A 115,343-nucleotide genomic window follows, 5' to 3' on the forward strand; every position below is an offset into this window, starting at 1 on the left:
TTGATGTCAACCGCTAATTTCAAGAAAGTTTGCAGTTTTCATCCCGCTGGTTTGAAGCGAGCTTCTAATACCGTCCTGAGCCGTTGCATCCCTCTCTATCCCTTATGGAACAAGGAGTGGCTGCCGCGTTTCAGTGGGGTGCATTATAGGGATCACACTTTGGAGCGCAAGGCTTTTTTGTGATTTATATCGCCTTTTAGCTCAAGCGCTCACAAAGCCAACAATTCGTTGATTGTTTAAGCGTAAAGCAGCGCTAAAAAAAGAAAAAGTACATGAAACCGCAAGTCGATAGAGATTATTGTGGATAGAACTTAGGAAAGACTAAAGTTAAAGGCTTACATCCGGCTATGCTTGTTCATCAAGTAGTATGAAGTTGTCGAGGTCAAGGTTTCGGTCACCGATACGGTTAAGGATCTCTACTTTTCCATCACAAATAGCAATAATTGATTTATCGCGCTTGAACGATTCGGGAACAACAACTCGCCCGTTTGGCTTTTGTTCAAGCTCGAGTACTTTATGAAAAAGCTCAAGAGAATTGTCCATATAATAGATAACGGTTACTTCACGTATTTGCTTTTGCCCCACCTGTACCTCTTATTTTGTGATTCACAATCATCTAATGTTTTGATTGGTGAATATAGCATGGCTATGTTCAAGTCTAAATAGTCATCTATCTACAGAACAAAAGTGTCAGCAATGATAAATATTCGTAAACAAAGAATAGTGGCCTAAGTCAAGGTACATTCAAACAAGCTTACATTGGTCGCTTAATTGTAAGCGAATGACCGTTTACCCAATAATCACTGCCACCTAATCGGCCCAGAGGATCAAGCCCAAGATGATCAACCTTAAGTCGCTGATCAGATTTCGATACGATACTAGACTCAAGGTACGCCGTTTTTAATTCGATAAAAACTAAGTTCTGTTGTTGGCGACCAATAGTCTGGTGCAAATGAAGCTCGCCAGCTAATGCTATTTTGCTATTCTCAATGCGCGGTAGCGCAAAACCCTCGAAGTCTACTAGCTTAATATTCTGTGCATTAATCTCGGAATCATTTGGCTCTCGGCTACGCGATGACTCCGTCACTTCAGCAGCATGTTCAACACTAGGTATATGTATCGTAACTTTTTTGCTTCTTTGAATATTGTCCAGGGTATCTTTTTGACGTCCATCAGGCCGTTGACCGATGGACAACATAATAAGAGGAGGATCCGAACACACCGCATTAAAGAAAGAAAACGGAGCCAGATTATAGCTTTCAGAATCTTGATTTTCGGTGAGTACCCATGCGATAGGACGAGGCACGATCACTTGAGTTAATAAATGGTAACTTTCGTTAGTACTTAATGAATTTAAATCAATAATCATAAAACTGACTCCAACTTGCTGATCTTGCGAAAGATCAGCAAGTAACAATTTATAGCACTTCGCGCAGCGCCGCCAAACACAGACTAACATTCTCTGTTCGAGCAGCGTAGCCCATCAATCCAATTCGCCATGCTTTGCCAGCAAAAGCCCCTAAGCCTGCACCTATTTCCAAATTGTATTCGTTTAGTAAGCGCGAGCGGATCAAGGCGTCATCCACCCCATTTGGAATTGCAACGGTGTTTAGCTGAGGCAAACGATATTTTGGATCAACGATAAACTCAATACCCATGGCTTCTAGCCCATCTCTTAACACCATGTGTTGTTGTTGATGTCTATTCCACGAGTTTTCAAGTCCCTCATGATGGAGTTGAACTAACGCTTCATGCATTGCATATAAGCTGGTTACTGGCGCAGTATGATGATAACTGCGTTTTTGGGTACTACTCCAATAGTTCATCACTAAGGTATGATCTAAAAACCAACTCTGAACTGGAACTTTTCGCGCATTGAGAACGTCTATCGCCGCCGGAGAGAAACTGACAGGAGACAAGCCCGGTATGCACGACAAGCACTTCTGACTACCAGAGTAAACAGCATCTATTTGCCATTCGTCGACTTTTAACGGCACTCCGCCTAATGAAGTCACAGCATCGACAATCGTTAAACAATTATAGCGTTTTGCAATCGCACACAAGGCCTGAGCATCTGAGCACACCCCGGTTGATGTTTCAGCGTGTACAAAGGCTACACACTTCGCATCCGGGTGTTGCTGGAGCGCTAACTCCAACTTGTCCTCACTCACCGGACTACCCCATGGGTCTTCTACAACAATGGCTTGTGCCTGGCAGCGTTCAATATTTTCTTTCATGCGCATACCAAACACACCGTTTATACACACGATAACTTTATCGCCGGGCTCAAGAAGATTTACGAAGCAGGTCTCCATGCCCGCAGAACCAGGCGCTGAAACTACGAAAGTATTGGCATTTTGAGTTTGGAATGCCAATTGTAACATCTGCTTAATTTCATCCATCAGCTTTAAAAACTGTGGGTCGAGGTGTCCTACTAGAGGTTTGCTACTAGCCAATTGAACTTGGGGAGAAATATCACTAGGCCCAGGGCCCATTAAGGTACGTTGTTGAGGGAAAAAAGAAGTGTAGGTCATCGAGCTATCCTTATCTGTGGTGCTTTATTATTATGTTTATGCTGCGACGTATGAGAAGGACCTCATCGGAGCAGTCAGAATAACTTTAACATTGTTTTAACCTCCGTGTTAACCCCGATTAAAATTACAGCAGTTCATGCATTTATGCTAAAAAACCAAAGCCTCGAATTTGAGTTAGAATAAATAAGTCAAAACAAAAACACAAAAATTTAACACTAACAATACAAATTAGCAGCAAGCCGCTTAACATCTAGTCAACAGCCCTAGTCAAACGCGTCAATAAACTTGTTTTTACAGACGAATATTCACTCATGACCAGAAAAAGATAAAAGACCCTTAAAACAGTGCATTACGAACACTACACCAGCAGCAAATCGGCTTCAAATTCAAAATTAATGAATAGTTATTCAATAGTATCCCAGTGCTGTGATTTTGTGTTCATGAAACTAAGTATTAGGTTCAAACCAAAACCAAAATGGATTAGTAAAAGTAATCTGAAAATGGAATTTATGTCATTTGATCCTTATCCATTCTCTGACTAATATACAAACAACAACGAATATGAGGAACGGGTTATGAACACTTCTACAGCAAATGTACAACACACAGAAAACACAGTATCTATCTCAAATGCTAAAAGCCTTTTAGTACGTATGCATGACATCGGCGAAACTTGGCTAAAACGTCAAAAGACACGCCGTCAGCTAGCGCAAATGCCAGCTTACTTGTTACGTGATGTTGGTCTAACAGAAGCAGATCGTTATAGCGAGAGCCGTAAGCACTTCTGGCAAAACTAAAGTCTGTGCATGGAAGCCCGTTCTGAGATGCGCTGTAAGGCGTATCTCGCACTTTAGTTATCCCCAGTTCACATCGTTCTCCCTTTTGCCAAAATAACCATTGCATCCAATCTCAGCTTGAGAACATCAATAATCTTTGTAAACCCTTAGCTTGCTATCCCTATTGCCACGCCTAACAATTTGCTAAACTCCAAACCGTCAGTTGCTTTATTTGAGTCTATTTTGTCTGCTTTTAATCTTATAACCATTTTAGGTCCTACAGCTTCAGGAAAAACATCCTTAGGTGTATCTCTTGCTAAGCAAATTGGCGGCGAAATTTTGTCTGCTGATTCTAGGCAGGTATATACCGGCTTAGATATAGGGAGTGGCAAAGATTTAGCCGAATTTGGCGACGTTCCCTACCATTTGATTGACGTGGTTAACCCTGGTGACGAATACAGCGTATTTCGATACCAGCAGGATTTTTTTGAAGCCTATGCGCAAGTAAAAAACCATAACAAGGTACCGATAATGGTGGGAGGGACTGGTTTATATATCGACGCAATTACCCAAAATTATCAATTGACGCAAGTACACGAGAACCAAGACTTACGGGCAGAGCTTGCAACAGACTCTTTGGAGCAACTGCAACAACGCTTAATTAAGCTCAAACCCGAGCTACACAATGACACCGACTTACTTGTGAGGCCACGCTTAGTAAGAGCGATAGAGATTGCTGTTTTCGAACAACACAATCCAAAGGCAAGTAAATCGAAATTCCCAAGCATTAAGTCTTTGTTGATTGGCATACAATGGGATCGAAGCGAACTACGTAAGCGAATAACCCTTCGTCTAAAACAACGTTTTGATGAAGGACTGATTGAAGAAGTCCAAGATCTGCACCATCAAGGAGTTAGTTATGAAACTCTTGAGTTCTACGGTCTTGAGTACCGCTTAGTTGCCCAGTATTTACAAGGACAACTTAACCAAAATGACCTACAACAAAAACTAAACTCCAAAATCCATCAGTTTGCAAAACGACAAGATACTTGGTTCCGAAAAATGCAGCGACGTGGTGACCACATTCATTGGCTTGATCCTAGCCAAAACTTATGTGAACAGGCCACTATCATTATTGAACAGTCTAAGGTCGAAGGTCTTTAGAAAGCTAAAAGTAGTTGTCGTTTTAACTAAGAGCAATCCAACTTAAGTTGTTTGGGTCCCAGCTTAGTAAAAAAGTTGCCATGGTCATCAACTGATAATTGAACGCCTCGTTGCGTAGGCCATGTCCAATTCAACCAGCCCGTAAACCCAAATTCACATGAGCGTATCAACCATTGTTGAAGCTGGTTTATCTGTTCTAATTGCGAAAGACCGTGCGCGTCAACAAAGCCATACTCACCCATAATAATCGGTTTCTTGTAGTGCTTCTTAAGATTGAAATATTCGATATAGCCATCAAAATCTAATTGGCTATCAGGGTAAAGGTGAAGATCAACATAATCTAATTGTGAGTTTTCGAGCGCACTGAGCACGACTCCATTCCATATGCTATCACTGGCGAAAAAGCCAACGCTAACCAATGCTCCGTGATCAACAAACTGTATTGCATTTCTAATTTCCTGACTCCAATACAAGAAGCTATCGATGGCTAATTTCCTTTTCTCAGCAACGACGCTCAGATCATAAGTTTCACCATTAGCAGCTCGATACTTTCCGACCGAACTACTCGCAGGTTCTTGGTCGTTACGATATACAAATTCATTTCTTATTTGCCAAGAAAATACAGTATTTAGATTGACCCCGAGTTGTTTTAAATTAGTAATAACTTGTTTCCAAAAATCTTGTTCTAGCCTGATCAGTTGGCTATCCAAATATTGGGTGTTTGACCACCAAATATCAGATTCGTGTTTGAGAACTGCACCGTATAAGGTAGACGGTAGTTGATCTAACGTAACAATCACTCGAATATTATATGAGCTAGACAACTGCAAAAAGTTAGCTAGGTTTGCCATATAGACGGCTGAAAGTTCACCGCTTAAGGTGACAATACATTCTGGATTGATAAAAACTCGAACAATATTGTAGTCAGCTGAGCTAAGTAAGCGCAGCATTTTAGTTGCTTCTCGTTCACTATACTTAGTGTCGTTGAAAGTACTGTGATAAGACACCCCGAGCGTCAAACACGGTTCGGTCAGCGCTTCGACATGTGTATAGTTATAACCTCGTGGCATAAACACAGTTTGGGTACCAGACAAGAAAAATTGAGGCTTATTTTTTAAGCCATTTTTTATTTCAATTTTTGGAAAGGATTGCTGGCGAACAGAAGCTTGAATGTAGTTCGCACTCGAATGAGCATTGAACACCGATATGAGTAAACATGAGACAACAAGTAAAAAATGTCGAACGGCATTCTTTGTCTGATCGAGCCCCATTGAACATTCCTTTGATTTGAGACCAACATTGCTAGCGCATGAAACTAACCAAACAGGCCGCTAGCATCTTTGATCAGTCTCAAGTAGATGGCCACGAACAAATGCGCCAGCCATAAGCCTATAAAACAAATGCTAATAACAGCTACCGCGCTTTGATAAACGGCTATGCTAGTGTCCCAATAAATGTATATTAGACTAAACAAAAGTACACCAATGCTAGACCACATAAAACACTGTCGACAACGACCGAGTTTTTGCCTAAACCAGGGGCTTTGGCATTGTCCACAATCTGTTTTAGAATCTTGCATATTAACCTTGTTACAAAGAACTTACGGCGAATTGGATTATCTCAGTTATGTATGCGTTTGCGAAGCCAAGACTGAACTCGACTTAAGCCAGTAATACGATAAGCTGCATACAATCATAAAATATGAGTAACCATGAATGATTATACCCTGGCGAGAACTTGAAGCTGAGACTCTTCACAATTTGCTCGAAAGTATTGTACTACGTGAAGGCACCGACTACGGAGAGCTAGAGCTAAGCCTTGAGCAGAAACTATCTCGCCTACGCCAACAACTAGAATCTGAGCAAATTGTTTTAATGTATTCAGAAACTCACGAAAGCGTAAATGCCGTGGCTAAGGATCAAGTGAACTTTGCAAACAACGCATCAAATTAGAACTTACCAGGCACCAATTTGGGCCAAGAATCCTCATTTTCAAACCATCGCACCGCGTGTCTTGTGGCGCCGAAGTAAAGCACGCTTACAGTGGCAGCAATTTGAATTGAACGATGGCGATTTTGTCGACCTTGCATGGCAAAACCAGTTTGCCAATGATGATACGCGCCCTATTCTCTTACTTTTACATGGACTGCATGGTTGCGCTGAATCGCCTTATATTAAAAGCTTGATGCAGGTCAACGCTCAGCTAGGTTGGCGGATGGTGGTCATGCATCAACGCGGTTGTAGTGGTCGAGCCAATCGTTTTTGGCGCAGTTACCACAGTGGCGAAACCGATGATCTTGGCCAGGTTGTTCAAATGATCAAACAGCGCTTCCCACTAGCACCGCTATTTGCAGTTGGTTACTCGATGGGGGGAAATATCCTACTAAATTACCTCATTGGTGAGCCGAAAAACCCTATTCAAGCCGCAATTAGTGTCTCAGCTCCCTTGAAATTGGGGGCTTGTGCGGATGCTATCAACAAAGGTTTTTCAAAAGTTTATCAGCGTTATCTCATCTCGCTAATGCGCAGCTCTCTTGTTTCCAAGCACCGCTCTCACCCAAACAGAATAGAGCACCTCAAGTTACGAAATTCGAGTACGTTTTGGGATTTCGACAATGTATACACAGCCCCGGTACATGGTTTTGTAGATGCTGCCGATTACTATCAACAATGCAGCCCAAAAACACGTATGGCCACTATTAAAACTCCCCATCTAGTTGTTCATTCTCAGGATGACCCGTTTATGAATCACGAGGTTTTGCTTGAGCCAACGCAGGTTTCAAGTCATGGCCAGTATTTGTTAACTCAATCCGGCGGGCATGTCGGGTTCTTAGAAGGGGAAATGAATCGCCCTCAGTCTTGGTTGAATCACGTTATTCCAAGTTATTTCAAGTCTCAGCTTGAATAAGCCTAAGCATATCACTCAAACATAGGCTTGCTTGACCAAGCCTGCTTCCGGCCTCACAATGCCAAGTCAGAATAGAGCCAAATTATTTACTTCAAGGAAGAATGAATGTCTGCTAAACACCCTATAATTGCGGTAACGGGCTCCTCAGGCGCGGGGACCTCAACCACGAGCGAAACCTTTGCCCACCTGTTTCGTGAACATAAGCTAAACGCAGCATTTATCGAAGGCGATAGCTTCCATCGCTATACTCGCCCCGAAATGGATGTCGCTATTCGCAAAGCACGTGAACAAGGCAAGCACATTAGCTATTTCGGCGCAGAAGCAAATGACTTTGAATTATTGCAAAACTTTTTTCGAGAATACGGTCAAACGGGAGGCGGGAAATATCGTCGTTACCTACATACCTTCGATGAGGCCGTTCCTTACAACTTAATGCCTGGCACCTTCACCCCATGGCAGGATGTTTCAGAAAATACCGATGTGTTGTTCTATGAAGGCTTACATGGAGGCATTGTCGACAAAAATTACAACGTGGCTGCACATGTTGACCTATTAATCGGCATGGTGCCAATAGTCAATTTAGAATGGATTCAGAAACTGGTTCGCGATACATCAGAGCGAGGCCACTCGCGCGAAGCCGTTCAAGAGTCAATTGTGCGCTCAATGGATGACTATATAAATTATATTACACCACAGTTTTCTCGCACCCATATTAACTTCCAGCGCGTCCCGACGGTTGATACCTCTAACCCTTTCTCAGCACGAAGTATTCCTAGCCTAGATGAAAGTATGCTAGTGATTCGATTCCGCGGGCTAAAAAATGTCGATTTCCCGTATTTGATGTCGATGATAGACGGTGCGTATATGTCTCGCAGGGACACCATTGTTGTACCTGGCGGAAAAATGAGCTTCACTATGGAGCTCATTTTAGCGCCAATGATTCAGCAACTGCTGGAAACAGGTAAAGTCGGCTAAGCCGCGACTGTTTCAAAGCTGTGAGTGATTTCACAAGCTTTGGCTAGCATCAACGAGACTGAGCAATACTTTTCCATAGACAGATCGACAGCGCGAGCAACGTGCTTCTCGCTGAGGTCTTTTCCACTGACTACAAAGTGCAGATGAATGGCCGTGTATACGCTCGGCACACTGTCTGCACGGGTACCTTCAAGTTCAACTCGACAGTCACTTACAGCCTGGCGAGCTTTCTCTAGAATCGAAACAACATCAACTGAACTGCATCCACCAGCTGCCATTAGGACTAATTCCATAGGGCTTGGGCCAATTTTGCCTTGATTACCGTCCATTACAATTTTATGTCCGGATTCAGATACCCCTGTAAACTGTAGTTCTTTTGACCATGTTACTTGTGATTTCATTATAAAGTGCCTTAAATTAGATCCATCGCACAATTTCAGCATGAAAATGGCGTAAATGCTAAACGTTTAATCTAGGTCAAGTATCTTAATCTACCTGCGCCATAACATGCTTACTTAATTTTAGTGTTGCAGCGGCTGCGTAAGCCGAATATGCTAGAGCAGTAACTACAACATAAATTATTACTGAAATTTCATTAATAATGCACAGAACCAATAGGAATACTATAAATATGGTAATTGGCAAACCTCAAGCTGATCCAGTCATGGAATGGTTTCTCTCCCACTGTCACATCCATAAGTACCCATCAAAGAGCACTTTGATCCACGCTGGAGAAAAAGCTGAGACTTTATACTTCATCGTTAAGGGCTCTGTTGCCGTATTGATTAAAGATGAAGAAGGCAAAGAGATGATCTTGTCCTATCTGAATCAAGGTGACTTTATTGGTGAACTAAGCCTATTTGAAGATTCAGAGACACCGGTTCGTACCGCTTGGATCCGAGCTAAAACAGGCTGTGAAGTTGCAGAGATTTCGTTTAAGAAATTTCGACAACTGATCCAAGTGAACCCTGAAATACTAATGCGCCTAGCATCTCAAATGGCAAAACGTTTGCAAGTGACTAGTCAAAAAGTAGGTGATCTTGCCTTCTTGGATGTAACTGGTCGTATTGCTGAAACGCTACTTAATTTGGCGAAACAACCAGATGCGATGACTCATCCAGATGGTATGCAAATTAAGATTACGCGCCAAGAGATCGGTCAAATTGTTGGCTGTTCTCGTGAGACGGTTGGACGTATTTTGAAAATGCTTGAAGAACAAGGGCTGATTACAGCCCATGGTAAAACTATCGTTGTCTATGGCACACGTTAGTCACAAGCTTTTTTAATAACAAAAGCCGCTTAATGCGGCTTTTTTTTTGATTAATTAACTAGCAATTATTCTTTTTTGCTTGACCCGGTGGACAAAAACTACCATTTCCTGAATTGCTGCCATCCTTAGAAGCCTTAATTGTTACGTCTCCAACTTCCCCTTCAACATTCGTCAATTGACAAGCACTTAGAGTTAAAAAAGAAGCGATAATAATACCTTCATGCACGAACCCTCAAATAATAATCGCACTAGTGGAACAAAATCTCTAACCGTAAGTAGGTACTAAAAAATAAATCGTGTCTTGCTCCGATATTTTAAAGTTGAACCTAGGCTCAACAATTCAGTTCTGGCATCCTTAGTCGAATCCCCTTCCAATGAGCAGATTTTTGTTATGCAGATCAACGATAAATCACCAGCTGGACATTACCTACCAAAGCAGCAACGCTATCAAAACATGCAATTTCGCCGTTGCGGAAACAGTGGTGTACAACTTCCAGCCCTTTCTCTCGGGCTTTGGCACAATTTCGGTTCCATCGACAGTTTTCAGAATGCTAAGCAAATCGCTCGGGCCGCTTTCGATTTAGGTATTACCCATTTTGATTTAGCCAATAACTACGGCCCTGAATATGGAAGTGCTGAAACCACTTTTGGACAAATTCTGAAACAAGACCTAAAACCATTTCGAGACGAGTTGTTTATCTCAAGCAAAGCCGGATATGACATGTGGCCGGGTCCATATGGGTATGGCGGGTCTCGAAAGTACTTGATGGCTAGCTTGGATCAGAGCTTACAACGTATGGGCTTAGAGTACGTCGACTTGTTCTATCATCATTGCCCTGACCCCAATACACCTCTAGAAGAAACCATGGGAGCACTAGACACCATTGTGCGCTCTGGCAAGGCCTTGTACGTGGGAATATCCAATTATCCCCCTAAACTTGCACACAAAGCGATTAACATACTTAGAGACCTTGGAACGCCCTGCTTAATTCATCAGGCCCGCTACTCCATGTTAGATCGCTGGGTTGAAGACGGATTACTAGAAGAATTGGAGTCTCAACACGTCGGCTGTATCGCTTTTTCACCGCTAGCACAGGGGATGCTAACAGACCGCTACCTAAACGATATTCCGGCGGACTCACGAGCCGCAAAAGATAAAAGCTACTTGGGAACGCAACAGGTGCTACAACATCAGCAAAAGATTAGAGCACTCGATAACATCGCTAGTGATCGCGGACAAAAATTATCACAAATGGCGTTAGCATGGTTACTCCGTGACACCAGAGTTAGTTCGGTGTTAATCGGTGCTAGCAGCGTCAGTCAACTACAAGACAATATGGGTGCCATCGACAACTTAATTTTTAGTGATAGCGAATTGGCCCACATAGAACGGATCCTTGCGGAACAAGAGTAAGCTTCGCGACTAAGCTTCGGGATCTAGTTTGGCATTGATTCCAAAACTACGCAGTCGTTTATAAACGGTGTTACGGCTCACATGCAGCTGTTTCGCCGTGAGACTCACATTACAACGATTGGCAAAGTAAATTTGGGCAAAAGCGTCTCGTTCTTGGTCTAGGTTGCCGTCGATATCTGTAGCGCCTAGGTTTAACTGGTCAACATACTCAATGATATCAAGCTCTAAGTGTTCAAGTTCGACTTGTTCATCGATAGCCAAGGCTAGCGCCACTTCAAGAATACTGCGTAGCTGACGTATGTTTCCAGGCCAATGATAGACAAGCAAATAACTCATCACCTCTTCACTCAAAGAGGCCCTTGCGTGGCTGCTGAGCTTGTCGAAGATATTTTCAATTAAACGACGCTTATCTAGTCGCTGCTTTAACGAAGGAAGTACAATTTGTAGGCCGCAAATTCGATAATACAAATCTTGACGAAAACTACCCTCAGTAACTGCCGTTTTAAGGTCTTTGTGAGTTGCCGTTATTAGCTTAAAGTCAACCGTAAACGACTCAACACTACCAAGCGGAGTAACTTGTTTTTCCTGCAAAACTCGTAATAAACGAGCTTGAACAGAAAGCGGCATATCACCTATTTCATCTAAAAATAATGTGCCCCCAGCAGCTTGCCTGATTAGGCCGATATGTCCTTTGGTATTTGAGCCGGTGAAAGCCCCTTTGGCATATCCAAAAAGCTCGGACTCCACTAAATCTTTTGGAATGGCTGCGCAGTTTATCGTAACCAATTCGCTTTCACTGCGCCGACTAGAGTTGTGTAGAGCTCGCACAAAGACCTCTTTACCAACCCCGGTTTCTCCCCGAACTAAAATCGGAATGTCTTTGTCCATCACCCGTGAAGCTTGAAAAACTGCTTTATCCATAATTGGATCGCCAAGCTTAAGTTGCTCTAAAGAGGACTTATTTGGTTTAGCAATTTTAGGTTTTCGAAACGCTACACTGGTACTTGTTCTATCGTGTTCTGGAATATGTAGCTGGGCATAGAAACGACATTCCTGGCGACATTGTAGCTGGAAAAAATGGGCTTGCGAGAGTGATTCCAATTGAGTGAGACTTAAACCAAACAAGCGATCAATCGGTTCACCAACAATTGATCCTTCTAACAATTGCTCTGCTCTTCGATTAACTGCAATAACACATCCAGCGTGATTAATAACCATCAATGCGGACCACTGACTATCAATATTGTCAGGACTAGTGTTAAAGGTTAGGCAATAATTAAGTCGCTGATAAAAAGAGCTAATGAGATGGTTTTCAACCGCTTGAGACATGAGTCGAACCATTCCCAAAGTATGTGATTGAGGTAAAAACGAATCACTTGAAATATCTATAACCCCAACCAATTGTCGATCTATTCCAAAAATAGGTGCGGCAGCACCATTCATAAATCTATTCGCGCTTAGGAAATGCTCATCTTGTTGAATTTGAACTGGTGTCTTTGTTTTCAATGCGGTACCAATGGCATTAGTACCAAAACATTGCTCTTGCCAAGAAATGCCGCTACGAAATAGTGCTTGCTTTGAGTTGGCAAAACTAGGCTTCCCCCATTGCTGTAATACCGTGCCTTGTTTGTCAGCAAGTACCACCTGGCTTGAGCTGTTTACTAATAGATTTTCATAGCACGGTAAAACTTGGTGGTGAGTGGTTTGAATGAGTTTGTCGTGTTCATCTACCAGCACTTTTAAGTGGCTACCCTCGAGCTTCTCAACGATTGGTTTTGTGTCGTGATCAAGACCAATATCTCGACAGCGTTGCCAAGACTTTTGAATTATTGATTGATGCTGGTCTTGCTCTAATATTTCTGATTTCACTCGTTAGTCACCCGCGCTTTCGCGCATTTTTTGTTCGAAAACACCCAATCAATCTGGCACAGCTTTCGCTTTTGTTCAAAGAGCAGTTAACAAAATGTTCACATTGATCACAAAAAGTGAACACTTTATTTTGAATGCCAAACAACAGGTTTCTCTCTAAATGATTGTTTTTAATAAACTTAATGGCAATCTCGAAATCTGGCACCATTTTCGCAATTAGCTTCAGCAATCTACGAATCTTATTTCTAATCGAACAAGTGCTGAACAGGAGTTGGTAATCGAATGTCCTTAGAACTAAAAAACGTTAGCCGTTTTGTTGATGGGCAATATCACATTCATCAAGTATCGCTCAGGTTTGAGCCAGGGAGTTTCAATGTTCTCTTGGGCCGTACTCTTGCAGGTAAAACCAGTTTAATGCGACTTATGGCAGGACTAGACAAACCTAGCCAAGGCCGCGTGTTTATGGATGGTGAGGACGTTACAGATCAAAGTGTTCAAAAACGTAATATCTCTATGGTCTATCAGCAGTTTATTAACTACCCCAACTTAAGTGTCTTCGAAAACATCGCATCACCGCTTCGACTCGCAGGAGAAAACGAAAGCCAAATTAAAGAAAAAGTATATCAAACCGCTGAAATGCTGCGCATTGTTGAGTTTCTTAACCGCTTCCCGCTTGAGCTTTCGGGAGGACAACAACAACGCACGGCCATGGCCAGGGCCTTGGTGAAAGACGCCAAGCTGATTTTATTTGATGAACCTTTGGTTAACTTGGACTACAAATTACGCGAAGAGCTACGCCAGGAAATGCGCGAACTATTCTCTCGCAGAAATACCATTGCAGTTTATGCAACCACCGAACCAAACGAAGCGCTGGCACTCGGTGGAACCACCACTATTTTGCACAAAGGACAAGTGGTTCAAAGTGGCCCTACAGCACAAACCTACCACCAGCCCTGCAACGTTACTGCAGCAACGCTATTCAATGAGCCACCAATCAATCTGCTGGATGGAAAAATCAGTCAATCAGAAATATCCCTCAGCGAAGGCGTCCACTTCCCGCTTAGTTCTGAGCTAAAGAGTCTCGAACAGGGTAACTATCGATTCGGTGTTCGCCCTAGCCACATCAGTTTATTGCCTCGGCAAGATGATGATTTGGAATTAAGTGTGCAAGTCGAACTTGCCGAAATTAGTGGTTCAGAAACCTTCCTACACGTTAAAAATGGAAGCTTTAACATTGTGATGCATGTCAGTGGCGTGCATAGCTACAACGTTGATGAGCGTATCAAAGTTTATATTTCTGTTCACAAGTTACATATCTTTTCTGCCGCAGGTGAGCTCATTCAAGCCCCGCGCCTGAACTCTCAAGGAAGTGCACATGGCCGAAATTAAGCTGCAATCATTAGCGCACAGTTACGATAAAACTGCCGCTGAACCCAGTTATGCCATCCGTGAGATGACACATACCTGGGAGCAAGGCGGTGCTTTTGCATTGTTAGGTCCTTCTGGCTGCGGAAAATCCACCCTCTTGAATATCATTTCCGGCCTATTGAAACCCTCTGACGGTGAAGTTCTATTTGACGGCCGCGTTATGAACGATGTCAGCCCTCAGGAACGTAACATTGCGCAAGTATTTCAGTTCCCTGTTGTCTACGACACCATGAGCGTCTATGACAATTTGGCATTTCCACTGCGCAACATGGGAACCAAAGCCGACAAAGTTGATAAAAAAGTCCGAGAAATCGCGCAAATATTGGAACTAGACTCGGTGCTCAAACAAAAAGCCTTCAATTTAAGTGCCGATGAAAAACAAAAAGTGTCTATGGGCAGGGGCTTGGTGCGAGACGACGTGTCTGCAATTCTTTTTGACGAACCGCTCACCGTTATTGACCCTCATCTCAAATGGAAGCTGCGTCGAAAACTGAAACAAATTCATGAGCAATTCAAAATAACCATGGTGTACGTCACTCATGACCAGCTAGAAGCGTCTACATTTGCTGACAAAATTGCCGTGATGTACGACGGCCAGGTCGTGCAATTTGGGACACCTAGAGAACTATTTGAGCGACCAAACCATACCTTTGTTGGCTACTTCATTGGCAGTCCTGGTATGAACTTGCTTCCAGTGAGTTTCAAAGACGAACACCTATTGTTTCAAGGTCACAGCCTACCCATTAGTAAACACGAGCTAGATGCATTAGCTGGTTCAAATTCCAAGAACGTGAAGATCGGAATACGTCCCGAGTTTATTCACGTCTGGGAACACGCCCAAGAAAATGCCATGCAAGCAGAGGTTTTGCACTTAGAGGATTTAGGTAGCTACAAAATTTTGAGCTTGCGAGTTGGCACTACCGATTTAAAAGCCCGGTTACTTGAAGACCAGAAAGTTCCTGAACATCAAGCGTACATCAGTTTCCCTGAGCAATGGCAAATGCTTTATGTGGATGAATACCTCGTTGCTAAGGAGAATAGCGATGCTTAAACCCTATACCAATAAGGCATGGTTTCTTGTTTTGCCGGTATTTCTGCTGGTCGCGTTTAGCGCCATCATCCCCTTAATGACCGTTGTTAACTATTCAATTCAAGATATCTTTGACATTAATACTCGCTACTTTGTTGGCACCGAATGGTATCGAGAAATCCTAAATGATCAACGGCTTATCGACTCGCTAGTACGGCAGTTTTTGTTCTCCGGCGCGGTGCTAGCCATCGAAATTCCGCTAGGTATAGCGGTCGCCTTAATGATGCCAACTCGAGGTATTGGTTCGGTTGCTAGTCTGATTGTTTTGGCGGTTCCCCTACTTGTCCCGCTTAACGTTGTCGGCACAATTTGGCAGATTTTTGCACGGGCGGATATTGGCTTGTTTGGTTGGGCGCTCAATAGTCTAGGCGTGGATTACAACTACGCAGCTAATCCAGTAGATGCATGGTTTACGGTGCTACTGATGGACGTATGGCATTGGACATCCTTAGTTGCCTTACTGTGTTATTCGGGACTACGCGCCATCCCTGACGCCTACTACCAAGCCGCTCGAATCGACCGAGCGAGTCGCTGGGCAGTATTTCGCTATATCCAACTGCCAAAACTCAAAAGCGTGCTTTTGATAGGCGTGTTACTGCGCTTTATGGACAGTTTCATGATCTATACCGAACCCTTTGTCTTAACCGGCGGTGGCCCAGGTAACTCCACCACATTCTTGAGTCAGACACTTACAAAAATGGCGATTGGTCAGTTTGATATTGGCCCAGCAGGTGCGTTCTCAATTATTTATTTCTTAGTAATTTTGCTGCTCAGTTGGTTGTTCTACACCCTCATGACTCGCAATGACGCCAAGTAAAGGAATTTCAAATGAGTAAAACCAAAAATATAGGCATGTCGGCATATATCATATTTTTGTTATTGCCTATTTACTGGCTGCTAAACATGTCCTTTAAACATAATGACGAGATACTAGGCAAGCTCAGTTTCTGGCCGCAAAGCTTCACGCTGCATAACTACCAGGTCATATTTAGCGACCCAAGCTGGTACATGGGCTACGTCAATTCGATCTACTACGTCTTGTTAAATATGGTGATTACTTTAGCGGTTGCATTGCCCGCCGCTTACGCATTCTCTCGTTTTCGCTTTATGGGTGATAAGCACTTGTTCTTTTGGTTGTTGACCAACCGAATGGCGCCACCCGCTGTTTTTCTATTGCCATTCTTCCAGCTGTATTCCTCGGTGGGCTTATTCGATACCCATATCGCCGTGGCTTTAGCCCATTGTTTATTCAATGTGCCGCTAGCAGTCTGGATTTTGGAAGGCTTTATGTCAGGGGTACCTCGGGAAATTGACGAGACAGCCTACATTGATGGCTATAGCTTTACTCGATTTTTTACTCGGATATTTATTCCATTAATCCGCTCCGGCATTGGGGTAACGGCCTTCTTCTGCTTCATGTTTAGCTGGGTAGAACTGCTACTCGCTCGAACATTAACATCGGTCAATGCTAAACCCATTGCAGCGGTTATGACGCGAACTGTTAGCGCTTCAGGGATCGATTGGGGAGTACTGTCTGCGGCAGGGGTACTCACTATTGTCCCGGGAATTCTGGTGGTTTGGTTTGTCCGTAATCATGTGGCTAAAGGTTTCGCGCTCGGGCGCGTCTAGGAGATACAAAAATGGGATGGATGGCATGGACTCTACCCTCAGCAATATTTTTTTCCACGATCGGCTGCATGTTGGTTGGTATGACGATCTGGGAATTACGTTCGCCTTCGATTTCTCGACGGGGGTTTATTCCCTTGGAGACAAGCCGTGGCGATAGACTTTTCATTAGCCTATTGAGTAGCGCATTTATTCATTTGGCTTTTGTTGGCTTCACCGACTTTTCCCTACTCGTGCCACTAACAATCGCCATTATTTGGTTATTGATAGTCATGAAATGGGGTTAAGGAAATGAAGCACCAAACTAGCAGCCTTCATGCGGGAACGAGACTGCGCACTACACAATCACAAGGATAGAATTATGTTGAAACACCAAAAGCTGCAACTTCAGCTAAAACCGGTCGCGATGGCTTTGCTCATTGCCGGGTTTAGTCAAGCAGCGTTTGCCGATCAATACAGTGATGCGGCACAGCAATGGGCAAATGACGAATTTGTTCCATCAACACTTAGCCAAGCGCAGCAGCTTGAAGAACTACAATGGTTCATCGAAGCAGCTAAGCCCTATCGGGGCATGGAAATTAATGTCGCTTCAGAAACCATTACTACGCATGAGTATGAAGCAAAGACGCTTGCCAAAGCGTTTTTCGAAATTACCGGCATTAAGATTAATCATGACTTAATTCAAGAGGGCGATGTGGTTGAAAAGCTACAGACCCAAATGCAATCGGGTCGTAATATCTATGACGGCTATATCAATGATTCAGACTTGATCGGTACTCACTCGCGCTACGGACAAGTGGTTCCTATCTCAGACATGATGGCGGGAGACAGCAAAGACGTCACTTTGCCAACACTTGATATTGAAGACTTTATTGGTATCAGCTTCACAACTGGACAAGATGGTAAAATATACCAATTACCAGACCAACAATTTGCCAACCTATACTGGTTTAGAGCTGATTGGTTTGAGCGCGATGACCTTAAAGAAAAGTTCAAAATGGAGTACGGCTACGAGTTGGGTGTTCCTCTAAACTGGTCTGCCTATGAAGACATAGCAGAGTTCTTCTCAGAAAAAGTGAAAACCATTGATGGTCAAACTGTCTATGGTCACATGGACTACGGCAAGAAAGATCCTTCACTGGGATGGCGCTTTACTGATGCGTGGTTGTCTATGGCTGGTGCTGGCGACAAAGGTCTTCCAAACGGTCTTCCTGTGGATGAATGGGGTATCCGCGTAGAAGGTTGTCAACCGGTAGGTTCGAGCGTCAGTCGCGGCGGAGCAACCAACGGTCCAGCCGCCGTATTTGCAACCGCTAAATATGTTGAATGGCTGCAAAAATACGCCCCACCTGAAGCGCAAGGCATGACCTTTGGTGAAGCAGGTCCAGTTCCTGCCCAAGGAAATGTCGCGCAACAGATATTTTGGTATACCGCATTTACAGCTGATATGACCAAGCCTGGACTACCAGTTGTGAACGAAGACGGAACACCAAAATGGCGTATGGCTCCATCGCCACGTGGCCCGTATTGGGAAGAAGGCATGAAACTAGGCTATCAAGATGCTGGTTCTTGGACTTTCCTTAAATCAACACCATTGGATCGTCGTCAAGCTGCGTGGCTTTATGCACAATTTGTGGTCTCCAAAACCGTCTCTTTGAAAAAGACATTGGTTGGTTTAACCCCAATTCGTGAGTCTGATATCAACTCGCAAGCAATGACTGACGCCGCGCCTAAACTAGGTGGACTGGTTGAGTTTTACCGCAGTGATGCACGCGTACAATGGACCCCAACCGGGACCAACGTACCTGATTATCCAAAACTGGCTCAGTTATGGTGGCAATATGTCGCAGAAGCTGCAAGTGGTGAGAAAACACCGCAGCAAGCAATGGATGGTTTAGCCGCCGCCCAAGATAAAGTTTTACAACGCTTAGAACGAAGTAAAGCTCAAGGTGCTTGTGGACCTAAACTCAACGAAGAGAAAGATCCTGAGTTTTGGCTTAGCCAAGCTGGCGCGCCTAAAGCCAAGCTTGCAAACGAAAAACCACAAGGCAAGACAATTGCCTATAGCGATATGTTCAGCAAATAGACTGATCTAAACGCAACAAAAAGGGCCCGCAATGCGAGCCCTTTTTTATGAATCTAAATGATACTAACGCGCGTTGGTACTGCTAAATATTTGATCTGCGCTTGCGGCAACAAAGCCTTGATATAGCTTTCCACTGTCATTGGGATAACGACGCGCAAACTCATAAAAACAACTTGGGATCTCGTGCTCAGCATCGCTAAAACTGATTCTGGCTTCATCAGCAAGGGTTGCTGACTGCTCGAGTAATACCTCTGGCGAACCTTTGATCTCTCCACCTCCAACATTAAGTTGGTATCCAGCGGCTTTCAAGGCTGTGTTAACCTGCTCTAAGCTGTCGAAGTTTGGCAGTTGATTCACATTAACAGTAAAGTGATTTGCTCTATAACCCCAGGCTGCAAACCATGCTGCATACTCACTTTCGTTCAACAAAGCCTGATAGTCCGTAAAGCTTATTTCCCAAGCTCTGCCTGACCAAAGCACACTCGGCTCACTCAAGCACTTTACATCAAAGTTTTGCAGCAGCTTAGCTAGCAATGCTTGAGTTTGCTCACTGAGTAAATCAACACAAAGTTCGCTGATAAATACTTTCGGAACCTTTGGGTCTGGGTGCAAGTAGTAATGCGCTCGCAGCTTTTTACTCTCAAAATGATAGGCATCAGCTTGCTTAAACCCAGCATCAATAAAATGCTGACCTAATACCGCCTCCCCCATACCAGGTAGGTTTAATGTGCGCAGAGCTATATGGTCATTTATTATTTCATGACCATGACCTAAGAGCTGGTGAATTGCTTGCGCGCTTGGCGTCACCTTCAAATACTGATGCCATAGAGCATCAAAAATTTGTTGTTGCTGCATCCTTGCCTCCGATGTTGCTGTGATTCCGATGAGTAAGGTAGCTCGGGTTAAACGAGCTTAGTTACCCCTCCAAAAACTGAACTCAAAACTTCAATCCCGGGCTTAATGTACTTGGTAGTTCGCAGCGCTCAGCTTCCATCGATGCAACCGGATAGGCACAATAGTCAGCGGCATAAAGCGCACTAGCACGATGATTGCCAGAAGCCCCAACGCCCCCAAAAGGAGCTGCGCTAGACGCGCCAGTGATGGGTTTATTCCAGTTTACAATGCCAGCTCGACTGCGGGCTAGGAAGTCGTTCCAATGCAACTCGCTATCACTAATTAGCCCAGCAGACAAACCAAAACGAGTATTGTTAGCGATGTGAATTGCTTGATCCCAGTCTTGGTAGCGGATCACTTGCAGTAAGGGCCCAAAGTACTCTTCGTCTGGTAAGTCTTGAATATCGCTTACTTCTAAGATACCCGGCGAAACAAAGCCAGTACGTTGGTCGAGATGCCGCAGTTCAACAATAACCTTTGCCCCCAATTCTACAAGGTTCTGCTGGGCAGCGACCATACCCTGCGCGGCTTTTACGCTTATCATAGAGCCGATAAATGGCTGCTCAGGCGCGTCGTAATGTCCTAATTCAATCTTACTGGTTAACTCTTGCAAGCGTTGTAGCAGCTTATCGCCCCACTCACCACTTGGCAGGAGCAGACGACGAGCACAAGTACAGCGTTGCCCAGCCGACACAAAGGCACTTTGAATAATGTCATGAACCGCCGCGTCGATATCGCCAACTTCTTCCACAAGCATCGGGTTATTTCCACCCATTTCAAGTGCCAGGATTTTCCCTGGTTGGCTAGCATATTGCTCATGCAAAATGTGGCCTGTATTAGAGCTCCCGGTAAAGAAAAGTCCATCAATGTCAGCATGACTTGCTAGCGCTTTACCGGTCTCAATTTCGCCTTGAACCAAGTTAAGAACCCCCTTGGGGATGCCAGCTTCTTGCCACAGCTTCACGACCATTTCGGAAGTCATTGGTGTGAGCTCAGAAGGTTTCAAAACGACTGCGTTTCCGGCAATTAAAGCCGGTACGATATGTCCATTTGGCAAGTGCCCTGGAAAATTATAAGGACCAAAAATGGCCACAACACCATGTGGCTTATGACGCAATACGGCTTTGGCTATAGGCAGCTGGTTGCTTTGCTCGCCTGTGCGCTCAAAGTAGGCTTTTTCGGAAATCGCTATTTTGCCAATCATGGCTGCTATTTCAGTTCGCGTTTCCCAAAGCGGCTTTCCGGTTTCGCGAGAAATACATAAAGCTAAGGCTTCTTTATCACGCGTTAGTAATTCGGCAAACGATTTACATACTGCAACGCGCTGTTCAACGCCCATCTGAAACCATGCAAACTGCGCATTTCGCGCAGCTTTTACAGCCGCATCCACTTGCTGTGCATCGGCTGCATGGCTCGACCAACAACTCTCATTTTTAGCGGGATCGATAGAGTCAAATTTTGCAGCAGAGCCTGCTAGCCATTGCCCATCAATAAATAATCCTTGTGCACTCATGCTAAATCCTTATTCGTGTTCATCATGGCGCAATGCGCCGCAGCGAAGCTCATCGCCTTCGTTAACTTGTAATATCGCTGCTGTATGAGCATCGATGATAATGGTTTGTTCAAACTCGTCGCTGATGACTTTAGCGCAACAAGCGCGAAAATCTTCTACCTTGGTATTACTAACCAACTGATCTTCACCTTTCTCAATGTTGCCAATGATCACCTTCAGCAGACGCGAGTTTCGAATAGATTTAATTCGGGAGAAAGAGCTCTGAACGGTAGGCCCCGCGTCAAAAATGTCGACATAGCCATGTTTGTCAAAACCTTCGGCTTCGAGTAAACGCAGAGCTGGTCGGGTTTTTTCATGGACTTCACCAATCACCGCTTGCGCCTCTTTACTCAGTAGACTGACGTAGATAGGGTATTTAGGCATGAGTTCTGCAATAAACTCTTTTTTACCAACACCGGTTAAATAGTCCGCCGTTGGAAAGTCGACACTAAAGAAGTGCTCCTGCAACCACTCCCAAAACGGAGAGCTGCCCTGTTCATCCGATACACCTCTCATTTCAGCTATTACAATATCGTCGAAACGATGCTTGTGCTGCGCCATGAACAAAAAGCGAACTTTGGATAACAAGCGCCCATTCACTCCTTCACGGTGAGACTCGCGTAGAAATAAAGTACACAACTCGGATACGCCAGTGTAGTCATTGGTTAGGGTTAAGGTATCTACCACATTGTAGACATCTAAGCTTTTGGATGCATGTACAACTTTACCCAAATGATAGGTATAAAAAGGAGATGCCAAGCCAACGGAGGCATCAATTGCAGTTGTACCTACCACTTCTCCCGTTTCGCTATCCTCAGCCACCATTAGATAACTTTGATCGCCAGCCGTTTTAGCATCGCCAGCAAATGATTTTATAGAATGGTTAATTTTTTCGCGTAGTAGTGGCTCATCAACGGGCAATGAAGTGAAACCCACACCGGACTCCACGGACATCTGTAACAAGGCTTGAAAGTCTTTACTTTGAATGGGTCGAATAAACAACATCGCCATATCTCCCTATCTGAAGCACAATCCCTCGTAGCAGCCAAGATATGCTGTTTATTGCTACTAGGGTTTTGTCAAAACGCAATTCAATATGAAATCACGTCAATGCTATAGTACTGATTAGAACAAAGGGCCACACAGGCCCTTTGGTTTATTAGTTTCTTTGGAATCTATGAAACAATACTTGCGATAGCTCTTTCGAATCGAGCTAGACCTTCTAGCACATCTTCTTTACTAATAATGAGTGAAGGTGCAAAACGAACCACGTTAGCACCAGCAACTAATACCATCAGTTGTTGGTCCGCGCTCGCCACCAAAAAGTCGCGTGCGCGACCTTTATAGTCTTCGTTTAACACAGCGCCAATTAGAAGACCCTTACCCCGAATTTCGGAAAATACCTTATATTTACTGTTAATGGCTTCCAAGCCATCACGGAACCATTGCTCACGCTCCAAAACGCCACTAAGAACTTCTGGGGTATTCACAATATCAAATGTCGTTTCAGCTACTGCACAAGCTAGCGGATTTCCACCATAAGTACTGCCATGAGTACCGACCTTGAAACAAGCAGCTATCGCATCTGTGGTTATCATGGCTGCGATTGGAAAACCACCACCAAGCGCTTTAGCGGTGGTTAGGATATCGGGAGTTACACCTAAGCCCATATACGCATAAAGCTCACCGGTACGACCTACGCCAGTTTGGACCTCATCAAAGACTAGTAGCGCATTGTGGCTGTCACACAGTTCACGCACTCGTTTAACAAACTCAAGTGCCGGACTAACAATCCCGCCCTCGCCTTGCAGAGGCTCCATAACAACCGCACATACGTCATCGTCAATAAGCGCTTCAAGTGCACTTAAATCGTTGTATGGCACATGCTGAATATCTTGTGGTTTTGGGCCAAATCCGTCGGAATACGCAGCTTGCCCACCAACGGTAACCGTGAAAAAGGTACGCCCGTGGAAACCCTGCTCGAAGGCAATGATTTTAGATTTCTTTTGACCAAATTTTTCAAAACTATAACGGCGTGCCAGTTTAAAAGCAGCTTCATTGGCTTCTGCGCCCGAGTTACAGAAAAATACTTTATCAGCAAAGGTGTTATCCACTAACTTTTTGGCCAAACGCAAAGCCGGCTCGTTAGTCATAACGTTACTCAAATGCCATAGCTTTTCACCTTGCTGCTTAAGCGTATCAACCAAAGCGGGATGACAGTGGCCCAAGCAAGAAACGGCTATTCCACCTGCAAAATCTACAAATTCGTTTTCATCTTGATCCCATACTCGAGAGCCTTTACCTCGCACAGGAATGGTTGCCGAAGGGGCATAATTGGGGACCATTACTTGATCAAAAAGAGCGCGGGTAACGACTGGTTTCATAACTATATCCTTGAGTTTGGGTTCCAATTTTTCCGCTTGCTAACGATTTTGTTCAGCAAGGGATAATCTCTACTTTATCCTTTAATCCGAATCATTATGCAAGTTAAAATTTTGTAATAACATCTTTGCATTTTATAACATCTATAGCTTAGCATACCGAAACTGCTTTATTAATCAGTGGATCAAGGGGAAGCGAAACCAAGTCTTAGTGCATATCTCTGGAAATAATTGGAATAACGACTCGAAAAACTCGACTCTTTATGAATTGTTATGCCAAATTATTCATCAATTCTTGTGAATAGTTACGCGTTTATTGTTCATATCAAGATTAATTGGGGTTTTATGAACTAGAAACAACCAAGGGCGGGAAATTACACCAGAGTAAGTAGATTACTCTTTAAGAAGCTAAAAATGTCTTCAATAGATCTAAACCGTACTCACTCAAAATGCTTTCTGGATGAAATTGGACACCTTGGATTGGTAGGTCTCTATGGCGTAAGCCCATGATTTCTCCTGTGTCGCTGCGCGCTGTAACTTCTAAACACTCAGGCAAGCTCGTCTCATCAACAATTAGAGAATGATAGCGGGTGACCTTAAACGGGCTTTCTAGCCCTTGAAACACACCTATTTGCTGATGATGTACGGGCCTGACTTTACCGTGTAAAGGAGCATTCGCTCGAACAATTTTGGCACCAAAGTACTGCGCGATACACTGATGCCCAAGACAAACACCTAATATCGGTACTTGGTTTTTAAACTGATCAATGACAGAAAGCGATATGCCGGCCTCATCGGGACTGCACGGACCAGGGGATATAACAATAGAACTCGGTGCCATAGCTTCAATTTGTTCAATACTAACCGCATCGTTACGCAACACTTCAATATCTTGCCCTAGCTGTGCAAAATACTGACTTAGGTTATAGGTGAACGAGTCATAGTTATCGATGATGAGTAGCATAGTAGGTATTAGATCTATGGTTGAAAGTGGTGTTTAGACGAAAACAGATACTACAGTAATCGAGACGACTTACTGTAGTTAAATATAAGGCTGATTTTCAAGACAACGCTCGATTACGGTTTAAGTTTTAAGTTCTGGGAAACGGGCTCGTAATTCTAATATTTTATCCATGATACTCTCAAACACCTCGACAACATCAGGATCAAAATGAGTGCCGGCATCTTGAGAAATAACACTACATGCTTTTTCGATGCTCCAAGCCTCTTTGTAAGGTCTAGCAGTGGTCAAGGCGTCAAACACATCAGCGACCGCTACTATTCGAGCAGATAAAGGAATTTCTTCACCTTTTAATCCTTGTGGGTAGCCACTGCCATCCCATTTTTCGTGGTGGGTTAAGGCTATATCGTGAGCCATGCGCATAAGTTCGCTTTCGTCACCGGAAAGAATATCTGCTCCAAAGCGAGGGTGTTGTTTCATCGTTTCCCATTCGTCGCCATCAAGCTTGCCTGGTTTTTTCAGTATCGCATCTTCAATACCAATTTTACCGAGGTCATGCATAGGCGAAGCATTTAGAAGTCGATCGCACCATATTTTATCCAAACCCATTGCCAGCGCGATTGCCTGTGAATAATGACTCATCCGCAAAACATGCATGCCAGTTTCGTTGTCTTTATACTCAGCGGAGCGCCCAAGACGTTGTATTACCGACAAGCGGGTCTGATTTATCTCTTGGGTTTTCTCGGTAACTTGCCTGAACAACTCTAAACTTTGATTGTAGAGCGCCAAATGAGTACGCACTCTTGCTTGAACTAAGCTGGCATTAATTGGTTTAGCAATATAATCGACAGCTCCTAAATCCAAACCTCGAGTCTCATCTTCGACACTAATTTTTGCGGTCACAAAAATCACTGGGATATTCGAGGTTTTCGGATTGTTTTTTAAGCGCGCAATTACTTCATAGCCATCCATCTCAGGCATCATAATATCAAGTAAAATCAAGTCCGGCTTATTCGCCTGATTGGCTATCTCCAGCGCTTTTTCACCGCGCGTTGCCATTTTGACATTATAATCTGGCCGCAAAATTGTACTCAATACATTGATATTAACCGGATTGTCATCCACAACTAAAATCAGTGCTTTTTCCATCGAGCCTATTCCTTATTTTAAATTGGCAATTGGTATGCTCAGTGCTTCGAGAGCATCATCAAATTCAAACATATCTATTTTACTTGCCACTTTGTCGATGGCTGCACGAGTATTAGCCTCGAGATCCATATCAAGCATTATGGCAATCGTATCTGTTGCAGCAGTATCATATTCGGTCAGCTGCTCCTGGAGGGTCTTCAACAGCGACTGTATTTCTTGATTATCAAGACCAATTTGAGCGCTGCTGGCACGCTTTTGGGGTCTTTGGTCTTGATCTAAATAGTCGCTGATTTGACTAAGAACCAAGGATAGCTGTTCATCAATTTGATCCACAATCGCTGATTCTATAGTACTGCTATCGTTTTCTATTCGACTGGCAAGATCTTGAACCTGTCTGGCGCCAATACTACCGCTAGCTCCTTTCAAGGTATGTGCAACTCGCTTAAGATCGTCGATATCCTGTTCCTGGTAGGCCGTCTTTAACAAGCCAATAGTATGCTCGTTACTATCCAAAAACTGCCCCAAAAGCTTGTGATATAGACGGCTGTCATTATTCACTTGCTGCAACGCTTGCTTGGTATCGAGTAAACTTAAAGCTGCGAAATTAAATTGATGCTCTAGCTGACTGTCACTTTGAGTTGACGACACACTTTGCTGGCGTTCAGGCTTAACTTGAACTAGCTTGGTGAGCGTCTTAAACAAATCTTTTATGTTAATCGGTTTACCGATATGACCCGACATGCCTGCCTGCTGCGCATTTTCCAAGTCGCTTGTCATTACATTAGCTGTCATTGCAATAATTGGTAATTGCTTGAATTGAGGCAAAGCTCTGAGATGACGTGTTGCCGTATAACCATCCATCACAGGCATCTGTACATCCATCAGCACTGCATCAAAGTCCGAGTCTAAAGTAAGCTGGTCAATTGCTTCTCGACCATTGTTGGCAATCTCTACCTGCAAGCCATTGTGACTTAATATGTCTTTTGCCAACTCTTGGTTGAACTCGTTGTCTTCAACTAATAGTATTTTTGCACCCTGCAAACTCTCTGTTTCAAGCTTATCTCGGGCTTTAGGTTTTAAACCCACCGCGCCATCTTTCTGCCCCAAAGCTGCCATTATACTATCGACTAAACTTGAGGCAGTTACAGGTTTACTAAGTACACCTTGAGGTTCAACGTCCTTCGATTGGGCTTCAACTAAAGCTTCGTCACGTCCGTGCGCAGTTACCATCACCACTGAAGGGCTAGTTTGTCCAAATCGCTCTTGCAGCAGTCGAATACAATCAATGCCATCAACCGTGGGCATTTTCCAATCCATAAACACTAAATCATAAGCCAGATTATCATTCGACGACTGCTCGACAGCAGTTAAAGCTTCTTGAGCATTGGCCGCAAGGTCAATATGGCCAACCCCGATATTGCTTAGCATTTGCTCAAGGATCTCTCGCGCGGAAGAATTGTCATCTACAACTAGTAAACGAAGATCAGAGAAACTAAGTTGACGTTTAACTTTAGGCGCTTGTACTTGCTCTTGTACCTTTGCGCTGATACTAAACCAAAACAAACTACCCACTCCAGCTTCGCTTTCAACGCCGATTTCTCCCCCCATCATTTCAGCTAAGGTTTTGCTAATGCTCAAACCTAAACCGGTACCCCCATACTTACGCGTGGTTGAACTGTCGGCTTGCGAAAATGCTTTAAACAAATTTTGAATTTGCTCCTGACTCATTCCTATACCGCTATCTTGAACCTCAAAGCGCAATTGAGAAATGTTTTCGTGGATACTGGTTTGTTTAATTCGAATGATAATTTCACCATCACTAGTGAACTTAATCGCATTATTGAGAAGGTTCAAAACAATTTGACCGACTCGCAGCGGGTCTCCTATTAAAGAGCTGTTGATTTTAGGGTCAATATCCAACAGCAGCTCAATACCATTTTCTTCGGCTTTGAGACTCACTGTACTAATAATGTGGTCCAATACCTCTTCGAGCTCAAAAGGGATGTTTTCCAAACTTAGTTTTCCGGCTTCAATTTTCGATACATCTAAAATATCGTTAATGATGCCGAGTAAAGATTCGGCGCTGCGATGAACTTTATCGATGTAATTTCGCTGTTTATGGTTTAAGTCCGTTTCTAAGGCCAAGTAGGACATACCTATAATCGCATTCATTGGAGTGCGAATTTCGTGACTCATATTGGCCAAGAAGTCACTTTTGGCGCGAGAAGCCAACTCAGCTTGCTCTTTAGCTTGTGCGAGTTCTACCTCCATGTTTTTACGCGCTGTGATATCACGAGCCACGCCAACAACGCCAACTACCTCGTTATCAATACTCCGGATTGGACTGTGAATAGTGTCAAACATCTTGACCTCACCTACGTGATTCACGAGTTCGTATTCGGAGGTATGACTTCGGTCATCTTGGATAGCCTTAGCCTCTAATGTTTTACTAACTTGCTCAAGCTCTGTGAAGCCTAACTCTTGGTCAGTTTTTCCAACTAAGGGTAACAAGGTTGGATCAATCCACTGTGTATAGCTTTGATTATGCCCCAAATATTGACCCTGCTTATTTTTGTAGTAAACGAGATCTGGCAAGCTATTTAGCAGCGACGACAGTAAGGCTTTCTCTTCATGTAGCTCTTGGGTTCTACTAGCAACTCGAGCCTCAAGCTCATCGCGAGATTCACTCAAACGCTTAGTCGCCCTTCGCCCAAGGTTTAACGTAAACATCACTGAAACGGCGCAAAACAGAATAATCACCACAGCTAATGTCAACGTACCTACTCGTACTCGGTTATAACCGATAAGAGACTCATTCAAATCGATCTCAGAAGCAATTCCAACTTGTAATTCTTTACTCCAATTCCATGCACCCATCACTTCTACGCCTCGATAGTCACGGTAGGGATCTTGTGAAAAACCTGACTCATGATTGCGGATCCCGAGCGCCATTTTGGTCAGAGTTTGAATTCCAGCATTCGCTTTTCGAGTTTCAATTTCTGAAGTAAGTTCAAAGCCAGGGTCTTTAAGTAGAATATTCAGCGTGCTACTTTGTTCAGCTTTTAATAGGCCTATTTCAACCAAGGTACGTTTGAAACGACTGTTGCTTAGCATTAGGCCTTGATCGTTTAGCACATATGACTCTCCACTTTGTCCAAAGCGAGCATTTTGAACGATGGATGTGTATTCATTGAGTGGGTCTAAACGTATCGTTAATATGGCAATAATATCGCCAAATTTATCGTAGATAGGTGCTGCCACAAACATCGTGTATTCCATTTCGTCCAACTCAGAGAAAATGGGGGGAACGAATACAGTTTCACCTTGTAATACCCGTCGAAATAAATCTTCACGTTGTTTGGCAATGATATTAAGCTGACCAACATTTACGTCGCGTTTTGACGCTAAACTGAGACCCCTTGGGCTAATAATAAAAAAGCCGAGTTCACCCGTAATATCTTCAAATCGGTTTAAATAATCCCGGGTTTTTTGTAGCTCCAAAGACTGTAAAAGTTTCTCAGGATTGCTCTCTAACAACAGTAAGTCTTCAACCAGTCGATTGAGGTTCTGATTTCTTGATAAGACATTTGCAGCATTACTTGCCCGCCCGATATAACTCTCCAATCGTTCCATCGATGTTGCAGACAGAACTTTTAATGTCGATACGTTTTTACTCACCATATTTTTATGAATGGTGTTTTGAGCGTTGATGACCACAACAATCACCAAGGTTGCAAACGTTGCTAAGCCCAGCATCACCATACGTCGGAAATTGTCTGACCCAAACGCCAATTCAATTTTATCAGAGCGCGAGTAACGCCTAAGAATGAATGCAATAAGCATTAACACGACAAGCAATGTAGCCAAGATTGCTAAAAGCTTAATGATGTCCTTGGGTACAACGCTCATGGTGTCGATTTCGATAGCTTCTAGCTGTGTCCAACGTTCGCTAGTTGCTAAGTGTTGCTCATTACTAATTTGGCCTAAGCCTTTGCGAATAATGCTGACCAACTCTGCTTGGGTGTTCTGAACCAACATATGTAGTTGTGGCGATCCAAAGGCGCGGTCTTCTAAAACTTTGAGCCCACTAATATTGTAATCTAGACGATACTTGTCGATGACCAAGCGCGCATCAAGTAGCGCAGCAACCTTACCATCGAGGACGGCATCCACTGAATCCGATAAATGAGGATAAGTAATGAGTTCGATCTCGGGGTGGTTTTCCTTTAATGCTTTGGTATGCGCATAACCTTGTGTAATCGCTAGCCGTTTGCCTCGGAGATCAGCAAAACTAGATATTTGGGATTCAGCTTTCACAAACAAACTTTCATCTAGACTGAAATAGCTCGGACTGTGTTCAGCTGACGCTGTTCGTTCTTTGGAGAAAAAAACTGCAGGTAAGATCTCAACTTCTGAGTTATTAAAACCGTTAAGCGCGAGCCCCCAATTATCAAAATGGACAGGATCGAATTTGAGGCCGGTACTATTCTCGATATAACGTAAATAGTCCCATGCAATACCTGCTGGGCTACCGTTTGGCTGAGTAAAAATAACCGGAGCCCAATTGGTTAAAGCAATCCGAACACGTGGATTATTTTGGATCCATTTTCTTTCGTTATCGCTAAGTTGATAGTTTTGCCGGGCTGAAATAGAAATCTGTTCTTTAATGATGGTCGCTTCAAGCGCCGCTAGATCAAAATAGATCACCAACTGACCCAAAGATTCACCTTGATAACGAACTTCAAAACTGCGCATATCAAGGTTGTATACAGCTTCTGGCAATGTATCACCAAATGTTAACTGCCCTTCGTTGCGATAAAAACGGAGTAATTCTTGCCCTGTAAAGCCATCTACAATACGCATCGCCTTTACATTTTTCACCTGTTTCAATTCACCTTCAAATATATTCTGCAATTGTTCTATATCGAGGTTATACATAGGAACAGACGCCATGCGCGCTAAGCGGTCTCCTTCTCGAAGAGCGGCAACTTGGCTAGGGCTCAGATCTTGATCTTCAATGAAATAGTTAGGGCGAGCAAAAACGATAGAACTAAAACACAACAACACAATCAGCAGTTGGTACAAACTTCGAAACATCCTAGCTCCCTTTATGATTGAGTTTCCATACACAAGTTTGTTTTATAGGCATATTTAATATTCTAGCGTAATTTACTGTTGTTACTTGTATTTTTATCAGTAAATAACTTAGAAAGCTTGGCTTCATCGGCTCAAGAAAAATGAAAATGAGAATAAGACAAGACCACGTTACATTGCGGGCGGTAAATTACAGAATCGGAGGCAAAAAAAACCAGTACACAAGTACTGGTTTTATATCGAACACAAGGATTGTTTAACGAATAAACCCTATCGCATCATATACACTATCAAGTGTTGGCTGCGAATGTTCTCTAGCTCGCGCAGACCCTTTGTGCAACAGTTCAAGCATGCTCGATTCGTCTTCGCGTAACGAATAATAACGTTCTTGGAACGGTTCAAGCATCGCCACTACAGCATCGGCAGTATCGACTTTCAAGTGACCATACATTTTACCTTCGTAGCTTTCGACCAAAGATTCCATCGATGTACCCGTTGCGATGTGTTGCAGCGTTAACAGATTAGATATACCGGGTTTCTCGCTTGGATTGAAATAGATTCGTGCTTGGTCGTCAGCATCAGTTACCGCTGCTTTAATCTTCTTAGCAATGACCTTTGGTGCATCATCAAGCAAAATAAATGCTTTAGGATTTTCGTCCGATTTAGACATTTTTTTAGTTGGGTCTTGTAGCGACATGACTCGCGCCCCTACTTTAGGGATCATCGGTTCAGGAATAGTAAATACGTCACCATAAAGTGTATTAAAACGGTGAGCAATATCTCGAGCTAATTCGAGATGTTGCTTCTGGTCGTCTCCAACTGGCACATATTTCGGCTGGTACAACAGAATATCCGCGGCCATTAATACCGGATAAGCGTATAGACCCACATTAATATTATTCGAATGTTGGCCTGACTTATCTTTGAACTGAGTCATACGATTCAGCTCGCCCATTTGAGTGTAGCAATTTAAGGCCCAAGCCAACTGTGCGTGTTGCGGCACCTGTGATTGGATAAAGATAGTACTTTGCTCAGGATCAAGGCCGCAAGCCACATACATCGCAAACGCATCTAGCGTTCGCTGACGTAACAGCTTTGGATCTTGTCGAACCGTGATTGCATGTTGATCTACCATCATAAAATGGCAGTCATTCTCAGTTTGCATTTGTTTCCATTGATGAATAGCACCAATGTAATTTCCTAGAGTCAATGCGCCTGAGGGCTGGATTCCGCTGAGAACAATCGGCTTTGTCATGCTATTTACTACCTACCAAATTAAGAGCTTGATGAAAAAATGAGTGTAAATTGTCGCTAGTATAGTCAGGACCGTAGCTGGCGATATCTTCGCCATAGTTATAGCCATAACTCAAACCTAAACTTGGACATGAAGCAGCTTTAGCAGCTTCAATGTCATTGCGTGAATCGCCAACCATCAAGGTGTGACTCGCACGCGCACCTAGATTAGATAAAACGTGTAGCAAAGGCAAAGGACTTGGTTTCTTTTCTGCCAAACAGTCTCCGCCCAATACCATTTCGAAGTAGGACTCTAAATGAGCAAGCTTAAGTAACTCAAGAGTAAATTCAAGAGGTTTGTTGGTTACTAAAGCCATTGGGATATGATGTTGCTTTAGAAGTTCAAGAGCCTCAATTGCACCATCATATAAGCTACTATTAATCCATAAACCTTGTGCATAATGATGATTAAAACTAGTTCGAGCTTTGAGATAAAGAGCCTCGTCAATTGAGTCCTTGATTTCTGAACTGCCGCTTAGAGCACGGCGAACTAAGACTTCAGCGCCATTGCCAACCCAAGAACAAACTAACTCTTGTGCAAAAGTCGAACGTTCAAGATCTTGTAGCATATTATTAATCGCCAACGCCAAGTCTGGAGCGCTATCAACTAAAGTGCCATCTAAATCAAAGATAACTAAGTCTAACGCCTTAAAATCAATGTTATTCATGGCCTAAATGTTTCCTAATTGCTGACGCATTTCGTCAATTGCAGTTTGGTAATTATCTTGATTAAAAATTGCAGAGCCTGCCACAAATACATCGGCTCCAGCGGATGCAACTTCCGCAATATTGTGTGCGCCAATTCCGCCATCAACTTCTAGGCGAATATCAAAACCAGACTTATCGATACGCTCACGGACCAATCTAATTTTATCTAAGGTCGCCGGAATAAAACTTTGACCGCCAAAACCAGGATTCACAGACATAAGTAGTATCATATCCAATTTATCCATCACGTGATCGAGGTAGTGCAACGGTGTTGCCGGATTAAAAACCAGACCAGCTTTACAGCCCTCAGACTTAATTAATTGCAGGCTTCGGTCTATATGTTCACTAGCTTCCGCATGAAAGGTAATAATGCTAGCTCCGGCTTGCGCAAATTGCGGAATGATCGCGTCCACAGGCTTAACCATCAAGTGCACATCAATTTCTGCACTTATGCCATAATCACGTAAAGCTTTACAAACCATAGGGCCAAAACTTAAGTTAGGTACATAGTGATTGTCCATCACATCGAAATGCACAATATCAGCACCTGCAGCGAGAACGTTTTCAACTTCTTCACCTAAACGTGCGAAATCGGCAGCTAAAATTGAGGGGGCAATTAAAAATGGTTTCATATCAAACTCAGATTATGGCGTTATGGCTGGCAATATTAGCCTAGTTGCCCCCACATTTGGAGAAAAACAAGGCATGTCGATAGTAAAGAGCGTTTTAGGCGCATTATTTGGTGTGCAATCGGAGAAAACCCGCGAGCATGATTTTAAACAACAAAGGGCTCGCGATTTCATTATTGTTGGCGTGATCTTAATCATTGCAATGCTACTAGGCGTGGCTAGCCTCGTCCATTGGCTTGTACCTTAGCTTCTTCTAGGTAACCTGGATAAAGTGCAATTAGCTCAGCAACTTTCTTACGACCATTACCTTTCGGGCTAATGGTACGTTTAACTTGGAGTTTAGCTAGTAAACTGCCTTGATAAATGTCGCGCGTGATTGGCAAATCATGATTGCTGATTACCACTGTCGCACCATTTCGTTGGGCTTTCTCAGCAAGTTGTCCTAAACGTTTTTGATCTTCTAAGCCAAAGCCATCTCGACTATAAGAGGTAAATTGAGCGGATTTACTAATCGGCGCATATGGGGGATCGCAATACACGACATCGCCATAGCCAAAGTCTTTAAATGCAGTTACATAACTACAGCAACGAAATTTCGCCCGTTGTGATTTTTCAGCAAAAACTTCTAGTTCGTGGTGCGGAAAGTATGGCCGTTTATAACGACCAAAAGGTACGTTAAAAATGCCCTTTTTGTTGTAACGACATAAGCCGTTATAACCATGACGATTCATATATAAAAACATTAAAGCTCGTTGGTAACTATCTTGACAAGCATTAAACTCTTTACGAATTTCATAGTAACGCTCGGAGTCATTGTGCTCTTGGTTAAAATAGAGTTGAGCGTCTTTGATGAATCGGTCGCCGCGTTTTTGGATAATCCGATACATGGTGATTAAGTCAGGATTGATATCGCAAAGCTCATACCGAGAATAGTTGGTATTCAGAAATACCGAACCCGCACCAACGAAGGGCTCTATCAGAACATCGCCTTCAGGTAAGTAATTGTTTAGCTCGTCGATAAGTCCGTACTTACCGCCAGCCCATTTTAGGAATGCACGTGTTTTTTTCATGCCTTAGGGCTGCATCTCAAATTGTACCTGCTTTAATTGTTTGAGTAAGGAATCTATACCTTGATTCTTCAATCGTTGGCGTGCGTCATTTGCACTCTGGCGCGTATCAAAGTTGCCATAAACAACCTTATATGGCGTTTTCGGATTCACATTTGAGCGATATACCCAAACCGGTTGTGCCCATGGTTGACTATCGGCAAAGGTTTTAGCTTTGGCTTCGTTAGCTAGAGCGATAAGTTGGAGTGTATAACGGCTGCCATCAATTTTCATTAAAGGGTGGGTTATTGAGCTAGACCCCGTTGCAGAAGGTTTTTGTTCAGAGACTATCGTCGTCTCAGCTATAGCTTGAGGCTCGGTCACAACCGTTGGTTTTGTGGCTTCTTCAACTACGACTGGCTTTATATCTTCTGGCACTTCTTCCGGGACGGCTAGCGTCGTGTCCGTTTGCGTGGCTTTAGCTTCACTTACGAGCAATTCACTTGTCGACACCACCGCACTTTGAGTTTCAGTTAGCGTCTCGGCTATTGCAGTCACACTTTCTTCTGTTGTATTTGGGGTCTGTAAGGCTGTTTCAACCGCCTGAGGATTATTTTGTTCTTCAATGATCCGGCTTACCACTTCATCTTGCACTACAATGCGTAAACCGCTTTGTTCTTGTTTGTCTTCTAATCGCACTTCTTTGACTTCACCAGACTCAGGCAACACTGCATTGTCATCCCCATATCCAAGCTCAGTTGTAGCCGTTTCGCTCGCGGCTTCTGCTTCCGCTTGGCTTGGAGAACTTACAGGCTCTTTTTCACCAGTATCTCCTGGAGCGCCGTTTGAGGCTGCGTCTTTCTCTATAGTTTCGATAGCTTGACGCTGTGGTTCCAATTGTGAGGTGTTAGCTAACATTTGGTAAAGAAGTCCCGCAAGCGCTGCAATAAGAATAATTGCCACCGCCAACAACACTAGATTTTTCTTCGAACTGGGTGTGTCTGACATTATGACCTCTCCATTGACGATTTGGTCGACAAAAAATACAACGCGTTTAGGATTAAAACGCGCTAATCGTAGTTGCCGTTCTATTGCTTCACGATTTTCCATCTGTGCTTGATAACCAGCTCGCTCAAACAACAAACGCGCTAAAATAGTCACTTCACCTGCGGTTAGCGGCGGAATACTAAGCCAAATCGCTTGGATTTCGGTTTGCCCTACAACGGCTTCAGCTTCTGCAAAAAGCTGTTCTTCATCACCAATGAGTACTATCGATAAGCGCTGACTGAATCGAGTAGGATAACTATGCAGTAAAACAAGCAGTTCTAAGATCAAATCTGCGCTAAGGTTCTGAGCGTTATCAACGACCAATAATTGCGGGCCATCAACATGATCTAAATTTCTAAAAAGACTATCAGCGATTGGATCGTCTTGATTAAACAAAGGCTCTGCAACCAATTGCAGCATTAATGCCCGTCTAAAATCCCCATCTTCACTATCGGCATCGACACTAACGAGTGCGTGCTGAGAAAACTGAGCTTGTTCTAATAATTCTTGAGCAATTAAAGACTTGCCACCGCCAGGGCTCGCCCCAACTAACACCAAGCTAGATTTAAATCGAATTTGAGAATGGATACGTTGGCAGAGTAACTGCTGACTTGGTAGATGAGCAAATGGAACATCCCCCAGCAATTGGCTCATTTAATACCTCGCGCGAAGCGCCTGAATACTGTTTTCAACTTGCTCGGCCTCAATATGCTTAACCAAACTAGCTTGGCCAATTTGGCTTGGCAAAATGAGTCGCATTTGGCCATTTTCGGCTTTCTTATCTCGGCGCATATGCACCAAAAAGTGTTCGAGCTGCATTGACTCAGGTGGAAGTACAGGCAATCCAGCAGCCTCAATAAGCGCTAATATCCGAACCACACTTTCTTCGTCAAGCATACCTTCTAGCTGCGCGCACACAGCAGCCAAAGCCATGCCACTAGCAACCGCTTCGCCATGCAGCCATTGCCCATATCCTTGGTCCGCTTCGATAGCATGCCCATAAGTATGGCCAAGATTTAACAAAGCGCGAATTCCTTGTTCGGTCTCATCCTCAGCTACTACCAATGCTTTAATTTCACAGCAGCGGTGAATCGCATACGCTAAAGCGTTACGATCTAAAGATAAAAGAGCGCTCATGTTCTGTTCAAGCCACGCGAAAAAGTCAGCATCGTAAATAATACCGTACTTGATCACTTCAGCTATACCAGCTTTGAGTTCCCGGTGCGGCAACGTTGACAAGCAGTCTAAATCAATCACCACAGATTTGGGCTGATAGAAGGCTCCTATCATGTTTTTGCCTAAAGGGTGATTGACGGCCGTTTTACCACCAACTGAAGAATCAACTTGTGATAACAAAGTGGTAGGGACCTGAATAAAATCTACGCCACGTTGGTAACTTGCGGCAGCAAAACCGGTCATGTCACCAATAACTCCGCCACCGAGTGCAATTAACGTTGTATCGCGACCATGACTACCTTCAAGTAAAGCAGTAAATATTTGGTCGAGTACAGCTAATGTTTTGTATTGCTCACCGTCAGGCAAAATACATACATCAAGTTGATACTCACTTAGGCTTCTTTCAAGCGTTTGCAAATATAAAGGAGCAATAGTCTCGTTGGTTACAATCATGACTCGTTTGGAGCGGATATGAGAACGAAACATATCCGCTTGCGAAAGTAATCCGCCTTGAATATGAATCGTGTAACTACGTTGGTCTAGTTCTACTTGAAGCGCTTGCATAGCTGCTTAAAAACCTAATTGGTCAATGATTTGATTAGCGACGGCTTTAGCGCTTTGATCATCAGTTTTAACACTATAATCAGCGATTTCGTCATATAACGGGTTACGCTCAGCAGCCAGTGACTCGAGTACACCGCGGGGTTCTTCGGTTTGCAACAAAGGCCGACGCTTATCACGCTGGGTTCGCGCAAACTGCTTGTCGATCGTTGTTTCCAAATACACAACAATGCCGCGTGCAGATAAATGGTTACGGTTCTCTTTGCTTAATATAGAGCCACCACCAGTTGCTAGCACAATGCCTTGCTCTTGCGTTAGGTCGTCGATTACGGTTTCTTCACGCACGCGAAAACCTGCTTCGCCTTCTACGTCGAATACCCATGCAATATCAGCTCCGGTTCGTTTCTCAATTTCTTGATCAGTGTCGTGGAACTGCATATGAAGTTGTTGTGCCAAATGTCGTCCAATAGTGCTTTTTCCAGCACCCATCGGTCCGATTAGAAAGATATTTCGTTTTTCAGCCATGTGTCTTATTTTTTTAGTTTACGTCTTTGGGTCATCTCCCGCGGTGCAGAGATGGGTTCTACCAACCTTAGCTTTAAGATCAGGCCGGCGATTATCTCAGCTACGACCCTTGGATTGCAAGCGCAAACTTCAGGCCGTGACCAAGTCACCAATTAAAACTGCTCTACAATGATCTTTGGCGTGACAAAAATTAGCAATTCACGCTTCTCAATACTCTCACTTGTAGTTCTAAATAACGCGCCTACGCCTGGGATATCACCCAGTACCGGAAACTTAGACACACTATTAATCGATGTTTGCTGGTAAATCCCGCCCAATACGATGGTTTCTCCATTATCGACCAATACTTGTGTTTCGATGCGCTGTGTTTCTATCGCAATCGCAGTACCGGTACCAGTATTTACAGTTTCACCCGGGCTATCTTGGGTAATCTTCAGGTCAAGAATTAGTTTTCCGTCCGGCGTAATCTGCGGCGTTACTTCAAGACTGAGCACAGCTTTGATAAATGCAACCGATGTTGCACCGCTAGATGAAGATTCGTTATACGGGATTTCACTACCCTGCTCTATATAAGCGGTTTGTTGATTTGCCGTGGTAATACGAGGACTTGCGATGATTTCGCCTTGACCCACTTGCTCCAAAGCCGTTAGTTCTAAATCCAAGACACCGCCAGCCCAACTACCGATTTGCAGAGCGAGGCTACCAGCAGGGCTACCGATCGGAAGATTAACATTAAAATCACCGCTATTTCCGTTACTGGTCTCAGTGCTAGAAAAATTCCATTCCACACCTAAGTCTAAGCCATTGGTATCAAGCACAGAAACCATGCGCGCTTCAATGACTACCTGCTCAACAGCAACATCTAACGCACTAAGCATACGCTTTATCGCAAGAATAGAAGCTTCAGTATCCTTCACCAGTAAAGTATTGGTACGTTCATCTACGGTTACCGTTCCACGTTCAGAAAGCAAAGACGACGACTCGCCACTAAGCAAAGCCGACATGGCACTAGCTTTTGCATAATTCACTTGAATGTATTCTGAGTACAACGGTGATAGGTCAGCAACTTGCTGCTTATTCTCCAAACTTTGCCGTTCCTGTTCGGCAAGCTCCGCTGCGGGTGCAACGAGTAATATGTTGTTCTCTAGACGTTTGTCTAAGCCTTTCACTTTAAGAATAATATCTAAAGCCTGCTCCCACGGCACATCATCTAAACGTAAGGTAATGTTGCCTGCTACGGAGTCGGTCGTAACCAGATTCAATTTGTTAAAGTCAGCAATAATCTGCAAAACAGTTCGTACCGGTATGTTCTGAAAATTCAGCGATATCGGTTTGCCTTGATAAACGACTGTATCATCAGTTTTTGCTGTTTTTATTTGCTGTTTTACTTCAACGAGTAATAAGCCTTTAGACTGGTCATAGCGATAGTCGTAATCTCCGGTGATCGACAGTTCCATATGTACTTTGTTAGCGTAACGGAACACTTCCACTTGAGAAACCGGCGTACCAAAATCACTCACATCGAGTAAATAAACAAGTTCATCAGCGATATCTGTATTAATTAAGTCAACCAATAACTTATTGTCGCGGCGCTGAATATCAGAAGCAATGGCATTGTTTTTCAAACTGAGTAGTAATTGCCCTGCACCACCTTTACCTCGGCGGAAATCGATTGCGGTAACACTATTAATTGCAGCCGCTTTTTGCGCATCAAAATTTTGACTTACAGTTTTCGGCTCAGCCTGTTTTTTCGCAACATATTCGTCCTGAGATGTTGGCGTTGCAGCTAAAGCTGGCATAGCTCCAACTTGCATCAAAATGCGATTACCATCTTTCTTTAGCTGATAAGGTACCAAGCGTTCCAATTGGAAAACCAGTTGCAAATTGTTCCCTTGTTTGCGGGTTTGAAGATCGGTAACGCCATTTGAATCGATAGGTAAGGGATTCATCTTCAAGTTTGACGATGCATCACTAACATCCACAATTAATTGGTTTGGTTGATATTCCAATCGGTCATTTAATTCACCAACAGGACCATCAAATACTAGCTCCAACTCTAGTGCACCTTTAACTTTAGAATTACTGTTAAGTGAGACTAAGTTTACGCTGGCAAAGGCTGAGACGCTGAGGCACATACCGAGCCAAGCTAGGCAAATGCGTTTAGCGTATCGCGACTTATTGTTCATCCAAATGTCCCTATTCATTACTGTGCTTGCGTTAATTCAATTGTGGTTGAGCGATGCGTCCAACAGCCTTTGCCGTCAGGAATAATTTCAAGAACTTCAAATCCATCAGGCTTGACGCCAGTTACTTGTCCTTGATTGAGCCCAATATAGTAACCTTGATCGATTCGATACATTTCTCCATCAGGCGACTGTACCAGCGCCCATAATTGATTACCTTTTCCAAGTACTCCACGCATTTTCAAGTTAATCAATGAATACTGTTCCAGTGGACTTTGCTCATGAGCTTGAGGTGGTTCAATTTCGCAAACTTCACTTTTCTCTTGTTCTTTAGCTTCCGCAAACTCTGCCTGAGGCAGCGTAAACGGATGCCGTTCAGCTGGTGCTACATAGGCTAAATGGGCATATTCAATCAACTCCGGTACATCATCTACAATAGGAACTTGCCGGGCTTTTACCTGCAAAGCGTATTGTTGAAGATCGTCGTTCTGTCCGCCACAAGCTGATAATAATAGTACTGTCGAAACAACAACTAAGAATGATTTATTCATCTTCATTCTCCATTATATCGATAAGTATGGGCAGTCACGGACATGACTAATACCGACTCGTCGCCATTTTTGCGGCTCAGTTTTACCTTTCCAAGGATAACAATCCGCGGCAGTGCTGCAATGTCACTTACAAATTTTCCAAGTTCATCATAGCTCCCCTCAACGAGTAAGCTAATTGGTAATTCCGTCGAGAAATCCTTGTTAACTTCTCGCTCCCAATTAATCCGTCGGAATACCAAACCATTTTTCACTCCGATAAAACTTAGTTCATCAAGTAAGCCTGCAATTTCGTGCTGAGATGGTAATTGACCCAGTAAGGTTGAGAAAGCCTTATCCATTTCATCGACTTGCAACTGATACGCTTCTAGGTTGCCGGCCAAACCTGCCTTGCCTTCAAATTGTGCTCGCAGTTCAACTTCTTGCTTATGTAGCTTATCTAGCTCTAGTTGTTCATCTTTAAGCACAAAGTAGTACATCCCTGCAACGATTAGCCCGCAGACTACGAAGCCAAAAACAACTTTAGCCAGTGGTGGCCATCCAGCGATGTCTTCAAAATCGAGTTCATTTAATTCTTGTAAATTCATTTAGCAATGTCCTCAACCTTGAGCTTACTTTCGTCCACATTAAAACTAAGCTGGAAACGACTGAGGTCAATACCTGACTGGGCATTTAGAGCAACGATAGAGCTGATTTGAGGAGTGCCTAACCATGGGTAAGATTCAATATTTCGCATAAGTGACGATACTCGAGGATTTGATTCACTCTTACCGTCGATTTTTACTACCTTTGAATCATAACTAAACGTGTCGAAGTAAATCCCTGCCGGTGTAGCCTCAGGCATGGTGTTCATCATTCGGGTTAAGGAGTGTCGGCTACGTTGTAGCTCTTGGATGAGATCGATTCTTAAACGAAGGCTTTTCTTACGCTCATTAATTTTCCGAATTTCGCCTAATTTTACATCCAAAGCGGCAATTTCAGTACGTAAAAACTGATTCCGCTGTTTCTGAACGTCTTGTAGGCTACTGAAATACATCTGTACACCAACAGTCGCCAGTAAGGTAAGCGCGGCGCTAACACCCATCAAGATCCAAAACTGTGTCTTTTTACGCTGCTTTGCCTGCTCTCGCCAAGGTAATAGATTAATACTAGACATCGTTTGAACCTCTTAATGCTAAGCCCAAAGCTACCATGTACTTACCACCGTGGCGTTTTAAATGCTCACTATTAACACCTTTAGTAAAACTGGCATTTACAAAAGGTTGTGCCACGACAACGTCATACTCAAGCTCATCTTCGAGCTGTGCAAATACGTCGTTACCCAACGCGCTACCACCGCTCAAAGCGATGTATTTAACTTCACGATTACCCGTTGAACTCGTAAATAACTGAAGCTGACGTCGGATTTGCTGCAACAAGCCCGTCACAAATTGCGACAGTACATCAATTTCGTAGGTGTCAGGAAGAGAGTTACTTTTTTTTGCCTCTTCAGCTTCATCCAAACTCATTCCGTAATAATTAGCAATCTGCTGATTATATTGAGTGCCTCCGAAGTTTTGGGAACGGCTATAAATAACCTCACCAGCCTCTAGAGCCGCAAATGTTAAAGCGTTGGCGCCTATGTCAATTAGACCGATAACATCATCATCGAGAACTTCATGACCAAACTCACCCTGCTTGACAATGTAAGACCAAGCGCGGCCTAAAGCATGAGACTCGACGTCCATGATTTTGGCGTCAAAGTCTGCATTCAACATGATTTCAGTACGTAAACTGATCGATTCAGTGCGAGTTGCGCTTAATAAAATGGTATTGCGTGTGTCGTCCGAAGACATTGGACCTAGTATTTCAAAGTCAATACTGACTTCATCGATAGGGAAGGGAATTGAATTCTCGGCTTCCATTTCGACTTGTTGTTCCAGCTCTTGTGTATTTAGATTGGCATCCAACTGCAATAACTTGGTTATAACTTGAGACCCTGCAACGGCCGAGCTGACATCACGAACGTTACTATTTAGGCGTTTGTGGAGTTGTTTTAGAGCGATAGATAGCTCATCAGGAGCAATCAGTTGATGATCGACGAGCGAGCCTTTTGGTGTTAAAACTTCAGCGAAGTCTTCAACGACCAGTCCACTTGAGTAGGTTCTCACCAGGAGAGCTTTTAGGCTAGACGATCCCATATCTAATCCTAAATAGTTTTTAGAACTGCGTTTCCCAAAGCCAAACACAAGAATCCCTTTATGGTTAGTTTTACATACCGCTAAGCGAAAATCATAATCGTATCCGAGCTCGACTGCGAGCACTAATTGATAAAGATGTCGAAAACCGTCACACTTTGGCTATATAATTAGCGTAATTCGCAATTTTGGTACTTTTTTATGTTTTCAAAGATGCTCAAACGGCTCTTTTATCTATGTGTTTTCCTAGGCTTATGTGGAATTGCAGGTTTTGTTGGACTCTACTATTATTTCGGACAAGATCTACCCGACGTAAAAACCCTAAAAGAAGTTCAACTGCAAACACCTTTACGGGTTTATAGTGCAGATGGCGAATTAATCTCGCAGTTTGGTGAAAAAAGGCGTATTCCTCTGGAGCTAGAACAAATTCCAGAGCAATTAATCCAAGCAGTCTTAGCGACTGAAGACACCCGCTTTTACATGCACCCCGGTATCGATCCAATAGGAATTACCCGTGCCGCCATAAATTTACTGGCAACCGGCGAAAAGAGTCAAGGAGCGAGTACCATCACTCAGCAAGTTGCTCGCAACTTCTTCTTATCTAACGAAAAAACCTATGTTCGGAAAATCAAAGAAATCTTTTTAGCTCTAAAAATTGAACAAGAGTTGAGTAAAGATGAAATCCTAGCTTTATATCTTAATAAAATTAGCCTTGGCTATCGCTCGTTTGGCGTCGGCGCAGCGGCTCAGGTTTATTACGGTACAACCGTCGACAAACTAAGTTTGGCGCAAATGGCTATGATAGCAGGACTTCCTAAAGCGCCTTCTGCTCTTAATCCTATCCGGAGTCCTGAACGTGCAACTGAGCGGCGCCGAGTTGTCTTATTACGAATGCTCGATGTGGGCTTCATCGACAGAGCAACCTATGACGCTACCAATGCGGAACCGCTTACGGCTCGCTACCATGGCGCTGAGATTACTCTTTCCGCTCCCTATTTAGCGGAAATGGTACGCCAAGAAATCTTGCGACGCTATGGCGAGGAAGCCTACGAAACTGGGATGAATGTCTATACAACTGTCGATTCTAAGCGACAACATGCTGCGACCGAGGCATTGCAACAAAATTTACTAGCCTACGACCACCGACATGGGTACCGCGGCGCGGTGGCATCGCTATGGCAAGAAGAAAGTGAGGCATTAACTGAAGAAGAACTTGATAAAGCACTTGCTCAGCTCCCCAATTACGGACCACTTCAACCAGCTGTAGTTCTAAATGTAGAAAAGGAGCAAGCTCAAATCGCCTTAAAACGCTCCCATCGCGGCAGCATAAATTGGGAAGAAGCCAAATGGGCGCGAAAGTACATCAGCAGTAAACGTCAATCGAATCCGCCTAAAACAATCGCCGAAGTCTTAACGGTTGGCGACCTTATATATGTTGAAGCTATCGAGACAGCTATCGAAGAGCCTAACGAAACAGGTGATGGCCAGAGCGTTTCAACTCCGACCGAGCAACTTGCCAGCGATGATGCTGTAGATGAGACAGAACAAATTGCGTTGCAACTTCCAAGCAACTATAAACTGAGTCAATTGCCAGATGCTGGCTCGGCGCTCGTCGCTTTGGATCCCATTGATGGCTCTGTCGAAGCACTCGTCGGCGGGTTTAGTTTTAGTCAAAGTAAGTTTAACCGTGTTACCCAAGCCGCTCGTCAAGTTGGGTCTAATATAAAACCCTTCATTTATTCAGCGGCGATGGAGCAAGGTAAAACACTTGCAACCATTGTAAATGACGCTCCAATTAATCGTTGGGATCCAATTATGGGTGTCGCATGGCGTCCAAAAAATAGTCCCAATGTCTATGATGGTCCAATACGCTTACGTGTTGCTTTAGCAAAATCAAAAAACGTGGTGTCGGTGCGTTTGATCCGCGATCTAAGTATTGATACCACAATTGACCATTTGTCCAAGTTTGGTTTCGTAAAAGATCAGTTACCTCCAAATGAATCACTGTCTCTTGGCACTGCCTCACTTACACCGCTTGAAGTCGTGCGAGCCTATGCTGTTTTCGCCAATGGTGGTCATTTAGTGGATACCCACTTTATTAGTCACATTGATGATAGCCAAGGCGAGCGTATTTACGAGCCAACAATTCGCTTTGCGTGTCTAGAGAACGATGCTAATCCAGTGTGCAAAGACCCTGAGCATGAGCAGCGTGCTCCACAAGTCATCTCTTCTGCAAATGCCTTCCTGACCTCGCAAGCATTGGCTAGCGGAGTATACGGCGGTGGTTCAAGTAAACTTAAAAACCGCTGGAATGGAACAGGGTGGCGCGCTACTCGACTCGGCAGAAACGACTTAGGTGGAAAGACCGGAACGACAAACGATGCTAAGGATGCATGGTTTTCTGGCTATGGTGGCGGGCTTGTTGTGACGGCTTGGGTTGGCTTTGATGACTTCGGTCGTGAACTGGGCTACGCCTCTCGCCATCCGGGTATGGGCGACAAGCAAGCGGTTGGCGGTGAATTTGGCGGCCAGACAGCTCAACCGGCCTGGGTTAGCTTTATGCGAGATGCCCTAGAAGGCACAGAAGAACAGCCGATCCCAGTTCCAAGTGATGTGGTTCGATTGCGCATCGATAGTGCTACTGGTTTACTTAGCCGCGGCGGCGCTTATAGTCAAAACGAATACTTTCTTAAGGGCACACAGCCGCAACGTTACTCAAGTGGTGTTGGTGGCGCGGGTGCTAGTGACTCCCAAGCTGAAGAGCTTTTCTAACTTCTAACCCCATTTCTAACTATAGGCCTGCACAAGCGCAGGCCTTTTTGTTTCCGACTAATATCTATTTCAGTTGATCGGTAGCTGAACTAATTAGCTTCGCTATCTCATTGAAACAAGGGCGTCTCACTGAATTTTTACGATACACCAAGCTTATCAAACGACGAGGTTGCGGTTCTTCAAAACTGCGGTAAGAAATACCGTTATCATCATCTAGTTTATTCACGGCAAGCTGGGGAAGTAGGGTAATTCCCATCCCTGCCGCGACCATGTGTCGAAGTGTTTCTAAACTAGTTGCTTTAAAACTAGTATCTTCGTCAGCACCGGCAGCAAAACAAAATCCCATCGCTTGATCGCGCAAGCAATGGCCATCTTCTAACATCAGCACTTGTTGCCCACTTAGCTCCTCAATGGCTACCTTACTGCGGTTATGCCAAGGGTGGGCTTTGGGCATCGCCAGCATCAAAGGTTCTTGATAAAGGTCGACCGAGCCAAAACGTGACATTTCAGGTAAGTAGGCCAATATCAAACAATCAAGTTCGCCATCGTCTAAACGCCGCAGCAAAACATGGGTTTGCTCCTCATAAAGAAACAATTCAAGCTCACTAAACTCTGATTTTAACTTGGGGATAATTCGGGGCAGTAAGTAAGGTGCAACAGTTGGTATGAGTCCAATATGAATAGGACCCGACAACGGCGCTTGCAGGTTTTTAGCCATATCCCGAAGACCTTTTACCTCCATCAGAATAATTTTAGCTTGATTGCTTAATTGATCACCTGCTGGAGTAAAAATAACCTTACGAGAGGTGCGTTCTATCAACAACAAACCAAGTTCTTCTTCCAACTTTCGAATTTGACCACTTAAGGTAGGCTGACTTACAAAACAGCGCTCTGCGGCTTTACGGAAGTGTTTTTGTTCCTGCAATGCAACGAGATATTCAAGATCACGGATATTCAAGTTAGAATCCTATACCGATTGGTTATGCCAATCAGTATAGGGTTTTAGTAACATTTAGGCTATTGGATTAAAACCTCAAAGGGCATGAAAAAAGCACAAACTACTTTGCAAAATGATCGCCGGTCACCAAAGCGACCCCTTGCTCAGAAACTGTATAGCGGTCTTTGTCAGCACTTGGGTCATAACCTATCACTGTACCATCGGGTATTTGCGTACCTTCAGCAATAATCACTTTACGCAACTTACAATCTTTACCAATACATGCGCCATCAAGTACTACTACCTGATCAAGCACTGATTTCTCTTCGACCCTAACATCGGTAGATAACAAGCTACGTTGTATTTGTGCTCCAGAGACTATAGAACCAGCAGAAATCACAGAATCAATTGCAAAACCCTTTCTGTCATCATCGTTAAAAACAAACTTAGCACCAGGTCGTTGTTTCTGCTGGGTCACAATTGGCCAATCCTTATCGTATAGATCGAGCAAAGGATCAGGGCTAACTAAATCCATGCTTGCAGCGAAGTACTCATCTATATCACCCACATCACGCCAATAAGCATTCCCACCGGGGTGACCACTTTCAGTAAACACATACCCGCATACCTTATGGGTGCGCAGCATTTCGGGGATAACATTGTGGCCGAAATCATGAGCGTAACCAGGTTTCATTAAGCCATCTTTAAGTTCTTTGTCCAGAACAGCAGTATTGAAGATATAGATTCCCATTGAAACTAACGCTTGTTCGGGGTCGTTTTGATCAGGTTTTGGATTCGCCGGTTTTTCTTCAAAATCTACAATCGTACCGTGTTCATCAAGCCCAAGCACACCAAAAGATGAGGCCTGCGAGAGAGGTTTACGTATACAAGCAACGGTAACATCAGCGCCGTTTTCAACATGGAAGTTAACCATGCGGGAGTAATCCATTTTGTAGACATGGTCACCACCTAAAATAAGCACCCGTTCAAAGCTTTTATCGATCAAATCCATATTTTGGTATACCGCATCGGCTGTACCGCGATACCAATCATCACCGGTTCGTTGTTGCGCTGGCAGTATGGCAACCCCTTCGCTACGCACTGGACTTAGCATCGGCCAAGTACCTTGGACATGTTGAATCAATTCGTGAGCCATATATTGGGTCAACACACCAACGCTTTTTATTCCTGAGTTGTAACAGTTAGAAAGAGTGAAATCGATAATGCGATATTTCCCGCCAAAAGCTACTGCCGGTTTCGCTACTTTTGCTGTTAAGCCCTTTAAACGCGTGCCACGTCCACCTGCAAGCACGAGCGCGCATGTATGTCGAATAAGTGAATTACTAGAAAAATGAGAATAACGATTATCGGACATTAGTTAACACCATTAATTGAACGTAGATTTTATAAACAGGTCTCGACCAAATAGAGTCGAACCAACGAATCCGCATTTGCGACCCAAGCACTATTATCACTTGTGTGGGTGTTTCAACCCCCTAGCATTTTTTATGGGTGGGAAAACACCCAATTTACTTTAGAACTGCTTGAATATTAGCACCCTATATAGGCTAGCAAAGCCCGCCCCGAGCGGATTTTACGTTTTTGTGATCATGCTGGCGTATTTGTTGCTGTACACACTGCGCCCTAGCCGAAATATCGGGCGTAGGTCCCTATTCACTACAAGGAAGATATTATGAAACGATTGCAAGCTGGCGTTGCCATTTTAGGATTAGCACTGTGTGCCATGACTCAAGCAGCACCAATAGAAATTAAATTTTCACACGTCGTTGCCGAAAACACGCCTAAAGGACAAATGGCCCTCAAATTTAAAGAGTTAGTTGAGCAGCGCTTGGCCGGGAAAGTTGAAGTTAAGGTATATCCTAACTCGCAACTTTACGGTGATGGCAAAGAGCTAGAAGCGATGCTTTTGGGTGATGTAGAGTTGATCGCTCCTTCATTATCTAAATTTAAGAAATATACTAATCAACTTCAAATTTTTGATCTGCCATTTCTGTTTAAAGACATTGAGTCAGTCGATAGATTTCAGCAAAGTGATGCAGGCCAAGGCCTACTAAAATCGCTCGAACCAAAAGGCTTAGTCGGTTTGGGTTACCTACACAATGGTTTAAAACAGCTTTCAGCAAACGCACCTCTACGCACACCAGATGACGCAAGTGGTAAGAAATTCCGCATTATGAGCTCAGACGTGCTATCAGCACAATTTGAAGCGGTTGAAGCAGTACCATTGAAAAAGCCTTTCTCTGAAGTATTTACTTTGCTTCAAACCAAAGCAATTGATGGTCAAGAAAATACTTGGTCTAACATTTACTCTAAAAAATTCTTTGAAGTACAACCTTACATTACCGAATCCAATCATGGGGTTCTTGACTATATGGTTGTCACCTCAGCAGACTTTTGGAACAACTTGCCTGACGACATTCGCATGGAGCTAAGTAAAGCCCTGAGCGAAGCTGTTACATTGGGCAATCAAATTGCTGCCGAAAAAGCGTCCGCAGATCGTCAACTTATTATTGACTCAAACCGCTCTGAACTCATTACTTTAACCGATGCCGAACGTCAACAATGGGTTGATGCGATGAAGCCAGTTTGGAGTCAATTTGAAGATCAAATCGGAACTGACTTGATACAAGCAGCAGTCGCTTCAAACCAGTAGCACTATATGCCTGTAACCGTCCCTCGGCGGCTACAGGCAGCGCAAGGATCTGCGAATGAATATTATAAACAAGCTACATAAGCTCGAAGAAAACCTCATCAGTCTCATTTTAGTTAGCATGACCTTACTGGTATTTTGGGAAGTTATCATGCGCTTCGTATTTAATGCCGGAATTCACTGGTCGCAAGAAGTGACGCTTTACCTGTCTGCCTGGTTAGTGCTGCTAGGCGCAAGTTGGGGCATACGCGAAGGCGCGCACATTGGCGTCGATGCCTTTGTTAAATTACTACCCGACCCCCTACATCGACTACTGAGCTTAGTCGCTATATTTTTGTGCCTCGTTTATTGCACATTATTCTTATATGGAAGCTGGGTATATCTTGCCAAAATGAAAAGCGTAGGCATCGAAATGGAAGATTTACCAGTACAAAAATGGCAAGCCATGAGTGTTCTGATTATAGGCTTTGCGCTGCTTAGTTTACGTTTCTTTGAATTAGCGTGGCGGGTGTATACCGGCAAGCAATTGGGCTTCCATTTGGCAGACGAAGCCAAAGAAAGTATGCACCTTATCGACGACACTAAACAGGACTGACAGCATGACTACACTCACTTTATTTGCGCTGTTGTTCGTTTGTATGTTCATTGGCATGCCCATCGCTATTGCCTTGGGATTTTCCAGTATGATGACCATTTTGTTGTTTTCTAGCGACAGTTTGGCCAGCATTTCCTTGAAACTATTTGAAGCAGCATCCGAGCATTACACTTTACTTGCTATTCCCTTCTTTATTTTGTCCTCATCATTTCTCTCAACCGGTGGTGTCGCCAAACGATTAATTAACTTTGCTATCAATTCTGTAGGCCACATTCGCGGTGGACTAGCTATGGCTTCGGTACTCGCATGTATGTTGTTTGCTGCAGTGTCGGGATCGAGTCCCGCAACTGTTGCAGCCATTGGCTCGATTGTGATTGCTGGTATGGTCCGCTCAGGGTATCCCGAGTCCTTTGCAGCTGGTGTAATCGCCAACGCTGGTACCTTGGGAATTTTGATTCCCCCATCTATCGTAATGTTGGTATATGCAGCTGCGACTGAGGTTTCGGCTTCTAGAATGTTCATGGCCGGCTTTATTCCAGGCATCATGATGGGAAGCATACTCATGATTGCAATCTACGTCGTCGCACGAATCAAAGGGTTACCCTCACAACCTTTTCCAGGGCTTGGGGCTTGGGGCTTAAGCTTAGCCAAAGCATCCGGTGGTTTGATGCTAATTATTCTAGTGCTGGGGTCTATTTACGGCGGTGTGGCTAGCCCAACAGAAGCAGCATCCGTTGCGGCTATTTACGCCTATTTGGTCGCTGTTTGGGGCTATCGCGATATCGGGCCATTGAAAGACACCCCGTGGCGCAAGCCAGGACAGTCGCTGGTTTCAAGTGTATTTAGCAACATTATAAGCTTGCCCTATGTGTTCGTCGCTTCGTTTACCAATAAAGAAGTAAGGCTTGTGGTCAAAGATGCAGCAAAAGTCTCCATCATGCTGCTGTTCATCATTGCTAACGCCATGTTGTTCGCTCATGTGCTCACGACTGAACGCATTCCGCACATGATTGCTGAGTCCATCGTAAGCCATGGACTCGAAGCTTGGGCCTTCTTAATCGTAGTGAATATACTGTTACTAATTGCCGGTAACTTTATGGAACCAACTGCAATTTTGTTAATCATGGCGCCAATCTTATTTCCAATTGCGACTCAACTAGGTATTGATCCCATCCATCTTGGAATCATTATGGTTGTGAACATGGAAATAGGCATGCTGACTCCACCGGTAGGACTGAACCTATTTGTAACTGCAGGGATAACGGGGCGCAGCATTGGCTGGGTTATCAAGGCCTGCCTACCTTGGCTAAGCTTGCTACTAATATTCCTAATGATGATCACCTATATTCCGCAAATATCATTATTTTTGCCGGAATTCTTCGATCGTATGAATGGTTATTAGGCGCTATAAAATAATGTATGCTTAGCTTCGGCTAGGCATACATCGAGTTCTATATGACATCAATGATTAAACAGCGCTGTTTTAGCACCCAGCAGGACCACATCTATAATACTTACCATGATGAGGTCTGGGGACGACCGGTTTACGACTCGCTACAATTGTTTGAAAAGCTTTGTCTCGATGGCCAACAAGCGGGGCTTTCATGGATTACTATCTTAAAGAAACAAGCCAGTTACGAAGCGGCTTACGCAAACTTTGACCCAAAAGAAATAGCCAGTTTCGGTCAAGATCAAGTTGAAGCCCTGATGCTTAATCCGGGTATTGTCCGCAATCGTCTAAAAATAAATTCCATTATTAAAAATGCACAGGCTTATTTGCGATTAGAGCAACAAGGTGTCATTTTTTCAGACTATTTGTGGAGTTTTGTCGGAGGCGAGCCACGCATCAATAATTACCAAACCAGTAAGGATATCCCAGCTACAAGCAGTGAATCTGAGGCGATGTCTAAAGCGTTAAAAAAAGACGGGTTTAATTTTGTGGGTCCAACAATTTGTTATGCCTTCATGCAAGCTGCGGGCTTGATCATAGAACTTAGCGATGATTGTGACGTGCACAATAAAGACAATTTGTCACAACTGCTGGTTGGGACTAGGGATTAGATACGAATCATGAAGAGTTTGCCTGATCGGCAATAATGGTTTATTACAGGTTATTCTTAGGCTTTCCTGGCTCTACCGCACGGGTCGGTACCTAGCCAAATCTTACTTTATTAAAACTAAAAGCGATCGTAGAAACGCTGCTCTTGTTCTGCTTGGCTTAGGCCATCGTTATTCTTAAAAAATCCGTTAAAAACTGTTAAATATTTCATGCTGAACTCCAATGATGTGGTTATATTAGTAACGGTCGTAAAACTGTTGCTCTTTTTCACTAGCACTCATATGCGGATTATTAGTGTAGTTGGCAAAATAGGCTGCAAATAAATTCATAATATTTTCCTCTGTTTATAACTTAACTTACTAGAAACTGTCGTAGAAACGTTGCTCTTGCTCTGCTTGGCTTAGGCCATCGTTATTTTTGAAAAAACCATTAAAAACTGTTAAATATTTCATGTTTATCTCCTAATGATGTGGCTTGATTAGTAACGGTCGTAAAAACGTTGTTCTTGTTCTTGAGCGCTCATATGGTTATCTGCTTTGAACACATTGGTGTATAAGTAGGTGAATACGTTAGTCATGATGTACCTCACAAAATGTAAATTTATAGTTGTTTTATTGAGAAACCCCTTGAATGTCGCTGAATTTCTCTTACGGGCTAATAATAAGTGATTTAGCGCACACTAAGTATTGTTATATTTAGTTTTATTATTACGATATTTAACTTTTAGTAATTTAATTACCAAAAAATGCAAATATGTAACTTGAAAACGGTTTCTAATTACGTTTTTACGCCGACAAGTGCGAAACCATGCGGATCTATTAGTGTGAGTTGAATTTGGGGGCTACTGTTAGGAAGTTTGTCGAATTTCAAAGCGGCTATTTATCTACTTCAGCATTATAGCTAAGAACAACACTGTTGTTGTTCTTAGCGAGCAGTCACTAAGTTAAATATATTGCCAAGAATCAGCGCCATCAAATAGGCGCTGTTCAAAGTCTTTTATCACTAGTGGTTCACACATTCGACCATTGAGAGCAAAACGCTCGGTTGCGTCTTCTTTATAGTCCTGGCGCTCAGGGTTAGCACTGTAATGTGTCAAACTTGCGCAATGGCGACAAAAACAGAAGTTAATCATGCGATCTCCACATTGATAAATGTGGATGTCTTTAGGCTTGGCTGTTAGCTCAGCAAACTGCTTTTGACCATATATCCACAACGGTGCATAGCGACGACAAACCGAACAATTGCAGCTCGTCATTTGTTTATTCGCTTGCTCCAAACTTATTTTTATCCTGCCACAATGACAACTAGCTTCTAAGCGCATACTTAATCCTTGGTTTCACTTTCCAAAAGCTGCTGCTCGAGTTGTTGCGCAACATAATCAGGTGAATGGGTATGCTTACATAATAGTCGATACATCATCGGGACGATGAACAGACTAACGAGGCTTGCGAGTAGCATGCCAAAGAAAACTACGGTACCAACCGCTATTCGACTCTCCGAACCTGCGCCACTAGCGAGTAACAAAGGAAGCGATCCAAATAGCGTTGTAGCAGCTGTCATTAAAATGGGTCTTAAACGACGTGCCGAAGCCTCGACGATCGCAGTCTCAAACGCCAAACCTCTATCTCTAAGCTGATTGATGAATTCAACAATCAAAATACCATTTTTAGTCACCATGCCAATGAGCATGATCAAACCAATTTGACTATAGATATTCAAACCTTGGTTATTCAACCACAATCCCATGAATCCCCCAGCAATACCCATTGGAACTGTAAACATAACCACTAGCGGGTTAATAAAGCTTTCAAACTGAGCAGCCAATACTAAATAAACAACCAGTAAAGCCAATGCAAAAACTACCCAAGTACTGCTTTGATTCTCAACGAAGTCACGTGACTCACCGGCGTAATCAATGACAATGTCAGGTGGCAATATCTCTCTGGCTTGTTCTTGTAAAAATGCTAGCGCCTCACCTAGGGTGCTGCCATCGGCCACATTTGCCTTTAAGGTAATTGATTTTTGTTTTTGAAAGTGACTCAAGCGCTGAGCTGAGGCTACTTCTTCTATAGTTGCCACGGTGTCCAAAGTGACAAGTTCACCTTTGTCTGTGCGCAGGTAAATACGCGATAGATCACTAACACTGTTAAAACTATCCTCGTCGCCACGCAAGTAAACATCATACTCTTCACCGCGTTCGACGAAGGTAGTTTCAGAGCGACCGCCTAGCATGATCTCAAGAGCGTTCGCGACATCGCTGACAGCAATTCCCAATTGATTAGCGCGGTCTTTGTTTACGCTAGCCAAGAGCTCAGGCGTTGTTTGTGAGTAATCAAGATCAGGCCGTTGCATGATGCCACTTTCTTCTGCAATATTTTGCAGCTTGATGGCCCATTGATGAAGCTCATCGTAATCTGCGCCGCCTAATACAAACTGCACCGCTTCGCTAGATCCGCGTCGCGAGCCAGGCTGCATCGCACGCAACCAAACGTCACTAATGCCAGACAAGCGTTTGTTTATGATACCAACCGCTTGGGTGGCCGTTTCATCGCGTAAATCCCAATCTTCAAGTTGTAAAATGACTAGACCTGTTTGGTCGCCAGCGCGTCCACCGAAAGCCGGTGCTTGTATACTAAAGGAGCGCACTAGCCCTTCTCCAACTAACGGAAGCAAACGCGATTCAACTTCTTCCATATTACTCGCCATACGGTTATAGCTGGTGCCTTCAGCTCCTTTAACAAACACATAAATGACTCCACGGTCCTCAGTAGGCGTCAGCTCTGATGGCACCTTTTGACTAAAGCTATAACTGAGCAAAATAAATCCAATCAGTACTAGCGGTGCAAAAATGGCATTGGGCATCAACCAGCTTAATGCGTTTTTATAGCCCTGGGTGAGCTTGTTTAAGCCTTTATCAATAACCCGCGTGAGCCAAATTTGCTTGCGCTCACTACGTAACATTTTGCTTGCAAGTGCCGGGCTTAGGGTCAGCGCAATCACCGACGAAAAAATCACCGCGACCGCAAGTAGCACCGAGAATTCGACAAAGAGTCGACCAATACTGCCTTCCATAAAGGATATAGGCAAAAATACCATGACCAAAACCATGGTCGTTGCAATAACTGCAAACCCAACTTCTCGGGTGCCTTTGTAGGCGGCAACCAGTGGCGTTTCACCCTTATCTAAATGCACGTAGATATTTTCGACCACTACGATTGCATCATCAACTACCAGACCAATGGCTAAGATCAAGGCCATCAGTGTTAATAGGTTGATTGAAAAACCAAAGAAGTAAGCGGCACTAAAGGCAGCGATGAGAGACACCGGCACCGTAATTGCCGGGATCAAGGTTGCACGAAGCTGACCAATAAAGAGATAGAGCACTAGCACCACTAAAATTGCGGTGAGCAAAATGGTACTTAGAACCTCCAAGATTGCGCGTTCAATAAATTTGGTGGAGTCATAATCTACATAAAGCTGGGTACCGTCAGGTATTGCATCTTGCAACAGGGAGACTTGTCTGCGTACCTCAGATGCTATCGACAAAGGATTCGCGTCCGACTGCGGCACAATACCTAAGCTTAGGTTGGTGACACCGTCACTTTTAAAGGTCGAGTTTTCATTTTGAGCACCAATATATACATCAGCAATATCGCGCAAATAGATGGCTTGTCCATCACTACTATTGCCTACAACCAGCCCTTCAAAGTCTTCAACACTCTGATAAATCCGCTGCGTTCTGACAGACATGGTTGTAGTATCGTTTCTAACCTGGCCGCCTGGCAGCTCAACGTTCTCTTTACGCAGCGCTGCAGTTACATCGTTGGTTGTAACTTTTCTACCCGCCATTAAATCGGGATCAAACTTAACATAGAGAACCTTATACAGAGCCCCCGTATAGTCGACTGAACTCACCCCATTGATAAGCGAGAATCGGTTTTCTAAAACTCTTTCAGCGTAGTCGGTTAGATCGCTGCGATCCATGGTCTGCGAAACTAAGTTCACATATAGGGCAACTTCACCGCTACCATTATCTTTGGATACAACCGGATCATTGGCATCGTCGGGTAAGCTTCGCTGAGCCCTTGATACTGCATCTCGTACATCACTAACACCGACATTGAGGTCCCAATCTAAGTCAAACTCGATGCTAATCCGAGATGAACCATTACGAGTTGTTGATGTGATCGACTTAATACCGCTGATCCCCGATAATTGATCTTCGAGGTTAGAGGTTACTTGGCTTTCCATGACTGACGCCGAAGCGCCGGGGTAACTGGTGCTAACCGAAACCACAGGACTGTCGATCTGTGGCATTTCTCGAATAGCTAAGCGACTGATTGAAACAAGCCCAAACAAAAGCAATAAACCCGATAATACAAATGCAAAAACGGGACGCTTAACTGACACATCTGATAACAACATGACTAGCCCCTATCCTTTTGCGGCGCGAGGGCCGTTCTTTGACTTATCGCCCCTAGGCTCTTGCTCCGATTTGGCTTGGTTTTGAGTTTTAACTTTAACGCCGTCGCGGATGTTAACTAGACCCTCAACAACAATCTCATCACCAATATCAACACCGCTTTCAATCATCACTAGATTGTCGATACGTGCACCTAATTTAACTTCGGTACGGCGCGCGGTATTTTCTTCATCTAGTCGATATACATAGCGTTTGGTACCTGAATATTCTAACGCTTGAACTGGAATCACCGCGGCTTGAACTTCAGGAAAATGTAGGCTTGCCGACATCAACATACCCGGCTTTAGAAGTAGATCTTGATTACCAAACTCGATACGCACCCGTATATTTAGCGCTTCATCGTTAACTCGTGAGTCGATTGCAACAAGCTCCCCTTCGAACAAACGATTGGACCACGCCGCTGTTGTCGCACTAACTTGCATACCCAAAGCAAGTTTTGACAGGTATTGTTCAGGTACATTGACATCCAAGCGCATCTTGGACAAATCATCAAGTTGCAGCAGCTCTTCACCGCTGTTTACAAGTTTTCCACGGCTAAAATCAATGAGACTAACCGTTCCAGCGAATGGTGCTTTAATTTGATGTTCGGACAACTCAACTGTTTCAGCCTCAAGACGTGCTCGGGCAACAGCGACCAATGCTCTCTGGGCATCGATTTCGGTGACAGTAACGGCGCCTCGATCAACTAAACGGATGAAATCATTAAGAATACGTTCTTGGTCACTCAGTAGTGCTTTCATCTCGACCACGTTACTCTTAGCGCGTCGGTCGTCAAGTTGAATAAGTAATTGATCTTGTTCAACCGTGCCTTGCTCGCTGACCAAAATGTCATCGATTCGGGCTGTCACCAATGACGAAATCTCAACACTGGTAACAGCGTTAAGATTGGCGACCAGCTTAACGCTTGAGTTTAGATTTTGCGCTGCAACTGAAGCGGTCGCAACTTCAATGGCACTGGGAGTGCGTCCCTTTCGGCCCGATTCAGGTTGTTTTAAAGCATTGAGTTGAGAAAATGCGAAATAGGCAAGCAGCCCAGCACAGATAAAGAAGACAGTTGAACGAAGCATTAGCGTCCTTTCCAAAAATTAGTAAACAAATCATCACGAGCTTGAATGGTACTAAAGAATATTGAAAAGTACTGAGGTTATGGTGTAAAGAACTGCAAAGTTATATCAAAAGCGCCAATCTTGGCGCTTAATTATGCTGAATTAGCTAACTGCCCGCAATCTTCATCGATTCAATTAATACCGAACCCGATTGGATTGAACTACAAGGATCAGGATCATCGGCAATAGCGACGATGTTTTTATACATCTCCTTGAGGTTTCCGGCAATGGTGATTTCATGTACCGGATACATGATTTTTCCATTTTCAACCCAAAATCCGGCGGCGCCACGTGAATAATCTCCAGTAACAATATTAACCCCTTGCCCCATGAGTTCAGTCACCAAAAGCCCTGTTCCCATTTTATCGAGCAAAGCCTGACGCGTCTCGCTCATACCATGCACATACCAATTATGGATACCGCCAGCATGCCCTGTGCTTTTCATTCCCAATTTACGTGCACTATAGGTAGTCAACAAATAGCTTTGCAGTTCGCCACTAGTCACTATGTTTTGTTTTTGAGTGCGGATGCCTTCGCTATCAAAAGGGGTGCTACCAAGACCTTTGAGAACAAATGGATCTTCTGAAATTGACAACCAGTCGGGGAAAATACTTTGACCCATGCTGTCTAAGAGAAACGACGAACGACGGTATAAATTGCTACCGCTAATCGCCCCGACAAAATGCCCAAATAATCCACTGGCAACTTCCCGGTCAAATACGACAGGAACGACACATGTATCGATTTTTCGACTATTTAAGCGACTTAAAGTCTTTTGTGCCGCTTCATCTGCAATGCTTGCGATCGACTGAAGATCGTTAAAATCTCTAGCTACGCTATACGCGTAGTCGCGCTGCATTTCTTCTTCACCAGCAATCAACATGCAGCTCATACTATGGCGACTGGTTGGGTAACCACCGATAAAGCCATGGGAATTACCATAGACTTTAGCACCATAGTGGCTATTAAGGCTGGCACCATCGCTAGCTTTGATTCCAGAATAGCTGGTTGCTTTAGCTTCTAGCTCGCAAGCTAATTCAATAAAACGTGCCGGTTTAAGATCTTGTGGGTGAAACAGATCTAAATCTCTAACCTCTTTCGCCATTAAATCCGCATCGCCAATTCCCGCATCAGGGTCTTGTGAGGTATACCGCGAAATATCCAAAGCAGCATCTAAGGCCTGTTCAATCGCACTCTGACTTAAGTCAGAGGTGGAAACGCTACCCTTACAGCTATCTTTGTAAAGAGCGATTCCCATCGCGCCATCGCGGTTGAACTCTAAAGTTTCAACTTGTTGGTCGCGGGTTGAAATAGACACGCCAGTTTGACGAGAGACGGAAACTTCACATTGATCCGCACCTTTTTCTTTGGCGCGTTTGAGAACAAATTCTACAGCTTCACTTAGCGAGCTTAATTCGTCTTTGACTTGTTGTTCGGGCTTCATGGATACGTTCGTTAATTCGTGATTTTTGGATCATACCACAGCCACGAAAAGCAGGGCCCAGTTTTACACGACTAAGAGCGTGACCTAGCAAGCAATAATGCGCCTTTGAATCATTAAACATCAATCCGCTTTAGTGATATCATTGCGCGATTACAGTTATTGAGAAGCCCCCATGTCAGAAAAGCCATTTGACGAACCAGAAGACGAGATCATCTGGGTCAGTAAATCGGAGATGAAACGCGAGTCGCAGTTAAAGCGTGAGATCGCTATCAGTCTGATAGCCTTGAAAGTCAAGCAAGTAGAAACCGTGCCCTTAAGTGCGGAAATGTTTGAAGCGGTTGCCTTAGGTCGTCGCTTGCAAGGTAAGCATGAAGCATTGCGTCGCCACTTAAACTATATGGCCAAACTGATGTTCCATGAGGATCTAGAAGGCATAGAATTAGCGTTAAGATTAGTCAAAGATGCGCCTTTTTTACACAAGCGCAAGCTAGAAGAACTTGAACTTTTGAGTGCAAAAGTCATCCAAGAAGGGGATGCAGCAGTCGAGCAGCTATTAGCCGATTATCCTAAATTAGAGCGCCAACGGATCCGCCAAATAACGCGCAACACTAAGAAGAATGGCGAAGAGAAGACGATAGTGGAATTGACTAAGTTTTTGAAAAAAGAACTATTGGAAGCCGGTCTATTCTAAAATAGTAATCGTTTTGGAACAAAAAAAGCGGCTCTACATTTGTAGTGCCGCTTTTTTATTGAAAGTCGTGCGAGCTAAACCGTACCGCCGACGGTCAATTGGTCAAGCTTTAAAGTCGGCTGTCCCACACCTACCGGTACGCTTTGACCGTCTTTGCCACAAATCCCAACGCCCATATCGAGATTTAAATCGTTACCAACCATAGAGACTTGCTGCATCGCTTCAGGGCCATTTCCAATCAATGTTGCGCCTTTAATCGGAGCAGTTACTTTGCCATCTTCGATTAAATAGGCTTCCGATGCCGAAAATACAAATTTACCAGATGTAATGTCCACTTGGCCGCCGCCAAAGTTAGGCGCATAAATACCTTTTTTAACCGAGGCAATGATTTCCTCGTGTTCGCTCTCGCCTGCTAACATATAGGTATTGGTCATACGCGGCATAGGTAAATGAGCATATGATTCTCGTCGGCCATTACCCGTCGCTTTAGTCCCCATTAAGCGCGCATTCATTTTGTCCTGCATGTAGCCGCATAAAATACCGTTTTCAATGAGTACATTATATTGACCCGCTGTACCTTCATCATCAATGCTCAATGAGCCACGTCTATTTTGAAGGGTGCCATCATCAACGATAGTACATAACGAAGACGCAACTCGTTTACCCATTTTTCCAGAAAAAGCGGATGAGCCTTTGCGGTTAAAATCACCTTCGAGTCCGTGTCCAACAGCTTCATGTAAAAGCACGCCTGGCCAACCGCTACCAAGTACCACTGGCATTAAACCGGCAGGAGCATCTACCGCTTCGAGATTTACCATGGCTTGTCGAACGGCCTCTTTAACAAAATTCATTGCCAGCTCTAAACCATTTTGTTCTTCAAAAAATACATTGTAATCGTGACGTCCACCACCACCAGAAGAGCCGCGCTCACGGCGTCCATTGCGCTCGGCAAGCACTGAACAACTAAAACGAACCAGTGGCCGAACGTCGTTAGCTAAAGTTCCATCACTTGCGGCCACTAGCACTTCTTCAAATACACCGCTAAGGCTAACCGTTACTTGCGTAATACTCGGCTCTAAGCTGCGCGCGTATGCGTCGGCTCGTTTTAGCAGATCTATTTTTTGTGGTCGAGGAATACTATTTAGCGGATCGACATGGCTATAAAATGCCGGATGCTTTTGAGGCGTAAAGTCGGCCACTTGGCCTTTACCACCAATTCGGCTAATACCTGAAGCAGCTTCACAGATTTGTAATAGCGAATCCATTTCGATGCTGTCGCAATAGGCAAAACCACTTTGTTCACCACTAACGGCGCGAACACCGACACCTTGTTCTACATTATAATTACCTTCGCGGACAATCCCGTCCTCTAAGACCCACGACTCATGGCGACTTTTCTGAAAGTATAAATCTGAATAATCCACATCTTTTTTCTGAAGAATACTGAGCGCTTGTTTGAGCCCTGACTCTCCAATTTTGGCAGATACAAGAACAGATTGTTTGAGGTTTTCAAATGCCATGTTTAGTCTTCTATTTCCAAGAAATTTGCAAGTGCTCACTAACAGCTAAAGGCATGTTACGCCGCACTTGATCTATAAGGTCGAAATCAACAGGTACGCTAATCGTTGCGATGTCTTGCTCGCAACTGGCGACAATCGTTCCCCAAGGATCGACGATCATCGAATGCCCCCAAGTCTGGCGTTTTTCTCCGTGCTGACCACATTGATTAGCTGCCACTACATAGCATTGGTTTTCAATCGCCCTGGCTTGTATCAGTTGTTGCCAGTGCGCAGAACCGGTTGCTGCGGTAAACGCCGCGGGGATGGTAACGATATCACAGCCCTGTTTTCGCAACAGCTGATATAACGCGCTAAATCGCAGATCAAAGCAAATACTTAGACCTACGCGAGCTTTTTTAGTATCAAAACAAGCCAAACGCGAGCCAGCCTTAAAACTATCAGACTCACGATACCGACCAACGCCATCAGCTACATCAACATCGAACAAATGCAGTTTGTCGTATGATTCGAGCAATTGACCTTGCGGATCAAAGGCTAAAGATGTCGTATAGCATCGTTGAGGATCCGAGCATAAAATCGGAAAACTACCGGCTATCAAATAGCTTTGCGACTCTTTAGCCCATTGTGCTAAAACACGCTGAACAGGACCCTGACCCCGCGCTTCTGCAATCCCAAGGTAAGCTTCTCGCTGCGCCATTAATGCAAAGTTTTCAGGCAACAAGATAAGGTCGCCAGCTCGACAACTTAAGCCCTCTATTAGCAACCGTGCTTGTTCAAGATTCGCGTCGAGATCATCTTGGGAGTTCATTTGTATCGCGTGCAATTGCATAGCTATAATCCTTCGGTACTATTGAGCACTTCCCTTAACGGCTTCCCACATATCGTTCGGCATTTTCATAGGTTCTTGCACTCGTTGCGATTCAATAAGTTCCGGTTGTTCGATATTACCACTGAGTTGGAAATCAACACGGGTAACGACATCGACCACCGGTTCAAATAGTTTTGAAAGTGCGTAGACAGCAACGCCCGTAATCGGAGTTGCAACGAAAGCGGTAACTACGGCAACACTGGTCGTTAGATTTGGAGAAAAACTCACTCGATAATCAATCAAACCACTTTGAAAGTTCAAACTTCCCTGCCCTCGTAGGTTTCCGGCTCCGCCATTTAAATAAAAATCATCGTTTTGTACTAAACCATTTTTAGCCTGAATTGACGCACTGATGGAATCATAGTGCAGGCCTTTATCAAACACGTCGGTAAAATCAAGCTTAAGCCGACGCCTTACACTTTCCAGACTAGCAATAGCTAGCCAACGGGTTCCTTTGTCATCGACTTCAGTAAATGTACCCTGTTCACCATTAAACTTTGCATAACCGCTCAGCGAAGATAGCAAGGGTTGGAAGGGGGCGTCATTCCAACTAAGGTTTGCAACTAGCGTGGCTGGCGTATCTAGAATTGGACTTTCTATGCCTAAGTTGTTGATGAAGGACTCCAAGGATTGGCTGTTATAGTCAACTCGCATTCGAGTAAATTCTTTTTTAGAGGAGCGGCTATACCAATCGAAATCCAAATTTAGTTTATTCTGAGCCTGGTTGATATCGAGCGTTGCATGCTCAATTACACCTTTTTTGACCGGTACATTGATAGCTACCTGTCCGAGATTATAGCGACCAATTTCACAACGTTTACAATTCAAACGCCAAGGCACCATATTCTCTCTCAAACGACGAACTTGCTCCACTGGCATGCGACGATTCTGACTCTCCAATAAACTTTCATTTTCATCTGGTTTAGCAATTTGCATTTGTGCTAATAGCGCTTTCTCAATATCAATTTGAATAGGATTTTGAATGCTAATCAGTTTTGGGATCTTAGCGCTTAGTGTCACTTGCTTGGATTGTAAGCGTAATGGCGTCGATGATCTTGGTAAGTATTCGATACTTAGGTCGTCGATAAATTGCTGATTCCAGTCTAATTTATCGATTTCGGTACGCAAATATACCAAGTTTGGCCACTGTAGTGTCGAACTAGAATTTACTGTTCTCGTTGACGATTTGTGCTTTACGGAGTTGAAAGCCAGGTCCAACCAAGGCTGTAAACTTAAGCTGGGATAGTTAATGTCAATCGCTAAACCTGAATCCTTGCGTACTGATTTGACGCCACCGAGTTGCAAGTGTATCGATTGAACTTGTAACTTTTCTTGGTGACGTAGGCTGGCGTCGAGTTGCACGTGATTTGGGCTTTGCCAGAAAACTTGGCTACCTTTTTCTGAACCCGAAACCTTGAGTACACTCGGCCATTTTTGACCACGACTTTTTTCCAATGGTTTTGGAAACAAGCTTTGAACACCGACCAAGTCACTATTAAAATTAGCACTGTAGGTGAAGTCTCCACTGCTAGGTAAATCAATATCTACTTGACCCTTCCAATTAAAATCACCCTTCACATAGGGATCTAAGTCAACCGTAATTGCCTCTGAAAACAGCGCAACTGGCCAACGACCTCCAAGCTGAATTTGGGTCTGATTGCTTGTGGCTTGTGGTGCACTAGTAAACGAAAAGTCCAAAGGCAGTTGTTTCCACGAGCCTCGAAATTCTTTGCCTTCAATTGATTCGTTTTCGAAATGTAGGGCGCCATTAGCACCTGAGATGTGATGTCCTAATGCAGCGATATGAATCTCAACATCTTTAAATTGAACATCTCCACTAGCCGAAGCTACATCCTTGCCATTAAGCGGGATCTGCAAAGACAATTGACCATCAACACGACCGTCTTTAAGACGTAACTGCCGCAACCCACTTACGAGTCCCTTGATTGGAGATTCAAGTAAGTAATCGCTCACTTTATGGCTTTCACCCGTAACTTTAGCTTCAATTAATAAGGGGGTCTCCCCGGTTAGCGGGTCGATAGTCGCCAAAACACTTTGGGCTTTTGCTTGTCCAAGACGCGCTGAATCGCTGCGCATAAATAAGCCGTCATTTTGGAATAGCAAATCTAGATCTAGTTGGGTTAGAGCATCCCAATTGGGGTCGAAACGAAACTGAGCATTTCGAAGCGGTAGCATTGCCTGAAACATGCCGTTGTTCTCGGCATATGGAAACTGGCCTAAATCGCCATACCACAATACTTGAGCCGATTCAGCGTTACCGGATTCAATTGCTGCCGACAGGTATTCATGGACACCACTCGGCATTACCCGCGGATAGTAAAGCGATACTCGGCTTGCATCGTCTAAATCCAAATTAGCGACAAGACTCATATGCGGCAGGCTTTGTCCCGCTTGCCACAATAAGCGAGCACTGCCTTCTAGATTGAGTTCTTCAGTGTCCAAAGCAAATTGATGAACAAACAATTGCGGTTGCTGCGAGAATTCTAAACTAAGATGTGCACTGGCTGAATTGAGCTGCCAAGGGTCTTGGAAAAAGTTACCTAATCGAAGCTTCCCTTCTGGCAGCTGTGTTTTGAGCTCAATTCCGCTGCTATTTCCCTTCAATTCCAGTTCAAGTCCTTGAAACATCGGTAATACTGAATGCTCACTTGTATAGAAATCATCAAGCACTAAGGCATAGGACAAGCCTTCTTGCTCGGTGTTAAAATCCAACTCAATCTGCTGTAGATGCCCGGCCTGTATATAACTGTTCCAGTCTGTATCACTGGGATCAAAGAGATCGATAAGCGGCGCAAAGAAATCGACATCTAATTGCTCAAGCAACAGTTTGGCCCGATCGGACTCAAAAACACCCTGCAGTTTTAGTTCCTGACTTTGAGCATCTACGTTGTGTTGAGAGCTATGATGCAGTTTGAAATCATCACTATCGACTCGCCATTGCCTATCACTAGTAGCTAAAGCCTGCATATACGCGCTGTCAATTTTCAGTTGATGCTCAATGCTTTGGTGATCCTGCCAGCTGATACGGCTTGGTTGCCACTGCATTTGCACACTTGCGTTTTGCCCTGCTCCAAGGCTGCCCCAAAGTGAAAAATTTAAACCACTACTAAGCTGGCGTTCCACCAACTCGGGTTTATCCCCAAGTAATGACGCTACGTTTAAGTTGTCCCCATTGATATACCATTGTCCGGTAATACGACCGTCATTAGGGTCACTTTCTAGGTCTACACTGAGCTGCAACTCGCCTTCATGACCTTGACCAAACAACTGTAGGCTGCCCTGCCCCTGGTGATTAAATCCAGAATTCTTCCAAAACAACTGAGGAACTAATACGGTAAAGTCATGAGCTGGTGTGGTGATGTTTAACTGGGCGTTATTGAGGGTAAAGCTTTGTAATTGATTAAGGAAAAGGGAAGTGATTGAAGATGTGTTAGTCCCTTCTTCGGCGCGACCAACACCTGAGTTAAGATAGCGAGGGTCAAAATCAAGACTCAAATTATCCAATATGAGGTCTTTGATCTGCAACTTACCTTGATCGATGCTTTGCCATAAGTCCAATTCGATAAGCACAGCACCAATCTCAATGCTATTTTCACTTGTTTCATCAAACTTTAGTTTGGTATCGCGAAGCACCAATACCGGTCTAAAATTGTAAAATTTAGCGTCTAATCCACCGATATCGACGTTAAGTTCAGTATTATCATTGAGGTAAGTATTAATACCCTGCCTGAAATCATTGGAAAAATATAAACCTAAGCGTAAAAAGCTAAGTAATAGAGCGAAAATGGCCAGCAAAATTGCTAGCCAAAACCAACTGTGTCGGCCAAATCGCCATAGCTTTTCCGTCATAAGCTCACATAAGTACTACATCAAATTGCTCTTGATTGTAGAGCAATTCGGTTTGAACTTTGACTTGTTTTCCCATAAAAACTTCAAGCTCTGCCAAACTGTGTGATTCTTCACCAATTAAGGCTTCTGCTACTTGCGGGGCGGCATAGACAACAAAGTTATCAGCGTCGTAGGCGCGATTAACACGCAATACTTCACGCAGGATTTCATAGCAAACGGTCTCAACCGTTTTAACCGTACCACGACCAAGGCAAGTTGGACATTCGACACACAAAGTATGTTCCAAGGATTCACGTGTACGTTTACGTGTCATCTCGACCAAGCCTAAGGCCGAAAATCCATTGACTTTGGTTTTGGCCCGATCAGATATTAACGCTTGTTCAAAGCTTGCGAGTACTCGACGCCTATGGTCGGCCGAGTTCATATCAATGAAATCAACAATAATAATACCGCCTAGATTGCGCAGCCGCAGGTGACGGGCTATCGCAAGGGTCGCTTCAATATTGGTGTTGAAAATTGTATCGTCTAAATTTCGATGCCCAACAAAACCACCGGTATTAATATCTACAGTGGTCATGGCTTCGGTTTGATCAATAATTAGATAACCGCCTGACTTAAGGTCGACACGACGATTAAGCGCTCGCTTTATTTCGTTCTCAATATCAAACAAGTCGAATATAGGGCGTTCACCGGTGTAAAGCTCTAACAATTGAGAAAACTCAGGGACGTACTCGCCACTAAATTGAACCAAGTTCTCATAGGTTTCTTTAGAGTCGACCCTCACTCGCTCAAGCTCGGTACCAACAAAGTCGCGAATAGTTCGTAGTGCCAGACTTAAGTCTTCGTAGAGCATGGTTTTTGACGGCCGATGGTCTCGCCGCTCTAATACTTTGCGCCATACTCGTTTTAAGAACAACGCATCTTGAGCCAATTCAGTTTCACCAACACCCTCAGCTGCAGTACGAATGATTAACCCTCCGAGTTCATCAACATAAGCACTACATATCGTTTTAAGACGTTCTCGTTCTTCTTCAGATTCTATTCTCTGCGACACCCCTACATGGCTGCTACCGGGCATAAAGACTAAGTAGCGCGAAGGCAAAGTGATGTCAGTGGTTAGCCGCGCACCTTTAGTTCCTAAAGGGTCTTTGACGACTTGTACAACAATGTCTTGACCTTGATGAACCAGCCCTGTTATATCCCGCGCTTGGAATTTTTCTTTGGCATCGGTGTCGACGCATTCAGTATGCGGAACGATATCCGCAGCATGTAGAAATGCTGCTTTGTCTAGACCGATGTCGACAAATGCCGCTTGCATGCCCGGTAAGACCCGGGAAACTTTGCCTTTGTAGATATTACCTACAATGCCGCGTTTTGCCCCACGTTCAATATGAAACTCTTGTAAGATCCCATTCTCTACAAGTGCCACCCGAGTTTCGGCGGGTGTGGTATTAATTAACAGCTCTGCAGACATATTAAGCTCTCAAGGTTATCGATTCTAATAAGCCGGCGGTTTCGACAAGGGGCAAACCAACAACGGCACTGTAACTACCGGCAATACGCCGTACAAATCTGCCACCGATTCCTTGAATCGCATAGCTACCTGCTTTGTCTTGCGGTTCACCTGTATTCCAATAGTCTTGGATCATGGCATCAGAGATTTTGGTAAACGTAACTCTAGTTGTGACCAGTTTGGTGATTTGATATTCGCTGTTATGAATCGAAATTGCGGTCATCACCCGATGTTCGGTCTCTGATAGTTGGCGTAACATACGTTGGCTATCACTAAAATCAGTCGGTTTACCAAATATTTCATTTTCAAGAACAACGATGGTATCAGAAGCCAGAACCGCTAACTGTTGATCACTTCTCAAAAACACGCTCTGCGCTTTTTGCTTGGCTAATCGTTGTACATGTTGGACCGGTGGCTCTTGCGCTAATGGACTTTCGTCAATATCAGCAGCGATTACGCTAAAGCGATACCCTAACTGAGCTAACAGCTCTTGGCGCCTAGGTGATGAAGAAGCCAGAATTAAATCGATGTCTGAGCCCACTATTTGATATCCCAAGTACGGCGAATCCGTCGCAGGATTAAAAATACCCATGGCCACACAAAAATCGAACTTACAATGGGGATAAAGTAGCCACTGTTGAGCCTAACATCATGTACTACATGCTCAGCCCAAAACACAATAAGTCGGTTTAAACCACACAGGACACCGATAATAAGCGCTTGTTGCCAGACTGAATAATTGCGCACTCGAGTATAGTTATTGGCAATTAAGTAAGCCACGATGGAAAGGGCTAATGCCCGAACCCCAAGCGTTGAACCTAATAGTACGTCAAGTAATAAGCCACAGATGAATGCAACCCCGACGTTGGCTCGGCGCGGTAATGCTGTCACCCAATAGGTTAAGCATAAAAGAACCCAGTCCGGACGAAAGCTCTCAAGCACAATTGGGACTGGGATAATAGTAAGTACGAGTGCAACGCATATGGTAAATAAAATGGCTAACATGATGAGTCCTATTTGCGGCTTTGTGACTCAGGCCACAGCAATAATAGATAGCGTAAACGATCCAATTTCACATAAGGTTTGGCTTCGATTTCGGCGTAAGGACGCCCTTCTAGATAGTCAAATCGACTCACCTCAGCAACCGGGTACCCTTCCGGGAAACGTCCTCCTAAGCCCGAAGTCACTAGCACATCTCCAACCTGTATATCAGTGCTACGTGGTAAATTGGGTAGAACTAATCGATCGAGATCGCCACTCCCAACGGCAATAGCACGAATATCGTTACGGGCCACGCGTACCGGTATGCCATGACTGGTATCGTTAATGAGTAGCACATTACTGTTGGTAGCCCCAACTCGGTAAACTTGTCCTACAACACCATTCTCGTCGATAACTGATTGGCCTTCATAAACACCATCGGCACTGCCTTTATCAATAACCACTTGAAAGGAAAACGGCTCAGAATCAACAGCCATAACTTCGGCCACAACTTTTCGGCTGTCATTTCGCAAAGGCGATCCGAGTAGTGCTCGTAGTCTGTCGTTTTCACGTCCGAGGTTTTCTAGCAGCAGTTGGTCAGTTTTAAGCTGCATGATCTGTTGGCTTAAATTTTGATTTTCCTGCAACAGCGCGGATCGAGATTTAAGATTGGTCGACATTTCATCGAAGGCTTGATTAGGGGCATTGGCAATGTATTGCAGAGGACTAACCGCTGCTTGTAAATACATTCGCCATTGGTTGAACGAGCTAAAACTTGAATCGACAACGACTAGTACAAACGACAATATGACCGCGACAAGTAGCCTGAGTTCAAGTGAAGGTCCTTGACCAAAAATGGGTTTCATCTGTTTTCAAGTTGCCTTAAAACAAAATTGCAGGTCTTCATGTGGCTTACACACGAGTCCCTGCAATATTTTTGGATAAACGGGAAATCCGTAAAGCGATAAAGCTTACTCGTAGTGGAACAAATCGCCGCCATGTAGATCGATCATCTCTAGGGCTTTACCGCCACCTCGAGCAACACAGGTCAAAGGATCATCTGCCACTACAACTGGAATACCAGTTTCTTCCATAAGCAAACGATCTAAATCTCGCACGAGGGCACCACCACCAGTAAGAACCATACCACGCTCTGAGATATCTGAAGCCAACTCGGGAGGACTTTGTTCAAGTGCAGTCATTACAGCACTAACAATACCCGATAGAGGTTCTTGAAGCGCTTCTAATATTTCGTTGCTGTTCAAGGTAAAGCTTCTTGGTACACCTTCGGCCAAGTTACGTCCACGTACTTCAATTTCGCGAACTTCATCGCCAGGATAAGCAGAACCAATCACATGTTTAATACGTTCAGCTGTAGCTTCTCCAATTAGGCTGGCATAGTTACGACGTACGTAGCTGATAATCGCTTCATCGAATTTATCACCACCAATACGAACCGATGAAGAATAAACCACACCATTAAGCGAGATGATGGCAACTTCTGTGGTACCGCCACCGATATCAACAACCATAGAGCCGGTCGCTTCAGAGACAGGCAAACCCGCTCCGATTGCCGCTGCCATAGGTTCATCAATCAAAAAGACTTCACGAGCTCCAGCACCCAGAGCAGACTCACGAATGGCTCGGCGCTCTACTTGCGTCGAACCACAAGGTACACACACGAGAACACGAGGACTTGGACGCAAGAAATTGTTGTCATGCACTTGTTTGATAAAGTGCTGCAGCATTTTCTCTGTAATATAAAAGTCGGCTATCACGCCGTCTTTCATTGGACGAATCGCGGTGATATTACCCGGCGTACGACCTAGCATCTGCTTGGCATCGTGACCAACTGCCGCAACACTCTTTGGACTACCGGCACGGTCTTGACGAATGGCAACCACGGAAGGCTCATTAAGCACGATCCCTTGGTCTTTAACGTAAATCAGAGTGTTCGCTGTACCCAAATCGATAGATAAATCGTTTGAGAACACACCACGAAGCTTTTTTAACATACGGGACTAAATCCTGAGAGTTCAAAGTGGAAGAGAAAAATTTGCCTAACTTTACCAATCCCTTCAGCATAGAGCAAGCAAGGCCTGCTCTAGGATCGCAATAGCTTGAGCATCAAAATGTTTACGCTAAGGTTTTTATCCATCCTAATTGCCTAATTCACGCCAATATAGAACTCGATCATGGCCTCTATATGCTCCAAAAATGGCCTTTGCTTTCGGTTCGATTAAACCAGTTGCCTCACCATCCCAAAACCATTGTAACCAAGGTTCAAGCACCAAAGGGGCTGTTACCGTGCCAATGTAGGCGCTTGAACCAGTAGCACTCCAAAATAGCTCTGATTCGCCCTCTACTATTTGAGTGGTATTCGAGCGCCTACTCACCAATTGATCACCACTTAAGGCTGGATCGTAACTTTCAGTCACATCACTAAGCGCAACACCTGTATAGGTTGAGCAACTATCATCAACATTGATTAGCCATACGTTACCATCGAAATACTCAACTCGCACCGGCATCGCAAATTCTTGGTAGGGCGACCCGCTAACATCATTCATTTGCAATCGTCCGTAGCGCATCAAAAAGTTTTTATCTTTCGCTATGTCTTCAAACACAAAATCTAGACACGCAGCCGAAGCACTATCTCGATAGCAAATATTATCCAAATCAAAGAGGCTATCAGCAGCCAAGGTCAAATCGAACTCTGCGAAAAACGGAACGACAGGATCAAAACTGCGTTGATAAAGAAGTTCGGTGTCTTCAAGCCAAGCAAGCTTTTGGGTTTGTGAGCTTGGGCTATATTGCGTTGAACCAGCGACTGCTTCAATTGGCGTATCTAAACTGTCATGGGAATAGCTAGTATCCCACTGTTGGGCATTGGCAAAACGCCACCAATCTCCGATTTGATAATTTGAAGTTGCGCCTCCGAGGCTACCAAAACCAAGCACTCGAATCGTCGGTAGCGCTGCATTGTCAAATTTAAAAGGCTGGTCCATGTAGGTAAACGCTGTAGCAGTACTGCACTGGGCAGCTAACAATGGTTCGACCTGTTCTATAAGCTCCAAATAAGCAGGCGTAAAACGCCCATAATGATCACTAGATGAACGTGATTGATCGATAGTTGTATTTAGATAGGTCAAATCACTGGATAGTTCGAGGCTAAAGCTACCGACTTCTGAATAGCTTTGACTATAAGAATTGGCACTCGCACCTTGCGCCATTGCGATGCTCTCAGTGGTGATCGCTCCAAGGGTTCCATCGCTTGGATCACCGGCGGCAACTGTAGGCGCTTCTAAATAGGCTTGTAACCCAATATTAGCTAGCTCAAAGTTTTGGACCACTGGATTGTCACTATAATCGCTATCATTATCTTGCACCCAACACACCGCTTGAGCCGCAAAGTTAAAGCTCTCCTGAGCTTTCGCTTGCACACTACAGCTTGTATTGAGGCATGATGCGACTCCACCGCTAAAGTAGATCCCTTGTGGTTGGCTCACCCATTGTGAACTTCCCTCAAGCTCAATCGTTTGCCCGCTGTTATCGGGAACACTTTGACTGAGTTCAAATGCGAGTTTTAAACTGCCGACCTCAGGATAATCAAGGGATACTTTAGCCGCTCCCGTTGCATCAAATTGAACGGCTCGCAAGGTATTAGTTTGGCCACCTGACAAACTAAGGGTTTGTCCGCTAGTACTTAAATCTTTAATACTGATACTGGCTTGGTTTACAACGTTGCTTGGGTTTTGATAGTCAAAAGTAAACAATAAATCATGCTGTTGATTTTGTAATAAAGGTAGGCACTGCCTCGGATTTGTGGTGCTTTGCTGAACAGCATACATCTCCAGTTCACCCGAAGTCTTACACGCAAGTTGAGTTGGTGTTTGCATCAGCAGACCGGCTTGCTCAAAATTGACTAAGCATTGGCTATTGTCGGAAACTTCTGCCCCATCCACAAAACAACGCATTGCAGCGTCTGGATTGCCGTTTCTAAGGTCAAGTAATGCGCTGCCGCCATCGGTATGCCATAAGGATTCGGCAGTGTTCCCGGTAAAGTTTAAGTCGCTATACTCAACATTATTTTTATATAGTTTAACATTCGCCGGTTCAGAGTATTCAGTGCTGCAAGTCTCATCAATGCAAGCACGAACTGTTAATTCTTGCGATTGGCAAGCCAGCGCCGAACTACTAAAACTTAAACGGTAGTGATCGATATTGTTGACCACCGGATCATCTTCAATGGCAAAGTAGCTGATATTCTCGTTGACGTGACTACGTTCAGAGTTCTGATACTGATCTTCTTCGACCATTAGGTTGTATTGAGTATTACTAATACTACAACGTCTCAACCAACCGCCATTATTTCCTAGTCGACCATTGATAGAAGCGACGATCGAAGGCGGGTTAGAAAACAGTAGCGTTTGAAAGGTTTGGGTATGTGAATCACTACATTGACCATTTGGGTCAATAACCCCGCCACCAGCCAACGTTTCACCGCGACCGAATTGAAATTTGTAACTCACACTATCTTTATCAACTTGCCCTGTCCCAACTTTCGCCGCTAAATAAGCTACTGTCTCAGAATCCAAGCTATTAGTTCTAACGTTACCCGGTTGACAACGAGGGTTATTGCCCCCGTCATAGGCTTCTGAGGCATCAATGGCAGTAGAAACATTACCATTAATGGTCCCCGAACGAGACGTAAACCAGCATGCATCACTATTTTGATTTTGACGATTGTTTAGCGTCTGAACTTGAGTTAAGACAACCGGATAATCATTTGCATTAATTCCGGTGTTTTGATAAATGCTAGTTGCATTGGTTGTATTCGGTGGCCCTAGTAAGCTCTCGTTGTTAGTTGTTGTTCCGGCATAAAACTCAACACCATCAATGGTTTGAACCTGGGATCCAACCGAACTTGCAATCCAATGAAAATCACTTTCTTTAGCTGTTGTAATACTACCGGGTGGAATACGTACCCAATAGTCAAAACCTGTCGTACTTACATTAGAGACTTGCACTGCAATTGGACCATCATTATTGGCGTCAGTTGGATCAATACTGCTCATGGCGAAAACAACCGGAATATCGCTAAGTGTTGAGCCAAAATCAACTCGACCTTGAGCACCACCAGCCTGATTACTGACTTTTCCCCATAAGAAAATGGTTTCCGGAACCGGCGGCTCAATATATACGAAACCTTGCCCATTCATTCGTAGCTTTTGGCTATTAACTCGCCCATAAATACCCGATTGCCCGCTAATACTGACCTCTCCATGGCCATATACATTTCCGGTAATTTCAGAAGTTCCCGAAATATCTAGTTTACCTTCACCTTTGAATACATCGCCGGTAACAATTGTATTGCCAGACATAGATGAGAAAACCGATGAACCTTCTCCGACAATGTTTCCGGTGATATTAGAGTCTTGGATATCAAATTGACCAACAACGCGCAGCCCATCCCCAAGCGTAGACAACTCGATAGAGGTATAACTCCCTGAATATACAGAGCCAGTAATTGTCGATCCACTGACAATGGTATTCCCCTGATTACTCACACTATAGCCGGCAATATTGGTGTTTTGACTAACAGTTAGCTGCTTTTGTGCCATCACATTTTCGCCCACTGAGGCACTACTGATATCAACGTTACTTGCACTCGACCAGACGTTTTTCGCAACCGACGCAGAATTTTCAAGCTTGGCGACACCGGCCGCGGCAAGATCTCCTGCGACACTAGACTGATTGAGCGTCACAGCGTTAAGCTGAGAAACCAAATTTCCGCTAAGTACCGAGTTATTACGCACGTTGACGTCACCATTTGCATGAACGTCGCCACTTACATTGGTATTATCTAGCGAGTTCCCATAAGCTTCAAAAACAACCTCGCTATCAAGATCCAAATTATTCAGCTGGGCACTCTGGTGGAAAAATAATTGAAGGCTGGAGTCTTGCGATTGAATTGTCGATCGGCTGGACGGGCTCGAAAAGCTATTGACATTAATTTGAGTAAAATCAGAAGACCCGCCAATAGAACCAAAGCTTAAGTTACTTGCACCGCCAATACTGAAATTAGTCACCCACAAATTAAAATCTGTCCCGAAAAAACCGAGGAAGTTTATGTCAACGCTTCCGTTCACGACTAGGTTATTAACTTTTACTGATGTTCCCCATATATATAATACGCAACCATCATTTAAGGTGATCGTGTCATATTCATCTTCAAAAGCTGAAATCCCACCCGAGCAGCTGAGATCGTTATTACTCGAATATATGAAAGAACCGCTCGGTTTAATCGGCTTACTTGGTAAGGCAGGAATACTTGGCAAAGGATCAACTGCTGGAAGTGTAATACCCGTAATCGGGTTGCCACTGATCTCGCAGCGCTGTCTGCCGCCGGAGCCATCGTCACAAGTTCCGCTACTCCAACTGGGGTTACTACAGTAATCCAATACTGCACCACCGCTACCATCGATAGTTGAACTACCTTGCATGATTAAATGGTCGCCGTTCGAGTTACAATCAGCATTGTTCCCCAAATGCCCTTGAGCTACCGCAGGGAAATAACTCTCAAAGTCATCCACAGGAATGCTCACCTCGGCACGAAGCTGCCCAGCAACGATCAAAAGCAGAATCGAAACAATAAGCTTACTAATCTTCACGGGCACCTACCTCTATACTTCGTTGTACTCGCAAGCAAGAATTGAATGAATCACTACTACTACAAGCGTCTGTGCCACAGCTAGCAGTACTATTTATTTGATATTCAAGGGCTGGGCTAAGACTAGTTGTAAACTCTTGGCAGCGAATCGTAATAGCGCAGCTGTGAAATCCGGTTAAACCAGTATCTGAGCCGATATCCCACTGACTATTATCAATACTTGCGCATTCGATGCTAGGGCTAGAAGATGACGAATCAATTGGATAAAGACTCGCTAAAGCACGATCCGCTCCGCTGTTAGCTGCATACAGAGCGCGGATACCAAGCACCTCGATATTTAGTGCATGTTCGCTAGCTCGAAAAAAACGAAACATAGAAATTGCCACCAAAGACATCACAACGGTTATAAATACAGCAATAATCACAGAGCTCCCCCGTTGCTGTGACGGTAGGCGTTGTTGATGAGATACTAAATGACTATGGCGCATTGACTACCTGAACTTGATGGTTATACCGGAAACTCTCGCCGAGCACTTCGAATTCGGGCTGCAATACCACCAGTGCGGCACCGACCAAACTTGACTCACGAGCGGCAAATACATCAACGTTAATTATGTTTTCAGACATCAAAATGCCCTGCCCCAATGCTCCCTCGGATGGTGTTGAAGCATTCTGCCAAGCATAATTCTGATAGAGCATTAGTTCACCATTGTTGAGCACGCAATAGGTAATCGCGCGCTCAAACATATAATAGCGGTTGCGGTCTGATTCAGATATAAATGCCCCAGGGCTACCAATTTCAAGCTCGAAGACATCAGCAGATGCATTAGCAACAGACAGCACTTCAAATCGTGCACTAGCGCCAGCTTGTGATAGATATAGCTCAGCATCGCTGCGAGCACCGATACTGACAAACTCACCAACAAGTGGAACGCTCGACGAAAAAACATGCATGCTATTAGCGGTTGTAGGAAAGAAAGGTGCTTCAATATAACTACCGGCATTACTCATTGGGATCAACTCCAGACAACGACCGCCACCCGAAATGCGAATGCTATTAGGAACTGCACTACGGATATCGCGAGTCATGCGCTCAATTGAAAAACGGCTTTGAGCCAAGGTGCGCTCTATCGCTGTATTGTCGGTATAAACCTGAATGCCATAGCCAGTAAAGTTACTGACACCTATCACAATCACGCCAAGGATGACGATCACAATCACCAACTCAACTAAAGTAAATCCTTTAGTCGACTTCATTAATAGTTGCTCCGAATCGCGTGGAAAGGAATAACTTCGTTGCCGGGTGTGGTCACCGCAACTTCAATAATTTTTTGGCTTTGATCTTCAGCGCCAGACGAACTCGGGTAATACACCGTAACCTCAACTTGATAACCTGGATAGTCGTCACTGTAAGTTCGCGAGCTAGAAACCATTAAGGTGTTTTGATTTAGTCCATGATAATCATCAACATCAGAGTAGAAATCTCGCGGTTTAACTTGCCCACAATCATTAGCAACGCAGGGCCCAAATAAACTACTTGGGGTACATGTTTTGCTCAGGGGATCGTTGCCATTGCATGCAGGTAAGCCACCACTGGGGCCACTATTTTCATCATAACGGCTGTTCCAGGCTTCATTCAAAATCGAATGGGCTAGTTCAGCGGCGCGAACCCGATGCAGATTTGAAACCGAACGGCCACTCTCAGGGAATATAGCTGTGGCTAGAAAAACTAAACTGATAGCCAACACAATGATCCCCAGAATAAGCTCGACTAGGGTAAAGCCGGCCTGTTGTTTTCGCTGAGCATGCCTCGAGCTACGGCGCATAAATGTAGCCCTCTGAGCTAACAGAAACAGCTAATTGGTCAACACCCGAAATTTGTATGCATGATGGTTGACACACTCCGTCTTGGCTTGAGTTAAAACTACTGCGTCCAAAGAAATCAAAATATACATCGAAGCTTTGCGCATTAGATGGCAATAGTGTGACTTGGACGCTGGAGTCGATATCTATTATTGGATCGTTAACGATGATGGTTGAACAGCTTGTATCCAAATGCTGGCTTCTGTAGCTCGTACCCGTAAAAGTCGTACGGTAACAGCGATCCCGGTTATTCATCGCCAACTGCTGTACTCGGCGAAGCTCAGCAATGATATCTTGTTGTTGGGTGTAGCTTGCATAGTTCGAACCCGTCAATAGACGCGGGGCGCCCGCCACGACTAATACCGCAATGATAATGATAACAATAATAAGCTCTAGCAAACTAAAGCCTAACGGTTCGGTTAAACGCACCCTGTAATCCTTCTAGCAAAAAGCCGCACGAATGCGGCTTTTAGTATACCTAAAATGTTGTAACTCAGGTAGTTAGTTGGCTAACACTGGCTCACGTCCAATTCAACCGTTGCCAAACTTCCAGACGTCGCTTCTTTGTAGGTTAATGTGCAACCTGTACCGGAAAAACCAGCTGGTTTTACAACGCCTTCAGTCCCATCAGCCCCTTCGGTAACAAATTCCCAATCACCTGTATCGCTGGCTGTGCTGATCGACATATCCACCCAGTTTACAACCGCTGTGCTGTTAAAGGACTCATTCGCAGGATAACCGAAAATGGTTTTCACATTGGTGCCATCAACATCAGTATCTTGAGCTGAACTAGAAGATTCCAAACCTTGAAGCGCAGATTTGGAATACACCAAGTTAGCACCGCCTTTCACTGCCGCCTCGAGCCCTTTAAGGGTTGACTCGCGCGCATCCGATTGTAAGTCGATGAACTTAGGTGCAGCTGTAACAGCTAAGATACCCAATATTATGATGACAATTACTAATTCTATTAACGTAAAACCGCTAGTTCTTTTCATTTTTTTCCTACCAATATGTGCTGCCAAAATAAGCTATATTGTAATTAGTTGTGTGCTGCCGAATTCATTGAACTACAGCGGATAAGCCCTGTAAGTCCAATAGCTTAACATTGAATGCGGCTCTTTAAGTAATGCTTTACATGATTAACAGCCATCGGCTTCAACGGTGTAGGTTGGAGCAGCGATCGAAGTCGCTTCTTCATATTCAAAGTAACAATCTGCCCCGGAAAAACCTGCTGGTTTTAATTGGGTTTCACTTGGAACTCGTTCCCAATCACCTGTAGTACCGATAGCACCGCTAATAGTTGCATCAAGCCATAGCGCTAATTCTGTATTGTCGTTAAATGATGACTCTGATGGATAACCAAATTTAGCTGTTACATCAGCAGCTCCATCGCCACTAACATCAACGTTTTTGCTAGAACCATCAACAGATTCTTGCCCCTGAATCGCAGCCTTAGAATAAACCAAGTTTGCACCACCTTTAACGGCAGCTTCTAGACCTTTGAGCGTCGATTCTCGCGCATCAGATTGTAGATTAATAAATTTAGGTGCAGCCGTTACCGCTAATATTCCTAAGATAATGATTACAATGACCAATTCAATAAGGGTAAAACCATTTGATTTTCTCATTATTACTTCCTCACAAAGATATTAGGCTAACTAACAGCCGTCTGAAACTATCGCTACCGTTGGCGACTCACCGTCACCAGTTGATTGGCTATATACCGCTTTACATGTTGAACCATTTGCGTAGCCCGCGGGACTAATTTCGTTGTCATTCACATACCAGTCGGCATCAGTTGCGGTAGCACTACTAGTAGCACTAATGTCTAACCAGTTGCCTAGGTCTGCTGCAAAGTTAGCAGAATCGGGATACCCACTAACAATGTTCACTGTTCCGGTACCTATAGCTACCGATGATGTGCCGGTTTCTTTGCCTGCAATTGCAGCTTTCGAATATACCAAGCTGGCACCGCCTTTAATTGCGCCTTCTAAACCTTGCAGTGTTGAAATTCGAGCATCTTTTTGTAGATTGATAAATTTAGGCGCCGCTGTAACCGCCAAAATGCCCAAAATAATGATCACAATGACCAACTCGATTAACGTAAAACCTTTAGCTTTTGAAATCGTGCCCATGTCGTTTCCTACTTAGTCGATAATATTTGTTAGTACACGCCCAGTACTAGGGGTGTATGTAAAATTGTGATACTTACTTGTGTCATTCGCTGCTGGAGGCACGTATGCGCCACTACCGTCTTTGTCCAGACCAACGACCTGATAAAAAATGCATTGTGGCGCGGTTTGTGCGTTAGCGCGCACCACATATTTGGCCTTAGCAATAACAGCGGCGTCACTGCTAGTTGTGGCAGGCGAAGGACTTTGGAAAATACTGTCCCAAACTTCTAAACATTGGGCAGCACTGATACTTAAGGCATCAGCATTCTGTGTTGACACTGAAACAGGATAACCGGGTGAATAGGCATTGGCAGTAGTCGGGGTGCCTAAGTAAATCGTATCCGTATCATATTGAACCGTGTTCTTTTCACTTGTTTGCGGACGGCCTTCGGCTTCCCACTGAGAGCGCACCAAAGTAACGGCCGTCGCAAATCCACCAGCGACACCTTCGAGACTTGCAACTTTGGCTTCATCCGTCACATCGAGGAAGCGTGGTAATGCAGTTGCCGCTAAAATACCTAAGATAATGATTACGATCACTAACTCGATAAGAGAAAAACCTTTTTGTTTTTGAGATTTCATTTTTTACCTATATCTAAAATTCGACGCGTCCATCGTCTTGCCACCAAACTCGACCAACGCTTGCGTCATAATAAAAAACCCATGCGTCAGAAAATCGATACTGACAACTTTTCTGTGATGGCACTTTATCCACCTGCGCCAATAAATTGTTAAACTCAATGTCACTACGGTCAAAAATGATTTGCCACAGCTGCGTGCAATCAGATTTACTTGAAACTATCGGCCAGCCCAAATCACTGAATGATAATGCCGACATACCCCCTTGAAAACTAAGGGCTAATTCTTTTGGTTTAGATTCATACAGCCATCGCCCACGCAACATACTGAGTTGATTAACCCAAGCATTTCGAGTCTCTGTGGCCAATTGTTGCTCAGCTTGCGGCCAAACCCCCATAACTGCTCGTAGCAACATAAGCACCATAAGCAAAATCAATACCACATAGGCCATAAATCGATTTAGCTTAAGTCCTTGCTCACTGACCTCATCTGAGGTCACCCCCTCACCGCTCGCATCATGTCCCACATTGGCGTAAAAATACCCAAGGCCAATATCAAAACCATGCCAGCCACAACCGCAATCAATATCGGTTCTATCCTAGCAGTCAATGTCTTAAGGTCGTAATCTACCTCGCGCTCATAAAAGTCGGCAACCTCATTGAGCAACTCTTCAATTTGACCTGTTTCTTCACCGACCGCTACCATTTGTAATACCAAGGGCGTAAACAGCTCACTACTCGTTGCAGTTCTCAGCAAGCTCTCACCACGTTCAATACCATGGCGCATTTCTACAATATGTTTAGCCATGTAGCTGTTATCAACAGCGCTTGCTACTAAAGACAAAGCTTGGTTGAGCGGCACACCAGCGGCGAGCATCATCGAAAAACTACGCGAAAAGCGGGCCAATAGCGCGCGCTCAATTACACTGCCCACAATAGGCATTTTAATTCGGAACCTATCCCACGTTAATCGGCCTTTCTCTTGGCGCAACCACCAATTAAATCCGATAAATGAAACCACGATAAGGATCAGCAATAAGGGCCAATAATGAACAAAGAAATTAGATGTACCAATTAAAATTCGAGTAGCTAGTGGTAGTTCAGCATTGAACCGGCCAAAGATATCAGCAAATTTAGGGATTACAAATATATTTAATATCACCAAAGCAGCAACAATAGATAAAACCACAAAGCTTGGGTAACGCATTGCGGTTTTAATCCGCTTTCGTGTATCCATTTCTAGCTCAAGGTATTGAGATAACTGCAGAAAAGATTGCTCTAATCGACCTGTATTTTCACCTACATGCACAATACTAACAAACAATTGGCTGAAAACTTTTGGGTGTTCAGCCATCGATGCAGACAAGGTCCGACCGCTACTTAAGCCTTCAAATATTTGATCTAAGGCCTTTTTAAGCCTCTCATTACTGGTTGATTCAGCCAAACCTCCCACCGCTCGCATAATCGGGATCCCGGCTTTTGCTAGTGAGTACATTTGTCGCGAAAACACCACCATTTCTTCGATGCTGACACGGCGTTGCAATAGTTCTTTGAAGTCGATATTACTTTCGGTTTTAGAACTGCCCATCGTGATAGATATAGGGATAAGATTGCGACGCACCAAGTTATCAGCAACTAGATTTTCGCTGCCCTGTTCCATTTCTCCGGACACCAGCTTTCCACTTTGGTCACGGGCGCTATAGCGATAAAGAGGCATAGCTAGTACTCACCTTTTCGGTCTAGCTGGGAACTCATATCTATTTCTTCAACTAACCGCAGTACTTCGCTAATACTAGTAATACCCTGCTTAGCATAATCCAACGCGACCAGAGACAGAGGTCTATACCCTGAGTTCTCTCGTGCCCGTACTGCAAAGGCATCAGGGTTATCTTGTCGCAAAGCTTCCATCATTGGTTCGTTGAGTTCGAGTAATTCAAATACACCAACTCGTCCTTTATAGCCGGTGTAATTGCAGCTTTGGCAGCCTTTACTCGAATAAAAATCACTACTATCCAAGCTTTCTAAAGCTAGGTGCTCTAACCAAACTTTTTGTTCCACATCAAGTGGATGCTCATGTTTACAGGTCTCACACAAACGCCTTATCAGCCGCTGGGCCAAAATAGCTCGTAATGAACTCGCCACTAAATAACCCGCAGCTCCCATATCCATTAATCGCAAGGCTGAAGTAATCGCGTCATTGGTGTGCAAGGTAGTTAAGACCAAGTGCCCAGTTAAAGCACCGCGCAGTCCAATCTCAACGGTTTCTTGGTCGCGCATTTCGCCTACTAGCAATATATCTGGATCTTGTCGAAGAGAGGTGCGCAATACTTGAGAAAAACCAAGACCAATTTTTGTATTCACTTGCACTTGGTTAACCCGAGGGATCCGATATTCCACAGGGTCCTCAACCGTAATGATTTTGGTTTGGGGCTTGTTCAGCTCGCTAAGTGCCGAGTACAAACTGGTCGTTTTACCACTACCCGTCGGTCCAGTAACCACAATCATGCCATGCGGTCGATGGATTTGTCGGCGAAAACGCTCGCGAATATCATCGGGCATACCGGTTTGTTCTAATGAGAGTAAACCAGCACTTTGGTCAAGCAAACGCATCACTACCGATTCTCCATTTTGAATCGGCATTGTCGACAGACGAATATCAATATTGTGGCCGCGTACAGTAATACTAAATCGCCCATCTTGCGGTAATCGTTTTTCCGAGATATCTAAACCAGCCATCAGCTTTAAGCGCAGCACCAAGGCTGAAGCAATTTGGACTTCGTTGAGTATGCTTTCTTGGAGTACTCCATCAACCCGTTGCCGGATCCGCAGTGCTTTTTGGTCAGGTTCAATATGAATATCCGAAGCGCCAACTTGTACTGCATCTTCAAAAACAGATTGCAGTAATTTAACCACGGTCGTGTCGCCGGTCGCATCTTCAGCGGTTGCCATACCTAAGTCAAAATCTTGGCCACTGCTATATTCTTCTTGCAGCTCTTGTGCAAAGTTTACGATTTCTTGGGTTCGACGATAAAAACGGTCAAAGGCGTCGACTAGTTGGGCATCGCGCACTACCGCGAACTCTATTGTCCGAGGTGCGAGCAAAGAGGCCAAGGTGTCCATCGCCGACAAGTCTGCTGGGTCGGACAAGGCTACGGTTAACTTGTCTCCATCGTCATGAACCACAATCGCGCGCAGTCGCCGCGCATGGACTTCACTCAGCTTTAGAACTGCATTTTGATCCACCGATACTTGACTTAAATCGATGAAAGCAAGCCCTAGCTGCTGAGACAAAAACTGTAGTAACTGTGTTTCTCCAATAAACTTAAGATCAATTAGAGCCGCACCTAGTTTGCTTCCCGTGTTTCGCTGCGAACTTAGCGCGCTACTAAGTTGTTGTTCGGTAATAACGTTTTCACTAACAAGTAAGTCGCCTAGGCGCATTCGTAAACGAGGTTGTGCCATGTTATTGCTCCAACTGCTGAATTCTAGATTCGAGGTAGGCCAAAGAGCTACTTGATAATTGACCCAATTCTACAGCGCGCTTGTAGTCGACAAGTGCTTGCGGGTAGTTGGCCAATTGGTCCTCTGCAATCCCAAGCCCCATCCACCAGCGTGAACGCAAAGGGTCAACGGCAATCAACTGCTTATAACTGGCTCTAGATTGTTGATAGTCTTTAGCTTGCTGTGCCAAACCTGCCAGCATTGCGTAGTAATCGATATTTGCACTAACCTCAGGTTGCTGGGTGCGGAGTAATTGATAGGCACTGCTGGTGTCTTTATTTTGAGTGTAGATCCGCGCCAACATTAAACGCAGTCCAGCCTCATTGGGATAGCGTTCCAAACCTTCTTGTAAGAGGCTTATGGCTTCAGCATTCTGCGATGCGCCGTAGTACAGGGCAGCAAGTTGCTCTCGCACTTGATGACGGGTGGGATCAAATTGCAATGCTTTGGCATACTCTCGGCGCGCGGATTCCAAATTGTTTTTATCTTTAGCAGCGATAGCGCGTCGGGTATGTAAGTCAGCTGATTGACTGGGCGTCAAATCAAGGGCTTTGATTTCAAGTTGGGCGCTACTTGAAGCTGCAATTTCCTTAGCTGTTGGCTTTGTTATCTCGACTTTTTTTGCCGGCGTTGACCGCTTGCTAGCGGACGTTTCTGAAGTTAGGACGGGTTCAGGCTCAGCCTTTCTAACCACTTCATTCTTCGTAGCTGTTTGCTTAGGAGAGCTATCTTTCAACGCTGGAACAACGATAGCTTGAGGAACAATTTCGGCCTCTTTACTAGCAGACGAATACGTTTGAGTCGAGGACGCGTTGTTGTCAGTCGTGCTACCGCTTGGTTTCGGTTCTTTATGTTGCTCTTGCGTATCGACGTTGGTTGCTGTTGAAGCTAAAGTGTCGGGCGCTTGGTTCAACTGTAACTCAGCCTTGGTATCAGCAACCGTTTCTGGAGTATTCGAAGATGGGCTGGCTAATAACACCGCCGAATTTGTTGGCGTCTTTGTCTCTTGTTTCGTATTGGTTTTACTTGGAACTGTGCTTGCCGCTGCTGCAGAAATATCGTCAGTAAAAGGTACAGCATTGGCGTTAGCCAGTAAGGAGACTTCCGAGCTTATTCCGGTAGTGGAACTTGAGTCTTGGGGCGCAACATCCGATGACGACTTCTGTTGTTGCCACCAATATGCGCCAGCGGCTGCCCACAAGGCTAAACACAGGACCAAAAGCAATGGTTTGGCACCTCTGTTTCGCGGCTTAGTGTTTGCAACTAATGGTACCATTTCAGAATCAATGCGGTCTTGGCGTTGCTCTAAGTCTTTGAGCATTTTATTTATTACGCTCATGCTAAGACCCCCTCATACAACAAACCTGCTCCCAAGCTCAGCAATAGAATCAAAGCTACTAACCACCACGCACTAATAGCCGAGCTTGATTGTGTATGGCAATCTTCAGTATCTGAAATTGCTAACTTGACCATTTGTTCACTAATTTGGCGTTTTCCTTGTCCGTAGCAAAGCATTAAGGACTTATGTGCGAGGATATTGAGTAGACGAGGAACTCCGCGGCTTGCCGCAATGAGCTCTAGCAAGGCCTTAGCAGAGAATAAAGGGACGCCTCGATAGCCACATAAATGCAATCGATGCTGCAGATAGCTCGCCGATTCGTCACGATCGAGTGCTCTTAATTTATATGAGAACGAAATTCGTTGACGTAACTGACGTAAATGCTCCGCTGATAAACGTTTATCCAGTTCAGGCTGAGCAAACAATACAATTTGTAGTAATTTGCTAGTTTGAGACTCAAGATTGCCCAGCAGGCGTATTGCTTCTAAGCTTTCATCACTTAACACTTGCGCTTCATCAATGACTAACACAACCCGAATCGATTGCTGTGCTTTTTGAATTAAACAGCGATGAATTCGGTCGATAAGCAAGGGGCATTGCTCATCCTGACCATGAATCTCAAGTTCTGCAGCTAGTGCAGGGTACAGCTCTTCGGCTTTTAAAGTAGGATTAGGTAAGTAAGCAAACTGGTAGCCCTCGCCCATTTCATTTAACAACTTTCGGCACAACAAGGTCTTGCCAGTACCAACTTCACCGGTAACTTTAATAAAACCTTCACCTTGCTCAAGCGCCACTCTCAAAACTTCAATTGCTTCTTGATGCGGTTGCAAAGCTTGGTATAAAGCAGTGTTCGGAGTTAAGGCGAACGGCGCTTGTATAAGTCCAAAGTGTTGTTGATACATTAAAACGCTTAGTCCTCTGGGTACCATTCACGCAAAATTTGCTGGGACCGTTCTAGTTCCTCTGACCAAGTACTTTTAGTCACTACGATGGGACGAATCATAATCACCAGCTCGGTTTTTGATACTTCATTAGAACGATTTGTAAACAGTTCTCCCAATCCGGGAATGGCTCCAATAAATGGAACACGGGAGACTAATTGAATACTCTTGGTTTGCATCAATCCTCCGATGACGACTACGTCTCCAGATTTCGCCTTAATTACCGTATCAGACTCACGAATATCACTTTTGGCCAGAGGTAATATCAAATTACTATCATTTCCAAAATTGATGGTTTTAGTTTCTTCTTTAACATCTGTGACTGAGGGGTGTACATGCAGCAAAACTTCATCACTGGCACTAATTTGCGGTGTTACATCCAAAGCAATACCAGAGAAAAAAGGCGTAAGTTCAACACTTGGGGTCACTACGGGATTGGTTCCGGTAACCGTTGTATTACTTACATCGGTTACAAAATATTGGTCAGTACCCACTTTAATCACAGCTTTCTGATTGTTACTTGCCGTTATTCGAGGACTAGACAGCACGTTCACGTCGCCTTGGGTTTCGAGCAGGCTTAATACGGCGGTAAAGTTACCATCGCTTACGGTAATGTTTGAACCACCACCTATGACCGTGCCAATTAAATTGCTAGCACCTACGCCAGCTCCGGGCAATAAGCTGTCACCAATGATTTGGGTTCCACCGGCACTGGCACTTAAGCCAGACCAGTCAATACCTTGTTGATAGCTATCACTCAGCGAGACTTCTATTATACGAGCCTCTAGCAGTACTTGACGTTGCAATTGATTTTCAGCACGTTCCAAATAATCTTTAATGATTCTGATTTCGTTTGGATAAGCACGTATGGTGACGAGACCTGATTGGGGGCTGACAACAACCATACGACCATCATCGGTAGTACTGCGCTGCGCTGCTTCGCCTGGGCGAATTTCATTTAAACCAATCATGCCACGCAAGTTGTTTTCAAGCTCAATCCAGTAATTGGTTTCAACCAAGGATTCAATTCGGGTCCCGTTATATGAGGAGCTATTCGATGAATTACCATTCGACGAGTTATTATTCGAATTTGACGAATTATTATTTGAGCTGTTATTTGAGTTGTAGTTACCGCTTGAGCTCGAATTGTTATTTTCGCTAGAGGTTATACCGCCGGAACTTATCGACGTGCGAGTATAACCATTACGTTGTAGCATCAAATAATTAAGCGGAAATGTTTCAACACGCAGCCCACTAGGGTAAACCTGTAGTACACGTCCTCGGAGTTGAATATCGTAGCCGTACATATCACGCACCACATCAACCGCTTCTTTAACGGTCACCTCTTTAAGGGATACCGAAATCTTACCGCTAACCTCGGGGTGAATTGCAGCACTAATGGGTGTACCTACGACTAAGGCTTTGAAAAATGCACCCGCATCAATATCACGAGCATTAACATCAAATCGGCGCTCCACAGGAGGAGCATTAGCGCCTAAGTTTAACTCTGGTAATAACTCAGACTGAACTTCTAGAGGGATCTGCGGCGCACTCGGAATTGCCGCTTCGGTCGCAACAGCCAAGCCTTCATCTATTGCGTTCTTGGACTCTGTTGGGTCAGGCCTATCGGGCTTAGGTAGATTTTGACAAGCCTGCAAAGCAAGCAACAGACCGCACATGAAAGTGAATTTAGTTATTTTTTTCATAATGTTACGGAACTACCTTGATAATCGATGGATTGCTCATTCGCAGAGTGTAATGCTTACCTGAGCGTGAAAGTGTTACATAGTCGGCTTTAAGAGAAACCAGTTTATAGCCCTTAATGCTGCCACCAAGCTGAATAAACTGTTGGTCAATCACAGCTCCAGGCTGAGATGAGTTGAAAAAGATCGCGTTTAATCGTGGAACCCTAGCTTTCTTAACAGCAACCTGAGTTTCGGTTTGGGCTTTTTCACTTGCACCTGGGGGTGCGGTTGGATCGCTAATTGCCCACGCTAACGGGGAACATAAGTACATTAGGATTAGTATTCTAGCCACTAACAAACTCCTTAGCTGAGCTCAGCGTATATAGCTCTATGACAAGTTGCGCATTTGGGTGCTCAATGATTTCGAATTCAAGGCTCCCCCAAAGGAAACGTTGTTCCTGTGATTCCAAGCGCTCCAAATAGCGTAAGAGAGAGAAATAATCTCCTTGCAGCTCTATTCGCAAACCATGTCGATAGAAACTTGATTGTGCCTGCTCAGATCCAGATTCCAATATTGGGCTTGGTTTTAGAGACTGCATTCGATTTAATTGTACGCCTTCACTATCTAGTAGCATGCTTTCCAAAACAGCAGCCATACGCTCAACCGGGATCAAGCCTAACTGTTGTTCATCCAGTCGAGCATCAATGCTCTCTTTGCGGACTAACAGTACTTGTAACTGCTCTCGTAGGGCAATATTAGGGTCTGTCTTCAAACTCTGAGCTAGCTCTAGGTTGCTCGCTTGGACAGCCCTAAGCTGCGATTCCAATTGTCCTTTATTCTTAACTTGTTGATCTTGTTCAAGTTGCTGTGGTTCCCAAAATAAAGTGTAATAAGGAAATCCAATCACCACCAAGCCTGCAAACAGAATCAGTATGCGCTCTCGTAGACTCAGTAAACTAAAACGTTTATTCAACTTATCCCAATGCGTTTTCATCTAGTTTAGCTCCTCGAATGTTGGAGCTACATTTAACTCGTCCAATTCAAGCTCACTTGAGAGTTGAAAGTGCAGTAGGTCAGTTTGCTCTTGGTCGCGTTCAATAAGCATCGAATGAAAACTTTTGTTCCCAAGGCTAGGATGCTGAGAAAAGCGTCCAATCCAACGCGGCACTATATCTGCTGAGAGAGTTAAGCCTCGAAGCTGTAATGCTTGTCCGCGAATATCAATCGCGTTTAGCCATAGCTGCGGTTCGTCTATATCGGCTAGTTCTTGCATAAGCTCAGAAAAACCGCCATTGGCAAAGCTGTTACCGCTTAATCGTTTGCTAAGCTCTTGTTTCAGGGCTAGGTCTGCGCTTAACTGCTCAACCTGTAATTCTAAGTCTGGGTCAATTCTGCGTTTAGCTACTTGAACTTGCAGCTCTTTTTGGATGCCCTGTTCGTTGGCTAAGTTTTCTCTCACGAGAAGCGTTTGCTGATCAAGTGATTTCGTCTCTAAACTATTAAGCCAAGTCATTGATACTAGTACGACTAAAAGCAATACCCAGAGCAAGACTGTTTGTCCTAAAGAAACCGGTTGAGTCTTGGGTTTAAATTCGTCTAGATACAGGTTAATCCGCGTTTTCATCACTATAGCTCCTCACGCAGACCGGCAATTGCGGCTAAACGACAAAACTTTTTGCTCTCAAGCTTATATGTAGAGCTGGCTTCGAGTTCATAACTCACGGATTTAACCGGGATAGAAAAGTTGTCTTGCAACCGAGTACAAATAGAATCTACATAGGCACTAGATATCGCAACTTCGATGTTGCTTACTGCAGACTGCTTAAGCGTCGAGCGCAGATAGTCAATTGAACGTTGTAATTCTAAGCTTAAGTTGTCAAACATTTCGTTATTAAACTCAATCTCTTGCATACTCGACAAATTAGAATAACCACGTAATTGCCTCTGAAACACAATATCAGTGTTACAAACAACCAAGATCTCCAACTCGCTATGCGCCGTTTGCCACAATAACAGCCTAGTTTTGTCATCTTTAGCGAGTAGATTCCCAAGCACTACGTTTTCACAACTAATCGCACTTAAACTTAACGATAACTCTTCAAACATAGCTACTAAGTTCACAACCAATGAGCGAAGAACAGCAACCACGTTAATACGTTGCGGCGTATTGTTTGCAGTCACACAGTGATAATAATCAAGTACATAAAAGCCGGGGTCCTCTGCCAGCATGTCTTTAACTGCCCAAGGTAATGCGCTACCCAGCTCCTCCTCGGGTACTTCTGGTTTTTCAATTTGAATCAATTGATAGTGTTCACTACTTAGAATAATGAGTACCGAGTGATTACTGAGGTCTGCGTCTTGAATAAGATCTTGGCAAGCAGGCTGCCAATCTTTCATCGAATTCACGCTCTGTTCTATGAGGTGCTCTTCGTCGGCTTTCTTATATGCCAACACCACCCGATCACTTTTTAAGTAAATAGCACAATGGGGTTTGCTGTTTTTACCACCGAGAAAAGGAAATTTCATTGAACGTTAGCTTCCCGCTTACTGTAATTATATGAGGCAACGCGTTAGTTTAAGCGACAACTAAGGCAAATGGGTATATTACTCGAAAAATTTTATAATTTTTTGAGCTAATCCATAGGTTTAGGCTTTCCAAACAAGAAACCTTGCCCCCACGACACTCCAAGACGTTTTAATACCCGCCATTCTTCTTCGCGCTCAACGGCAACTGCAACAACAGGAGCCCGTTGATTACAGCTAGCGACCAAGGAACTCACCGCTAGTCGATTAACTTGCCGCAATTGAATATCTCGGACCAAGCTTGGATGTAACTTAAGGTAGCTTAACTGCAACTCATTGATATAACGAGTACTAACTACCTTTTGCCCAGCTCTATCAACCGCAATTTGAATACCGTTTTTATTAAGAGCTCTCAGTCTTATCATTTGGGTGTCGTTGAGCTGAGCAATTTGATCTTCTTGCAGTTCAATAATCAGACGCTTACGCACTGCAGAAGAAGCTTTCATGCGCCAGCGTAACAACGCTCGCATGATTTCTGGCTCAATGAGTGAACTAGCTCGCAAGTTGATTGCTATTTGCTCACGTTTTTTGGTCGCTTGCTCAAGACCAACTTTTAAACTTAAACGATCCATAGGCAGGCTTAAGCCAGACTTATCAACCCAAGGAATGAAACTTCCAGCAGTCAGCTCGTTGCCATCGCTTTCAGTGATACGAGCTAACAACTCATAACAAACTGTTTTTGCATCTTGGTCGACTACTGCTTGCTTATAAAACTGTAAGGTTTCTTGTTCGAGAACACCTTGTAACATCGTTCTCCAACGAACAGAACCGCGGCCGGCGTTGGCAAGATCTAAACTTTGTTCTTCGATGTACCACGCATTGTTACCTTGCATTTGCGCAACGCGAACTGCTTCGTCGGCTCGATCCAGGATTCGACCTGGATGGTCGCCATAATGATAAGCGACAATACCTATGTAATAAAAGTCATCCTGCTCTGCCTTCTCCGGCAAAGGGATACGTTCAAGCTGACGCAATAACGATGAAGCCACTGATTCTGCGTCTTTAGCGTTGGTATTGCTGAGCAAAATTGCAAAAGTATCACCACTTAGACGCGCTAAACTTGCATCGATATAGCGTTCGCTGTGTTTACGCATCATATTAGCAACTTGCTGAAGTACCACATCGCCTTGACTACGCGCATGCTCGTAATTAATGTCATCCATACCCTTAAGGTAAATCAACAGAACAGCTCCAGAATTAATATCTGTATCGCGGATTTCGGCTTCAAGTTGATTATAGAAATGGGTTCGATTTGAGAGCTGAGTTAACTCATCGATAAAGGCATTGTGACGTATGAGTCTATCGAAGCGGCTACGCTCCAAACTATAGTCCTGAATTTGTAACAATAAGCGGTCGAACGCCTTGGAAGCCGCATTAGGCCATTCTCGAGGGTCACCTTGTCGCACACTGCTGCTATATCCAGCTAATATTTTGTTTCCGCGCGCCTGTAGTAATTCTGCGCCACGTAGCTGCTTGCGCAGCCAAACAATACTCGCCCACATCCCCAAGGTGATAATAATCAGACCCATTGCAATCCCCCACATTGCCTGCCAGTCGTATCGAAGTAGGCGAAACGGTTTTTCGACCCTTATCTTTAAATTGAAACCAGGGTGCTTTGGCATTGGATAGCTATAGTCCACGAGTACAGATTCTAATCCTTTGTAATCTAGATTACGGAACGAGTACAAGGACCCGCCGGAGTTAGCGACATCAAGTCGGATAATATCGTGAGCCCGCAGCCAATTAGGAAGCCACTGAGCAAATGCTGGTGTATCAGGTTGGAGGTCCAGCTGCTCATCAAGTAATGAAACAACCGTCGAGAGTTTATGTTGTTGCTGGTTATAGGTGAGCTGGCGAAAGGTCAAAGCTCCGCCAAGTAAGACCAAGCACACGGCAATGATCACACAAGAGGAAATAAACAAAATGACCTGATTGGAAAACCTCAAGTTAGGCTAATCCTTTAGCTAAAACTACAAAAATAAGTATGGGCTAAAAATCCCTCGCGAACATTTAAAACGTCAAGAACATAAGACCAATCCTTTGGTTCTCTTAACATTCTAACTGCTATTAACATTAATACCAATCGCGCAGATAAGTTCTAGCGTTTGAGCCAGCTATACAGACAGCATTAATAGCTTGTTGAATGCTTTTGCGTACTAGCGTTGCGATTATTTTCGTCATTTGTAAACAAAAAAAACCAGGTCTATGACCTGGCTCTATTTATAAGATTTGGCTAACTATGCCCTAAGGGTTCGTTCACCACGGCTTACGCCACAGACGCCACTTCGAACAACTTCTAATATTTCTGTACTTTGCTGTACGGTACTAATAAATGCATCGAGCTTTGCACTATCACCGCTGAGCTGTACCACATAGGTGTGCGCACTAACATCAACAACTTGTCCTCGAAAAATCTCAGAACAACGCATTACTTCTTCACGTTGAGAACCTGAGGCGCGAACCTTAACCAACATGATTTCACGCTCAACATGCGCCGCCTCAGTAAGTTCCGAAACTTTCAATACATCAACCAGTTTGTTTAACTGCTTAATGATCTGTTCAATAACACGATCATCACCATAGGAGGTAATTGTCATTCGAGAAAGCGTCGGATCTTCGGTAGCCGATACAGTAAGAGTTTCAATGTTAAACCCACGCTGGGAAAATAAGCCAGTGACCCTGGACAATGCTCCCGATTCGTTTTCGAGTAGTACTGATATGATCCGTCGCATTAGGTACGCTCCGTTTTACTTAACCACATGTCTTTCATCGACTCAGTTTTAATATGCATTGGATAAACATGTTCTTCGGGGTCAACTAGTATGTCCATAAACACCAAGCGGTCTTTCATCGAAAATGCTTTCTCCATTGCTGCATCAAGTTGATCTGGATGTTCGACAGCAATCCCGACATGTCCGTAAGCTTCGGCAAGTTTTACAAAGTCAGGTACCGAGTCCATGTAAGAATGGGACTGTCTGCCTCCGTAGAACATTTTTTGCCATTGCTTAACCATACCCAGCGATCGGTTGTTCAACGAAACGATCACTAGCGGGATATTGTATTGTAAACAAGTCGATAACTCTTGGATGTTCATTTGAATTGAACCATCACCAGTTACACAGGCAACTTGTGCATCAGGATGCGCAAGACGCACTCCCATCGCAGCTGGGAATCCAAAGCCCATTGTTCCAAGACCACCGGAGTTAATCCAACGGCGCGGCTTATCGAAGGGATAGTAAAGCGCGGCAAACATTTGATGTTGCCCAACGTCAGACGTAACAAATGCATCACCACCAGTCACGCGATACATAGACTCGATCACTTGTTGCGGTTTAATCTGCGTTTCACTGCGTGCATAGTCGAGGCATTTACGCTCTCGCCAAGCAGAAATTTGTTGCCACCAATTATCAAGCTCAACTTGCTGTGCTTGTGCACTACTTTCTTCGATAAAAGCTAACATTTGACGCAGCACTGAACTCACATCCCCAACAATAGGGATGTCCGCTTGTATGGTTTTTGAAATCGAGGTTGGATCGATATCAATGTGCATGACCGTAGCGTTAGGACAAAACTTGGCAATATTATTAGTAACGCGATCATCAAATCTCGCCCCTACAGCGAAAATAAGATCGGCATTATGCATCGCCATATTCGCTTGATAAGTACCATGCATACCTAACATGCCTAAGCTTCGAGCGTCAGTACTTGGGAAAGCGCCTAGACCCATCAATGTACAGGTTACCGGTAGATTGTATTGTGCGACTAAATCGGCGATTAAGGTATCGGCATCTGATGTAATCGCTCCCCCACCAACGTACAGTACAGGACGTTCGGCACTAGTAAGTGCTTTAACCGCTTTCTTAATCTGTCCTTTATGACCAGTCAGGGTCGGATGGTAAGAACGCATCTCAACCGACTCTGGGTATTCGTAAGGAAACTTCAGTAAAGGATTTTGAGTATCTTTAGGTAAATCAATGACTACCGGGCCTGGTCGCCCCGTTGAAGCGATGTAATAGGCTTTTTTGATAGCAAGCGGGATCTCAGAAGCGGTTTTACATAGAAAACTATGTTTCACGACCGGACGAGAAACCCCAATCATGTCAGTTTCTTGAAACGCATCTTGTCCAATCAAGCCGGTTGGGACTTGTCCAGATAAAACCACCAAGGGAATGGAGTCCATATATGCTGTGGCAATACCAGTAATGGTATTGGTCGCTCCGGGCCCAGATGTAACCAACACTGTGCCAACTTCACCAGTTGATCGGGCATAGCCATCCGCCATATGCACGGCGGCTTGTTCGTGACGAACTAGGATATGCTCGATATCGCTGTTGTCAAAGAGTGCGTCATAAATGTCTAATACAGACCCGCCGGGATATCCAAAGATATGTTTTACCCCTTGGTCTTGCAGGCTGCGAACGACCATTTCGGCGCCGGATAACTTCTCCATTGTTAAGCCTCCAGGCTTTCTTCTTATAGTGCAATCTAACGCTCGAGAAGAGTCGATAAAAAGCAGTTTTTATGTTGTGTGCAAATTCTCAAGCCTATAAACGCAATGAGCTTTGCCTGAAGTTAAACTTTACCGTGGAAAGATAGTCTACGTCTACGCTTAAATGGCAATAAAAACTCAAAAAGTCGAGAGCGCGGCAAGTCTTAGGAATAGCTTTAGAATGGTATTGCGTAGAATGGGTTTGAATTAGCAGTACTCACCAAGGCCGGCAAGTACTGCTGACTCATGACTTAGTTTTGAGACAATACACCATGCTCTTCGGTCAGCCAGATTTGCTGCTCAGGATCGTTTTCTTCACTTAATGAAATACTAACCCCCATGTCATACAACTCGGCTAAAGTCATATCATTCGCGATTTCGATTTGCTCGTTGTTCTCGTTGATAAAGCGCATTCGTTTTCCTTTCTTAGCCCACAAAAGCTCAGAGCAATGCCTTAGCTTGCCCGCTTCAACTTCAGTTTAGACCATAGTGGAGTTTCTGCTGGTCGGCTTTGATCCAATTCCGCGATACGAAGCATCACTGAGCTGGGATAACTGACCTGAGACCACAGCTGCTGGCGCAAGTCACTCCAATCATCCCACTTTCCAGCTTGTATCCAATCGGCGATCGCATTAGCCACATTTGGAAACACCACCGACTCTTGCAGGTCTTCATGTAACCAATTGGCAAGATGTTGAGTATTGAGTTGCTCACAGACACTCGCTAAACCTAGGTTAAGTAAAGTTGCGGCATTGCTTTGCTGCTCAAACTGACCTTGAAGCGGTTTAACTAATAACTTCTTGCCGCTTGCCATCGCTTCCGAGGGTAGTTCGAAGCCTGAATTACAAAATACACCGCTACACTGCGCCAAAGCCAACGGAAATCTTTCACGGCAAATAGGTTCAAGGTCAATATTGCCGATTCGTTGAACTTGTTTTATTTGGGGATGGAAGCACCGAAAACGAGTATGGCTGAAACGTTTTAGCAGCCGTGTTATTTGGCTTAGATCTTCAAAAGGAAGGTACACCAGATAGAAGTTTTGAGTCTGTTCAATAAGACTATGGGCTATGATTGGAGGCAGTATTTCCTGATCAAAATGATACCAATGTAATCCCATGAGTTGCTTACATGGCGCAAAATTCTTAACAAGACTTCGACGTAGTGGGTTCATATGCGCATTCGGGATCGACTTTAACAACGCAGCTTGGTGTGAAATAGCAATACTTGGTAGTCCTGCCTGTTTTGCTACCCAGGCAGATAAAGGCTCAAAGTCGTTGATCAGTAAGTCGTAGCGTTCCAAATTGAGCGACTGACTATCTTTTATCCATTGCTGAAGACGAAAATCTTGAGCTGTACGCCAGCTACTAACTTTACCGGCATGACTTGCGAAACTTAAGCCACGTTTAAAATCGAAGTCCCCAAACTCTTCAATGATCGGTTTGCATCCACGCCGACCGGTCATCAGCACATCGACTTCTATATTAAGTTCCTTTAAGGCTTTAACTAATAACCTTGCACGGGTTATGTGTCCATTTCCAGTGCCTTGTACCCCATATAAAACGCGCATACTCATACCACCATCCAGACGACGCAAAGACCCAGCAACGCGCCAGCTATTACATCACTAATAAAATGCACCCCAAGTAAGACTCGAGAACAAGCAATCAAACTTGAGCATGTAAATGCAAGCACACTAAACGCAGGAAAAACTTCATCCACACAGGCGGCCATTACGAATGCGCCAGCACTATGTCCCGAAGGAAAACTAAAACGGTCACTGGGCTTAATGAATACCGGGAGTTGTTTAGGGCGGTCACGTCGAAAGAGTTGCTTGAGACTCAAATAAAGACCAAGCTCAACAACAAATGACTTGCTTGCTAAGACTATGAATTCCACGCCTCGATCGGCGTAGCAATAAGTAAGTACGACAAGCAATACGTATAGATAGCCATCGCCAGCATGAGAGATCCACTTTGAAACGTATGCAACATGCCGATTAAATCGATGCTGCAGGCAACGGGCTGAAAACGCGTAATCCAAATTCACAATCAAGTCCCGCATAGCGATGCTCCGAGTACACTAAATTAGGTCTATGGTTTAAGAGTGAAGCTTGAAGTTGACGCTTATATGACAGTTATAGGAACAATAGATGAAGGGAGAAAATGCAAAAATATTACGCGTTGAGGTTAAATTATAAGCTCGTATCCCCCCTACTATTCATATACTCATTCACAAAATCAATAAAACAACGTTCAGCGATAGACAAGTAACCCTCTTTGCGCCAAGCCAAAGCTAAATCTAAATGCACCGCCGGGTTAAAAGGAACCCCAACTACCGAGTCTTCATTTTGGGTCACAATTTCGAGCAAGGCTGTCGTGGCAAAGTTCTGACCCACTATTTTAAGGATCATGGTCAATAGATTAGTTTCAAATGCGAAACGAGCGCTTAAATTGTGCGCCTCGCAAGCGGCGTCGATAAAATCCCGATGAAAATAGCCCGGCTTAAACATCACCAAATCATTTTCAAAGAACTGCTCAAAATTGACAAGGGCTTGCTTAGCTAATGGATGCTGTGGGCTAAACACTGCAACCATCTGTGAACTAAGCAACAATTGTGTTTCTAAAGCTGGGGGCACGTTCTGGTTAAGAATAACCCCTACATCAAGCTCCGCACTAAGCAGCATTTCGCGAATCGATTGGGTACCAGCATCTACGACAGTTAGCTTTAATTTTGGGTAGCGTTGTTTAAAGGCCATAATTATATCTGGAAAAAAGTATGACCCCATCATGCTTGGAGTACCCAGCCGCACCTCACCCTTAACCAGGCCTTTAAGCTCCGACATGGCTAGTTGAGCATCTTCCAGTTGTTGCACAATATTTGCTGCGTAACTAAACAGCACTTTTCCTTCATCGCTAAGGATTACGTTTCGGTCGTGACGCAAAAACAGCTTTACCCCAAGTTGCCGTTCGAGGTTTTTTATCGAGATGCTTAAAGCAGGCTGTGCAATACTCTGCTCACGCGCAGCTAAAGTGAAACTAGCGTGGCGTTGTACTGCGAGAAAATGCTGGAGTTGTTTTAGAGTCATTACGTAGCTATATAAATTTTATATAGAACCCATAATAACAATATATTTTTTCTATACAATCAAGCTTGCTAAACTGCTCATATCTAGTTCAGAAATAGCCGCAAATAGAATGCCAAGCGACGACTCTCACCGCAGCCTTAGAATTACCATTGCTCTTTGCCTTGGCTCATTTATTGTGTTTTGTAATCTGTACAGTGTGCAAGCCATTTTGCCCCAGTTGTCGTTCCACTTTGAAATTAGTGAAACCAAAGTTAATTGGCTATTTGCCGCAACCACGCTTGGTTTATCTGTGAGCCTCGTCCCATGGGCGGTTTATTCCGATAAATGCGGTAGAAAGCCAATTATCATAAGCAGCCTATTCTTAATCCCAGCCACTAGTTTTGTTATGCTTTTTTGCACTAGTTTCGAAAGCCTAGTCTTAGTTCGTGGCCTGTTGGGGATCGCCCTAGCTGCTTTTGCGGGGGTGGCAGTTGCTTATCTTGTTGAAGAGCTTTCAAGTCCCAGGTTTGCAAGCGCGATGGGGTTTTACATTGCGGCCAATTCTCTAGGAGGAATAAGCGGCCGCGTGCTTGGAGGCGTGATTAATCAACATCTCGGTTGGCAGGCTACAATCATCACTCTAGTTTCGCTAAGTTTAGTCGGAGCAATCGCTGTATATTTGCTACTCCCCAATCAACACAACTTTAAAGCCCAGGGGATTAGCTTGCAGCACCTCAATCGAGGTGTGCGCTACCACATTAACGACAACACAGTCTGGTTTGGTATGTTAATTGGAGGCCTAAATTTCGCCCTCTTTGTCAACCTGTACTCTGTCGTGGTCTTTCGTCTCGCGCACGCGCCGTTCAATTTAGACTCCTCCATCAGCTCACTATTTTTTTTGTGTTACCTCGCCGGCACTCTAAGCTCTTCATACAGCGGTTATTGGTCCAAACACCGCAGCCCAGTTCTAGGGATGATGCTCGGGGGGACATTCGGACTACTAGGAATGCTGACCGCGAGTTCTTCAAGTATATTGATGATTGTAGCCGGACTATTGCTGATAAGCTTTGGAGGCTTTTTCACCCATTCCTTAGCCTATGCATGGGTAAACCAGCAAGCTAAACAACAAAAAACCAGTGCTGGAGCTCTCTATTTAGTTCACTACTATGTCGGTGGCAGTTTAGGCGGCTTTGTTCTGCTGTTTTGTTGGCAACAGTATCACTGGCAAGGAGTTATCATTGGTGGGAGTTGTATGTACGCTTTGTTGTTTACTTTGGCTTGGAAGTTACACCTGAGAGAGAATTCTCAGGCAAATACTAAACTTGCTAAGCCTCTAACTTAATCGTACTGATTAATCCCTCGCTCAGTACTTGCACGACCATTTATTACAGCGTAACTTTACCCGATAGTTTTGGTGAAGGGACATACTCATGAACAATCAAGTAATTATATTTGATACAACCTTGCGCGATGGCGAACAAGCCTTAGCTGCAAGCTTGACCGTAAAAGAAAAACTACAAATCGCATTCGCATTGGAGCGACTTGGCGTTGATGTCATGGAAGTTGGTTTTCCTATTTCTTCGCCCGGTGATTTTGAGTCGGTTCAAACCATTGCCAAGCATGTAAAAAACTCAAGAGTTTGCGCACTCTCTCGAGCGTTGAAAAAAGACATTGATGTCGCGGCGCAGGCACTCCAAGTGGCTGAAGCCTTCCGGATCCATACCTTTATATCCACGTCGACAGTCCACGTTGAAAGCAAGTTAAAGCGTAGCTTCGATGACGTTTTGGAGATGGCTGTCGGAGCGGTAAAACATGCCCGTAACCTAAGCGAGGATGTAGAGTTTTCTTGTGAAGATGCCGGGCGTACGCCAATCGATAACCTCTGCCGTATGGTTGAAGCGACAATAAAAGCTGGCGCGCGCACGATCAACATTCCTGATACCGTGGGTTACACCTACCCTACTGAGTTTGGTTCAATTATCCGCCAGTTGTATGAGCGGGTTCCAAATATTGACCAAGCGGTGATATCTGTGCATTGCCACGATGATTTGGGCTTGTCGGTTGCCAATTCAATTGCAGCTGTTGAGCAAGGCGCTCGCCAAATTGAATGTACCCTTAACGGTATTGGTGAGCGCGCTGGTAATTGCTCTTTAGAAGAAGTTGCAATGATCTTACAAACACGCGGCCGAGACTTAGGTGGCGTATTCACAAATATTAAAGCCAACGAGATATCAAGAAGTAGTCAGTTGGTCAGCCACTTGTGCAATATGCCGGTACAGAGCAATAAAGCTATCGTCGGTGCAAATGCTTTTTCCCACTCCTCGGGTATCCACCAAGACGGAATGCTTAAAAATAAGAACACTTACGAAATCATGACACCAGAGAGTGTTGGTCTAAATAAAAACAGTCTTAATTTAACCTCTCGTTCCGGTCGCCACGTGATAAAACACCGAATGCAGGAGCTTGGTTATGCCGAGCATGAATATAACTTGGACGAGCTATATGAAAGCTTTCTTCAGCTAGCGGATCGTAAAGGGCAAGTCTTCGATTATGACCTCGAAGCTTTAGTCTTTTTTAATAATCAGAACCAAGGCTTAGATCATTTCAAGCTGGAGTATCTAAGCGCGCAAAGTGGCTCCGATGTTTTATCCACAGCGACCGTAAAACTTGTCGTCGGAGACGAATCCTTTGTCGATGCTGCAACCGGGAATGGGCCTATCGATGCCGCCTATCGTTGTTTATCAAAACTCAGCGGTTATCAAATCGAAATTGATGATTACACCATCGAGGCCGCCGGTGGTGGCAGTACCGTAGCAAGTAAAGCGGATATCAAAGACGCATTAGGCAAGGCCGATATCGTGGCAAGCTATCAAGGCCGTCGTTATCACGGCATGGGTTTAGCCACAGATATCGTCGAGGCATCAGCCAAAGCTTTTGTTCATGTCTTAAATCATATCTACCGCGCCCAGCGCGTTGCAGAAATAAAGCATGAACAACAAGACCAGCAGTCAGCGTAGGTACTTGTCTCTGCTAGCGAGTGTGTTATTGCCCCTCGCTAGCAGCCTTGTTGCTACAAGTACACAGGCACAGCAATTACGTTTTGTCCGCAGTACAACTGATTTCGAGATTGTTTGGATTGATCAAGAGCAACAGCGACAATCAATTGCATTTGAGCTAGCAGGCTATCCAAAACAGTTAAGTCAATTCAGTGCCTACAAAACTGAAAACCTAAATAACTTTTTGCTACGCGAACTGCGAAAATCCCCTGCGGCAGCTTCAAACCAACAGCAGCAAGTAACTCTTACTATTAAAAACAACCGCTTAAACTACAGTATTCAGGCAAAAGATAATCAAGAAGTCTCACAAATTTATAGCGAACTTCGGGCACTTGAAAACGATCTGTTCCAACAGTATTTGGATATCAACTACTGGAAAGTGGAGACCAGCGTTAGTGGTTCTGCCATCATTTTACCCGACTATCAACGCCTGATAAGCGATAGCTCGCCCTTTATGCAGAGTATTGGCACTGCCATTGTTGATAAGTTCCCTAAAACTCAGAATGGAGTTGTAACTCGCGATATTGTTGAGTTTGTGCTGAATTTTGTGCAGAACATACCCTATGAGCACTTGAGCCCTGTCCAACGCGGTGCTGGTTACTTGAGCCCAATCCAAACCTTACGTAACAATTTAGGTGATTGTGATAGCAAGAGCGCCTTGATGGCTAGCATTATGCGCTATGTGTTCCCACGCTTAGGAATTCGCATGATTTATACCAAAGACCATGCTTTGCTCGCTTTCACGCTAGCGGCAGTTGGCGAGGATGAAACCATCAATGAAGATGGACGACAACTAGTGCTTGCTGAACCGACAGGTCCAGCGGCCTTAGACTTTGGGCAGTTGGCGGCAAGCACCCGCTCTCAAATTGAATCGGGCGCTTATGTGTCGATTAGCATTCCCTAAGCTTAATAAAGTTGAATAAATTCCAAAGCGATATTGTAATCGCGCTCTTGATCCACGCGAATCACACGAGCTTCGGCACGAAGAGGGCTTACCGGCCCTCCGGCCTCACCAAGTGAAACAGCAACGACATCGTCGACCAACACACCATTTTCGCTAGTTGAAATGCTCATTCCAGTGGCACTAAGATCTTTGCACTGACCTTGAATATTACCCGACAGTGTTTTTATAAAGACTGGCGCGTCGACCGCCATGCGCTGGAAAGCTCGCTTCTCTTCTTCTCTTAACATAGTTTCACTTAGTCCTTAAACTATAAGTTGGCCTCAGCAAAAGAGGCCAATCGACTTCGGACGACCCCGTTTAGATAAACATTAGCACTGCCATCAAAATCCTTAAACCTTTCTACGATATATGTGAGGCCTGACGTGACAGCGGTTAGATAATTACTATCTATTTGACTTAAATTTCCACAACAAACTAGTTTAGTACCCTCGCCACAGCGAGTGATGATGGTTTTAAGTTGACTCGAAGTTAAGTTCTGGCATTCGTCCAAAAAGACTAAGGAATGCTGAATCGATCGTCCACGCATAAAGTTTACCGATTTAAACTGGATGTTAGCTTTTTCCATGATGTAAGCCATTGAGCTTTGCATACTTTCGTCATGTTTATGCAGCACCTCTAAGGTATCGGTAATTGCAGCTAACCAAGGCGCCATTTTTTCTTCTTCTGTGCCCGGAAGAAAGCCAATTGATTCTGCGATCTCAGGGGTATTACGTGTCACAATAATTTTGTCATAAATGCCTTTCTCAACGACCATTTCTAAAGCTGCGGCCATCGCTAATAGGGTTTTACCACTACCCGCCGGCCCGTTGAGAATCACTAAATCTATATTGGGATCTAGGAGAGCGTCAAAAGCCATGCCTTGATAGATATTTTTAGGCCGCACCCCCCAAGCATGACGAGACATCAGTTTCTCGTAGCCAAGGTCTAGTATTTGTAGCTCTTTTTCATTGTGAGCCACAACCCGTGCAGCAAAGCTCTGCGTATCATCAACGATGTATTGGTTGATATGAGCAGACTCAATAATGCCGTTAGGGATTGTATGCAAGGTTTCACGCCCTTGAGTTTCACTTTTACAGTCTTTGACACGTCCCCAAAAACTGCCTTCAAGCTCATAAAAGCCCTTTGCCAACAAACTAATATCATCAATAAGCTGGTCAGTTCTATAGTCTTCCACATGCTGCATACCAGCGCCTTTGGCTTTAAGGCGCATATTTATATCTTTGGTAACCAGAGCAACTTTACGCTGTGGATTGAGTGCCTGTAGGTGCAGGGCACCATTGATGATCCGATTATCTGGTTCATCGCTGCTAAAGCTTTGATTAGCTTTTGCTAGTTCTTGCTCCGTTTGTATGGAGATCCGTCCGCTAGCGCCTTCTTGCCCATTACGCCGCAACGCAACGCCTTTAATGATTTGTTCCGGGCTTGCATCTTTAAATACGTCTTCTAGTGATCTTATCGCCACGCGGGCATCACGGGCTACGTCTTTCTGGCGGTCTTTAATACGGTCGAGCTCTTCGAGTACCGTCATTGGAATAACGACGTCGTGTTCTTGAAAGGAATAAATGGCGAGAGGTTCGTGTAGTAGTACATTGGTATCGAGAATAAACAGCGTAGACATTGATGTTTCCAAAGTGGCCTCCAAGCCAGTGGCATTTCAACGTTTGCTATTTCACTAGACCAAAAAAAAAGGGCCGCGTCAATTCGATATTACATCGAAGTGACCCGACCCTCTTAGATAGACCTAGTTTATTCGGACTGTGAGTCCGCTGCGTTTAGCAACGCAGCTAGGTTATCACTTGCTTCTTCTGCAGAGACGACAACTGGTGGCGCTTCCTTGGCAGCACGACGTGCTTCATGGTATGCGTAACCAGTACCAGCAGGAATCAAGCGACCTACTGTTACGTTCTCTTTAAGACCGCGCAATTCATCTTGTTTACCAGAAACCGCTGCTTCCGTTAGGACACGTGTGGTTTCTTGGAACGATGCTGCAGAAATAAAGCTTTCTGTAGACAAAGATGCTTTGGTAATACCGAGTAACTCGTGACGGAACACAGCAGGGCGTTTACCCTCTGCAATCAATACACGGTTGGCGATATTAACGCGGGCAACTTCAGCTTGTTCACCAAGTAAGAAGTCAGAATCACCAGCATCAAGGATCAAACCTTTACGCAACATCTGACGGACAACTGTCTCGATGTGCTTATCATTGATTTTTACACCTTGTAGGCGGTATACATCTTGAACTTCATTGACGATGTAGTTAGTCAAATCACTCACACCGCGCAAACGCAAGATGTCATGTGGAGACTCTGCACCATCAGCAATAACTTCACCTTTTTGGACTTTTTCACCCTCAAAGATGTTCAAGTTACGCCACTTAGGAATCATTTCTTCGTGTACATCACCTTCTGGTGGAGTGATCAGTAGGCGAACCTTACCTTTCGTCTCTTTACCAAAGCTTACTGTACCCGAGATTTCAGCCAAGATAGCTGCTTCTTTCGGTTGACGAGCTTCAAACAAGTCAGCAACGCGTGGTAGACCACCGGTAATATCTTTAGTACCGCCAGACTCTTGAGGAATACGAGCAACCGCATCACCAACGCCAACAACTGCGTCTTCGGCTAAGTTAACAATTGCCTTACCAGGCAAAGGATAACTAGCGACAAGGTCAGTACCCGGGATAAGGATGTCATTGCCATCCGCATCAACAAGTTTAACTGTCGGGCGCATTTCTTTACCCGCACTTGTACGCTCACCTGCATCAAGAATAACGGTGCTAGATAGACCTGTTAGCTCATCTGTTTGACGCGTTACTGTAACACCGTCAATCATGTCAACAAACTTCAAGCGACCTTCCACCTCGGTAATAATAGGGTGGGTGTGTGGGTCGAAGTTAGCAACGATTGCACCAGCGTTAACTGCATCGCCGTCTTTAACCTCAAGAATACTACCGTAAGGAAGTTTATGAGATTCTTTGGTGCGACCTAACTCGTCAATAACTGTTAGCTCTGTTGAACGTGAAGTAACAACAAGTTTATCTTCTGAGTTCGTTACCGCTTTAGCATTATGTAACTTGATAGAACCACTGTTCTTAACAGTTGCACTGCTTTCAGCTACTGCACGTGATGCTGCACCACCAATGTGGAAGGTACGCATCGTAAGCTGTGTACCAGGTTCACCGATAGATTGTGCTGCCACAACCCCAACCGCTTCACCTTTAGCAACCATATGGCCACGAGCCAAGTCACGTCCGTAACAGTGGGCACAAACCCCAAAGTCATTTTCACAACTGATAACAGAACGAACCAATATCGTGTCAACTGAATGCTCTTCAATCAAATCACAAAGTTTTTCGTCGATTAGCGTATTACGAGTAAGCAGTACTTCTTCAGTACCAGGCTTAAGCACGTCTTCTGCAATAACACGACCAAGAACACGCTCACGTAGCGGTTCAACAACATCACCACCTTCAATATGAGGCGTCATGATTACACCATTCAAGGTGCCACAGTCGTTTTCGTTAACAACTAAATCCTGAGCAACATCAACCAAACGACGAGTCAAATAACCCGAGTTTGCTGTTTTAAGTGCGGTATCGGCTAGACCTTTACGTGCACCGTGCGTTGAGATGAAGTATTGACCAACGTTTAGACCTTCACGGAAGTTAGCAATAATTGGTGTTTCAATGATTGAGCCATCAGGCTTAGCCATCAAACCACGCATACCTGCTAGCTGACGAATCTGAGCAGCACTACCACGAGCACCCGAATCGGCCATCATGTAGATACTGTTAAAAGAGTCTTGCTCTTCTTGTTCGCCATCACGATTAGTTACAACTTCTTTTTTCAAGTTGTCCATCATCGCTTTCGCTAGTTGGTCATTCGCTGACGACCAGATATCGATAACTTTGTTGTATCGCTCACCAGCGGTAACTAGACCGGCAAAGAATTGGTCTTGAATTTCTTTAACTTCTTCAGACGCATTGCCAACAATGTCTTTCTTCGCTTCAGGAATAACCATGTCGTTAATACCGACAGATACGCCAGAAAGAGTCGCAAAGTGGAAACCGGTATACATCAATTGGTCAGCAAAGATAACCGACGCTTTAAGACCCAATTTACGATAGCAAGTGTTCAACAAATTCGAGATTTGTTTTTTGCCCATCGGTTGGTTCACGATATCGTAAGGCAATCCTTCAGGAACAACCAATGACAGAATTGCACGACCAATCGTAGTATCTTTAAGTTCAGTACGCTCTTTGCGAGTGCCGTCTTCAGCAAACTCTACTTCAGTAATACGTACTTTCACACGAGCGTGTAGGCTTGCATGATGAGCGCGGAATACCTTTTCAGCTTCTTTAGGACTAGCAAGGTACATGCCCTCGCCTTTCGCATTGATTGCTTCTCGAGTCATGTAGTAAAGACCCAAGACAACATCTTGCGAAGGAACGATAATTGGCTCACCGTTAGCTGGCGACAAGATGTTGTTGGTAGACATCATCAAGGTGCGAGCTTCAAGTTGCGCTTCAATTGTCAAAGGAATGTGGACGGCCATTTGGTCGCCATCAAAGTCGGCGTTATAAGCCGCACAAACCAATGGGTGCAATTGAATTGCTTTACCTTCAATAAGGACAGGTTCAAAGGCCTGGATACCCAAACGGTGCAAAGTAGGTGCACGGTTTAATAGTACTGGGTGTTCGCGGATAACTTCTTCAAGAATATCCCAAACTTCGCCACCTTCACGCTCAACCATTTTCTTAGCAGCTTTGATCGTCGTCGCAAGACCACGTAATTCAAGTTTGCCGTAGATAAACGGTTTGAATAGCTCTAGTGCCATCTTCTTAGGAAGACCACACTGATGTAAGCGCAGTGTTGGACCAACGGTAATTACAGAACGGCCAGAATAGTCAACACGCTTACCTAGAAGGTTTTGACGGAAACGACCTTGCTTACCTTTGATCATGTCTGCTAAAGATTTTAGCGGACGTTTGTTTGAACCAGTAATTGCACGGCCACGACGTCCGTTATCAAGTAGCGCATCAACCGCTTCTTGTAACATACGTTTTTCGTTGCGAACAATAATGTCTGGTGCCGCGAGGTCTAATAGACGCTTCAAACGGTTGTTACGGTTAATCACACGACGGTACAAATCGTTAAGATCTGAAGTCGCGAAACGGCCGCCATCCAAAGGTACCAAAGGACGTAGATCTGGTGGAAGAACTGGTAATACAGTTAAGATCATCCACTCTGGCTTGTTGCCAGAATCGCGGAATGCTTCCATCAATTTTAGACGCTTGGTAACTTTCTTACGTTTTGTTTCTGAATTGGTCGTCGCTAGCTCTTCGCGCATTTCTTCGACTTCGTGGTCGATGTCCTGCTCTTTTAGCAAGGCTAGAATTGCTTCTGCGCCCATTTTAGCTTCGAACTCATCGCCGTACTCTTCGAGTGCGTCTAGATAAGTTTCTTCAGTTAGCATTTGTCCGCGCTCAAGACTAGTCATACCAGGCTCGATAACAACAAATGATTCAAAATAAAGTACGCGTTCTATATCACGCAAAGTCATGTCTAGCATCAAACCGATGCGAGATGGCAACGACTTCAAAAACCAGATATGAGCAACCGGAGATGCTAGCTCGATATGACCCATACGGTCACGACGAACTTTAGATTGTGTAACTTCTACGCCACACTTCTCACAAATTACACCACGGTGCTTCAGGCGCTTGTACTTTCCGCACAAACACTCGTAATCTTTAACCGGACCAAAGATACGCGCACAGAACAAGCCATCACGCTCAGGCTTAAAGGTACGGTAGTTAATGGTTTCTGGTTTTTTAACTTCACCAAACGACCATGAACGAATCATATCTGGTGACGCTAGACCGATTTTGATACCTTCAAAATCTTCGGTCTTACCTTGTTGCTTTAGAAACTTTAATAAGTCTTTCACGTTTCTCTCCAGTGTGGAGTTAAAACTGGGGTATCTCGATTAAGCTGAGATACCCGCCATGCTTTATGCAGGTTAGCCCTGTCTTACAGCTCGTCCAGTTCCATGTTGATACCCAAAGAACGAATTTCTTTAAGTAGAACATTGAATGATTCTGGCATGCCTGGCTCCATCTGATGATTGCCGTCAACGATGTTTTTATACATCTTAGTACGACCGTTAACATCATCTGACTTAACCGTAAGCATTTCTTGAAGCGTATAAGCGGCACCGTATGCTTCGAGTGCCCATACTTCCATCTCACCGAAGCGCTGGCCACCAAACTGAGCTTTACCACCAAGTGGTTGCTGAGTAACGAGGCTGTAAGAGCCGGTTGAACGTGCATGCATTTTATCATCGACCAAGTGGTTCAATTTAAGCATGTACATGTAACCAACTGTTACCGGACGCTCGAAAGCATCACCTGTACGACCATCATAAAGTGTGATCTGTCCAGATTCTGGCAAGCCCGCTAGTGTTAGCAATTCTTTGATTTCAGCTTCTGCTGCACCATCAAATGCTGGTGTTGCCATTGGCACACCGCCACTAAGGTTTTTAGCCAAAGTCATGACTTCTTCATCGGTAAATTCTTCGAGATTAACAACTTGGCAAACGTCTTTACCTACATTGTAAACTTTCTGAATAAACTCACGAAGTTCAGCCAATTGCGTCACACGTTCCGCTTTAACCATGGCTTCGATTTTCTCACCAACACCTTTAGCCGCTAGGCCTAAGTGGGTTTCGAGAACCTGACCAATGTTCATACGCGATGGTACACCCAATGGGTTAAGGCAAATATCTACCGGACGACCAGTGTCATCGTATGGCATATCTTCGCGAGGAACGATAGTCGAGATAACACCTTTGTTACCATGACGACCGGCCATCTTATCACCCGGTTGAATGCGACGCTTAACAGCAAGGTAGACTTTAACAATCTTAAGTACACCAGGTGCTAAATCGTCACCTTGTGTGATCTTACGACGCTTAATGTCAAACTGCTTATCAAAGTCAGCTTTAAGTTCAAGGTGTTGCTCAGCAATTTGCTCAAGTTGTGTTTGAGCAGCTTCGTCTTCAACCGTGATACTTAACCATTCTGAACGTGGCAATCTATCGATTTCTGCCGCATCTTTGCCAGCTGCAATCAATACTGAGCGAGCACGCTCAAGGATGCCATTAACCAAGATCTCATGCTTCTCGGTTAAATCTTTTTTAGCTTCTGCAAGGTGCATGTTTTCAACTTCAACCGCACGCTTGTCTTTCTCCACACCATCACGGGTGAAGACTTGAACATCGATAACTGTACCAAATACAGAGTTAGGAACTCGCAATGAGGTATCTTTTACGTCCGATGCTTTTTCGCCGAAGATAGCACGCAATAGCTTCTCTTCTGGCGTTAGCTGTGTTTCACCCTTAGGTGTCACTTTACCAACTAGAATGTCACCTGGTTTAACTTCAGCGCCAACATAAACAATACCTGACTCATCAAGTTTGCTTAGAGCCGACTCACCAACATTTGGAATGTCAGCTGATATTTCTTCGCTACCTAACTTCGTATCACGAGCAATACAACTAAGCTCTTGAATATGAATGGTAGTAAAGCGGTCTTCTTTCGCGACGTTTTCTGAAATCGCAATTGAATCTTCAAAGTTAAAACCGTTCCAAGGCATGAATGCAATGCGCATGTTTTGGCCTAGCGCCAATTCACCAAGGTCTGTTGAAGGACCATCTGCAAGTACATCGCCTTTAGCAACAAGTTCACCAGCTGCAACAACTGGACGTTGGTTGATACATGTATTTTGGTTTGAACGGGTGTATTTGGTTAAGTTGTAGATATCAATACCGGCTTCGCCAGCAGTGAGCTCTTCTTCGTTAACTTTAACTACAATTCGGCTAGCATCGGCATATTCAACAACACCGCCACGACCAGAAACTACAGTTACACCTGAATCAACAGCAACAGCACGTTCAATACCTGTACCTACTAGCGGCTTATCAGCACGCAGAGTTGGAACAGCTTGACGTTGCATGTTAGAACCCATCAAGGCACGGTTAGCATCATCGTGTTCAAGGAATGGAATCAATGAAGCAGCAACCGAAATAATCTGTTGCGGACTTACATCCATATACTGAACATCTTCTGCTTTCATAAAGGTTGATTCACCCTTATGACGAACCGGTACAAGTTCTTCTGAGCTTAGTTTACCGTCTGCATTGGTCTCAGCATTTGCTTGCGCAATAACAAAAGTACCTTCTTGAATTGCTGACAAGTATTCAACTTCATCAGTAATATCGCCGTCGATTACTTTACGGTATGCCGTTTCTAGGAAACCATATTCGTTAGTACGTGCGTAAACAGCCAAAGAGTTAATCAAACCAATGTTTGGTCCCTCTGGTGTTTCAATCGGACACAAACGACCATAGTGCGTTGGGTGTACGTCACGAACTTCAAAGCCAGCACGCTCACGAGTCAAACCACCTGGACCTAATGCTGAAATACGACGCTTGTGCGTGACTTCAGATAGCGGGTTGTTCTGATCCATAAATTGCGACAATTGCGAAGATCCGAAGAACTCTTTAACTGCTGCTGAAATTGGTTTTGCATTGATCAGATCTTGTGGCATAAGGCCATCTAGATCGCCCAAGCTTAGGCGCTCTTTAACAGCACGCTCAACTCGAACAAGTCCAACACGGAATTGGTTTTCAGCCATTTCACCAACACTACGAATACGACGGTTACCCAAGTGGTCAATATCGTCCACTTCACCACGGCCATTTCGAATGTCGATTAATGTTTGCATCACTTTAATGATGTCTTCTTTCTCAAGCACACCAATGTTGTCTTCGCTTTCACGACCAACACGGCTATTGAACTTCATACGACCTACAGTTGATAAGTCATAGCGTTCGCCATTAAAGAATAAGTTTTGGAACAAACCTTCTGCTGCATCTTTCGTAGGTGGCTCACCTGGGCGCATCATACGATAGATTTCAACCAAAGCTTCCAAACGGTTTGTACTAGAATCAACACGTAATGTGTCAGATATAAACGAACCATTATCCAGTTCATTAGTATAAATCGTTTTAAGCGACTTAAAGCCAGCTTGTGAAAGTTCAGCGACAAGCTCTAGGTTCAGCTCTGTATTAGCTGCTGCAACAACTTCACCCGTAGTTTCATTGATGTAGTCATCAGCTAGAGTTTTACCCACTAGGTACTCTACTGGAACTTCAATCTCAGTAATGCCGGCTTTTTCAAGCTGACGTACGTGGCGTGCTGTTACACGACGGCCGGCTTCAATAACCACTTCACCGTCGAGTTTAAAATCAAATGAAATCGTATCACCGCGTAAACGCTGTGGTACCAATGCCATTTTGATGGAATTCTTTTCTATTGAGAAAGTTGTGCTCTCAAAGAAAGTTTCCAGAATTTCAGGTGTCGTCATCTCAAGAGCACGCAAGATAATACTTGCCGGCAACTTACGACGGCGATCTATTCGTACAAACAGATTGTCTTTTGGATCAAACTCGAAATCGAGCCATGAACCACGGTAAGGAATAACGCGAGCGTTATACAACACTTTACCTGAGCTATGTGTTTTACCACGATCGTGATCGAAGAATACACCTGGACTACGGTGCAACTGAGAAACGATTACACGCTCTGTACCATTAATTACAAAGGTACCGTTGTCGGTCATGAGTGGCATTTCACCCATGTACACTTCTTGCTCTTTGATGTCTTTAACCGTGCCTGCCGGAGCTTCACGATCATAAATCACCAAACGAAGCTTAACTCGCAATGGAGCAGAGTAGGTGACACCACGAATTTGACATTCTTTCACGTCAAATACGGGATCCCCCAGGCGATAGCTCACATATTGCAGTTCCGAATAGCCTGAATAGCTGGCAATAGGGAATACACTGCGAAATGCAGCCTCCAAACCGTACTCTCCCTCTGGATCCGCTTCGATAAACTTCTCGAAAGAATCCAACTGGATCGAAAGTAGGTAAGGGGTATCCACCACTTGAGGACGTTTTCCAAAGTCCTTACGAATGCGTTTTTTCTCTGTATAAGAGTAAACCATATGGTTCCTCAACTCGCTGATAAGTGACCCACTCTGTCCGCTAAATCTGGGACAGCTCTAACACCCGTTTACTTTTTGATATCCTAGGGCTACCTAGGCATGCTGACCTTGTCTGAAACGGAGAAAAAGACAGAGGTCTACAGCGCAAAAAGGCCGGTGACTAAAAAGTCACCAGCCGATGCCTATACAGGCAGCAATCTATACAAGTATAGACTACTTAAGCTCAACAGTTGCGCCAGCTTCTTCTAGAGTAGCTTTAAGTGCTTCAGCTTCAGCTTTATCAACGCCTTCTTTAACTGCAGCAGGAGCTGAGTCAACTAAGCCTTTAGCTTCTTTCAGGCCAAGACCTGTAGCAGCACGTACCGCTTTAATAGCAGCAACTTTGTTTGCGCCAGGGCCAGTAAGAATTACGTCGAATTCAGACTGTTCTTCAGCAGCAGCGCCAGCGTCACCAGCAACAGCAACAGCAGCAGCAGCAGATACGCCGAACTTCTCTTCCATTGCTTCGATAAGTTCAACAACATCCATTACTGACATTTCAGCAACAGCTTCGATGATTTGGTCTTTAGTGATAGACATGAATCAAATTCCTAAATTTATTTATAAATAATAATTGGTTAAGCAACAAGCAAACAATTAAGCTGCTTCTTTCTGCTCGCGAATAGCTGCGATAGTACGTACCAGTTTTCCGGCCGAAGCTTCTTTCATTGTTGCCATTAGCTTGGCAATTGCTTCGTCGTAAGTTGGTAGTTTTGCAAGAACGTTTACGTCTGCAAGTGCGCCTTCATAGGCAGCAGCTTTAACTTCAAATTTGTCTTCTGTTTTAGCAAAGTCTGTAAGTAGACGTGCTGCAGCACCTGGGTGCTCGTTAGAAAACGCAATCAAAGTAGGACCAGTAAATGTTTCTACTAAACATTCGTAACTAGTACCTTCAACCGCTCTACGTGCTAATGTGTTCCGTACAACGCGCATGGTTACACCAGCTTCGCGTGCTTGTGCACGTAAAGTGGTCATCGCGCCTACAGTTACACCACGTGAATCGGCGACTACTGCAGAAAGTGCAGCGGTGGCAGCTTCGTTGACTTCAGCAACAATCGCTTTTTTGTCTTCGAGTCCTAATGCCATTGGCTTTACTCCTGGATTCCAGTAAAGATTAGTTGCCTAATCGTGTATTACTCAAGATGGCTTGAGCAGTTTCACGGTTTGGAGGTCCAAAATTATTAAATATTTCTGGGGGTTCCGCACCGTCTACGCAGGATAATTAAGTATTTCAATGAAAGACCCCTGCGGTCTTGGACGAGGATTCATAAAGAATCCCGACCCATAAATTCAAAGCGCGAAATTATAGAGCTAATCGCGCGCTTTGTAAACCTATGCTTAACTAGATATCTAAGCTAGAAGCGTCGATAGCAATACCGGCACCCATAGTTGTAGATAAGCTGATCTTCTTAAGGAATTGACCTTTAGACTGTGACGGCTTAGCTTTTTTCAAAGCAACCAACAAGGCTTCAAGGTTTTCTTTAATTTGATCAGCATCAAAATCAACTTTACCGATAGTAGTATGGATAATACCATTCTTATCATTGCGGTAACGGATTTGACCAGCTTTAGCTTGCTTAACCGCATCGGCAACGTTAGGAGTAACGGTACCAACTTTTGGGTTAGGCATAAGGCCACGAGGACCTAGAATTTGACCTAGTTGACCAACAACACGCATTGCATCCGGAGAAGCAATAACAACGTCGAAGTTCATTTCGCCAGCTTTAACTTGAGCAGCTAAGTCGTCCATACCAACAATGTCAGCACCGGCTTCTTTAGCAGCTTCAGCGTTAGGGCCTTGCGTAAATACAGCAACGCGTACGTCACGACCAGTACCATGCGGTAATACAGTCGCGCCACGAACGTTTTGATCAGATTTACGTGGGTCAACACCCATGTTTACTGATGCATCAACGCTCTCAACGAATTTAGCTGTCGCTAGCTCTTTCAACAAAGCTACTGCTTCATTGATTTCATAAATTTTACCCGCTTCTACTTTTTCGCGGATTGTGCGCATACGCTTAGAAAGTTTTGCCATCGTCTTAGCCCTCTACTACCAAGCCCATAGAACGGGCAGAACCTTCAATTGTACGAACCATTGCATCCAAATCAGCACCTGTAAGATCAGGTTCTTTGGTTTTTGCAATCTCTTCAAGTTGTGCACGGTTTACAGTACCAACCTTCTCTTTATTTGGAACACCAGAACCTGACTTAATGCCAGCCGCTTTCTTAAGTAAGTAAGAAGCAGGTGGAGTCTTAGTTTCAAAAGTGAAAGAACGGTCACTGTATACTGTAATAACTACAGGAACTGGAGCGCCTTTCTCAAGAGAATCTGTTTTTGCGTTAAACGCTTTACAGAACTCCATGATGTTCACACCGTGTTGACCTAGAGCAGGACCAACTGGTGGCGACGGGTTTGCAGCACCGGCTGCAACTTGTAGCTTAATATAAGCTTGGACTTTTTTAGCCATTATACTTCCTCAATATGGGTAATAACGCTTCAACACCGAACCAATTGGGTCTCAGCTTCCCGTTATAACAAAGGGCAGCGGATTATAGGCGACCCACTGCCCTAGTACAAGATAAAATCTGTATTTTTTATAAACAACTTTAAAATGCTGTTTGTACACTCAAATTCGGTTTTAGCCTTTCTCGACTTGACCAAATTCTAGTTCCACTGGCGTGGCGCGACCAAAGATCAATACGGATACTTTTACGCGGCTCTTTTCGTAGTCGACTTCTTCGACGGTACCGTTGAAATCTGCAAACGGACCATCGCAAACACGTACCACTTCGCCTGGTTCGAACAAAGTCTTTGGACGTGGTGCATCACCAGCATCATTAACTCGGTCTAGAATTTTTTGCGCTTCGGCGCTAGAAATAGGTGCTGGGCGATCAGCTGTTCCGCCGATAAAGCCAAGAACACGTGGAACTTTACGTACCAAGTGCCAGCTTTCATCGTTCATGATCATTTGTACAAGAACATAGCCTGGGAAGAATTTACGTTCACTCTTACGACGCTGGCCGGCTCTCATCTCAACGACTTCTTCAGTTGGGACCATAATCTCGCCAAAGAAATCTTCCATTTCGTGGATTTGGATATGTTCTTTTAGAGATTTTTGCACACGCCCTTCATAGCCTGAGAAAGCCTGTACAACGTACCAACGTAATTTATCTTGTTGTTCTGTCATATTAGATGCCTATTCCGGTTATAAATGCGACTATTCGTACTAGAATACCGTCTAATCCCCAAAGGACAAGCGCCATAACCGCGGTCGCCGCTAATACGATTAACGTCGTTTGGGTCGCTTCTTGACGTGTTGGCCACACAACTTTGCGAACTTCCATACGGGATTCTCGAAAGAAGCTAAATGCTTGCTTTCCTTTCCCAGTTTGAAAGGCAACAGCAAAGGCGATTAGCAATGCGACAATAACCCCAATAACACGAACCACAATTGATACGTCACTGTAGATATTGTTACCTACGATCGCCGCTGCAATCAAAATTGCAACTAAGCCCCACTTTAGTCCGTCCAATCGGCTTGATTGGTTGTCAACATTCTCACTCATCAATAAAACCCGTAACTGATTCGAAAAAGTTCCATATCTAGATATGGAAAAGTCTTTGCAAGAATTTCTAGACACATTTACATGTCGAAATTCTTCGCTGGAAATCCAAGGGCGGATTGTATTGCTTATGAGCGGATTAAACAAGCTTTGAGCGCTATAAAAACAGCCAGTAGTGAATAA

General features: G+C 44.2%; 99 protein-coding genes. 23 read left to right on the forward strand and 76 right to left on the reverse strand.

Translation table 11 applies throughout. From position 1 onward, the window contains the following. Positions 1-345: 345 nt before the first annotated feature. The 3 genes from DBZ36_RS01255 to DBZ36_RS01265 form a co-directional block, all read right to left on the reverse strand. Entirely contained in the window at positions 346-585 is a 240-nt protein-coding gene (locus DBZ36_RS01255) for a TIGR02922 family protein (RefSeq protein WP_233558072.1), read from the reverse strand. A 169-nt stretch (positions 586-754) separates the two neighbouring features. Next, complete coding sequence (locus DBZ36_RS01260) at positions 755-1,369, reverse strand: flavin reductase family protein (protein ID WP_158589006.1); 615 nt, start codon at positions 1,367-1,369, stop codon at positions 755-757. A gap of 49 nt (positions 1,370-1,418) precedes the next feature. Next, positions 1,419-2,534, reverse strand: a complete 1,116-nt coding sequence (locus DBZ36_RS01265) for a pyridoxal-phosphate-dependent aminotransferase family protein (protein ID WP_120353117.1) — start codon at positions 2,532-2,534, stop codon at positions 1,419-1,421. 575 nt (positions 2,535-3,109) lie between these two features. Between DBZ36_RS01265 and DBZ36_RS20575 the strand changes: the two genes are divergently transcribed. Then, positions 3,110-3,331 carry a DUF1127 domain-containing protein gene (locus tag DBZ36_RS20575; protein WP_199711749.1) on the forward strand — a complete coding sequence of 74 codons (222 nt, stop codon included), beginning with the start codon at positions 3,110-3,112 and terminating at the stop codon, positions 3,329-3,331. Between the two features lie 222 nt (positions 3,332-3,553). Continuing rightward, a complete protein-coding gene (gene miaA / locus DBZ36_RS01275; RefSeq protein ID WP_120353118.1) occupies positions 3,554-4,474 on the forward strand; it encodes a tRNA (adenosine(37)-N6)-dimethylallyltransferase MiaA in 921 nt (306 codons plus the stop codon). 26 nt (positions 4,475-4,500) lie between these two features. On the opposite strand, the gene DBZ36_RS01280 is transcribed toward miaA, so the two are convergent. After that, on the reverse strand, positions 4,501-5,745 hold the full coding sequence (locus DBZ36_RS01280) for a cellulase family glycosylhydrolase (protein ID WP_120353119.1): 1,245 nt from the start codon (positions 5,743-5,745) through the stop codon (positions 4,501-4,503). Positions 5,746-5,789: 44 nt separating this feature from the next. Then, positions 5,790-6,053 (reverse strand): DUF3624 family protein, encoded by a 264-nt coding sequence (locus DBZ36_RS20805; protein ID WP_120353120.1) that lies wholly within the window; start codon positions 6,051-6,053, stop codon positions 5,790-5,792. Positions 6,054-6,189: 136 nt separating this feature from the next. Here DBZ36_RS20805 and DBZ36_RS01290 point away from each other — a divergent pair, with 136 nt between their 5' ends. The 3 genes from DBZ36_RS01290 to DBZ36_RS01300 all read left to right on the forward strand — a co-directional run bounded on the left by DBZ36_RS01290 (position 6,190) and on the right by DBZ36_RS01300 (position 8,356). Beyond that, positions 6,190-6,426 carry a YheU family protein gene (locus tag DBZ36_RS01290; RefSeq protein WP_120353121.1) on the forward strand — a complete coding sequence of 79 codons (237 nt, stop codon included), beginning with the start codon at positions 6,190-6,192 and terminating at the stop codon, positions 6,424-6,426. Next, entirely contained in the window at positions 6,404-7,381 is a 978-nt protein-coding gene (locus DBZ36_RS01295; protein WP_120353122.1) for a hydrolase, read from the forward strand. Before DBZ36_RS01290 ends, DBZ36_RS01295 begins: the two co-directional genes overlap by 23 nt. Before the next feature lie 105 nt (positions 7,382-7,486). Continuing rightward, on the forward strand, positions 7,487-8,356 hold the full coding sequence (locus DBZ36_RS01300; RefSeq protein WP_120353123.1) for a phosphoribulokinase: 870 nt from the start codon (positions 7,487-7,489) through the stop codon (positions 8,354-8,356). Here the strand turns inward: DBZ36_RS01300 and DBZ36_RS01305 are convergent. Then, positions 8,353-8,757: an OsmC family protein gene (locus DBZ36_RS01305; protein WP_120353124.1), complete on the reverse strand. Its 405-nt coding sequence runs from the start codon at positions 8,755-8,757 to the stop codon at positions 8,353-8,355. The genes DBZ36_RS01300 and DBZ36_RS01305 overlap by 4 nt on opposite strands. Before the next feature lie 230 nt (positions 8,758-8,987). Between DBZ36_RS01305 and crp the strand changes: the two genes are divergently transcribed. Together crp and mgrA are read left to right on the forward strand one after the other, a co-directional pair. Next, positions 8,988-9,626, forward strand: a complete 639-nt coding sequence (gene crp / locus DBZ36_RS01310) for a cAMP-activated global transcriptional regulator CRP (protein WP_120353125.1) — start codon at positions 8,988-8,990, stop codon at positions 9,624-9,626. Positions 9,627-10,017: 391 nt separating this feature from the next. Beyond that, positions 10,018-11,040: an L-glyceraldehyde 3-phosphate reductase gene (gene mgrA, locus DBZ36_RS01315; protein WP_120353126.1), complete on the forward strand. Its 1,023-nt coding sequence runs from the start codon at positions 10,018-10,020 to the stop codon at positions 11,038-11,040. A gap of 9 nt (positions 11,041-11,049) precedes the next feature. Here mgrA and DBZ36_RS01320 read toward each other — a convergent pair whose 3' ends face one another. Then, positions 11,050-12,909: a sigma-54-dependent Fis family transcriptional regulator gene (locus DBZ36_RS01320; RefSeq protein ID WP_199711750.1), complete on the reverse strand. Its 1,860-nt coding sequence runs from the start codon at positions 12,907-12,909 to the stop codon at positions 11,050-11,052. A gap of 282 nt (positions 12,910-13,191) precedes the next feature. Here DBZ36_RS01320 and DBZ36_RS01330 point away from each other — a divergent pair, with 282 nt between their 5' ends. The 6 genes from DBZ36_RS01330 to DBZ36_RS01355 all read left to right on the forward strand — a co-directional run bounded on the left by DBZ36_RS01330 (position 13,192) and on the right by DBZ36_RS01355 (position 19,139). Then, a complete protein-coding gene (locus DBZ36_RS01330) occupies positions 13,192-14,298 on the forward strand; it encodes an ABC transporter ATP-binding protein (protein ID WP_120353128.1) in 1,107 nt (368 codons plus the stop codon). Next, complete coding sequence (locus DBZ36_RS01335; protein WP_120353129.1) at positions 14,285-15,388, forward strand: ABC transporter ATP-binding protein; 1,104 nt, start codon at positions 14,285-14,287, stop codon at positions 15,386-15,388. The genes DBZ36_RS01330 and DBZ36_RS01335 overlap by 14 nt, the downstream gene beginning before the upstream one ends. Continuing rightward, on the forward strand, positions 15,381-16,244 hold the full coding sequence (locus DBZ36_RS01340) for a carbohydrate ABC transporter permease (RefSeq protein WP_120353130.1): 864 nt from the start codon (positions 15,381-15,383) through the stop codon (positions 16,242-16,244). Before DBZ36_RS01335 ends, DBZ36_RS01340 begins: the two co-directional genes overlap by 8 nt. Positions 16,245-16,255: 11 nt before the next feature. Next, the gene (locus DBZ36_RS01345) at positions 16,256-17,056 is read left to right on the forward strand and encodes a carbohydrate ABC transporter permease (protein WP_120353131.1); all 801 of its coding nucleotides are present in this window, start codon (positions 16,256-16,258) and stop codon (positions 17,054-17,056) included. An 11-nt stretch (positions 17,057-17,067) separates the two neighbouring features. After that, complete coding sequence (locus tag DBZ36_RS01350) at positions 17,068-17,340, forward strand: DUF2160 domain-containing protein (protein WP_120353132.1); 273 nt, start codon at positions 17,068-17,070, stop codon at positions 17,338-17,340. A 74-nt stretch (positions 17,341-17,414) separates the two neighbouring features. Beyond that, complete coding sequence (locus DBZ36_RS01355; protein ID WP_120353133.1) at positions 17,415-19,139, forward strand: ABC transporter substrate-binding protein; 1,725 nt, start codon at positions 17,415-17,417, stop codon at positions 19,137-19,139. 63 nt (positions 19,140-19,202) lie between these two features. On the opposite strand, the gene DBZ36_RS01360 is transcribed toward DBZ36_RS01355, so the two are convergent. The 10 genes from DBZ36_RS01360 to rpe all read right to left on the reverse strand — a co-directional run bounded on the left by DBZ36_RS01360 (position 19,203) and on the right by rpe (position 33,803). After that, complete coding sequence (locus DBZ36_RS01360) at positions 19,203-19,994, reverse strand: DUF1338 domain-containing protein (protein ID WP_120353134.1); 792 nt, start codon at positions 19,992-19,994, stop codon at positions 19,203-19,205. Positions 19,995-20,076: 82 nt separating this feature from the next. After that, on the reverse strand, positions 20,077-21,546 hold the full coding sequence (gene astD / locus DBZ36_RS01365) for a succinylglutamate-semialdehyde dehydrogenase (RefSeq protein ID WP_120353135.1): 1,470 nt from the start codon (positions 21,544-21,546) through the stop codon (positions 20,077-20,079). A gap of 9 nt (positions 21,547-21,555) precedes the next feature. Further along, positions 21,556-22,590 (reverse strand): arginine N-succinyltransferase, encoded by a 1,035-nt coding sequence (gene astA, locus DBZ36_RS01370; protein WP_120353136.1) that lies wholly within the window; start codon positions 22,588-22,590, stop codon positions 21,556-21,558. A gap of 170 nt (positions 22,591-22,760) precedes the next feature. Beyond that, the gene (locus DBZ36_RS01375) at positions 22,761-23,969 is read right to left on the reverse strand and encodes an aspartate aminotransferase family protein (RefSeq protein ID WP_120353137.1); all 1,209 of its coding nucleotides are present in this window, start codon (positions 23,967-23,969) and stop codon (positions 22,761-22,763) included. A gap of 397 nt (positions 23,970-24,366) precedes the next feature. Beyond that, on the reverse strand, positions 24,367-24,930 hold the full coding sequence (locus DBZ36_RS01380) for an anthranilate synthase component II (RefSeq protein ID WP_120353138.1): 564 nt from the start codon (positions 24,928-24,930) through the stop codon (positions 24,367-24,369). 120 nt (positions 24,931-25,050) lie between these two features. Further along, positions 25,051-26,076 carry a response regulator gene (locus DBZ36_RS01385; RefSeq protein WP_120353139.1) on the reverse strand — a complete coding sequence of 342 codons (1,026 nt, stop codon included), beginning with the start codon at positions 26,074-26,076 and terminating at the stop codon, positions 25,051-25,053. Between the two features lie 12 nt (positions 26,077-26,088). Continuing rightward, positions 26,089-31,173 carry a response regulator gene (locus DBZ36_RS01390; protein WP_120353140.1) on the reverse strand — a complete coding sequence of 1,695 codons (5,085 nt, stop codon included), beginning with the start codon at positions 31,171-31,173 and terminating at the stop codon, positions 26,089-26,091. 253 nt (positions 31,174-31,426) lie between these two features. Continuing rightward, positions 31,427-32,425: a tryptophan--tRNA ligase gene (gene trpS / locus DBZ36_RS01395; RefSeq protein WP_120353141.1), complete on the reverse strand. Its 999-nt coding sequence runs from the start codon at positions 32,423-32,425 to the stop codon at positions 31,427-31,429. Position 32,426: 1 nt separating this feature from the next. Continuing rightward, positions 32,427-33,131 carry a phosphoglycolate phosphatase gene (locus tag DBZ36_RS01400; RefSeq protein ID WP_120353142.1) on the reverse strand — a complete coding sequence of 235 codons (705 nt, stop codon included), beginning with the start codon at positions 33,129-33,131 and terminating at the stop codon, positions 32,427-32,429. A 3-nt stretch (positions 33,132-33,134) separates the two neighbouring features. Next, complete coding sequence (gene rpe, locus DBZ36_RS01405; RefSeq protein ID WP_120353143.1) at positions 33,135-33,803, reverse strand: ribulose-phosphate 3-epimerase; 669 nt, start codon at positions 33,801-33,803, stop codon at positions 33,135-33,137. Positions 33,804-33,825: 22 nt separating this feature from the next. On the opposite strand from rpe, the gene DBZ36_RS01410 reads away from it, so the two are divergent. Beyond that, a complete protein-coding gene (locus DBZ36_RS01410; protein WP_233558073.1) occupies positions 33,826-34,047 on the forward strand; it encodes a DUF2970 domain-containing protein in 222 nt (73 codons plus the stop codon). On the opposite strand, the gene DBZ36_RS01415 is transcribed toward DBZ36_RS01410, so the two are convergent. The 9 genes from DBZ36_RS01415 to pilM form a co-directional block, all read right to left on the reverse strand. Beyond that, positions 34,019-34,870 (reverse strand): Dam family site-specific DNA-(adenine-N6)-methyltransferase, encoded by an 852-nt coding sequence (locus DBZ36_RS01415; RefSeq protein WP_120353144.1) that lies wholly within the window; start codon positions 34,868-34,870, stop codon positions 34,019-34,021. The two genes, DBZ36_RS01410 and DBZ36_RS01415, sit on opposite strands and share 29 nt — an antisense overlap. 3 nt (positions 34,871-34,873) lie before the next feature. Further along, positions 34,874-36,547: an AAA family ATPase gene (locus tag DBZ36_RS01420; protein WP_120353145.1), complete on the reverse strand. Its 1,674-nt coding sequence runs from the start codon at positions 36,545-36,547 to the stop codon at positions 34,874-34,876. Next, entirely contained in the window at positions 36,548-37,633 is a 1,086-nt protein-coding gene (gene aroB / locus DBZ36_RS01425; RefSeq protein ID WP_120353146.1) for a 3-dehydroquinate synthase, read from the reverse strand. Positions 37,634-37,639: 6 nt separating this feature from the next. Beyond that, a complete protein-coding gene (aroK, locus tag DBZ36_RS01430) occupies positions 37,640-38,155 on the reverse strand; it encodes a shikimate kinase AroK (RefSeq protein WP_120353147.1) in 516 nt (171 codons plus the stop codon). Positions 38,156-38,307: 152 nt separating this feature from the next. After that, positions 38,308-40,341, reverse strand: coding sequence for a type IV pilus secretin PilQ (locus DBZ36_RS01435; protein WP_120353148.1), 2,034 nt, complete (start codon positions 40,339-40,341; stop codon positions 38,308-38,310). A gap of 17 nt (positions 40,342-40,358) precedes the next feature. Then, the gene (locus DBZ36_RS01440) at positions 40,359-40,889 is read right to left on the reverse strand and encodes a pilus assembly protein PilP (RefSeq protein WP_158589007.1); all 531 of its coding nucleotides are present in this window, start codon (positions 40,887-40,889) and stop codon (positions 40,359-40,361) included. A 2-nt stretch (positions 40,890-40,891) separates the two neighbouring features. Next, positions 40,892-41,473 (reverse strand): type IV pilus inner membrane component PilO, encoded by a 582-nt coding sequence (locus tag DBZ36_RS01445; protein ID WP_120353150.1) that lies wholly within the window; start codon positions 41,471-41,473, stop codon positions 40,892-40,894. Further along, on the reverse strand, positions 41,470-42,042 hold the full coding sequence (locus tag DBZ36_RS01450) for a PilN domain-containing protein (RefSeq protein ID WP_120353151.1): 573 nt from the start codon (positions 42,040-42,042) through the stop codon (positions 41,470-41,472). The genes DBZ36_RS01445 and DBZ36_RS01450 overlap by 4 nt, the downstream gene beginning before the upstream one ends. Next, complete coding sequence (pilM, locus tag DBZ36_RS01455) at positions 42,035-43,189, reverse strand: type IV pilus assembly protein PilM (protein ID WP_325049063.1); 1,155 nt, start codon at positions 43,187-43,189, stop codon at positions 42,035-42,037. Before pilM ends, DBZ36_RS01450 begins: the two co-directional genes overlap by 8 nt. A gap of 75 nt (positions 43,190-43,264) precedes the next feature. On the opposite strand from pilM, the gene DBZ36_RS01460 reads away from it, so the two are divergent. Continuing rightward, on the forward strand, positions 43,265-45,835 hold the full coding sequence (locus DBZ36_RS01460) for a penicillin-binding protein 1A (protein WP_120353153.1): 2,571 nt from the start codon (positions 43,265-43,267) through the stop codon (positions 45,833-45,835). Between the two features lie 64 nt (positions 45,836-45,899). Here DBZ36_RS01460 and oxyR read toward each other — a convergent pair whose 3' ends face one another. Continuing rightward, entirely contained in the window at positions 45,900-46,793 is an 894-nt protein-coding gene (oxyR, locus tag DBZ36_RS01465) for a DNA-binding transcriptional regulator OxyR (protein WP_120353154.1), read from the reverse strand. A gap of 100 nt (positions 46,794-46,893) precedes the next feature. Continuing rightward, entirely contained in the window at positions 46,894-48,147 is a 1,254-nt protein-coding gene (glgC, locus tag DBZ36_RS01470; protein ID WP_120353155.1) for a glucose-1-phosphate adenylyltransferase, read from the reverse strand. A 318-nt stretch (positions 48,148-48,465) separates the two neighbouring features. Here glgC and DBZ36_RS01475 point away from each other — a divergent pair, with 318 nt between their 5' ends. The 4 genes from DBZ36_RS01475 to DBZ36_RS01490 all read left to right on the forward strand — a co-directional run bounded on the left by DBZ36_RS01475 (position 48,466) and on the right by DBZ36_RS01490 (position 52,099). Continuing rightward, positions 48,466-49,446, forward strand: coding sequence for a TRAP transporter substrate-binding protein (locus DBZ36_RS01475; RefSeq protein ID WP_120353156.1), 981 nt, complete (start codon positions 48,466-48,468; stop codon positions 49,444-49,446). A gap of 55 nt (positions 49,447-49,501) precedes the next feature. Continuing rightward, entirely contained in the window at positions 49,502-50,038 is a 537-nt protein-coding gene (locus tag DBZ36_RS01480; RefSeq protein ID WP_325049064.1) for a TRAP transporter small permease, read from the forward strand. Positions 50,039-50,042: 4 nt separating this feature from the next. Further along, positions 50,043-51,440: a TRAP transporter large permease gene (locus DBZ36_RS01485; protein ID WP_120353157.1), complete on the forward strand. Its 1,398-nt coding sequence runs from the start codon at positions 50,043-50,045 to the stop codon at positions 51,438-51,440. A 62-nt stretch (positions 51,441-51,502) separates the two neighbouring features. Next, positions 51,503-52,099, forward strand: coding sequence for a DNA-3-methyladenine glycosylase I (locus tag DBZ36_RS01490; protein WP_120353367.1), 597 nt, complete (start codon positions 51,503-51,505; stop codon positions 52,097-52,099). Positions 52,100-53,040: 941 nt separating this feature from the next. Here DBZ36_RS01490 and DBZ36_RS01495 read toward each other — a convergent pair. The 4 genes from DBZ36_RS01495 to pmbA all read right to left on the reverse strand — a co-directional run bounded on the left by DBZ36_RS01495 (position 53,041) and on the right by pmbA (position 59,130). Then, positions 53,041-53,418 (reverse strand): GFA family protein, encoded by a 378-nt coding sequence (locus DBZ36_RS01495; RefSeq protein ID WP_120353158.1) that lies wholly within the window; start codon positions 53,416-53,418, stop codon positions 53,041-53,043. Between the two features lie 2 nt (positions 53,419-53,420). After that, on the reverse strand, positions 53,421-56,522 hold the full coding sequence (locus DBZ36_RS01500) for an efflux RND transporter permease subunit (protein WP_120353159.1): 3,102 nt from the start codon (positions 56,520-56,522) through the stop codon (positions 53,421-53,423). Between the two features lie 9 nt (positions 56,523-56,531). Beyond that, positions 56,532-57,647 (reverse strand): efflux RND transporter periplasmic adaptor subunit, encoded by a 1,116-nt coding sequence (locus tag DBZ36_RS01505; protein ID WP_120353160.1) that lies wholly within the window; start codon positions 57,645-57,647, stop codon positions 56,532-56,534. A 145-nt stretch (positions 57,648-57,792) separates the two neighbouring features. Next, the gene (gene pmbA / locus DBZ36_RS01510) at positions 57,793-59,130 is read right to left on the reverse strand and encodes a metalloprotease PmbA (RefSeq protein ID WP_120353161.1); all 1,338 of its coding nucleotides are present in this window, start codon (positions 59,128-59,130) and stop codon (positions 57,793-57,795) included. Between the two features lie 172 nt (positions 59,131-59,302). Here pmbA and yjgA point away from each other — a divergent pair, with 172 nt between their 5' ends. After that, positions 59,303-59,821: a ribosome biogenesis factor YjgA gene (gene yjgA, locus DBZ36_RS01515; protein WP_120353162.1), complete on the forward strand. Its 519-nt coding sequence runs from the start codon at positions 59,303-59,305 to the stop codon at positions 59,819-59,821. Positions 59,822-59,895: 74 nt separating this feature from the next. Here the strand turns inward: yjgA and tldD are convergent, their stop codons facing one another. The 34 genes from tldD to DBZ36_RS01680 form a co-directional block, all read right to left on the reverse strand. Then, complete coding sequence (gene tldD / locus DBZ36_RS01520; protein WP_120353163.1) at positions 59,896-61,341, reverse strand: metalloprotease TldD; 1,446 nt, start codon at positions 61,339-61,341, stop codon at positions 59,896-59,898. A gap of 10 nt (positions 61,342-61,351) precedes the next feature. Then, positions 61,352-62,170 carry a carbon-nitrogen hydrolase family protein gene (locus tag DBZ36_RS01525; RefSeq protein ID WP_233558074.1) on the reverse strand — a complete coding sequence of 273 codons (819 nt, stop codon included), beginning with the start codon at positions 62,168-62,170 and terminating at the stop codon, positions 61,352-61,354. 18 nt (positions 62,171-62,188) lie between these two features. Then, the gene (locus tag DBZ36_RS01530; RefSeq protein WP_120353164.1) at positions 62,189-66,079 is read right to left on the reverse strand and encodes a YhdP family protein; all 3,891 of its coding nucleotides are present in this window, start codon (positions 66,077-66,079) and stop codon (positions 62,189-62,191) included. 4 nt (positions 66,080-66,083) lie between these two features. After that, positions 66,084-67,553 carry a ribonuclease G gene (rng, locus tag DBZ36_RS01535; RefSeq protein ID WP_120353165.1) on the reverse strand — a complete coding sequence of 490 codons (1,470 nt, stop codon included), beginning with the start codon at positions 67,551-67,553 and terminating at the stop codon, positions 66,084-66,086. Between the two features lies 1 nt (position 67,554). Further along, positions 67,555-68,133 carry a Maf family protein gene (locus DBZ36_RS01540; protein ID WP_407641476.1) on the reverse strand — a complete coding sequence of 193 codons (579 nt, stop codon included), beginning with the start codon at positions 68,131-68,133 and terminating at the stop codon, positions 67,555-67,557. Further along, entirely contained in the window at positions 68,133-68,597 is a 465-nt protein-coding gene (mreD, locus tag DBZ36_RS01545; protein ID WP_120353167.1) for a rod shape-determining protein MreD, read from the reverse strand. The genes DBZ36_RS01540 and mreD overlap by 1 nt, the downstream gene beginning before the upstream one ends. A gap of 8 nt (positions 68,598-68,605) precedes the next feature. Beyond that, complete coding sequence (mreC, locus tag DBZ36_RS01550; protein ID WP_120353168.1) at positions 68,606-69,439, reverse strand: rod shape-determining protein MreC; 834 nt, start codon at positions 69,437-69,439, stop codon at positions 68,606-68,608. 105 nt (positions 69,440-69,544) lie between these two features. Beyond that, positions 69,545-70,588 carry a rod shape-determining protein gene (locus tag DBZ36_RS01555; protein WP_120353169.1) on the reverse strand — a complete coding sequence of 348 codons (1,044 nt, stop codon included), beginning with the start codon at positions 70,586-70,588 and terminating at the stop codon, positions 69,545-69,547. A 144-nt stretch (positions 70,589-70,732) separates the two neighbouring features. Continuing rightward, positions 70,733-75,247: a DUF6701 domain-containing protein gene (locus DBZ36_RS01560; RefSeq protein WP_120353170.1), complete on the reverse strand. Its 4,515-nt coding sequence runs from the start codon at positions 75,245-75,247 to the stop codon at positions 70,733-70,735. Then, complete coding sequence (locus DBZ36_RS01565; RefSeq protein WP_120353171.1) at positions 75,237-75,734, reverse strand: MSHA biogenesis protein MshP; 498 nt, start codon at positions 75,732-75,734, stop codon at positions 75,237-75,239. Before DBZ36_RS01565 ends, DBZ36_RS01560 begins: the two co-directional genes overlap by 11 nt. Next, positions 75,724-76,503, reverse strand: a complete 780-nt coding sequence (locus DBZ36_RS01570; protein WP_120353172.1) for a prepilin-type N-terminal cleavage/methylation domain-containing protein — start codon at positions 76,501-76,503, stop codon at positions 75,724-75,726. The genes DBZ36_RS01565 and DBZ36_RS01570 overlap by 11 nt, the downstream gene beginning before the upstream one ends. Continuing rightward, complete coding sequence (locus tag DBZ36_RS01575) at positions 76,503-77,072, reverse strand: type IV pilus modification PilV family protein (protein ID WP_120353173.1); 570 nt, start codon at positions 77,070-77,072, stop codon at positions 76,503-76,505. Before DBZ36_RS01575 ends, DBZ36_RS01570 begins: the two co-directional genes overlap by 1 nt. Next, positions 77,062-77,538, reverse strand: a complete 477-nt coding sequence (locus tag DBZ36_RS01580) for a prepilin-type N-terminal cleavage/methylation domain-containing protein (RefSeq protein WP_120353174.1) — start codon at positions 77,536-77,538, stop codon at positions 77,062-77,064. The genes DBZ36_RS01575 and DBZ36_RS01580 overlap by 11 nt, the downstream gene beginning before the upstream one ends. 80 nt (positions 77,539-77,618) lie before the next feature. Beyond that, on the reverse strand, positions 77,619-78,104 hold the full coding sequence (locus DBZ36_RS20750; protein WP_120353175.1) for a prepilin-type N-terminal cleavage/methylation domain-containing protein: 486 nt from the start codon (positions 78,102-78,104) through the stop codon (positions 77,619-77,621). Positions 78,105-78,248: 144 nt separating this feature from the next. After that, positions 78,249-78,737, reverse strand: coding sequence for a prepilin-type N-terminal cleavage/methylation domain-containing protein (locus tag DBZ36_RS01590; RefSeq protein ID WP_120353176.1), 489 nt, complete (start codon positions 78,735-78,737; stop codon positions 78,249-78,251). 30 nt (positions 78,738-78,767) lie between these two features. Further along, a complete protein-coding gene (locus tag DBZ36_RS20755) occupies positions 78,768-79,244 on the reverse strand; it encodes a prepilin-type N-terminal cleavage/methylation domain-containing protein (RefSeq protein ID WP_199711751.1) in 477 nt (158 codons plus the stop codon). Positions 79,245-79,256: 12 nt separating this feature from the next. Further along, positions 79,257-79,865 carry a prepilin-type N-terminal cleavage/methylation domain-containing protein gene (locus tag DBZ36_RS01600; RefSeq protein ID WP_120353177.1) on the reverse strand — a complete coding sequence of 203 codons (609 nt, stop codon included), beginning with the start codon at positions 79,863-79,865 and terminating at the stop codon, positions 79,257-79,259. A 13-nt stretch (positions 79,866-79,878) separates the two neighbouring features. Further along, positions 79,879-80,361: a hypothetical protein gene (locus DBZ36_RS01605; RefSeq protein WP_120353178.1), complete on the reverse strand. Its 483-nt coding sequence runs from the start codon at positions 80,359-80,361 to the stop codon at positions 79,879-79,881. Then, on the reverse strand, positions 80,358-81,578 hold the full coding sequence (locus DBZ36_RS01610) for a type II secretion system F family protein (RefSeq protein WP_120353179.1): 1,221 nt from the start codon (positions 81,576-81,578) through the stop codon (positions 80,358-80,360). The genes DBZ36_RS01605 and DBZ36_RS01610 overlap by 4 nt, the downstream gene beginning before the upstream one ends. Positions 81,579-81,580: 2 nt before the next feature. Further along, positions 81,581-83,323: a GspE/PulE family protein gene (locus DBZ36_RS01615; protein ID WP_120353180.1), complete on the reverse strand. Its 1,743-nt coding sequence runs from the start codon at positions 83,321-83,323 to the stop codon at positions 81,581-81,583. Between the two features lies 1 nt (position 83,324). Then, positions 83,325-84,701 carry a tetratricopeptide repeat protein gene (locus DBZ36_RS01620; protein ID WP_120353181.1) on the reverse strand — a complete coding sequence of 459 codons (1,377 nt, stop codon included), beginning with the start codon at positions 84,699-84,701 and terminating at the stop codon, positions 83,325-83,327. Continuing rightward, positions 84,698-85,603 carry an ExeA family protein gene (locus DBZ36_RS01625; RefSeq protein WP_120353182.1) on the reverse strand — a complete coding sequence of 302 codons (906 nt, stop codon included), beginning with the start codon at positions 85,601-85,603 and terminating at the stop codon, positions 84,698-84,700. The genes DBZ36_RS01620 and DBZ36_RS01625 overlap by 4 nt, the downstream gene beginning before the upstream one ends. 8 nt (positions 85,604-85,611) lie before the next feature. Further along, entirely contained in the window at positions 85,612-87,348 is a 1,737-nt protein-coding gene (gene mshL, locus DBZ36_RS01630) for a pilus (MSHA type) biogenesis protein MshL (protein ID WP_199711752.1), read from the reverse strand. 4 nt (positions 87,349-87,352) lie between these two features. After that, positions 87,353-87,679 carry a hypothetical protein gene (locus DBZ36_RS01635; RefSeq protein ID WP_147394982.1) on the reverse strand — a complete coding sequence of 109 codons (327 nt, stop codon included), beginning with the start codon at positions 87,677-87,679 and terminating at the stop codon, positions 87,353-87,355. Further along, on the reverse strand, positions 87,672-88,322 hold the full coding sequence (gene gspM, locus DBZ36_RS01640) for a type II secretion system protein GspM (RefSeq protein ID WP_120353184.1): 651 nt from the start codon (positions 88,320-88,322) through the stop codon (positions 87,672-87,674). Before gspM ends, DBZ36_RS01635 begins: the two co-directional genes overlap by 8 nt. Continuing rightward, complete coding sequence (locus tag DBZ36_RS01645; RefSeq protein ID WP_120353185.1) at positions 88,323-88,952, reverse strand: PilN domain-containing protein; 630 nt, start codon at positions 88,950-88,952, stop codon at positions 88,323-88,325. It lies immediately after the preceding gene. Between the two features lie 2 nt (positions 88,953-88,954). Beyond that, on the reverse strand, positions 88,955-89,854 hold the full coding sequence (locus DBZ36_RS01650; RefSeq protein WP_120353186.1) for a hypothetical protein: 900 nt from the start codon (positions 89,852-89,854) through the stop codon (positions 88,955-88,957). Positions 89,855-89,961: 107 nt separating this feature from the next. Next, positions 89,962-91,857, reverse strand: coding sequence for an EAL domain-containing protein (locus DBZ36_RS01655; protein WP_120353187.1), 1,896 nt, complete (start codon positions 91,855-91,857; stop codon positions 89,962-89,964). Positions 91,858-92,148: 291 nt separating this feature from the next. Then, complete coding sequence (ilvN, locus tag DBZ36_RS01660; RefSeq protein WP_120353188.1) at positions 92,149-92,643, reverse strand: acetolactate synthase small subunit; 495 nt, start codon at positions 92,641-92,643, stop codon at positions 92,149-92,151. Continuing rightward, positions 92,643-94,361, reverse strand: coding sequence for an acetolactate synthase 3 large subunit (locus DBZ36_RS01665; protein ID WP_120353189.1), 1,719 nt, complete (start codon positions 94,359-94,361; stop codon positions 92,643-92,645). The genes ilvN and DBZ36_RS01665 overlap by 1 nt, the downstream gene beginning before the upstream one ends. A 290-nt stretch (positions 94,362-94,651) precedes the next feature. Next, positions 94,652-94,813 carry a hypothetical protein gene (locus DBZ36_RS20580; protein WP_199711753.1) on the reverse strand — a complete coding sequence of 54 codons (162 nt, stop codon included), beginning with the start codon at positions 94,811-94,813 and terminating at the stop codon, positions 94,652-94,654. A 41-nt stretch (positions 94,814-94,854) separates the two neighbouring features. Beyond that, the gene (locus DBZ36_RS01670) at positions 94,855-95,973 is read right to left on the reverse strand and encodes an MJ1255/VC2487 family glycosyltransferase (RefSeq protein WP_199711754.1); all 1,119 of its coding nucleotides are present in this window, start codon (positions 95,971-95,973) and stop codon (positions 94,855-94,857) included. Then, the gene (locus DBZ36_RS01675; protein WP_120353190.1) at positions 95,970-96,461 is read right to left on the reverse strand and encodes a phosphatase PAP2 family protein; all 492 of its coding nucleotides are present in this window, start codon (positions 96,459-96,461) and stop codon (positions 95,970-95,972) included. Before DBZ36_RS01675 ends, DBZ36_RS01670 begins: the two co-directional genes overlap by 4 nt. A gap of 130 nt (positions 96,462-96,591) precedes the next feature. Next, entirely contained in the window at positions 96,592-97,485 is an 894-nt protein-coding gene (locus DBZ36_RS01680) for a LysR family transcriptional regulator (protein ID WP_120353191.1), read from the reverse strand. A 109-nt stretch (positions 97,486-97,594) separates the two neighbouring features. Between DBZ36_RS01680 and DBZ36_RS01685 the strand changes: the two genes are divergently transcribed. The 3 genes from DBZ36_RS01685 (at position 97,595) to DBZ36_RS01695 (ending at position 101,424) form a co-directional block, all read left to right on the forward strand. Beyond that, positions 97,595-98,806, forward strand: coding sequence for an MFS transporter (locus tag DBZ36_RS01685; protein ID WP_120353192.1), 1,212 nt, complete (start codon positions 97,595-97,597; stop codon positions 98,804-98,806). Positions 98,807-98,894: 88 nt separating this feature from the next. Continuing rightward, a complete protein-coding gene (gene leuA / locus DBZ36_RS01690; RefSeq protein ID WP_120353193.1) occupies positions 98,895-100,481 on the forward strand; it encodes a 2-isopropylmalate synthase in 1,587 nt (528 codons plus the stop codon). Next, entirely contained in the window at positions 100,453-101,424 is a 972-nt protein-coding gene (locus DBZ36_RS01695; protein ID WP_147394983.1) for a hypothetical protein, read from the forward strand. The genes leuA and DBZ36_RS01695 overlap by 29 nt, the downstream gene beginning before the upstream one ends. A gap of 2 nt (positions 101,425-101,426) precedes the next feature. Here DBZ36_RS01695 and DBZ36_RS01700 read toward each other — a convergent pair whose 3' ends face one another. The 10 genes from DBZ36_RS01700 to secE all read right to left on the reverse strand — a co-directional run bounded on the left by DBZ36_RS01700 (position 101,427) and on the right by secE (position 115,163). Next, positions 101,427-101,711 carry a PilZ domain-containing protein gene (locus DBZ36_RS01700; RefSeq protein WP_120353195.1) on the reverse strand — a complete coding sequence of 95 codons (285 nt, stop codon included), beginning with the start codon at positions 101,709-101,711 and terminating at the stop codon, positions 101,427-101,429. A gap of 20 nt (positions 101,712-101,731) precedes the next feature. After that, the gene (locus DBZ36_RS01705; RefSeq protein ID WP_120353196.1) at positions 101,732-103,102 is read right to left on the reverse strand and encodes a PhoH family protein; all 1,371 of its coding nucleotides are present in this window, start codon (positions 103,100-103,102) and stop codon (positions 101,732-101,734) included. Positions 103,103-103,230: 128 nt separating this feature from the next. Further along, positions 103,231-107,433, reverse strand: coding sequence for a DNA-directed RNA polymerase subunit beta' (gene rpoC / locus DBZ36_RS01710; RefSeq protein ID WP_120353197.1), 4,203 nt, complete (start codon positions 107,431-107,433; stop codon positions 103,231-103,233). An 83-nt stretch (positions 107,434-107,516) separates the two neighbouring features. Further along, a complete protein-coding gene (rpoB, locus tag DBZ36_RS01715) occupies positions 107,517-111,554 on the reverse strand; it encodes a DNA-directed RNA polymerase subunit beta (protein ID WP_120353198.1) in 4,038 nt (1,345 codons plus the stop codon). Between the two features lie 213 nt (positions 111,555-111,767). Then, a complete protein-coding gene (gene rplL / locus DBZ36_RS01720; RefSeq protein WP_120353199.1) occupies positions 111,768-112,133 on the reverse strand; it encodes a 50S ribosomal protein L7/L12 in 366 nt (121 codons plus the stop codon). Positions 112,134-112,190: 57 nt separating this feature from the next. After that, positions 112,191-112,679, reverse strand: coding sequence for a 50S ribosomal protein L10 (gene rplJ / locus DBZ36_RS01725; protein WP_120353200.1), 489 nt, complete (start codon positions 112,677-112,679; stop codon positions 112,191-112,193). Between the two features lie 256 nt (positions 112,680-112,935). After that, positions 112,936-113,631 carry a 50S ribosomal protein L1 gene (rplA, locus tag DBZ36_RS01730; protein WP_120353201.1) on the reverse strand — a complete coding sequence of 232 codons (696 nt, stop codon included), beginning with the start codon at positions 113,629-113,631 and terminating at the stop codon, positions 112,936-112,938. A 4-nt stretch (positions 113,632-113,635) separates the two neighbouring features. Continuing rightward, positions 113,636-114,064 (reverse strand): 50S ribosomal protein L11, encoded by a 429-nt coding sequence (gene rplK, locus DBZ36_RS01735; RefSeq protein WP_120353202.1) that lies wholly within the window; start codon positions 114,062-114,064, stop codon positions 113,636-113,638. A 171-nt stretch (positions 114,065-114,235) separates the two neighbouring features. Further along, positions 114,236-114,784, reverse strand: a complete 549-nt coding sequence (gene nusG, locus DBZ36_RS01740; protein ID WP_120353203.1) for a transcription termination/antitermination protein NusG — start codon at positions 114,782-114,784, stop codon at positions 114,236-114,238. Position 114,785: 1 nt separating this feature from the next. Continuing rightward, positions 114,786-115,163, reverse strand: a complete 378-nt coding sequence (gene secE / locus DBZ36_RS01745) for a preprotein translocase subunit SecE (RefSeq protein ID WP_120353204.1) — start codon at positions 115,161-115,163, stop codon at positions 114,786-114,788. Between the last annotated feature and the right edge of the window lie 180 nt (positions 115,164-115,343).

Source organism: Alginatibacterium sediminis (genome assembly GCF_003610775.1).
Taxonomy (GTDB): domain Bacteria; phylum Pseudomonadota; class Gammaproteobacteria; order Enterobacterales; family Celerinatantimonadaceae; genus Alginatibacterium; species Alginatibacterium sediminis.

Excerpts from the sequence above, each read along its gene's own strand:
- DBZ36_RS01620 (WP_120353181.1), bottom strand. The coding sequence starts at position 84,701 with ATGAGCGTAATAAATAAAATGCTCAAAGACTTAGAGCAACGCCAAGAC.
- DBZ36_RS01670 (WP_199711754.1), bottom strand. The coding sequence starts at position 95,973 with ATGAGTATGCGCGTTTTATATGGGGTACAAGGCACTGGAAATGGACAC.
- rplA (WP_120353201.1), bottom strand. The coding sequence starts at position 113,631 with ATGGCAAAACTTTCTAAGCGTATGCGCACAATCCGCGAAAAAGTAGAA.
- DBZ36_RS01440 (WP_158589007.1), bottom strand. The coding sequence starts at position 40,889 with ATGAATAAATCATTCTTAGTTGTTGTTTCGACAGTACTATTATTATCA.
- DBZ36_RS01280 (WP_120353119.1), bottom strand. The coding sequence starts at position 5,745 with ATGGGGCTCGATCAGACAAAGAATGCCGTTCGACATTTTTTACTTGTT.
- pmbA (WP_120353161.1), bottom strand. The coding sequence starts at position 59,130 with ATGAAGCCCGAACAACAAGTCAAAGACGAATTAAGCTCGCTAAGTGAA.
- DBZ36_RS01610 (WP_120353179.1), bottom strand. The coding sequence starts at position 81,578 with ATGCCTCTTTATCGCTATAGCGCCCGTGACCAAAGTGGAAAGCTGGTG.
- DBZ36_RS01705 (WP_120353196.1), bottom strand. The coding sequence starts at position 103,102 with ATGTCTACGCTGTTTATTCTCGATACCAATGTACTACTACACGAACCT.
- mgrA (WP_120353126.1), top strand. The coding sequence starts at position 10,018 with ATGCAGATCAACGATAAATCACCAGCTGGACATTACCTACCAAAGCAG.
- rpe (WP_120353143.1), bottom strand. The coding sequence starts at position 33,803 with ATGAAACCATTTTTAATTGCCCCCTCAATTTTAGCTGCCGATTTCGCA.
- mshL (WP_199711752.1), bottom strand. The coding sequence starts at position 87,348 with ATGAAAAAAATAACTAAATTCACTTTCATGTGCGGTCTGTTGCTTGCT.
- mreC (WP_120353168.1), bottom strand. The coding sequence starts at position 69,439 with ATGAAACCCATTTTTGGTCAAGGACCTTCACTTGAACTCAGGCTACTT.
- DBZ36_RS20805 (WP_120353120.1), bottom strand. The coding sequence starts at position 6,053 with ATGCAAGATTCTAAAACAGATTGTGGACAATGCCAAAGCCCCTGGTTT.
- DBZ36_RS01445 (WP_120353150.1), bottom strand. The coding sequence starts at position 41,473 with ATGAATTTACAAGAATTAAATGAACTCGATTTTGAAGACATCGCTGGA.
- rng (WP_120353165.1), bottom strand. The coding sequence starts at position 67,553 with ATGTCTGCAGAGCTGTTAATTAATACCACACCCGCCGAAACTCGGGTG.
- DBZ36_RS01385 (WP_120353139.1), bottom strand. The coding sequence starts at position 26,076 with ATGGAAAAAGCACTGATTTTAGTTGTGGATGACAATCCGGTTAATATC.
- DBZ36_RS20755 (WP_199711751.1), bottom strand. The coding sequence starts at position 79,244 with ATGGGCACGATTTCAAAAGCTAAAGGTTTTACGTTAATCGAGTTGGTC.
- DBZ36_RS01525 (WP_233558074.1), bottom strand. The coding sequence starts at position 62,170 with ATGCAATTGCACGCGATACAAATGAACTCCCAAGATGATCTCGACGCG.
- DBZ36_RS20575 (WP_199711749.1), top strand. The coding sequence starts at position 3,110 with ATGAACACTTCTACAGCAAATGTACAACACACAGAAAACACAGTATCT.
- DBZ36_RS01575 (WP_120353173.1), bottom strand. The coding sequence starts at position 77,072 with ATGCGCCGTAGCTCGAGGCATGCTCAGCGAAAACAACAGGCCGGCTTT.
- DBZ36_RS01380 (WP_120353138.1), bottom strand. The coding sequence starts at position 24,930 with ATGCTACTCATCATCGATAACTATGACTCGTTCACCTATAACCTAAGT.
- DBZ36_RS01350 (WP_120353132.1), top strand. The coding sequence starts at position 17,068 with ATGGGATGGATGGCATGGACTCTACCCTCAGCAATATTTTTTTCCACG.
- DBZ36_RS01390 (WP_120353140.1), bottom strand. The coding sequence starts at position 31,173 with ATGTTTCGAAGTTTGTACCAACTGCTGATTGTGTTGTTGTGTTTTAGT.
- DBZ36_RS01685 (WP_120353192.1), top strand. The coding sequence starts at position 97,595 with ATGCCAAGCGACGACTCTCACCGCAGCCTTAGAATTACCATTGCTCTT.
- DBZ36_RS01570 (WP_120353172.1), bottom strand. The coding sequence starts at position 76,503 with ATGAAGTCGACTAAAGGATTTACTTTAGTTGAGTTGGTGATTGTGATC.
- DBZ36_RS01680 (WP_120353191.1), bottom strand. The coding sequence starts at position 97,485 with ATGACTCTAAAACAACTCCAGCATTTTCTCGCAGTACAACGCCACGCT.
- secE (WP_120353204.1), bottom strand. The coding sequence starts at position 115,163 with ATGAGTGAGAATGTTGACAACCAATCAAGCCGATTGGACGGACTAAAG.
- mreD (WP_120353167.1), bottom strand. The coding sequence starts at position 68,597 with ATGTTAGCCATTTTATTTACCATATGCGTTGCACTCGTACTTACTATT.
- DBZ36_RS20750 (WP_120353175.1), bottom strand. The coding sequence starts at position 78,104 with ATGAAAAGAACTAGCGGTTTTACGTTAATAGAATTAGTAATTGTCATC.
- DBZ36_RS01695 (WP_147394983.1), top strand. The coding sequence starts at position 100,453 with ATGAACAACAAGACCAGCAGTCAGCGTAGGTACTTGTCTCTGCTAGCG.
- DBZ36_RS01665 (WP_120353189.1), bottom strand. The coding sequence starts at position 94,361 with ATGGAGAAGTTATCCGGCGCCGAAATGGTCGTTCGCAGCCTGCAAGAC.
- glgC (WP_120353155.1), bottom strand. The coding sequence starts at position 48,147 with ATGTCCGATAATCGTTATTCTCATTTTTCTAGTAATTCACTTATTCGA.
- DBZ36_RS01460 (WP_120353153.1), top strand. The coding sequence starts at position 43,265 with ATGTTTTCAAAGATGCTCAAACGGCTCTTTTATCTATGTGTTTTCCTA.
- tldD (WP_120353163.1), bottom strand. The coding sequence starts at position 61,341 with ATGGCATTTGAAAACCTCAAACAATCTGTTCTTGTATCTGCCAAAATT.
- rpoB (WP_120353198.1), bottom strand. The coding sequence starts at position 111,554 with ATGGTTTACTCTTATACAGAGAAAAAACGCATTCGTAAGGACTTTGGA.
- astD (WP_120353135.1), bottom strand. The coding sequence starts at position 21,546 with ATGAGTGCACAAGGATTATTTATTGATGGGCAATGGCTAGCAGGCTCT.
- crp (WP_120353125.1), top strand. The coding sequence starts at position 8,988 with ATGGTAATTGGCAAACCTCAAGCTGATCCAGTCATGGAATGGTTTCTC.
- DBZ36_RS01565 (WP_120353171.1), bottom strand. The coding sequence starts at position 75,734 with ATGCGCCATAGTCATTTAGTATCTCATCAACAACGCCTACCGTCACAG.
- DBZ36_RS01590 (WP_120353176.1), bottom strand. The coding sequence starts at position 78,737 with ATGAGAAAATCAAATGGTTTTACCCTTATTGAATTGGTCATTGTAATC.
- rplK (WP_120353202.1), bottom strand. The coding sequence starts at position 114,064 with ATGGCTAAAAAAGTCCAAGCTTATATTAAGCTACAAGTTGCAGCCGGT.
- DBZ36_RS01555 (WP_120353169.1), bottom strand. The coding sequence starts at position 70,588 with ATGTTAAAAAAGCTTCGTGGTGTGTTCTCAAACGATTTATCTATCGAT.
- DBZ36_RS01410 (WP_233558073.1), top strand. The coding sequence starts at position 33,826 with ATGGCTGGCAATATTAGCCTAGTTGCCCCCACATTTGGAGAAAAACAA.
- DBZ36_RS01700 (WP_120353195.1), bottom strand. The coding sequence starts at position 101,711 with ATGTTAAGAGAAGAAGAGAAGCGAGCTTTCCAGCGCATGGCGGTCGAC.
- DBZ36_RS01400 (WP_120353142.1), bottom strand. The coding sequence starts at position 33,131 with ATGAATAACATTGATTTTAAGGCGTTAGACTTAGTTATCTTTGATTTA.
- gspM (WP_120353184.1), bottom strand. The coding sequence starts at position 88,322 with ATGAAAACGCATTGGGATAAGTTGAATAAACGTTTTAGTTTACTGAGT.
- DBZ36_RS01505 (WP_120353160.1), bottom strand. The coding sequence starts at position 57,647 with ATGCTTCGTTCAACTGTCTTCTTTATCTGTGCTGGGCTGCTTGCCTAT.
- DBZ36_RS01420 (WP_120353145.1), bottom strand. The coding sequence starts at position 36,547 with ATGAGCCAATTGCTGGGGGATGTTCCATTTGCTCATCTACCAAGTCAG.
- DBZ36_RS01265 (WP_120353117.1), bottom strand. The coding sequence starts at position 2,534 with ATGACCTACACTTCTTTTTTCCCTCAACAACGTACCTTAATGGGCCCT.
- DBZ36_RS01645 (WP_120353185.1), bottom strand. The coding sequence starts at position 88,952 with ATGAAAACGCGGATTAACCTGTATCTAGACGAATTTAAACCCAAGACT.
- DBZ36_RS01300 (WP_120353123.1), top strand. The coding sequence starts at position 7,487 with ATGTCTGCTAAACACCCTATAATTGCGGTAACGGGCTCCTCAGGCGCG.
- DBZ36_RS01625 (WP_120353182.1), bottom strand. The coding sequence starts at position 85,603 with ATGTATCAACAACACTTTGGACTTATACAAGCGCCGTTCGCCTTAACT.
- yjgA (WP_120353162.1), top strand. The coding sequence starts at position 59,303 with ATGTCAGAAAAGCCATTTGACGAACCAGAAGACGAGATCATCTGGGTC.
- rplJ (WP_120353200.1), bottom strand. The coding sequence starts at position 112,679 with ATGGCATTAGGACTCGAAGACAAAAAAGCGATTGTTGCTGAAGTCAAC.
- DBZ36_RS01360 (WP_120353134.1), bottom strand. The coding sequence starts at position 19,994 with ATGCAGCAACAACAAATTTTTGATGCTCTATGGCATCAGTATTTGAAG.
- DBZ36_RS01330 (WP_120353128.1), top strand. The coding sequence starts at position 13,192 with ATGTCCTTAGAACTAAAAAACGTTAGCCGTTTTGTTGATGGGCAATAT.
- DBZ36_RS01490 (WP_120353367.1), top strand. The coding sequence starts at position 51,503 with ATGATTAAACAGCGCTGTTTTAGCACCCAGCAGGACCACATCTATAAT.
- DBZ36_RS01675 (WP_120353190.1), bottom strand. The coding sequence starts at position 96,461 with ATGCGGGACTTGATTGTGAATTTGGATTACGCGTTTTCAGCCCGTTGC.
- trpS (WP_120353141.1), bottom strand. The coding sequence starts at position 32,425 with ATGACAAAGCCGATTGTTCTCAGCGGAATCCAGCCCTCAGGCGCATTG.
- DBZ36_RS01260 (WP_158589006.1), bottom strand. The coding sequence starts at position 1,369 with ATGATTATTGATTTAAATTCATTAAGTACTAACGAAAGTTACCATTTA.
- DBZ36_RS01290 (WP_120353121.1), top strand. The coding sequence starts at position 6,190 with ATGATTATACCCTGGCGAGAACTTGAAGCTGAGACTCTTCACAATTTG.
- astA (WP_120353136.1), bottom strand. The coding sequence starts at position 22,590 with ATGTTGTTTATTCGACCCATTCAAAGTAAAGACTTTCAAGCCTTGTTA.
- DBZ36_RS01355 (WP_120353133.1), top strand. The coding sequence starts at position 17,415 with ATGTTGAAACACCAAAAGCTGCAACTTCAGCTAAAACCGGTCGCGATG.
- DBZ36_RS01485 (WP_120353157.1), top strand. The coding sequence starts at position 50,043 with ATGACTACACTCACTTTATTTGCGCTGTTGTTCGTTTGTATGTTCATT.
- DBZ36_RS01615 (WP_120353180.1), bottom strand. The coding sequence starts at position 83,323 with ATGGCACAACCTCGTTTACGAATGCGCCTAGGCGACTTACTTGTTAGT.
- DBZ36_RS01475 (WP_120353156.1), top strand. The coding sequence starts at position 48,466 with ATGAAACGATTGCAAGCTGGCGTTGCCATTTTAGGATTAGCACTGTGT.
- DBZ36_RS01345 (WP_120353131.1), top strand. The coding sequence starts at position 16,256 with ATGAGTAAAACCAAAAATATAGGCATGTCGGCATATATCATATTTTTG.
- DBZ36_RS01375 (WP_120353137.1), bottom strand. The coding sequence starts at position 23,969 with ATGAAACCAGTCGTTACCCGCGCTCTTTTTGATCAAGTAATGGTCCCC.
- ilvN (WP_120353188.1), bottom strand. The coding sequence starts at position 92,643 with ATGCGACGGATCATATCAGTACTACTCGAAAACGAATCGGGAGCATTG.
- DBZ36_RS01415 (WP_120353144.1), bottom strand. The coding sequence starts at position 34,870 with ATGAAAAAAACACGTGCATTCCTAAAATGGGCTGGCGGTAAGTACGGA.
- DBZ36_RS01450 (WP_120353151.1), bottom strand. The coding sequence starts at position 42,042 with ATGTCTAGTATTAATCTATTACCTTGGCGAGAGCAGGCAAAGCAGCGT.
- aroK (WP_120353147.1), bottom strand. The coding sequence starts at position 38,155 with ATGGCTGAAAAACGAAATATCTTTCTAATCGGACCGATGGGTGCTGGA.
- nusG (WP_120353203.1), bottom strand. The coding sequence starts at position 114,784 with ATGACAGAACAACAAGATAAATTACGTTGGTACGTTGTACAGGCTTTC.
- DBZ36_RS01480 (WP_325049064.1), top strand. The coding sequence starts at position 49,502 with ATGAATATTATAAACAAGCTACATAAGCTCGAAGAAAACCTCATCAGT.
- DBZ36_RS01530 (WP_120353164.1), bottom strand. The coding sequence starts at position 66,079 with ATGACGGAAAAGCTATGGCGATTTGGCCGACACAGTTGGTTTTGGCTA.
- aroB (WP_120353146.1), bottom strand. The coding sequence starts at position 37,633 with ATGCAAGCGCTTCAAGTAGAACTAGACCAACGTAGTTACACGATTCAT.
- DBZ36_RS01500 (WP_120353159.1), bottom strand. The coding sequence starts at position 56,522 with ATGTTGTTATCAGATGTGTCAGTTAAGCGTCCCGTTTTTGCATTTGTA.
- DBZ36_RS01650 (WP_120353186.1), bottom strand. The coding sequence starts at position 89,854 with ATGAAATTTCCTTTTCTCGGTGGTAAAAACAGCAAACCCCATTGTGCT.
- rplL (WP_120353199.1), bottom strand. The coding sequence starts at position 112,133 with ATGTCTATCACTAAAGACCAAATCATCGAAGCTGTTGCTGAAATGTCA.
- DBZ36_RS01495 (WP_120353158.1), bottom strand. The coding sequence starts at position 53,418 with ATGCGCTTAGAAGCTAGTTGTCATTGTGGCAGGATAAAAATAAGTTTG.
- DBZ36_RS01600 (WP_120353177.1), bottom strand. The coding sequence starts at position 79,865 with ATGAAATCTCAAAAACAAAAAGGTTTTTCTCTTATCGAGTTAGTGATC.
- DBZ36_RS20580 (WP_199711753.1), bottom strand. The coding sequence starts at position 94,813 with ATGCGCTTTATCAACGAGAACAACGAGCAAATCGAAATCGCGAATGAT.
- DBZ36_RS01435 (WP_120353148.1), bottom strand. The coding sequence starts at position 40,341 with ATGAACAATAAGTCGCGATACGCTAAACGCATTTGCCTAGCTTGGCTC.
- DBZ36_RS01305 (WP_120353124.1), bottom strand. The coding sequence starts at position 8,757 with ATGAAATCACAAGTAACATGGTCAAAAGAACTACAGTTTACAGGGGTA.
- leuA (WP_120353193.1), top strand. The coding sequence starts at position 98,895 with ATGAACAATCAAGTAATTATATTTGATACAACCTTGCGCGATGGCGAA.
- DBZ36_RS01335 (WP_120353129.1), top strand. The coding sequence starts at position 14,285 with ATGGCCGAAATTAAGCTGCAATCATTAGCGCACAGTTACGATAAAACT.
- DBZ36_RS01340 (WP_120353130.1), top strand. The coding sequence starts at position 15,381 with ATGCTTAAACCCTATACCAATAAGGCATGGTTTCTTGTTTTGCCGGTA.